The 103,284-nt window shown below is 62.1% G+C and carries 145 protein-coding genes, 1 tRNA gene and 1 other RNA gene (2 of these 147 running past the window's edge); 103 read left to right on the forward strand and 44 right to left on the reverse strand.

All coding sequences use genetic code 11. From position 1 onward, the window contains the following. Positions 1-116, reverse strand: the start of a protein-coding gene (locus ACFOHJ_RS11225; RefSeq protein ID WP_378220590.1) for an ArsR/SmtB family transcription factor. It extends 208 nt beyond the left edge of the window; 116 of the gene's 324 nt are visible here — the first part of the coding sequence; it begins with the start codon at positions 114-116; its stop codon lies beyond the left edge, outside the window. A gap of 53 nt (positions 117-169) precedes the next feature. Here ACFOHJ_RS11225 and ACFOHJ_RS11230 point away from each other — a divergent pair, with 53 nt between their 5' ends. Beyond that, positions 170-655 carry an SRPBCC domain-containing protein gene (locus tag ACFOHJ_RS11230; RefSeq protein ID WP_378220591.1) on the forward strand — a complete coding sequence of 162 codons (486 nt, stop codon included), beginning with the start codon at positions 170-172 and terminating at the stop codon, positions 653-655. 33 nt (positions 656-688) lie between these two features. On the opposite strand, the gene ACFOHJ_RS11235 is transcribed toward ACFOHJ_RS11230, so the two are convergent. The 4 genes from ACFOHJ_RS11235 to ssrS all read right to left on the reverse strand — a co-directional run bounded on the left by ACFOHJ_RS11235 (position 689) and on the right by ssrS (position 3,276). After that, complete coding sequence (locus ACFOHJ_RS11235; protein WP_378221539.1) at positions 689-1,444, reverse strand: TerC family protein; 756 nt, start codon at positions 1,442-1,444, stop codon at positions 689-691. Positions 1,445-1,543: 99 nt separating this feature from the next. Beyond that, entirely contained in the window at positions 1,544-2,365 is an 822-nt protein-coding gene (locus ACFOHJ_RS11240) for a TIGR00282 family metallophosphoesterase (protein ID WP_378220592.1), read from the reverse strand. Positions 2,366-2,427: 62 nt separating this feature from the next. After that, entirely contained in the window at positions 2,428-3,015 is a 588-nt protein-coding gene (locus ACFOHJ_RS11245; protein ID WP_378220593.1) for a 5-formyltetrahydrofolate cyclo-ligase, read from the reverse strand. A 106-nt stretch (positions 3,016-3,121) separates the two neighbouring features. Next, positions 3,122-3,276, reverse strand: a non-coding RNA gene (gene ssrS, locus ACFOHJ_RS11250) — 6S RNA. A 134-nt stretch (positions 3,277-3,410) separates the two neighbouring features. Between ssrS and ACFOHJ_RS11255 the strand changes: the two genes are divergently transcribed. The 6 genes from ACFOHJ_RS11255 to ACFOHJ_RS11280 all read left to right on the forward strand — a co-directional run bounded on the left by ACFOHJ_RS11255 (position 3,411) and on the right by ACFOHJ_RS11280 (position 7,402). Next, positions 3,411-4,250 carry an AAA family ATPase gene (locus ACFOHJ_RS11255; protein WP_378220594.1) on the forward strand — a complete coding sequence of 280 codons (840 nt, stop codon included), beginning with the start codon at positions 3,411-3,413 and terminating at the stop codon, positions 4,248-4,250. A gap of 24 nt (positions 4,251-4,274) precedes the next feature. After that, a complete protein-coding gene (locus tag ACFOHJ_RS11260; RefSeq protein ID WP_378220595.1) occupies positions 4,275-4,814 on the forward strand; it encodes a hypothetical protein in 540 nt (179 codons plus the stop codon). Positions 4,815-4,912: 98 nt separating this feature from the next. Then, positions 4,913-5,359, forward strand: coding sequence for a GNAT family N-acetyltransferase (locus tag ACFOHJ_RS11265; protein ID WP_378220596.1), 447 nt, complete (start codon positions 4,913-4,915; stop codon positions 5,357-5,359). Between the two features lie 15 nt (positions 5,360-5,374). Next, entirely contained in the window at positions 5,375-5,794 is a 420-nt protein-coding gene (locus ACFOHJ_RS11270) for a YeeE/YedE family protein (protein WP_378220597.1), read from the forward strand. Between the two features lie 10 nt (positions 5,795-5,804). Continuing rightward, positions 5,805-6,215 carry a DUF6691 family protein gene (locus ACFOHJ_RS11275; protein WP_378220598.1) on the forward strand — a complete coding sequence of 137 codons (411 nt, stop codon included), beginning with the start codon at positions 5,805-5,807 and terminating at the stop codon, positions 6,213-6,215. Further along, positions 6,215-7,402 carry a vWA domain-containing protein gene (locus tag ACFOHJ_RS11280; protein WP_378220599.1) on the forward strand — a complete coding sequence of 396 codons (1,188 nt, stop codon included), beginning with the start codon at positions 6,215-6,217 and terminating at the stop codon, positions 7,400-7,402. Before ACFOHJ_RS11275 ends, ACFOHJ_RS11280 begins: the two co-directional genes overlap by 1 nt. A gap of 21 nt (positions 7,403-7,423) precedes the next feature. Here the strand turns inward: ACFOHJ_RS11280 and ACFOHJ_RS11285 are convergent, their stop codons facing one another. After that, a complete protein-coding gene (locus ACFOHJ_RS11285) occupies positions 7,424-7,672 on the reverse strand; it encodes a DUF6074 family protein (RefSeq protein ID WP_378220600.1) in 249 nt (82 codons plus the stop codon). 493 nt (positions 7,673-8,165) lie between these two features. Continuing rightward, the gene (locus tag ACFOHJ_RS11290; protein WP_378220601.1) at positions 8,166-9,329 is read right to left on the reverse strand and encodes a M20 aminoacylase family protein; all 1,164 of its coding nucleotides are present in this window, start codon (positions 9,327-9,329) and stop codon (positions 8,166-8,168) included. Between the two features lie 225 nt (positions 9,330-9,554). Between ACFOHJ_RS11290 and ACFOHJ_RS11295 the strand changes: the two genes are divergently transcribed. Next, positions 9,555-10,685 (forward strand): D-alanyl-D-alanine carboxypeptidase family protein, encoded by a 1,131-nt coding sequence (locus ACFOHJ_RS11295; protein ID WP_378220602.1) that lies wholly within the window; start codon positions 9,555-9,557, stop codon positions 10,683-10,685. A gap of 38 nt (positions 10,686-10,723) precedes the next feature. After that, positions 10,724-11,848 carry a CobW family GTP-binding protein gene (locus ACFOHJ_RS11300; protein ID WP_378220603.1) on the forward strand — a complete coding sequence of 375 codons (1,125 nt, stop codon included), beginning with the start codon at positions 10,724-10,726 and terminating at the stop codon, positions 11,846-11,848. Between the two features lie 19 nt (positions 11,849-11,867). On the opposite strand, the gene ACFOHJ_RS11305 is transcribed toward ACFOHJ_RS11300, so the two are convergent. The 5 genes from ACFOHJ_RS11305 to ACFOHJ_RS11325 all read right to left on the reverse strand — a co-directional run bounded on the left by ACFOHJ_RS11305 (position 11,868) and on the right by ACFOHJ_RS11325 (position 15,686). Further along, a complete protein-coding gene (locus ACFOHJ_RS11305; RefSeq protein WP_378220604.1) occupies positions 11,868-12,104 on the reverse strand; it encodes a sulfurtransferase TusA family protein in 237 nt (78 codons plus the stop codon). A 6-nt stretch (positions 12,105-12,110) separates the two neighbouring features. Further along, complete coding sequence (locus tag ACFOHJ_RS11310; RefSeq protein WP_378220605.1) at positions 12,111-13,373, reverse strand: L,D-transpeptidase family protein; 1,263 nt, start codon at positions 13,371-13,373, stop codon at positions 12,111-12,113. Between the two features lie 202 nt (positions 13,374-13,575). Then, positions 13,576-14,526 carry an acetyl-CoA carboxylase carboxyltransferase subunit alpha gene (locus ACFOHJ_RS11315; protein WP_378221540.1) on the reverse strand — a complete coding sequence of 317 codons (951 nt, stop codon included), beginning with the start codon at positions 14,524-14,526 and terminating at the stop codon, positions 13,576-13,578. A 96-nt stretch (positions 14,527-14,622) separates the two neighbouring features. Next, the gene (locus ACFOHJ_RS11320) at positions 14,623-15,540 is read right to left on the reverse strand and encodes a site-specific tyrosine recombinase XerD (protein ID WP_378220606.1); all 918 of its coding nucleotides are present in this window, start codon (positions 15,538-15,540) and stop codon (positions 14,623-14,625) included. After that, a complete protein-coding gene (locus tag ACFOHJ_RS11325; protein ID WP_378220607.1) occupies positions 15,537-15,686 on the reverse strand; it encodes a histidine kinase in 150 nt (49 codons plus the stop codon). The genes ACFOHJ_RS11320 and ACFOHJ_RS11325 overlap by 4 nt, the downstream gene beginning before the upstream one ends. Before the next feature lie 150 nt (positions 15,687-15,836). Here ACFOHJ_RS11325 and ACFOHJ_RS11330 point away from each other — a divergent pair, with 150 nt between their 5' ends. The 3 genes from ACFOHJ_RS11330 to ACFOHJ_RS11340 are packed head-to-tail and all read left to right on the forward strand — an operon-like array spanning position 15,837 to position 18,480. Further along, positions 15,837-16,445, forward strand: a complete 609-nt coding sequence (locus ACFOHJ_RS11330; RefSeq protein ID WP_378220608.1) for a shikimate kinase — start codon at positions 15,837-15,839, stop codon at positions 16,443-16,445. After that, complete coding sequence (gene aroB, locus ACFOHJ_RS11335) at positions 16,442-17,578, forward strand: 3-dehydroquinate synthase (RefSeq protein WP_378220609.1); 1,137 nt, start codon at positions 16,442-16,444, stop codon at positions 17,576-17,578. The genes ACFOHJ_RS11330 and aroB overlap by 4 nt, the downstream gene beginning before the upstream one ends. After that, positions 17,575-18,480: a transporter associated domain-containing protein gene (locus tag ACFOHJ_RS11340; RefSeq protein ID WP_378220610.1), complete on the forward strand. Its 906-nt coding sequence runs from the start codon at positions 17,575-17,577 to the stop codon at positions 18,478-18,480. The genes aroB and ACFOHJ_RS11340 overlap by 4 nt, the downstream gene beginning before the upstream one ends. Here ACFOHJ_RS11340 and ACFOHJ_RS11345 read toward each other — a convergent pair. Together ACFOHJ_RS11345 and ACFOHJ_RS11350 are read right to left on the reverse strand one after the other, a co-directional pair. Then, on the reverse strand, positions 18,431-19,138 hold the full coding sequence (locus ACFOHJ_RS11345) for an aquaporin (RefSeq protein WP_378220611.1): 708 nt from the start codon (positions 19,136-19,138) through the stop codon (positions 18,431-18,433). The two genes, ACFOHJ_RS11340 and ACFOHJ_RS11345, sit on opposite strands and share 50 nt — an antisense overlap. 9 nt (positions 19,139-19,147) lie before the next feature. Next, on the reverse strand, positions 19,148-19,450 hold the full coding sequence (locus tag ACFOHJ_RS11350; protein WP_378220612.1) for a BolA family protein: 303 nt from the start codon (positions 19,448-19,450) through the stop codon (positions 19,148-19,150). 242 nt (positions 19,451-19,692) lie between these two features. Here ACFOHJ_RS11350 and ACFOHJ_RS11355 point away from each other — a divergent pair, with 242 nt between their 5' ends. The 5 genes from ACFOHJ_RS11355 to ACFOHJ_RS11375 all read left to right on the forward strand — a co-directional run bounded on the left by ACFOHJ_RS11355 (position 19,693) and on the right by ACFOHJ_RS11375 (position 24,717). Further along, positions 19,693-20,313, forward strand: a complete 621-nt coding sequence (locus ACFOHJ_RS11355) for a J domain-containing protein (protein ID WP_378220613.1) — start codon at positions 19,693-19,695, stop codon at positions 20,311-20,313. 124 nt (positions 20,314-20,437) lie between these two features. Beyond that, a complete protein-coding gene (gene cobS / locus ACFOHJ_RS11360; RefSeq protein ID WP_378220614.1) occupies positions 20,438-21,424 on the forward strand; it encodes a cobaltochelatase subunit CobS in 987 nt (328 codons plus the stop codon). A gap of 16 nt (positions 21,425-21,440) precedes the next feature. Further along, the gene (locus ACFOHJ_RS11365) at positions 21,441-21,788 is read left to right on the forward strand and encodes a GFA family protein (protein WP_378220615.1); all 348 of its coding nucleotides are present in this window, start codon (positions 21,441-21,443) and stop codon (positions 21,786-21,788) included. An 11-nt stretch (positions 21,789-21,799) separates the two neighbouring features. Continuing rightward, positions 21,800-23,695: a cobaltochelatase subunit CobT gene (cobT, locus tag ACFOHJ_RS11370; protein ID WP_378220616.1), complete on the forward strand. Its 1,896-nt coding sequence runs from the start codon at positions 21,800-21,802 to the stop codon at positions 23,693-23,695. A gap of 38 nt (positions 23,696-23,733) precedes the next feature. Further along, on the forward strand, positions 23,734-24,717 hold the full coding sequence (locus ACFOHJ_RS11375; RefSeq protein WP_378221542.1) for an esterase-like activity of phytase family protein: 984 nt from the start codon (positions 23,734-23,736) through the stop codon (positions 24,715-24,717). Positions 24,718-24,795: 78 nt separating this feature from the next. On the opposite strand, the gene ACFOHJ_RS11380 is transcribed toward ACFOHJ_RS11375, so the two are convergent. The 18 genes from ACFOHJ_RS11380 to ACFOHJ_RS11465 all read right to left on the reverse strand — a co-directional run bounded on the left by ACFOHJ_RS11380 (position 24,796) and on the right by ACFOHJ_RS11465 (position 34,380). Next, on the reverse strand, positions 24,796-25,008 hold the full coding sequence (locus tag ACFOHJ_RS11380) for a hypothetical protein (RefSeq protein ID WP_378220617.1): 213 nt from the start codon (positions 25,006-25,008) through the stop codon (positions 24,796-24,798). A 630-nt stretch (positions 25,009-25,638) separates the two neighbouring features. After that, on the reverse strand, positions 25,639-26,097 hold the full coding sequence (locus ACFOHJ_RS11385) for a MucR family transcriptional regulator (protein WP_378220618.1): 459 nt from the start codon (positions 26,095-26,097) through the stop codon (positions 25,639-25,641). A gap of 387 nt (positions 26,098-26,484) precedes the next feature. Further along, positions 26,485-27,555 carry a tyrosine-type recombinase/integrase gene (locus tag ACFOHJ_RS11390; RefSeq protein ID WP_378220619.1) on the reverse strand — a complete coding sequence of 357 codons (1,071 nt, stop codon included), beginning with the start codon at positions 27,553-27,555 and terminating at the stop codon, positions 26,485-26,487. Positions 27,556-27,773: 218 nt separating this feature from the next. After that, positions 27,774-28,016 (reverse strand): hypothetical protein, encoded by a 243-nt coding sequence (locus ACFOHJ_RS11395; protein WP_378220620.1) that lies wholly within the window; start codon positions 28,014-28,016, stop codon positions 27,774-27,776. Further along, the gene (locus ACFOHJ_RS11400; protein ID WP_378220621.1) at positions 28,013-28,348 is read right to left on the reverse strand and encodes an HNH endonuclease; all 336 of its coding nucleotides are present in this window, start codon (positions 28,346-28,348) and stop codon (positions 28,013-28,015) included. The genes ACFOHJ_RS11395 and ACFOHJ_RS11400 overlap by 4 nt, the downstream gene beginning before the upstream one ends. Next, positions 28,348-28,539, reverse strand: coding sequence for a hypothetical protein (locus ACFOHJ_RS11405; RefSeq protein ID WP_378220622.1), 192 nt, complete (start codon positions 28,537-28,539; stop codon positions 28,348-28,350). The genes ACFOHJ_RS11400 and ACFOHJ_RS11405 overlap by 1 nt, the downstream gene beginning before the upstream one ends. Then, positions 28,532-28,759: a hypothetical protein gene (locus tag ACFOHJ_RS11410; RefSeq protein WP_378220623.1), complete on the reverse strand. Its 228-nt coding sequence runs from the start codon at positions 28,757-28,759 to the stop codon at positions 28,532-28,534. Before ACFOHJ_RS11410 ends, ACFOHJ_RS11405 begins: the two co-directional genes overlap by 8 nt. Further along, positions 28,752-29,228 carry a 5' nucleotidase, NT5C type gene (locus ACFOHJ_RS11415; RefSeq protein WP_378220624.1) on the reverse strand — a complete coding sequence of 159 codons (477 nt, stop codon included), beginning with the start codon at positions 29,226-29,228 and terminating at the stop codon, positions 28,752-28,754. Before ACFOHJ_RS11415 ends, ACFOHJ_RS11410 begins: the two co-directional genes overlap by 8 nt. A 2-nt stretch (positions 29,229-29,230) precedes the next feature. After that, positions 29,231-29,395: a hypothetical protein gene (locus ACFOHJ_RS11420; RefSeq protein WP_378220625.1), complete on the reverse strand. Its 165-nt coding sequence runs from the start codon at positions 29,393-29,395 to the stop codon at positions 29,231-29,233. 2 nt (positions 29,396-29,397) lie between these two features. Then, a complete protein-coding gene (locus ACFOHJ_RS11425; protein ID WP_378220626.1) occupies positions 29,398-29,874 on the reverse strand; it encodes a hypothetical protein in 477 nt (158 codons plus the stop codon). Beyond that, a complete protein-coding gene (locus ACFOHJ_RS11430) occupies positions 29,867-30,796 on the reverse strand; it encodes a hypothetical protein (RefSeq protein WP_378220627.1) in 930 nt (309 codons plus the stop codon). Before ACFOHJ_RS11430 ends, ACFOHJ_RS11425 begins: the two co-directional genes overlap by 8 nt. Further along, positions 30,793-31,062, reverse strand: coding sequence for a hypothetical protein (locus tag ACFOHJ_RS11435; protein ID WP_378220628.1), 270 nt, complete (start codon positions 31,060-31,062; stop codon positions 30,793-30,795). The genes ACFOHJ_RS11430 and ACFOHJ_RS11435 overlap by 4 nt, the downstream gene beginning before the upstream one ends. After that, on the reverse strand, positions 31,059-31,466 hold the full coding sequence (locus ACFOHJ_RS11440) for a hypothetical protein (protein ID WP_378220629.1): 408 nt from the start codon (positions 31,464-31,466) through the stop codon (positions 31,059-31,061). The genes ACFOHJ_RS11435 and ACFOHJ_RS11440 overlap by 4 nt, the downstream gene beginning before the upstream one ends. Further along, entirely contained in the window at positions 31,466-31,825 is a 360-nt protein-coding gene (locus ACFOHJ_RS11445) for a hypothetical protein (protein ID WP_378220630.1), read from the reverse strand. The genes ACFOHJ_RS11440 and ACFOHJ_RS11445 overlap by 1 nt, the downstream gene beginning before the upstream one ends. 511 nt (positions 31,826-32,336) lie before the next feature. After that, a complete protein-coding gene (locus tag ACFOHJ_RS11450; RefSeq protein ID WP_378220631.1) occupies positions 32,337-32,678 on the reverse strand; it encodes a hypothetical protein in 342 nt (113 codons plus the stop codon). Beyond that, positions 32,675-32,848: a hypothetical protein gene (locus ACFOHJ_RS11455; protein ID WP_378220632.1), complete on the reverse strand. Its 174-nt coding sequence runs from the start codon at positions 32,846-32,848 to the stop codon at positions 32,675-32,677. Before ACFOHJ_RS11455 ends, ACFOHJ_RS11450 begins: the two co-directional genes overlap by 4 nt. Before the next feature lie 92 nt (positions 32,849-32,940). Continuing rightward, the gene (locus tag ACFOHJ_RS11460) at positions 32,941-33,693 is read right to left on the reverse strand and encodes a LexA family transcriptional regulator (protein WP_378220633.1); all 753 of its coding nucleotides are present in this window, start codon (positions 33,691-33,693) and stop codon (positions 32,941-32,943) included. A gap of 186 nt (positions 33,694-33,879) precedes the next feature. Further along, a complete protein-coding gene (locus ACFOHJ_RS11465; RefSeq protein ID WP_378220634.1) occupies positions 33,880-34,380 on the reverse strand; it encodes a hypothetical protein in 501 nt (166 codons plus the stop codon). On the opposite strand from ACFOHJ_RS11465, the gene ACFOHJ_RS11470 reads away from it, so the two are divergent. The 37 genes from ACFOHJ_RS11470 to ACFOHJ_RS11650 all read left to right on the forward strand — a co-directional run bounded on the left by ACFOHJ_RS11470 (position 34,379) and on the right by ACFOHJ_RS11650 (position 61,637). Beyond that, positions 34,379-35,404, forward strand: coding sequence for a hypothetical protein (locus ACFOHJ_RS11470; protein WP_378220635.1), 1,026 nt, complete (start codon positions 34,379-34,381; stop codon positions 35,402-35,404). The two genes, ACFOHJ_RS11465 and ACFOHJ_RS11470, sit on opposite strands and share 2 nt — an antisense overlap. A gap of 496 nt (positions 35,405-35,900) precedes the next feature. Next, positions 35,901-36,467: a hypothetical protein gene (locus tag ACFOHJ_RS11475; RefSeq protein WP_378220636.1), complete on the forward strand. Its 567-nt coding sequence runs from the start codon at positions 35,901-35,903 to the stop codon at positions 36,465-36,467. A 185-nt stretch (positions 36,468-36,652) separates the two neighbouring features. Further along, the gene (locus ACFOHJ_RS11480; RefSeq protein WP_378220637.1) at positions 36,653-37,000 is read left to right on the forward strand and encodes a hypothetical protein; all 348 of its coding nucleotides are present in this window, start codon (positions 36,653-36,655) and stop codon (positions 36,998-37,000) included. Then, the gene (locus tag ACFOHJ_RS11485) at positions 36,987-37,154 is read left to right on the forward strand and encodes a hypothetical protein (protein WP_378220638.1); all 168 of its coding nucleotides are present in this window, start codon (positions 36,987-36,989) and stop codon (positions 37,152-37,154) included. The genes ACFOHJ_RS11480 and ACFOHJ_RS11485 overlap by 14 nt, the downstream gene beginning before the upstream one ends. After that, positions 37,144-37,431: a hypothetical protein gene (locus tag ACFOHJ_RS11490; protein WP_378220639.1), complete on the forward strand. Its 288-nt coding sequence runs from the start codon at positions 37,144-37,146 to the stop codon at positions 37,429-37,431. Before ACFOHJ_RS11485 ends, ACFOHJ_RS11490 begins: the two co-directional genes overlap by 11 nt. Position 37,432: 1 nt before the next feature. Further along, complete coding sequence (locus tag ACFOHJ_RS11495) at positions 37,433-38,236, forward strand: hypothetical protein (protein ID WP_378220640.1); 804 nt, start codon at positions 37,433-37,435, stop codon at positions 38,234-38,236. 82 nt (positions 38,237-38,318) lie between these two features. Further along, entirely contained in the window at positions 38,319-38,465 is a 147-nt protein-coding gene (locus ACFOHJ_RS11500; protein WP_378220641.1) for a hypothetical protein, read from the forward strand. Next, positions 38,462-38,653: a hypothetical protein gene (locus ACFOHJ_RS11505; protein WP_378220642.1), complete on the forward strand. Its 192-nt coding sequence runs from the start codon at positions 38,462-38,464 to the stop codon at positions 38,651-38,653. Before ACFOHJ_RS11500 ends, ACFOHJ_RS11505 begins: the two co-directional genes overlap by 4 nt. A 32-nt stretch (positions 38,654-38,685) precedes the next feature. Further along, positions 38,686-38,844 (forward strand): hypothetical protein, encoded by a 159-nt coding sequence (locus ACFOHJ_RS11510; RefSeq protein WP_378220643.1) that lies wholly within the window; start codon positions 38,686-38,688, stop codon positions 38,842-38,844. A gap of 233 nt (positions 38,845-39,077) precedes the next feature. Beyond that, a complete protein-coding gene (locus ACFOHJ_RS11515; protein WP_378220644.1) occupies positions 39,078-39,905 on the forward strand; it encodes an ATP-binding protein in 828 nt (275 codons plus the stop codon). A gap of 2 nt (positions 39,906-39,907) precedes the next feature. Then, positions 39,908-40,516 (forward strand): HNH endonuclease, encoded by a 609-nt coding sequence (locus tag ACFOHJ_RS11520; protein ID WP_378220645.1) that lies wholly within the window; start codon positions 39,908-39,910, stop codon positions 40,514-40,516. A 17-nt stretch (positions 40,517-40,533) separates the two neighbouring features. Continuing rightward, positions 40,534-41,109, forward strand: coding sequence for a hypothetical protein (locus ACFOHJ_RS11525; protein WP_378220646.1), 576 nt, complete (start codon positions 40,534-40,536; stop codon positions 41,107-41,109). An 81-nt stretch (positions 41,110-41,190) separates the two neighbouring features. Further along, complete coding sequence (locus tag ACFOHJ_RS11530) at positions 41,191-42,051, forward strand: hypothetical protein (RefSeq protein ID WP_378220647.1); 861 nt, start codon at positions 41,191-41,193, stop codon at positions 42,049-42,051. Further along, positions 42,051-42,272, forward strand: a complete 222-nt coding sequence (locus ACFOHJ_RS11535; protein WP_378220648.1) for a hypothetical protein — start codon at positions 42,051-42,053, stop codon at positions 42,270-42,272. Before ACFOHJ_RS11530 ends, ACFOHJ_RS11535 begins: the two co-directional genes overlap by 1 nt. A gap of 54 nt (positions 42,273-42,326) precedes the next feature. Continuing rightward, on the forward strand, positions 42,327-43,358 hold the full coding sequence (dnaN, locus tag ACFOHJ_RS11540) for a DNA polymerase III subunit beta (RefSeq protein WP_378220649.1): 1,032 nt from the start codon (positions 42,327-42,329) through the stop codon (positions 43,356-43,358). Next, complete coding sequence (locus ACFOHJ_RS11545) at positions 43,358-43,549, forward strand: hypothetical protein (RefSeq protein WP_378220650.1); 192 nt, start codon at positions 43,358-43,360, stop codon at positions 43,547-43,549. Before dnaN ends, ACFOHJ_RS11545 begins: the two co-directional genes overlap by 1 nt. Next, positions 43,546-43,743: a hypothetical protein gene (locus tag ACFOHJ_RS11550; protein WP_378220651.1), complete on the forward strand. Its 198-nt coding sequence runs from the start codon at positions 43,546-43,548 to the stop codon at positions 43,741-43,743. The genes ACFOHJ_RS11545 and ACFOHJ_RS11550 overlap by 4 nt, the downstream gene beginning before the upstream one ends. Continuing rightward, the gene (locus ACFOHJ_RS11555; RefSeq protein WP_378220652.1) at positions 43,744-44,697 is read left to right on the forward strand and encodes an oxidoreductase; all 954 of its coding nucleotides are present in this window, start codon (positions 43,744-43,746) and stop codon (positions 44,695-44,697) included. Beyond that, positions 44,687-45,211 carry a sigma-70 family RNA polymerase sigma factor gene (locus tag ACFOHJ_RS11560; RefSeq protein ID WP_378220653.1) on the forward strand — a complete coding sequence of 175 codons (525 nt, stop codon included), beginning with the start codon at positions 44,687-44,689 and terminating at the stop codon, positions 45,209-45,211. Before ACFOHJ_RS11555 ends, ACFOHJ_RS11560 begins: the two co-directional genes overlap by 11 nt. Positions 45,212-45,243: 32 nt before the next feature. Then, on the forward strand, positions 45,244-45,531 hold the full coding sequence (locus ACFOHJ_RS11565) for a zinc-finger-containing protein (RefSeq protein WP_378220654.1): 288 nt from the start codon (positions 45,244-45,246) through the stop codon (positions 45,529-45,531). Then, a complete protein-coding gene (locus ACFOHJ_RS11570) occupies positions 45,524-47,224 on the forward strand; it encodes a DEAD/DEAH box helicase (RefSeq protein WP_378220655.1) in 1,701 nt (566 codons plus the stop codon). The genes ACFOHJ_RS11565 and ACFOHJ_RS11570 overlap by 8 nt, the downstream gene beginning before the upstream one ends. Before the next feature lie 59 nt (positions 47,225-47,283). Further along, positions 47,284-47,439, forward strand: coding sequence for a hypothetical protein (locus ACFOHJ_RS11575; protein ID WP_378220656.1), 156 nt, complete (start codon positions 47,284-47,286; stop codon positions 47,437-47,439). 130 nt (positions 47,440-47,569) lie between these two features. Continuing rightward, positions 47,570-48,376, forward strand: a complete 807-nt coding sequence (locus tag ACFOHJ_RS11580) for a DNA-methyltransferase (RefSeq protein ID WP_378220657.1) — start codon at positions 47,570-47,572, stop codon at positions 48,374-48,376. Continuing rightward, a complete protein-coding gene (locus ACFOHJ_RS11585) occupies positions 48,376-48,897 on the forward strand; it encodes a siphovirus Gp157 family protein (RefSeq protein ID WP_378220658.1) in 522 nt (173 codons plus the stop codon). Before ACFOHJ_RS11580 ends, ACFOHJ_RS11585 begins: the two co-directional genes overlap by 1 nt. Beyond that, on the forward strand, positions 48,897-49,520 hold the full coding sequence (locus ACFOHJ_RS11590; RefSeq protein ID WP_378220659.1) for an MT-A70 family methyltransferase: 624 nt from the start codon (positions 48,897-48,899) through the stop codon (positions 49,518-49,520). The genes ACFOHJ_RS11585 and ACFOHJ_RS11590 overlap by 1 nt, the downstream gene beginning before the upstream one ends. After that, positions 49,520-50,335 (forward strand): methyltransferase, encoded by an 816-nt coding sequence (locus ACFOHJ_RS11595; RefSeq protein WP_378220660.1) that lies wholly within the window; start codon positions 49,520-49,522, stop codon positions 50,333-50,335. The genes ACFOHJ_RS11590 and ACFOHJ_RS11595 overlap by 1 nt, the downstream gene beginning before the upstream one ends. After that, positions 50,322-50,657 (forward strand): hypothetical protein, encoded by a 336-nt coding sequence (locus ACFOHJ_RS11600; RefSeq protein WP_378220661.1) that lies wholly within the window; start codon positions 50,322-50,324, stop codon positions 50,655-50,657. Before ACFOHJ_RS11595 ends, ACFOHJ_RS11600 begins: the two co-directional genes overlap by 14 nt. Before the next feature lie 68 nt (positions 50,658-50,725). Then, entirely contained in the window at positions 50,726-51,376 is a 651-nt protein-coding gene (locus ACFOHJ_RS11605; RefSeq protein WP_378220662.1) for a GIY-YIG nuclease family protein, read from the forward strand. Further along, entirely contained in the window at positions 51,376-53,586 is a 2,211-nt protein-coding gene (locus ACFOHJ_RS11610; protein WP_378220663.1) for an AAA family ATPase, read from the forward strand. The genes ACFOHJ_RS11605 and ACFOHJ_RS11610 overlap by 1 nt, the downstream gene beginning before the upstream one ends. Before the next feature lie 321 nt (positions 53,587-53,907). Continuing rightward, positions 53,908-54,444 carry a VRR-NUC domain-containing protein gene (locus ACFOHJ_RS11615; RefSeq protein WP_378220664.1) on the forward strand — a complete coding sequence of 179 codons (537 nt, stop codon included), beginning with the start codon at positions 53,908-53,910 and terminating at the stop codon, positions 54,442-54,444. 31 nt (positions 54,445-54,475) lie between these two features. Further along, complete coding sequence (locus ACFOHJ_RS11620; RefSeq protein WP_378220665.1) at positions 54,476-54,709, forward strand: hypothetical protein; 234 nt, start codon at positions 54,476-54,478, stop codon at positions 54,707-54,709. Next, a complete protein-coding gene (locus ACFOHJ_RS11625) occupies positions 54,706-54,915 on the forward strand; it encodes a helix-turn-helix domain-containing protein (RefSeq protein ID WP_378220666.1) in 210 nt (69 codons plus the stop codon). Before ACFOHJ_RS11620 ends, ACFOHJ_RS11625 begins: the two co-directional genes overlap by 4 nt. A gap of 194 nt (positions 54,916-55,109) precedes the next feature. Further along, positions 55,110-56,084 carry a hypothetical protein gene (locus tag ACFOHJ_RS11630; RefSeq protein WP_378220667.1) on the forward strand — a complete coding sequence of 325 codons (975 nt, stop codon included), beginning with the start codon at positions 55,110-55,112 and terminating at the stop codon, positions 56,082-56,084. 1,372 nt (positions 56,085-57,456) lie between these two features. Next, the gene (locus ACFOHJ_RS11635) at positions 57,457-57,846 is read left to right on the forward strand and encodes a hypothetical protein (RefSeq protein ID WP_378220668.1); all 390 of its coding nucleotides are present in this window, start codon (positions 57,457-57,459) and stop codon (positions 57,844-57,846) included. After that, the gene (locus ACFOHJ_RS11640) at positions 57,812-59,725 is read left to right on the forward strand and encodes a terminase large subunit (protein WP_378220669.1); all 1,914 of its coding nucleotides are present in this window, start codon (positions 57,812-57,814) and stop codon (positions 59,723-59,725) included. The genes ACFOHJ_RS11635 and ACFOHJ_RS11640 overlap by 35 nt, the downstream gene beginning before the upstream one ends. Continuing rightward, on the forward strand, positions 59,725-61,008 hold the full coding sequence (locus ACFOHJ_RS11645) for a phage portal protein (RefSeq protein ID WP_378220670.1): 1,284 nt from the start codon (positions 59,725-59,727) through the stop codon (positions 61,006-61,008). Before ACFOHJ_RS11640 ends, ACFOHJ_RS11645 begins: the two co-directional genes overlap by 1 nt. After that, positions 61,005-61,637, forward strand: a complete 633-nt coding sequence (locus tag ACFOHJ_RS11650; RefSeq protein ID WP_378220671.1) for an HK97 family phage prohead protease — start codon at positions 61,005-61,007, stop codon at positions 61,635-61,637. The genes ACFOHJ_RS11645 and ACFOHJ_RS11650 overlap by 4 nt, the downstream gene beginning before the upstream one ends. A 9-nt stretch (positions 61,638-61,646) precedes the next feature. Here the strand turns inward: ACFOHJ_RS11650 and ACFOHJ_RS11655 are convergent, their stop codons facing one another. Further along, the gene (locus ACFOHJ_RS11655) at positions 61,647-61,856 is read right to left on the reverse strand and encodes a hypothetical protein (protein ID WP_378221591.1); all 210 of its coding nucleotides are present in this window, start codon (positions 61,854-61,856) and stop codon (positions 61,647-61,649) included. On the opposite strand from ACFOHJ_RS11655, the gene ACFOHJ_RS11660 reads away from it, so the two are divergent. The 11 genes from ACFOHJ_RS11660 to ACFOHJ_RS11710 all read left to right on the forward strand — a co-directional run bounded on the left by ACFOHJ_RS11660 (position 61,776) and on the right by ACFOHJ_RS11710 (position 66,562). Continuing rightward, positions 61,776-63,020, forward strand: coding sequence for a phage major capsid protein (locus tag ACFOHJ_RS11660; protein ID WP_378221544.1), 1,245 nt, complete (start codon positions 61,776-61,778; stop codon positions 63,018-63,020). The genes ACFOHJ_RS11655 and ACFOHJ_RS11660 overlap by 81 nt on opposite strands. Before the next feature lie 50 nt (positions 63,021-63,070). After that, positions 63,071-63,247 (forward strand): hypothetical protein, encoded by a 177-nt coding sequence (locus tag ACFOHJ_RS11665; RefSeq protein ID WP_378220672.1) that lies wholly within the window; start codon positions 63,071-63,073, stop codon positions 63,245-63,247. Further along, positions 63,247-63,477, forward strand: a complete 231-nt coding sequence (locus ACFOHJ_RS11670) for a hypothetical protein (RefSeq protein ID WP_378220673.1) — start codon at positions 63,247-63,249, stop codon at positions 63,475-63,477. The genes ACFOHJ_RS11665 and ACFOHJ_RS11670 overlap by 1 nt, the downstream gene beginning before the upstream one ends. Further along, entirely contained in the window at positions 63,440-63,973 is a 534-nt protein-coding gene (locus ACFOHJ_RS11675) for a head-tail connector protein (RefSeq protein ID WP_378220674.1), read from the forward strand. Before ACFOHJ_RS11670 ends, ACFOHJ_RS11675 begins: the two co-directional genes overlap by 38 nt. After that, positions 63,970-64,185: a hypothetical protein gene (locus ACFOHJ_RS11680; RefSeq protein ID WP_378220675.1), complete on the forward strand. Its 216-nt coding sequence runs from the start codon at positions 63,970-63,972 to the stop codon at positions 64,183-64,185. The genes ACFOHJ_RS11675 and ACFOHJ_RS11680 overlap by 4 nt, the downstream gene beginning before the upstream one ends. Next, positions 64,175-64,576 (forward strand): head-tail adaptor protein, encoded by a 402-nt coding sequence (locus tag ACFOHJ_RS11685; RefSeq protein ID WP_378220676.1) that lies wholly within the window; start codon positions 64,175-64,177, stop codon positions 64,574-64,576. The genes ACFOHJ_RS11680 and ACFOHJ_RS11685 overlap by 11 nt, the downstream gene beginning before the upstream one ends. After that, the gene (locus ACFOHJ_RS11690; protein ID WP_378220677.1) at positions 64,576-65,007 is read left to right on the forward strand and encodes an HK97-gp10 family putative phage morphogenesis protein; all 432 of its coding nucleotides are present in this window, start codon (positions 64,576-64,578) and stop codon (positions 65,005-65,007) included. Before ACFOHJ_RS11685 ends, ACFOHJ_RS11690 begins: the two co-directional genes overlap by 1 nt. Before the next feature lie 12 nt (positions 65,008-65,019). Next, positions 65,020-65,406 (forward strand): DUF3168 domain-containing protein, encoded by a 387-nt coding sequence (locus ACFOHJ_RS11695; protein ID WP_378220678.1) that lies wholly within the window; start codon positions 65,020-65,022, stop codon positions 65,404-65,406. A gap of 84 nt (positions 65,407-65,490) precedes the next feature. Next, positions 65,491-65,928 carry a phage tail tube protein gene (locus ACFOHJ_RS11700; RefSeq protein WP_378220679.1) on the forward strand — a complete coding sequence of 146 codons (438 nt, stop codon included), beginning with the start codon at positions 65,491-65,493 and terminating at the stop codon, positions 65,926-65,928. After that, on the forward strand, positions 65,928-66,284 hold the full coding sequence (locus ACFOHJ_RS11705; RefSeq protein WP_378220680.1) for a gene transfer agent family protein: 357 nt from the start codon (positions 65,928-65,930) through the stop codon (positions 66,282-66,284). Before ACFOHJ_RS11700 ends, ACFOHJ_RS11705 begins: the two co-directional genes overlap by 1 nt. 86 nt (positions 66,285-66,370) lie before the next feature. Next, on the forward strand, positions 66,371-66,562 hold the full coding sequence (locus tag ACFOHJ_RS11710) for a hypothetical protein (RefSeq protein ID WP_378220681.1): 192 nt from the start codon (positions 66,371-66,373) through the stop codon (positions 66,560-66,562). On the opposite strand, the gene ACFOHJ_RS11715 is transcribed toward ACFOHJ_RS11710, so the two are convergent. Continuing rightward, on the reverse strand, positions 66,559-66,873 hold the full coding sequence (locus ACFOHJ_RS11715) for a hypothetical protein (protein WP_378220682.1): 315 nt from the start codon (positions 66,871-66,873) through the stop codon (positions 66,559-66,561). The two genes, ACFOHJ_RS11710 and ACFOHJ_RS11715, sit on opposite strands and share 4 nt — an antisense overlap. Positions 66,874-66,887: 14 nt before the next feature. Between ACFOHJ_RS11715 and ACFOHJ_RS11720 the strand changes: the two genes are divergently transcribed. Then, the gene (locus ACFOHJ_RS11720; RefSeq protein WP_378220683.1) at positions 66,888-69,224 is read left to right on the forward strand and encodes a tape measure protein; all 2,337 of its coding nucleotides are present in this window, start codon (positions 66,888-66,890) and stop codon (positions 69,222-69,224) included. 234 nt (positions 69,225-69,458) lie between these two features. Further along, positions 69,459-69,686, forward strand: a complete 228-nt coding sequence (locus ACFOHJ_RS11725) for a hypothetical protein (RefSeq protein ID WP_378220684.1) — start codon at positions 69,459-69,461, stop codon at positions 69,684-69,686. On the opposite strand, the gene ACFOHJ_RS11730 is transcribed toward ACFOHJ_RS11725, so the two are convergent. Further along, positions 69,683-69,859, reverse strand: a complete 177-nt coding sequence (locus tag ACFOHJ_RS11730) for a hypothetical protein (RefSeq protein WP_378220685.1) — start codon at positions 69,857-69,859, stop codon at positions 69,683-69,685. The genes ACFOHJ_RS11725 and ACFOHJ_RS11730 overlap by 4 nt on opposite strands. Positions 69,860-69,914: 55 nt before the next feature. Between ACFOHJ_RS11730 and ACFOHJ_RS11735 the strand changes: the two genes are divergently transcribed. The 30 genes from ACFOHJ_RS11735 (at position 69,915) to ACFOHJ_RS11880 (ending at position 88,040) form a co-directional block, all read left to right on the forward strand. Further along, positions 69,915-70,523 carry a hypothetical protein gene (locus ACFOHJ_RS11735; RefSeq protein ID WP_378220686.1) on the forward strand — a complete coding sequence of 203 codons (609 nt, stop codon included), beginning with the start codon at positions 69,915-69,917 and terminating at the stop codon, positions 70,521-70,523. 48 nt (positions 70,524-70,571) lie between these two features. Then, the gene (locus tag ACFOHJ_RS11740) at positions 70,572-71,237 is read left to right on the forward strand and encodes a hypothetical protein (RefSeq protein ID WP_378220687.1); all 666 of its coding nucleotides are present in this window, start codon (positions 70,572-70,574) and stop codon (positions 71,235-71,237) included. Between the two features lies 1 nt (position 71,238). Continuing rightward, positions 71,239-71,676: a GNAT family N-acetyltransferase gene (locus tag ACFOHJ_RS11745; RefSeq protein WP_378220688.1), complete on the forward strand. Its 438-nt coding sequence runs from the start codon at positions 71,239-71,241 to the stop codon at positions 71,674-71,676. 32 nt (positions 71,677-71,708) lie between these two features. Further along, positions 71,709-74,507, forward strand: a complete 2,799-nt coding sequence (locus ACFOHJ_RS11750) for a phage tail protein (RefSeq protein ID WP_378220689.1) — start codon at positions 71,709-71,711, stop codon at positions 74,505-74,507. A gap of 38 nt (positions 74,508-74,545) precedes the next feature. After that, entirely contained in the window at positions 74,546-74,905 is a 360-nt protein-coding gene (locus ACFOHJ_RS11755; protein ID WP_378220690.1) for a hypothetical protein, read from the forward strand. Next, positions 74,902-75,345, forward strand: a complete 444-nt coding sequence (locus tag ACFOHJ_RS11760; protein WP_378220691.1) for a hypothetical protein — start codon at positions 74,902-74,904, stop codon at positions 75,343-75,345. The genes ACFOHJ_RS11755 and ACFOHJ_RS11760 overlap by 4 nt, the downstream gene beginning before the upstream one ends. After that, positions 75,345-75,785, forward strand: coding sequence for a hypothetical protein (locus tag ACFOHJ_RS11765; protein ID WP_378220692.1), 441 nt, complete (start codon positions 75,345-75,347; stop codon positions 75,783-75,785). The genes ACFOHJ_RS11760 and ACFOHJ_RS11765 overlap by 1 nt, the downstream gene beginning before the upstream one ends. An 11-nt stretch (positions 75,786-75,796) precedes the next feature. Continuing rightward, on the forward strand, positions 75,797-76,402 hold the full coding sequence (locus ACFOHJ_RS11770; RefSeq protein ID WP_378220693.1) for a hypothetical protein: 606 nt from the start codon (positions 75,797-75,799) through the stop codon (positions 76,400-76,402). Next, complete coding sequence (locus ACFOHJ_RS11775) at positions 76,402-77,106, forward strand: hypothetical protein (RefSeq protein WP_378220694.1); 705 nt, start codon at positions 76,402-76,404, stop codon at positions 77,104-77,106. The genes ACFOHJ_RS11770 and ACFOHJ_RS11775 overlap by 1 nt, the downstream gene beginning before the upstream one ends. Positions 77,107-77,111: 5 nt before the next feature. Next, complete coding sequence (locus ACFOHJ_RS11780) at positions 77,112-77,459, forward strand: hypothetical protein (protein ID WP_378220695.1); 348 nt, start codon at positions 77,112-77,114, stop codon at positions 77,457-77,459. Then, positions 77,459-78,865 (forward strand): phage head spike fiber domain-containing protein, encoded by a 1,407-nt coding sequence (locus ACFOHJ_RS11785; RefSeq protein WP_378220696.1) that lies wholly within the window; start codon positions 77,459-77,461, stop codon positions 78,863-78,865. The genes ACFOHJ_RS11780 and ACFOHJ_RS11785 overlap by 1 nt, the downstream gene beginning before the upstream one ends. Beyond that, on the forward strand, positions 78,862-79,254 hold the full coding sequence (locus ACFOHJ_RS11790; RefSeq protein WP_378220697.1) for a hypothetical protein: 393 nt from the start codon (positions 78,862-78,864) through the stop codon (positions 79,252-79,254). Before ACFOHJ_RS11785 ends, ACFOHJ_RS11790 begins: the two co-directional genes overlap by 4 nt. 117 nt (positions 79,255-79,371) lie before the next feature. Continuing rightward, positions 79,372-79,629, forward strand: coding sequence for a hypothetical protein (locus ACFOHJ_RS11795; protein ID WP_378220698.1), 258 nt, complete (start codon positions 79,372-79,374; stop codon positions 79,627-79,629). A gap of 47 nt (positions 79,630-79,676) precedes the next feature. Continuing rightward, positions 79,677-80,279 (forward strand): hypothetical protein, encoded by a 603-nt coding sequence (locus tag ACFOHJ_RS11800; RefSeq protein WP_378220699.1) that lies wholly within the window; start codon positions 79,677-79,679, stop codon positions 80,277-80,279. Positions 80,280-80,493: 214 nt separating this feature from the next. Beyond that, the gene (locus ACFOHJ_RS11805; RefSeq protein WP_378220700.1) at positions 80,494-81,003 is read left to right on the forward strand and encodes a hypothetical protein; all 510 of its coding nucleotides are present in this window, start codon (positions 80,494-80,496) and stop codon (positions 81,001-81,003) included. Continuing rightward, the gene (locus ACFOHJ_RS11810; RefSeq protein WP_378220701.1) at positions 81,000-81,278 is read left to right on the forward strand and encodes a hypothetical protein; all 279 of its coding nucleotides are present in this window, start codon (positions 81,000-81,002) and stop codon (positions 81,276-81,278) included. Before ACFOHJ_RS11805 ends, ACFOHJ_RS11810 begins: the two co-directional genes overlap by 4 nt. A 140-nt stretch (positions 81,279-81,418) precedes the next feature. Next, positions 81,419-82,057: a trypsin-like peptidase domain-containing protein gene (locus ACFOHJ_RS11815; protein ID WP_378220702.1), complete on the forward strand. Its 639-nt coding sequence runs from the start codon at positions 81,419-81,421 to the stop codon at positions 82,055-82,057. Beyond that, positions 82,057-82,209 (forward strand): hypothetical protein, encoded by a 153-nt coding sequence (locus ACFOHJ_RS11820; protein ID WP_378220703.1) that lies wholly within the window; start codon positions 82,057-82,059, stop codon positions 82,207-82,209. The genes ACFOHJ_RS11815 and ACFOHJ_RS11820 overlap by 1 nt, the downstream gene beginning before the upstream one ends. 157 nt (positions 82,210-82,366) lie before the next feature. Beyond that, a complete protein-coding gene (locus ACFOHJ_RS11825; protein ID WP_378220704.1) occupies positions 82,367-82,540 on the forward strand; it encodes a hypothetical protein in 174 nt (57 codons plus the stop codon). A gap of 157 nt (positions 82,541-82,697) precedes the next feature. Then, positions 82,698-83,951: an oxidoreductase gene (locus ACFOHJ_RS11830; RefSeq protein ID WP_378220705.1), complete on the forward strand. Its 1,254-nt coding sequence runs from the start codon at positions 82,698-82,700 to the stop codon at positions 83,949-83,951. Next, positions 83,948-84,106 carry a hypothetical protein gene (locus ACFOHJ_RS11835; RefSeq protein WP_378220706.1) on the forward strand — a complete coding sequence of 53 codons (159 nt, stop codon included), beginning with the start codon at positions 83,948-83,950 and terminating at the stop codon, positions 84,104-84,106. Before ACFOHJ_RS11830 ends, ACFOHJ_RS11835 begins: the two co-directional genes overlap by 4 nt. Continuing rightward, positions 84,103-84,405 (forward strand): hypothetical protein, encoded by a 303-nt coding sequence (locus ACFOHJ_RS11840; RefSeq protein WP_378220707.1) that lies wholly within the window; start codon positions 84,103-84,105, stop codon positions 84,403-84,405. Before ACFOHJ_RS11835 ends, ACFOHJ_RS11840 begins: the two co-directional genes overlap by 4 nt. Next, positions 84,402-84,599, forward strand: a complete 198-nt coding sequence (locus ACFOHJ_RS11845) for a hypothetical protein (protein ID WP_378220708.1) — start codon at positions 84,402-84,404, stop codon at positions 84,597-84,599. The genes ACFOHJ_RS11840 and ACFOHJ_RS11845 overlap by 4 nt, the downstream gene beginning before the upstream one ends. Continuing rightward, positions 84,599-85,582 (forward strand): hypothetical protein, encoded by a 984-nt coding sequence (locus tag ACFOHJ_RS11850; RefSeq protein WP_378220709.1) that lies wholly within the window; start codon positions 84,599-84,601, stop codon positions 85,580-85,582. The genes ACFOHJ_RS11845 and ACFOHJ_RS11850 overlap by 1 nt, the downstream gene beginning before the upstream one ends. Next, positions 85,579-85,785, forward strand: a complete 207-nt coding sequence (locus tag ACFOHJ_RS11855; RefSeq protein ID WP_378220710.1) for a hypothetical protein — start codon at positions 85,579-85,581, stop codon at positions 85,783-85,785. The genes ACFOHJ_RS11850 and ACFOHJ_RS11855 overlap by 4 nt, the downstream gene beginning before the upstream one ends. A gap of 325 nt (positions 85,786-86,110) precedes the next feature. Beyond that, positions 86,111-86,509 (forward strand): hypothetical protein, encoded by a 399-nt coding sequence (locus ACFOHJ_RS11860; protein WP_378220711.1) that lies wholly within the window; start codon positions 86,111-86,113, stop codon positions 86,507-86,509. Then, the gene (locus ACFOHJ_RS11865; protein WP_378220712.1) at positions 86,502-86,627 is read left to right on the forward strand and encodes a hypothetical protein; all 126 of its coding nucleotides are present in this window, start codon (positions 86,502-86,504) and stop codon (positions 86,625-86,627) included. Before ACFOHJ_RS11860 ends, ACFOHJ_RS11865 begins: the two co-directional genes overlap by 8 nt. Positions 86,628-86,700: 73 nt before the next feature. Continuing rightward, positions 86,701-86,868 (forward strand): hypothetical protein, encoded by a 168-nt coding sequence (locus ACFOHJ_RS11870; RefSeq protein WP_378220713.1) that lies wholly within the window; start codon positions 86,701-86,703, stop codon positions 86,866-86,868. Further along, the gene (locus ACFOHJ_RS11875; protein WP_378220714.1) at positions 86,865-87,506 is read left to right on the forward strand and encodes a deoxynucleotide monophosphate kinase; all 642 of its coding nucleotides are present in this window, start codon (positions 86,865-86,867) and stop codon (positions 87,504-87,506) included. Before ACFOHJ_RS11870 ends, ACFOHJ_RS11875 begins: the two co-directional genes overlap by 4 nt. A gap of 129 nt (positions 87,507-87,635) precedes the next feature. Then, the gene (locus ACFOHJ_RS11880; protein WP_378220715.1) at positions 87,636-88,040 is read left to right on the forward strand and encodes a hypothetical protein; all 405 of its coding nucleotides are present in this window, start codon (positions 87,636-87,638) and stop codon (positions 88,038-88,040) included. Between the two features lie 584 nt (positions 88,041-88,624). On the opposite strand, the gene ACFOHJ_RS11885 is transcribed toward ACFOHJ_RS11880, so the two are convergent. From ACFOHJ_RS11885 to ACFOHJ_RS11895, 3 genes are all read right to left on the reverse strand, one after another. After that, positions 88,625-89,032, reverse strand: a complete 408-nt coding sequence (locus tag ACFOHJ_RS11885; RefSeq protein WP_378220716.1) for a hypothetical protein — start codon at positions 89,030-89,032, stop codon at positions 88,625-88,627. Positions 89,033-89,794: 762 nt separating this feature from the next. Beyond that, the gene (locus ACFOHJ_RS11890) at positions 89,795-90,007 is read right to left on the reverse strand and encodes a hypothetical protein (RefSeq protein WP_378220717.1); all 213 of its coding nucleotides are present in this window, start codon (positions 90,005-90,007) and stop codon (positions 89,795-89,797) included. 147 nt (positions 90,008-90,154) lie between these two features. Continuing rightward, positions 90,155-90,231: transfer RNA gene (locus ACFOHJ_RS11895), tRNA-Arg, on the reverse strand. 262 nt (positions 90,232-90,493) lie between these two features. On the opposite strand from ACFOHJ_RS11895, the gene ACFOHJ_RS11900 reads away from it, so the two are divergent. The 6 genes from ACFOHJ_RS11900 (at position 90,494) to ACFOHJ_RS11925 (ending at position 96,179) form a co-directional block, all read left to right on the forward strand. Beyond that, positions 90,494-91,153 carry a phosphoribosylanthranilate isomerase gene (locus ACFOHJ_RS11900; RefSeq protein WP_378220718.1) on the forward strand — a complete coding sequence of 220 codons (660 nt, stop codon included), beginning with the start codon at positions 90,494-90,496 and terminating at the stop codon, positions 91,151-91,153. Positions 91,154-91,178: 25 nt separating this feature from the next. Continuing rightward, a complete protein-coding gene (trpB, locus tag ACFOHJ_RS11905) occupies positions 91,179-92,399 on the forward strand; it encodes a tryptophan synthase subunit beta (RefSeq protein WP_378220719.1) in 1,221 nt (406 codons plus the stop codon). A 1-nt stretch (position 92,400) separates the two neighbouring features. Continuing rightward, positions 92,401-93,255: a tryptophan synthase subunit alpha gene (trpA, locus tag ACFOHJ_RS11910; RefSeq protein WP_378220720.1), complete on the forward strand. Its 855-nt coding sequence runs from the start codon at positions 92,401-92,403 to the stop codon at positions 93,253-93,255. Positions 93,256-93,299: 44 nt separating this feature from the next. Then, the gene (gene accD, locus ACFOHJ_RS11915) at positions 93,300-94,223 is read left to right on the forward strand and encodes an acetyl-CoA carboxylase, carboxyltransferase subunit beta (protein WP_378220721.1); all 924 of its coding nucleotides are present in this window, start codon (positions 93,300-93,302) and stop codon (positions 94,221-94,223) included. A gap of 94 nt (positions 94,224-94,317) precedes the next feature. Continuing rightward, positions 94,318-95,649, forward strand: coding sequence for a bifunctional folylpolyglutamate synthase/dihydrofolate synthase (locus tag ACFOHJ_RS11920; RefSeq protein WP_378221546.1), 1,332 nt, complete (start codon positions 94,318-94,320; stop codon positions 95,647-95,649). A gap of 116 nt (positions 95,650-95,765) precedes the next feature. Further along, positions 95,766-96,179: a hypothetical protein gene (locus tag ACFOHJ_RS11925; RefSeq protein WP_378220722.1), complete on the forward strand. Its 414-nt coding sequence runs from the start codon at positions 95,766-95,768 to the stop codon at positions 96,177-96,179. A gap of 66 nt (positions 96,180-96,245) precedes the next feature. Here ACFOHJ_RS11925 and lpdA read toward each other — a convergent pair whose 3' ends face one another. The 6 genes in view from lpdA to ACFOHJ_RS11955 are tightly spaced (at most 36 nt apart) and all read right to left on the reverse strand, a layout consistent with a single transcriptional unit that may run on beyond the window. Next, positions 96,246-97,649: a dihydrolipoyl dehydrogenase gene (lpdA, locus tag ACFOHJ_RS11930; RefSeq protein ID WP_378220723.1), complete on the reverse strand. Its 1,404-nt coding sequence runs from the start codon at positions 97,647-97,649 to the stop codon at positions 96,246-96,248. 22 nt (positions 97,650-97,671) lie between these two features. After that, the gene (locus ACFOHJ_RS11935; RefSeq protein WP_378220724.1) at positions 97,672-98,424 is read right to left on the reverse strand and encodes an SDR family oxidoreductase; all 753 of its coding nucleotides are present in this window, start codon (positions 98,422-98,424) and stop codon (positions 97,672-97,674) included. Then, a complete protein-coding gene (locus ACFOHJ_RS11940; RefSeq protein ID WP_378221548.1) occupies positions 98,421-98,939 on the reverse strand; it encodes a hypothetical protein in 519 nt (172 codons plus the stop codon). Before ACFOHJ_RS11940 ends, ACFOHJ_RS11935 begins: the two co-directional genes overlap by 4 nt. A 14-nt stretch (positions 98,940-98,953) precedes the next feature. Next, the gene (locus tag ACFOHJ_RS11945; protein ID WP_378220725.1) at positions 98,954-99,355 is read right to left on the reverse strand and encodes an MAPEG family protein; all 402 of its coding nucleotides are present in this window, start codon (positions 99,353-99,355) and stop codon (positions 98,954-98,956) included. A gap of 36 nt (positions 99,356-99,391) precedes the next feature. Continuing rightward, positions 99,392-100,666: a 2-oxoglutarate dehydrogenase complex dihydrolipoyllysine-residue succinyltransferase gene (odhB, locus tag ACFOHJ_RS11950; RefSeq protein WP_378220726.1), complete on the reverse strand. Its 1,275-nt coding sequence runs from the start codon at positions 100,664-100,666 to the stop codon at positions 99,392-99,394. A gap of 34 nt (positions 100,667-100,700) precedes the next feature. Next, positions 100,701-103,284 carry the 3' portion of a 2-oxoglutarate dehydrogenase E1 component gene (locus tag ACFOHJ_RS11955; RefSeq protein WP_378220727.1) on the reverse strand. The gene runs 404 nt beyond the window's last position, so 2,584 of the gene's 2,988 nt are visible here — the last part of the coding sequence; the start codon falls outside the window, past its right edge; its stop codon occupies positions 100,701-100,703.

Genomic DNA, 103,284 nt, shown 5'->3' on the forward strand with positions numbered 1-103,284 from the left:
GTCTCGCACAATGCGCCGGTCGTCTTCGGGCCGTCCTTCAATTCGTCCAGCATCGCGCGCCGGCGCGGATGGGCCAAGGCCTTGAAAACACGGTCGTCCTGGGTTTCGCTTGACATGTTATGTTTTTATAACATAAGGTTTGCGCAAATCAAGCAAGGAGGCTGTGGATATGACTATCGGGATCAGGGTTTCCGGCCGTATCGGCAGGCCGGTCGCGGATGTGTTCGACGCCGTCGTCAACCCGAAGAAGCTTTCCGGCTACTTCACCACCATCAAGGGGGCCAGCGCGCCGCTGGTGGCGGGCACCACGGTGACCTGGTGGGGCGCGGTTCCGGTCGAGGTCGACGAGGTGGTGCCGCAAAAGCGCATCGTGCTGCGCTGGGACGCCACCGACGAGGCCGGCAAGCCCGCCTACAAGACCCGCATCGAGATGGATTTCGAGGCGCTGGACTATGGCGGCACCTTCGTCACCATCGCCGAGTCCGGCTGGCGTGAGGATGAGACCGGCCGCAAGAACTCCTACATGAACTGCGAGGGCTGGGCGCAGATGCTGTCCTGCATGAAGGCCTATGTCGAATACGGCATCAACCTGCGCGAAGGCTTCTATCCGAGCGAGATGCGCGGCGAACTGCCGACCGATCCCGACCGGAAATGACCGCGCGTCGCGGCGGGACGGCTCTCGCCGGCGTCAGCCGCGCTTCGCCTTGCGGTTGCGCGCCAGCATGTTGAGCGCTTCCACCAGCGCCGAGAAACCCATCGCGGCGTAGATGTAGCCTTTCGGCACGTGGAAGCCCATGCCGTCGGCGATCAGCGTCATGCCGATCATCAGCAGGAAGCCGAGCGCCAGCATGACGATGCTGGGGTTCCTGGCGATGAAGTCGGCCAGCGGGGTGGCCGCCAGCATCATCACCGACACCGCGACGATGACGGCGATGTACATGATGGCGATCTCGTCGGTCATGCCGACGGCGGTGATGATGGAATCGATCGAGAAGACGAGATCGAGCAGCAATATCTGGAAGATGGCGCCGCCGAGCGACAATTGCAGCGTCTTGCCGAGAAGCGGCCCCTCATGATCGGCCGGATCGACGGTGTGATGGATTTCCTTGGTCGCCTTCCAGACCAGAAACAGGCCGCCCGCGACGAGGATCATGTCGCGCCATGAAAAGCCGTGGCCGAAGGCGGAGAACACCGGTTCGGTCAGCTGCACGATGAAGGAGATGGTGGCGAGCAGGACCAGGCGCATGATGAGCGCCGCCGAGATGCCGAGCCGGCGGGCCGGCTTGCGCTGCGCTTCCGGCAGCTTGTTGGTCAGGATCGAGATGAAGATCAGGTTGTCGATGCCGAGAACGATTTCGAGCACGACCAGCGTCGCCAGCGCCACCCAGGCGGTCGGATCGCCGACAAAGGCGAAGTGCGGCGCCAGAAAGTCGATCATCGGCATCATGGCGGCGTTCCTGCTGCGGCGGGTCCTGGAATTTCAACCGAAATAGGCGCGCTTTTTTCTTCTTCAACCACCGGGCGCCGAAATTTTCAGGCGGCGCTACCAGAAGGAGGGAGCCGTCTCCTCGAGCCTCGGCCCGCGACGGAACGGCGCGATCCGTTCGGCCAGGCCGGTGCGGTCGGAAATGTCGACGCCGACGCCGCACAGGGTGGCGGGTCCGTTGGCCGCCTCGAAGCGGCCTTTCGGCACTTTCGAGAGGAAGCGGTTGAGCGGCTCGTCCTTGTCCATGCCGAGCGAGGAATCGTAGTCGCCGCACATACCGGCGTCCGAGATATAGGCGGTGCCGCCGTTGAGGATCTGGTGGTCGGCGGTCGGCTGGTGCGTGTGCGTGCCGACGACGAGCGACACGCGGCCGTCGACGAAATGCGCGAAGCACATCTTTTCCGAGGTCGCCTCGGCGTGGAAATCGACGACGGCGGCATCGGCCTGCTCGCCGAGCGGGCAGGCTGCAAGCTCCCGTTCGCCGGCCTGGAACGGATCGTCCAGTTCGGGATGCATGAACACCCGGCCCATGATGTTGGCGACCAGCACGCGGGCCCCGTTCCTGGCCATGTAGACGCCCGAGCCCTTGCCCGGCGTGCCCTTCGGGAAATTGGAGGGGCGCAGGAAGCGCTGCTCGCGCGGGGCGAAGTTCAGGGCATCACGATTGTCCCAGACATGGTTGCCGGTGGTGACGACATCGGCGCCGGCGCCGATCGTCGCCTGGAAAATCTCTTCCGTGATGCCGAAGCCGCCGGCCGCGTTCTCGCCGTTGACGATGACGAAATCCAGCTTGAAGTCGGAAATCAGCCCCGGCAGCTGCTCCTGCACCGCCGTGCGCCCGGTCCTGCCCACCATATCGCCGAGGAAGAGAAGTCGCATGCCATGATCCCGAAAAGCTGCATGACTTTTCGCCAAAGATCATGCGTGACAAAGAAAGGTATCTAAGGCCGTGGCGGGAAGCGGCGCAAGCCGCTTTCGGTCAGGATCTCCGCCAGCATGACGTCGTGCGGCTCTTCCGGGACGCGCTCGACCTCCTGGCAGTCGAAGGCGATGCCGATCAGGTGGGGCGGCTTGCCGGCATCGAGGAGCCGCTCGATGGCCCGGTCGTAGAAGCCGCCGCCATAGCCGATGCGGTGGCCGCGCGCGTCGAAGGCGGCGAGCGGCACCAGCATGACGGCGGGGTCGAGGACTTCCGCCGTCGCATCGGGACCGAAGGTGCCGAATCCCATCGCGACCAGCGGCGCGCCGCGCACCAGTTCGCGAAACACCATCGTGGTCTTGTCGAGGATGGCCGGCAGGCAGAGCCGCGCGCGCCGCTCGGCCAGGGAATAAAGCAGCGGGCGCACGTCGACCTCCGAGCGCATCGGCCAGTAGCCGGACACCACCTGGCCGGGCTCGACGGCGATGCCCGCCGACAGGGTCTCGGCGATATGCAGCGCCTGCTCGATGCGCCATACCGGGTCGAGTTTGTCGCGGCGCGCCAGCGCCTCTTTGCGGAAATGCTGCTTCAGTTCCTTAGGCGAGGTCATGCGCGCAAAGGTAGCAAGGATTGGCGCGAAGGGAAGGTCCGGAAGCGACGTCGGAAATGTCGCCGCGGGATTGCCCGCGTGCCGCCGTCACGAAAATCGGGAGGAGTGACGATCCATGCAACCGGTGGAGAAGCGATCCCGGGAACCTACAAAGTAGGTGGGCGCCGTGTGCCCAAACCCACGGGTCTGGACAGGGACAGCTCCCTAGGGATCAATAAGGCCCCGGGGAATATGAACTCCTGCCGCGAGGCACAGACCGTCGCCGCCAATATAGGCCTGTCGCGGCGGTTGCGCCAGATGGCGATCGCTTCCGTGGCTTCATGGCGCAGAGGTTTCCGGCCCTTGCGCCGGCTGCCCGGCCTTCATAGGTTCGCTCGACAAACGGGAAGAAAAGAATGCGCTTCGAAGGCACGGCGGCCTATGTCGCCGACAAGGATCTGATGGTGGCGGTGAATGCGGCGATCGCGCTGGAGCGGCCGCTGCTGGTCAAGGGCGAGCCGGGCACCGGCAAGACGGAGCTTGCGAGGCAGGTGGCGATGGCGCTCGGGCTCGACCTCATCGAATGGAACATCAAGTCCACCACCAAGGCGCAGCAGGGGCTCTATGAATACGACGCGGTGTCGCGCTTGCGCGACAGCCAGCTCGGCGACGAGCGCTTCAACGACATCGGCAACTACATCAAGCGCGGCAAATTGTGGGAGGCCTTCGCGGCCGGCAGGAAGGTCGTTCTGCTGATCGACGAGATCGACAAGGCCGATATCGAGTTTCCCAACGACTTGTTGCAGGAACTCGATAAAATGGAGTTCTTCGTCTACGAGACCGGCGAGACGATCCGCGCCGCCGTGCGGCCCATCGTCATCATCACCTCCAACAACGAGAAGGAACTGCCCGACGCTTTCCTGCGCCGCTGCTTCTTCCACTACATCCGCTTTCCCGACGTGGAGACGCTGCACCGCATCGTCGAGGTGCATTATCCGGACATCAAGCAGAATCTCGTGCGCGCGGCGCTGACCCGGTTCTACGAAATCCGGGAAGTTCCCGGCCTGAAGAAGAAGCCGTCGACCTCGGAAGCGCTCGACTGGATCCGGCTGCTGGTCGCCGACGACATCGCGCCGGAGGATCTGCGCGCCGATGCCAAGAGCGCGCTGCCGAAGCTGCATGGCGCGCTGTTGAAGAACGAGCAGGACGTGCATCTGTTTGAACGCCTCGCCTTCATGGCGCGGCGGCAGGGATAAAATTCGGCGCCAATGGACGTCTTCGTGCCAATTCCCCCCGGTGGTGGCGAATGGGTCGTCGCGGGGCACTCCCGCGAACTGGAAAAGATGCTCGGAGCGGGACCCCGTCGTATCCCGTGGTGGCAACGACCGATCCGCGCCACCCATATCACCGAGGACGACCATGAACTGCGCGAGCAGGTGGACGCTCCGTGGATGGGAAGCCACGGCCTTGTCCTCAAACCTGTGGCCCGCGACCGGCTACGGGCTCTGTTCGGTGACGCCGTCCAATACGTGCCGGTCAGTGGCACGCCCTATCGGCGGCTATACTACGCTCACGTCCACCATCTCGCCGACGTGCTGGACGAAGCACGGTCCGGGATCGTGCGCTTTTCGCCGGGGCCGGACATACTGGATATAACGCGGCACGAATTCCTGCCCTCCATCGCGCAAGCCGGCCCGATCTTCAAGCTGAGGCAGATGCCCCGCGGCGATGTCTATCTGACCGGCGATGCCGTGGCCGCCATCCGCGCTTCGGGGCTGTCCGGCTTCGCCTTCCGACGGGTTTGGAGCAGCGGCGCGTAGCGCCGCCGCAGGCATCAATTCTTTTTACAGCCTGGCCCTTGCGCAACGTGGCTGCATCGCGACATTGCGCTTACCGTCCACCGGGAGCATTCGTTGCCATGACCGCCATCGCCATCCGTCCTCTCGAACAGGTCGACCACGCCGACTGGCGGCGCCTGTGGAGCGCCTATCTCGACTTCTACAAGACGAAGCTGCCGGAAGAGGTCTATGCGGCCACCTGGGAGCGGCTGTTCAGCGGCGGCGAGTTCGAGCCGAAGGGCTTTATCGCGCATCTGGACGGCAAGGCGGTCGGCCTGACGCACTATCTCTATCACCGCTCCGGCTGGTCGCTGGTCAACAACTGCTATTTGCAGGACCTGTTCGCCGACCCCGAGGCGCGCGGCAAGGGCGTGGGTGCTGCCCTCATCGAGGCGGTGCGGCAGGAGGCGGCGAAAATCGGCGTCACCAACGTCTATTGGATGACGCACGAGACCAACGCCGCCGCCCGAAAGCTCTACGACCGCGTGGCGCGGCGGACCGGCTTCATCGAATACGATCTCTTGTGACGGCAGAGAACTTGGATGACTGAATTCACGCCCGTCGCCTCCCTGATAGGGGGCATTCTCATCGGGATCAGCGCGGTGCTGCTGATGGCCCTGGAGGGCCGCATCGCCGGCATCAGCGGCATCGTCTCCCGGCTGCTGCCGCCCTATTCGGGCGGCGTGCCGCCACGGCTGGCGTTCGTGACCGGACTGGTCGCCGCCCCGTTCGTCGTGATGCTGGTTTCCGGGACGCCGGTGTTGCAGACGGTTTCGTCCAATGTCGCGGTCATGCTGGCGGCCGGGTTGCTGGTCGGCTTCGGCAGCGTGCTCGGCAGCGGCTGCACCAGCGGCCATGGCGTCTGCGGGCTGGCGCGCCTTTCGGGCCGCTCGCTGGCCGCCACGGCGACGTTCATGGCCACGGCCATCGCCACCGTCTTCGTTATTCGCCATATGCTGTGAGGCGCGCATCATGTCCCTTGTCGTCAATCTGCTGCTCGGCCTGCTGTTCGGGATCGGCCTCGTCGTTTCGGGCATGGCCGATCCGGCGAAAATCCTGAACTTCCTCGATGTTGCTGGCACGTGGGACCCTTCGCTGCTGTTCGTCATGGGCGGAGCGGCAGTGACCACCTTCATCGGCTACCGGTTCGTGCTGAGAAAGCCGCGGCCCGTCCTGTCCGACAAATTCCAGCTGCCGGTACGGCGCGGGATCGACGGTCGGCTTCTCGCAGGCGCTGCGCTGTTCGGCATCGGCTGGGGCCTTGGCGGATTCTGCCCAGGCCCTGCCCTGACCGCGCTGGGGCTGGGCGAGGCCGGCACGCTGCTGTTCATTCCCGCCATGGGCGCGGGCGTGCTCGTGGCGAAGCTCGCCACCGCCCGCTGATGTTCATCCCGTTCTTCCTCGAATTGAAAGCGGCGAAGATTCCGGTTTCGCTGCGCGAATACCTGTCGCTGCTGGAAGGGCTGCAAACCGGGCTGGTCGACTACGACATCGAGGGTTTTTACTACCTCGCCCGCGCGGCGCTGGTGAAGGACGAGCGCCATATCGACCGTTTCGATCAGGTCTTCGCCCATGTCTTCAAGGGGGTGGAGGCGATCGGCGGGCAGGAGGGCGTCGATGTCGCCGCGCTCCCCGAGGAATGGCTGCGGCGGCTCGCCGAAAAGCACCTCAGCGAGGAAGAGAAGAAGCTGGTCGAGGCGCTCGGCGGCTTCGACAGGCTGATGGAGACGCTCAAGGCGCGGCTGGAGGAGCAGAAGGGGCGTCACCAGGGCGGCTCGAAATGGATCGGCACCGGCGGCACCTCGCCCTTCGGCGCCTATGGCTATAACCCGGAAGGCATCCGCATCGGCCAGCATGAAAGCCGCAACCGCCGCGCGGTCAAGGTGTGGGACAAGCGCGAGTTCAGGAATTTCGACGACACGGTCGAACTCGGCACCCGCAACATCAAGGTAGCGCTGAAGCGCCTGCGCCGCTGGGTACGCGAGGGCGCGCAGGAAGAGTTCGACCTCTCCGGCACCATCCACGCCACCGCCGAGCACGGCTATCTCGACGTCAGGACGCGGCCCGAGCGGCGCAACGCGGTGAAGCTGTTGATGTTCCTCGATGTCGGCGGCTCGATGGATGATCACATCCGGGTGGTGGAGGAGCTGTTTTCGGCCGCCAAAGCCGAATTTCGCCAGCTCGATTTCTTCTACTTCCACAACTGCGTCTACGAGGGCGTCTGGAAGGACAATCGCCGCCGTTTCGAAATCGTTCCGACCTTCGACCTGATCCACAAATACGGACCGGACTACAAGGCGGTGTTCGTCGGCGATGCCGCGATGAGCCCCTATGAGATCGTGCAGCCGGGCGGCTCGGTGGAGCACTGGAACCAGGAAGCCGGCAGCGTCTGGCTGTCGCGCATGCTGGCGCAGTGGCCGCATGCGGTGTGGCTGAACCCGGTGCCGGAAAAGCACTGGGGCTACACGCATTCCACCGGCATGATCCGCGAGATCTTCGGCAACCGCATGTTCGGGCTGACGCTGGCCGGCCTGGAAGCCGCAACCCGGCAGTTGTCGCGAAAGCACTGACAGGGTGGCGGCGATGCCGCCCTATGCCCGGCTCTTGGCCAGCGCGACGCGCTCGCACAATTCCGCCTGGATGGCGTCCTGGAGGTTGAGGATTTCCTCCCGGATCGCGGCGTCCTCCAGCCCGTCGGCACGCATGCCGGCGACGATTTCGGCGATGCGGGCGCGCCAGAACGCGTTCGCGGCCGGACCATGCACGCATTCCAGATCGTCCACCATGGAGCGGACAAGCGCGGTGCGGGAACCAAGGGGGAAGGGAATCAGGTGTGCCATGCCGGCAAGGTCGGCCAGTCATGGTTTACGGAGCGTAAACGCGGGCGCACGCTTTGCGCCGGTGCGAGAAGTTTTGTCTGAAGGCTGCGCACGCCGTGACCCGGCAGCGGTTGCCAAAATGGTGTCCACGGCAGGATTCGAACCTGCGACCCCAGGATTCATCCCACTTCGGCTTTCGCCGCCGCCACCCGGTCGGGCGGCGTTCGTGGTCTGGACTGTCCCTTCACCATGGGCCGTAAGGCCTTAAGGTGCTGCCCGTCCAGTCTCTACACCTTCCCGGCTCTCACCGGGCTTGGCTCGGGATTGGCAGGCTGCCGAAGCAACGTGAGCTTTCCCCGACTTTGAGCAGATCCGCTGCGCCGTTTCCGCGCGCAGCGCCCAATTCAATAGGAATCCTGTGCTCTATCCGACTGAGCTACGTGGACTTGGCCGACCTGTACCAACCTTCTCGGCAGAAATCATCCGAAAAATGCCGCCGGTCGGCCGCGCCGCATCAGGCCGCCAAGGCTGTCTCGGCGATCTTCACCCAGTAGCTGATGCCATGCGGGATCACCTCGTCGTTGAAGTCGTAGGCGGGGTGGTGAAGGCTGGCGCTTTCGCCGTTGCCGATGAAGATGAAGGCGCCGGGCCTTGCTTCCAGCATGTAGGAGAAATCCTCGCCGCCCATGACCGGCGGCATGGCGCGGATCACCTGCGCCTCGCCGGCGACGGAAGCCGCGACGTCGCTGGCGAAGGCGGTCTCTTCGGCGTGGTTGAAGGTCACCGGGTAGTTGGCGTCGTAGTCGACGGCGATTTCGGCGCAGTAGGTTGCGGCGAGGCCGGCACAGATTTCGCGCATGCGCTTTTCGGCCAGATTCGCTACTTCCTTCTTCAGCGTGCGCACGGTGCCGGCGATCTCAGCCTCCTCGGGGATGACGTTGTAGGCGTCGCCCGCGTGGAACTTCGTCACCGATACCACCAGCGCCTCGACCGGATCGGCGTTGCGCGAGGGGATGGTCTGCAGCGCGGCGACAAGGTGGCTGGCGATCACGATCGGGTCGATGGTGGTGTTCGGCATCGCCGCATGGCCGCCGCGGCCCTTGACGCGGATGGTGAACTCGGCCGTCGCCGCCATGATCGGGCCGGGGCGGATGGCGAAATGGCCGACGGGCAGGCTCGGCATGTTGTGCATGCCGAACACCTTTTCGATCCCGAACCGGTCCATCATGCCGTCCTTGACCATTTCGTTGCCGCCGCCGCCGCCTTCCTCGGCAGGCTGGAAGATGACGGCGACCGAGCCGGCGAAATTGCGCGTTTCGGCAAGGTATTTGGCGGCGCCGAGAAGCATGGCGGTGTGGCCGTCATGGCCGCAGGCGTGCATCGTGTTGGGGGTTGTCGAGGCGTAGGGCTTGCCGGTGATTTCGTTGATCGGCAGCGCGTCCATGTCGGCGCGCAGGCCGATGGCCGGCCCCTGCCCCAGCCGGCCGCGTATGACGCCGACCACCCCGGTCCTGCCGATGCCCGTCGCCACTTCGTCGCAGCCGAACTCCTTCAGCTTCTCGGCGACGAAGGCCGCCGTCTTGAAGACGTCGAAATTGAGCTCCGGATTCTGGTGCAGGTGCCGGCGCCAGCCGGCGATTTCCTGCTGCATTTCGGCGGCGCGGTTCAGGATTGGCATGACGGACTCTCGCTGTTGACTTCCCTTCGACCCCGGCCTCGCGGGCCGGAGCGCCGCATTGTGACCCTTCGGCGCTTTGCCATGTTACCGTCACATAGGCTAAATAGCACCGGGGCCAAACAGCGCCGGACAGATCGACCGGACCGCCGGCCCCGTGGTGCTGCCGGTTTGCAAAGCTTACGGAAAGTGCGACGATGACGGCAAGAGGCGATTTCGGATACCATCATGCCTGCTAAACACTTCCTGAAATTGCTTTGTGCCGTCGGCGCCGTGCTGCCGTTGCTTTACGCCCCGGCCCGCGCCAATCCGACCATGCTGTTCGACCTCGACACCGGCCGGATCATCGAGCAGCAGGACGCGTTCCAGCGCTGGTATCCGGCCTCGCTGTCCAAGCTGATGACGGCTTATGTGACTTTCCGCGCGATCGATGCCGGCGAGGTGCAGCTCGATTCGCCGATCAAGATAAGCCGCCACGCCGCGGCCGAGCCGCCGGCCAAGATGGGCTACAAGGCGGGTTCGGTGCTGCGGCTCGACAACGCCATGAAGATGATGCTGGTGAAGTCCGCCAACGATATCGCCATGGCGATCGGCGAGAATATCGGCGGCTCGCAGGCGGAGTTCGCGCAGCGCATGAACGCGGAAGCGCGGCGCCTGGGCATGACCGGCTCGCACTTCGTCAATCCCAACGGGCTATTTTCGCCGCAGCAGTACACCACCGCGCGCGACCTCGCCTTGCTGGTGACGGCGATCCGCAAGGAGTTCCCGCAATATGCGCCCTGGTTCCGCATCGAGGGACTGGCGGTCGGCAAGAATTCGATCCCGAACTACAACCTCCTGGTCGGCCGTTATCCCGGTGCCGACGGCATGAAGACCGGCTTCGTGTGCGAATCGGGCTTCAACCTGATCGGTTCGGCGACGCGCGGCGGACGCACGGTGGTGGCCGTGGTGCTGGGCGAGTCGTCCGGCCTGGCGCGGGCGGAAAAGGTGGCCAGCCTGCTCGACCGCGGCTTCGCCACGCAGCCGGGACCGCTCACGGTGGCGACGCTGCCGAGCTATGGCGATCCGACGATGACGCACAGCATGCGGGCCGAAATCTGCGAGAAGAAGCCGGCGCAGTCGGAAGCCTCGGTGGAAGGCGGCAAGGACGAAGCAGGCAAGAACAAGCCGAAGTCGCCCTATCAGGTGAAGCTTGCCGCCCCGACGCTGGTCGCGGTCGGTCTCGGCGGCGCTACCGGGCCGCTGCCGAAGGCGATGATCGGCCGTGTCGAATATGCCGACGTGCCGGTGCCGACGTGGCGGCCGGACAGGCCGGCGCCGTTCGCCGGCACCACGGCGACGGCCGAGGGCGACCAGTAGGCCACGACCCAAAGGCCAATCTTCAACAGGCGATGTCGATGACAGGTTTTCCCATTTCCGTTTCGGTGCTGACGGGCTTCCTCGGCTCGGGCAAGACGACGCTGCTGAACCGCCTGCTGCGCGATCCGGCGCTGACCGATACCGCCGTCATCATCAACGAGTTCGGCGACGTGGCGATCGACCATCTCCTGGTCGAGCAGGCCTCGGACGGCGTCATCCAGCTTTCCGACGGCTGCCTGTGCTGCACCGTGCGCGGCGAACTGGTGGACACGCTGGCCGATCTCGTCGACCGGCTGCAAACCGGACGGCTGAAGCGGCTGGCGCGGGTGGTGATCGAAACCACCGGCCTTGCCGACCCCGCACCCGTGCTGCAGGCGATCATGGCGCATCCGGTGCTGGTGCAGGCCTTCCGGCTGGACGGCGTCATCGCCACGGTCGACGCCGTCAACGGCGACGCCACGCTCGATGCCCATGTCGAGGCGGTGAAGCAGGCGGCGATGGCCGACCGCATCGTCATCACCAAGACCGACCTGGTCGAGGATCAAGGCGGCCTCGACGCGCTGCGCCAGCGCCTTCGCGGCCTCAACCCCGGGGCGCCGCTGATCGACGCCGCCGACCATGAGGCGGGCGCCGCCGCCCTGTTCGACTGCGGGCTCTACAACCCGGCCACCAAGAGCGCCGATGTCCGCCGCTGGCTGGGCGAGGAGGCCGCCCACGATCACGAAGCCCATGAGCATGACGGGCATCATCATCATGGCGACGGACACGACCATCACGATCACGCCCATCGCCACGATGCGCGGGTTCGGTCGGACACGCTGGTGCATGACGGGCCAGTGCCGTTCTCGGCCATCGAGATGTTCCTGGACCTGCTGCGCTCGACCCATGGCGAGCACCTGCTGCGGATGAAGGGCATCATCGAGCTTGCCGAGGACCGCTCACGGCCCCTGGTCATTCACGGCGTGCAGAAGACCCTGCATCCGCCGATGCGGCTGCCGGCGTGGCCGGACGAACGGCGCGGCACGCGCCTGGTGCTGATCACGCTCGACATGCCGCAGGACTATGTCCAGCGGCTGTTTGCGGCCTTCACCAACAAGCCTTCCGTCGACACACCGGACCGAGCCGCGCTGGAGGCAAACCCGCTGGCGATCCCGGGGCGGTAGCGACTAGCAGTTCGGGGCTTCAGGCCCCGCGCTCGACGAGAAACCGATGGCAACCGTCCGCGGCCGCCGTCTCGATCAGGCGGTGGGCTTGCTCGTTGCAGAAGGCGGGAATGTCGATGACGGCGAGCGGGTCGGTGGTTTCCAGCCAGATGCGGTGGCCCGGCTGCATTCCGGCCAACCGCTTTTTCGCCTTCAGCACCGGCAGCGGGCAGTTCAGCCCCTTGAGGTCGTAAATCTCGATCGCATCGTCGGCCAAGGCTGATCAGCCGCCGAACATGCCGAGCAGCCTTTTCTTCAGCTTCGAGGCGGCACTGTCGGACTGCGGCATCGGCGCTTCGACCGGCGGGGCGGCCTCGACCATCTGCTGCTGCTGGGCGGCTTCCTTCTGGGCAAGCGCCTGCGCCTTGGCTGCTTCCTTCGCCGCCTTGGCGGCTGCGATGGCGGCGGCCTTTTCCTGCGCCGCCTTCTCCTTGGCGGCCTTCTCGGCATCGAGCGCGGCCATCTTGCGGCCGGCGGGCGAATCGATGCGGCCCATGCGCGTCGTTTCGGAGACGGTGCCGTCGGCGTTCAGCGACGGCGGCTCGATCGGCACGCGTTCGCCGCGGGCGCGCTTCTTGGTCCAGTCCGAAACCAGCGCCGCTTCCTTGATGCCGGCGATCGTCGGCTTGGGCGCCGGCGTGCTCGCCTTGATGGCGCTGTTGTAGGCGGCCTCGTAGGTGCTCTGGTAGGATTTATAGGCGGTCTTGAGCGAATCGGGCTGCGTGGTCGCCGGGCAGGCGCCGGTCGGATTGAAGGCCTGGCCATCGGCCGGGATCTGGTTGAAGACGTAGCGCTTCTCGCAGACGTCGACCTTCGGCGGCACCTTGGTGATCTCGAACTGGTCGTACCCGACCTTCAGCATCTTCCAGAATTCGTAGTTCGGGTCGTTGCGGTAGCGCGCCATGTTGGCGGCGGTCATGCGGAACGGAAACGCCTGGATCTGGAACTCGGTCTGCCCGCCCTGGAACGCGTCGCGGCCAAAGGCATAAATCTGCTCGATCTGCGCGTCGGTCATCGAATAGCAGCCCGACGAGGAGCAGGCGCCGTGCACCATCAGGTTCGAACCGGTGCGGCCGTTGGCGCGGTCGAAGGCATTCGGATAGCCGATGTTGAAGGCCAGATGATAGTTCGAGTTCGGATTCATCTGCGACGGGCGCACCGTATAGAATCCTTCCGGGGCCTGGCGGTCGCCCTCGGTGAATTTCGGCCCGAGCTTGCCGGACCATTTGCAGATGTCGTAGCTGGCGACCATGTCGTAGCGGCCGTTGGTCTTGGCCTTCCAGATCTCGAGCTTGCCTTCTTCCTTGAAGATACGCGCCATCACCGAGGAGTTGCGCAGCATGCCCTTGGCCTTCATCTCGGCGAGGATGCTGTCCGGCAACTGCTTGTTGGCGACTTCGGAAAGGTTCTTCACGGACGAATCCGTGCAGCCGGCAACGCCGAGCGCGGCAAGCACGAGTCCGATACGGGCAAGTTTTGCGTACATGGGATCGATTGCTGTTCTCGTTTTGCGCCGCGGCATCGAATGGCCGCGTCGCTCACTGACTATCGGCGAACCATAGGTTCGTTAACCTTGAAAATTCCTTACCGCAAGCGCGATTGCCGGCTCGTTACCGCGCCGTAATCTACCCGATGCAGCGGCATTTTTGTGGCGAAGATGCGGCATCGGCCACAATCGGCGCCTTCCTCTACAGCGTACGGCCCATGGCCAGGTACTTTTCGCGGCGCTGTTCGCGGAAATCGGCGTTGGAGGCGGAAAATTCCTTCATCGTGCGCGAGATGATGTCTCCGGCGGCGGCGATGACCGCCTGCGGGGCCCGGTGGGCGCCGCCCAGCGGCTCGGGAATGATCGCGTCGATGATCTTCATCTCCAGCAGATCCTGCGCGGTGATCTTCATGTTGGTAGCCGCGTCCTTGGAGCGCGTGGTGTCGCGCCACAGGATCGAGGCTGCGCCTTCCGGCGAGATCACCGAGTAGATCGAGTGTTCCAGCATGTAGACGCGGTTGGCCGTGGCGATGGCGATGGCCCCGCCGGAACCGCCTTCGCCGATCACTACCGAGATCGACGGTACCTTCAGCGCCAGGCAGGCGGAGGTCGAGCGGGCGATGGCTTCGGCCTGGCCGCGTTCCTCCGCGGTGACGCCCGGAAAAGCGCCGGCGGTGTCGACCAGCGTCAGCACGGGAATCTTGAAATGGTCCGCCATTTCCATGACGCGGACCGCCTTGCGGTAGCCTTCGGGGCGCACCGAGCCGAAATTGTGCTTCAGGCGGCTGGCGGTGTCGGAGCCCTTCTCCTGGCCGATGACCGCCACCGATTCGCCCTGGAAGCGCGCGAAGCCGCAGACGATCGCCTGGTCCTCGCCGAAATTGCGGTCGCCGGCCAGCGGCGTGAAGTCGGTCAGCAGGCCGTTGATGTAGTCGAGGCAGTGCGGCCGGTCCGGATGGCGCGCCACCTGCACCTTCTGCCACGGCGTCAGCGCCTTGTAGGCGTCGCGCAGCGCGTCCTTGGCGCGCTTTTCCAGCCGCGCGATCTCGTCGGCGACATCGACCGCCTCGCCGCTTTCGGCGAGTTTCTTCAGTTCGATGATCTTGCCTTCGAGGTCGGCGACAGGCTTTTCGAAGTCGAGGTAATTGTACATGCGTGAGCGGACCGATACGCCAGAAAGGATGCGCGCAAAGCCGGAAATGCAGGGCTGCGCGCCGCGGAATGTCGCTTTCACATAGCTGGATGAGGCCTAGTCGGCAAGCGGGTGATGCTCGTTGACCAGCCGGACCAGCCGTTCTTCCAGGACGTGGGTGTAGATCTGGGTGGTGGAAATGTCGGCGTGGCCGAGCAGCTGCTGCACCGCCCTGAGATCGGCGCCGTTCTGCAGCAGGTGGCTGGCGAAGGCATGGCGCAGCACGTGCGGCGATATTTTCGCCGAGGCGATGCCGGCGCGCGCGGCGAGGCCCTTGAGGTCGCGCGCGAACACCTGCCGCGACAGCGCGCCGCTCTCGGAGGCCGCCGGAAACAGGAACGGGTTTTCCTCCCAGGCGGGAACCGTCTTTCGCGCGGCAAGCCAGGCCTTCATCGCCGCCTTCGCCTTCCCCGAAAGCGGCACCATGCGTTCCTTGCCGCCCTTGCCGCGCACCATGAAGAAGCGGTCGTCGCGCTGCGCCACCGTCACCGGCAGGCCGACAAGTTCCGAAACGCGTAGCCCCGTGGCGTAGAGCACTTCGACCAGCGCATGCATGCGCCTCGCGCCGAGCGGATCGTTATCGCCCTCGGCCGGGTTGTTCGCTTCCCAAGCGGCGCGGTCGAGCAGGCGGCCGGTATCGGCCTCGCTCATGGTCTTGGGCAGCGGCCGGTCCTTGCGCGGGCTGTCCAGCGTGCCGGTGGGATCGTCGCCGCGCAGCCCTTCGGCGTAGAGGAACTTGTAGAACTGGCGCAGCGCCGAGAGCTTTCGTGCCTGCGAAGTGGCGGCGAAGCCGCGCGCGGCGATGTCGTCCAGGTAGCTTCTGAGATCGGCGGTTTGGGCTGCGGCCAGCCCGCCCTTTATCTGCTCGGAAGCGTCCTCCAGGTCGCGGCGATAGCTGGCGAGCGTGTTTTCGGCAGCGCCGCGCTCGGCGCTCATCATTTCAAGGAAGGCTTCGATGCGGGCGGCGCTGTTCATTTGGCCGGCTCGAGCTTGGCCGGCGTGATCCGCACGCTGATCTCGGTCGTGCGCGGCTCGACGAACATGACCAGCGCGAACATGATGCCATAGGCGATGCCCGCCAGGATCAGCAGCGTCACGACAAAGCGAAACAGTGTCGGCATCGATCTCTTTTCTGCCCCGGACTCCGGGCCTTTGCGCGCAGGTGCGTGCCGTTATGGGACGCCGGCTTTTGCATTTCAAGCGTCAGGCCGCGTTCACGCCGTGCTTGACGCAAACGGCCTTTTCATGTCGATACGGCTGCGGAGGTCTGAATGAACGCTCAACTCAAGGATCACCCGGTTGGCGACCATGCCGCCCTGCTCGAACGGCTGGGCGGGCAGTCCGTCGTCTTCGTCGGGCTGATGGGAGCCGGCAAGACGGCGATCGGCCGCAAGGTCGCAACCATGCTGTCGCTGCCGTTCATCGATAGCGATCATGAGATCGAAACCGTTTCGCGCATGACCATTCCGGAACTGTTCGAGCACTATGGCGAGGCCGAGTTCCGGGCGCTGGAACAGCGCGTCATCCTGCGCCTTCTCGAAGGCGGGCCGCAGGTGCTGTCCACCGGCGGCGGGGCGTTCATGAACGCGCAGACGCGCGGCGAGATCGCGTCGCACGGCGTCACCGTCTGGCTCAAGGCGGAACTCGACCTGTTGATGGAGCGCGTGTCGAAGAAGCAGAACCGGCCGCTGCTGAAGAACCCCGACCCGCGCGGCGTGCTGGAGCGGCTGATGGGCGAGCGCTATCCGGTCTACGCGACGGCGGACATCACCGTGCAGACCCGCGACGAGCGCAAGGAAGTCATCGCCGCGGAGGTGATCGAAGCGCTGCAGAGGCATTTTGCGGCGGCACCGCCCGTCGCGGGGCAGGTGACCCCATGAGCGATCCGGTTACCGTCACCGTAGGCCTCGGCGAGCGCGCCTACGACATCGTCATCGGTCCCGGCCTGATCGAGCGTGCCGGCGAGGAGATCGCGACCCGGCTGCCCGGCACGCGGGTCGCCGTGGTCACCGACGAGAACGTGGCCGGCGCCCATCTCGAGGCGCTGAAGGCCGGGCTCGGGCAGGGCGGCGTGGATGCCGCGATCGTCACGCTGCCGCCTGGCGAAAAGACCAAGAGCTTCGACCACCTGCAGGAAGTCGTGGACGCCGTGCTCGCGGCAAGGCTGGAGCGCCGCGACACCGTCGTCGCCTTCGGCGGCGGCGTCATCGGCGACCTTGCCGGCTTTGCCGCCGCGATTACCCGACGCGGCATGAATTTCGTGCAGATGCCGACCTCGCTGCTGGCGCAGGTCGATTCCTCGGTCGGCGGCAAGACCGGCATAAACTCGCCGCGCGGCAAGAACCTGGTCGGCGCGTTCCACCAGCCGAAGCTGGTGCTGGCCGATACCGACGTGCTCGACACGCTGCCGATCCGCGAGTTCAGGGCGGGCTATGCCGAGCTCGCCAAATACGGGCTGATCGACCGGCCCGACCTGTTTACCTGGCTGGAGAAGAACTGGCCGGCGGTGTTTTCCGGCGGCCCGGCGCGCATCACCGCGATCGCCGAAGCCTGCCGCGCCAAGGCCGACGTCGTCGCCCGCGACGAGTTCGAGCAGGGCGACCGCGCCTTGCTCAATCTCGGCCACACTTTCGGCCATGCCCTGGAAGCGGCCACCCGCTACGACAGCGAGCGGCTGGTGCATGGCGAGGGCGTCGCAATCGGCATGGCGCTGGCGCACCGCTTCTCCACGCGCATGAACCTCGCCAGCATCGACGACGCGACCCGCGTCGAGGCGCATCTGAAAGCCGTCGGCTTGCCGTGGCGCATGGCCGACATCCCGGGCGAGCTGCCGGATGCTGAGACGCTGCTTTCCTTCATCGCACAGGACAAGAAGGTGTCGCGCGGCACGCTCACCTTCATCCTCACCCATGGCGTGGGGCAGTCCTTCATCGCCAGGGACGTGCCGGCCTCCGAGGTTCTTTCCTTCCTCAAGGAGAACCATCCCGGTGCCGAGGGACGCGCAAGGGGATGAACGGGGCGGGCTGGATCGTTGCCGGCGCCGTCCTGGCGCTTTGCATCGCCGCCTTTGTCCTGCGCTCGCGCCTGCTGGCCGCGTTCGGGCTCGAACTGAAGGCGATGGCCGGCCACGACGAGCCGCGCAGCGGCGGGGCGGGCGAGCGCAACGGCCAGCCGGCCGGCCTGGCGCGCAACCGGCTGGACGACCGCTTCGAGCTCAACGAGCTCGAAGTCTCCGACGTCATGGTCCACCGCACCAACATGCGCTCGGTCAATGCCGACAACGCGCCGGAAGCGGTGGTGCGCGAAATCCTGCAAAGCCCGCATACGCGCATGCCGCTGTGGCGCGGCTCGCTCGACAACATCGTCGGCGTGCTGCACGCCAAGGACCTGCTGCGGGCGCTGAACGAAGTCGAGAACGATTTCTCCCGCATCGACGTGATGAAGGTGGCCGCGAAACCGTGGTTCGTGCCCGACACCACCACGCTTCAGGAGCAGCTCAACGCCTTTTTGCGGCGCAAGGCGCATTTCGCCATCGTCGTCGACGAATATGGCGAGGTCGAGGGGCTGGTGACGCTGGAAGACATCATCGAGGAGATCGTCGGCGAGATCGCCGACGAACGCGACATCGACATGCAGGGCGTCAAGCGCGAGGCCGACGGCTCCGTCGTGGTCGACGGCACGGTGCCGATCCGCGACCTCAACCGCGCACTCGACTGGAACCTGCCGGACGACGAGGCGACGACGGTCGCCGGCCTCGTCATTCACGAGGCCCGCTCGATCCCCGAGGAAAAGCAGGCCTTCACCTTCCACGACAAGCGCTTCATCGTCATGAAGCGCGACAAGAACCGCATCGCGCGCATCCGGATCAAGCCGGTATCCGTCGAGGTCGCCCCTCCGCCTGCCGCGCCGAAGTAGCGCGCGGCCAGAAATATCGCCCGGCCGCGATCGCAAGCCCGGCGCCGGCGAGTTGCGCGGCGACGAAGCCGGGGACATGCGCGGGCAGGATGCCGGCCGGGGTGGCGGAAAAGGCGCGCACGATCGTCATCGCCGGATTGGCGAAGGCGGTAGAGGCGGTGAACCAGTAGGCGGCGGCGATGAACAGCCCGACGGCGGCCGGGACGACCGTGGGCGTGCGGGCGGCGCAGCCGATGATGACGAGGATGAGGCCGAAGGTGGCGATCCCTTCGGCGAGCCAGATGCCGGAGCCGGTGCGCGCCATGTCGGCCCATTGCAGGACGGGCAGGTCGAACATGGCATGCGCAGCCCCCATGCCGAGCGCGAAGCCGGCGAGCTGGGCGGCGGTGTAGGGCGCGACGTCGCGCCATTTCAGTACGCCGGTGGCGGCGAAGGCGAGGCTGACGACGGGATTGAGGTGGCCTCCGGAAACCGGGCCGAACAGCCAGATCAGCACGACCAGCATGGCGCCGGTCGAAGTCGAGGTGACGAAGAGGGCAAGGGCGGCCGAGCCGCCGGCAAGCCCGGTGTCCATCACCGTCGAGCCGACGACGGTGGCAAGAAGGAAGGCCGAGCCGAGCGCTTCGGCGGCAAGTCGCCGGACAAGGGATTGGTCCATCGCGGCTCCTTACCAGCGCACGGTCTCGCCGGGGGCGGCGGTTTCGATCGCCAGCGCGTGCAGGTCGCCCCGCAGTTCCTCTTCGAACAGCGCGTTGACCGCGCGGTGACGCTCCAGGCGGCTCATGCCGGCGAACTTTTCGGCCATGATGCGGATGCGGAAATGCGTCTCGCCCTTGCCGTCGAATTCGGCGACCTGGCCGTTCATCACATGGTGGTGGCCGGCGTGGAGATGGCTTTCGTTGATGACGTGGAGCCGCTGCGGCACAAACGCCGCCTTCAGCCTGTCTTCCAGCGTCGACTGCATGGACATTTCGGTTCCTTTCCCCATATGTGACCAGCGCGTGCCCGGCCGGGATTTTCCGTCGAGTCGGGCCGTGCGCCAGCGCGCCATCAGGCCATAGCGGTGTTTCGTCCGTCCAGTGGGTTTACGGGCTGCGGCCGCGACAAAATAAGCCGGACGTCCGCTTTTGGCCACGATTCAGCGGTTAGGGCGACCGTCGCCTCAAAGTCAATTCTTGTTTTGCGGCGCGAACCGATCATAGATGCAGCCAAATGAAGCCGTACCCTAAATATTTCGACAAGATTCGCATCCGCCCCGAAAAGGAAGCGGCGGCGAAGCCGCAGACGCCGATCTGCCAGTGGGACGGTTGCGACCAGGCCGGGACGCATCGCGCGCCGGTCGGGCGCATGCGCGAGGGCGAGTATTTCCGCTTCTGCATCGACCATGTGCGCGAATACAACAAGAGCTTCAACTACTTCTCCGGCGTGCCCGACAGCGAGGTCGCGCGCTTCCAGAAGGAAGCGCTGACCGGCAACCGGCCGACCTGGAAGATGGGCGTCAACGGCGCTGCGACGCGCTCTTCGCCCGATTTCGCGCAGGCCCGCTCGGGGCGCGCCGGCTACTACAACCGCATGCGCGACCCCTTCAACCTGTTCGACGGGCAGCAGGCCGGCCAGCCGCCGCGCGAGCGCAAGGCCAAGCCGCTTGAGGCCAAGGCGCTGGAAACGCTTGGCCTTGATACAAAGGCGACTGGCAAGGACATCAAGGCGCGCTATAAGGAACTGGTGAAGCGCCATCATCCGGATGCGAATGGTGGCGACAGAGGTTCGGAAGACCGGTTCCGCGATGTGCTCCAGGCCTATCGTGTGCTCAAGCAGGCGGGCCTGTGCTGAGCGTGTCCGCAGTCCATGCCTTTTTCCAACTTTCATCCGGCTGGAAAAGGCTTTAAGACGCCCCCGAACAAAACCGATTGCCGGGCAAGCACGACGGCTTCGCCCCTGGAGACGTTGAGACGTTATGAACAAGGTCGATCGCGATATCGCTAACCTGCCGGACACCACGGTTTCGGTGAAGGAAAAATTCGGTTTCGATTCCAAGATGGTCGTGCCGGCCTATTCGGCGACCAGCGAGCACGTGCCGGACCTCGACCCCGACTATCTGTTCGACCCGCAGACGACCTCGGCCATCCTCGCCGGCTTCGCCTATAACCGCCGCGTCATGGTGTCGGGCTATCACGGCACCGGCAAGTCCACCCATATCGAGCAGGTCGCCGCCCGCCTCAACTGGCCGTGCGTGCGCGTCAACCTCGACAGCCATGTCTCGCGCATCGACCTCGTCGGCAAGGACGCCATCGTGCTCAAGGACGGCAAGCAGGTGACCGAGTTCCGAGACGGCATCCTGCCCTGGGCCTACCAGCACAATGTCGCGCTGTGCTTCGACGAGTACGATGCCGGCCGTCCCGACGTGATGTTCGTCATCCAGCGCGTGCTGGAAGCCTCCGGCCGCCTGACCCTGCTCGACCAGAGCCGGGTCATCCGCCCGCACCCGGCCTTCCGCCTGTTCGCCACGGCCAACACGGTCGGCCTCGGCGACACCACCGGCCTCTACCATGGCACGCAGCAGATCAACCAGGCGCAGATGGACCGCTGGTCGATCGTCACCACGCTGAACTACCTGCCGCACGAGAACGAGGTGAACATCGTGCTGGCCAAGGCCAAGCATTATCGCGACGCCAAGGGCCGCGACATCGTCGGCAAGATGGTGCGCGTCGCCGACATGACGCGCTCGGCCTTCGTCAACGGCGACCTCTCCACCGTCATGAGCCCGCGCACGGTCATCACCTGGGCCGAGAACGCCGAGATCTTCGGTTCGGTCGGCATGGCCTTCCGGCTCACCTTCCTCAACAAGTGCGACGAACTGGAGCGGTCGGTGGTGGCCGAGTTCTACCAGCGCGCCTTTGGCGAGGACCTGCCGGAGAGCGCGGTCAACGTCGTTCTCGCCTAGGGAAAGGACCAAGGACATGGCCTATCAGGGTGGATGCCACTGCGGGAAGGTGCGTTTCAGCGTCGACGTCGACCTTTCGCACCCGATCACCTGCAACTGCTCGTACTGCTCCAAGCGCGGCAGCATCCTGGCGTTCACTCCCGCGTCGAATTTCTCGCTGGAGAAGGGCGCCGACGACCTCACCGAATACCGCTTCAATACCAGGACCATCGCGCATCTGTTCTGCGCGGCGTGCGGCATGGAATCCTTCGGCCGCGGCAAGGGGCCGGACGGCACCGAAATGGTGGCGGTGAACGTGCGCTGCCTCGACGGGGTCGACCTCGATTCGCTCAAGCCGCAACCGTATGACGGGCGGGCGCGCTGACAGGCAGGCAGATGGCGGGTCCGGGAGACAATACGCGAGGCAAACCGAAGACGGGCTCCGAAGCGGACAGCTTCAAGCGCGCGATAACGGTTTGCATGCGCGCCATTTCAGGCGACGGCGAGATGGAAGTCGCCTTCGCCAAGGACAAGCCGGCCCTGGCCGGCAACCGGGCGCGGCTGCCGGAACTGGCCAAGAAGCCCTCGGCGAACGACATCGCCGTCACCCGTGGCCTCGGCGATTCGATGGCGCTGAAACGCGCCTGCCATGACCAGCGCATCCACACCAGGCTGGCGCCCGAGGGCAAGCAGGCCCGCGCCGTCTTCGATGCCGTCGAGCAGGCGCGCGTCGAGGCGATCGGCTCGCGCATGATGGCCGGCGTCGCCGACAATATCGGCTCGATGCTGGAAGACAAATACGCCAAGGCCAACCTCGCCGGGGTTTCGGACCGGGCCGATGCGCCGATCGAGGAAGCGCTGGCGCTCATGGTGCGCGAGAAGCTGACCGGCCGGGCGGCGCCCAGCAGCGCCGAGAAGGTGGTCGAGCTGTGGCGGCCATGGGTGGAGGAAAAGGCCGGCGCCGATCTCGAAGGCCTCGCCGACAAGCTCGGCGACCAGCAGGCTTTCGCGCGTGTCGTGCGCGACATGCTCGCCTCCATGCAGATGGCCGAGGAACTGAGCGACGACCAGGAGACCGAGGAAAGCGAGGACGACGAGGACAACCAGCCGCAGGGCGAGGAGCAGAGCGAGGACGGCGGCGAGGACGATTCCGGCTCCGAGGAATCGCAGTCCGAGGAGGCAGAGGCTTCGACCGAGGAAGAGCAGCCGGCGGAATCGGAAGCTTCCGACGCGACGGCCGACGACATTTCCGACGACGACGATCCTGATGCCGAAACCCCCGGCGAGGCCAAGCGCAACGACAATCCCTTCGCCAACCTGACGAAGGATATCGACTACAAGGTCTTCACCACCACCTTCGACGAGACGGTGGGCGCGGAAGAGCTTTGCGACGAGGACGAACTCGACCGGCTGCGCGCCTTCCTCGATAAGCAGCTCGCCAATCTCTCCGGCGTCGTCGGCCGCCTTGCCAACCGCCTGCAGCGCCGCCTGATGGCGCAGCAGAACCGGTCGTGGGACTTCGACCTCGAAGAAGGTTATCTCGACCCCGCGCGGCTGGTGCGCGTCGTGCTCGACCCCATGCAGCCGCTGTCGTTCAAGCAGGAGCGCGACACCAAGTTCCGCGACACGGTGGTGACGCTGGTGCTCGACAATTCGGGCTCCATGCGCGGCCGGCCGATCACGGTCGCGGCCACCTGCGCCGACATATTGGCGCGCACGCTGGAGCGCTGCGGCGTTTCGGTCGAAATTCTCGGCTTCACCACCCGTGCCTGGAAGGGTGGGCAGGCGCGCGAGAAATGGCTGAAGGACGGCAAGCCGGCCAACCCCGGCCGCCTCAACGACCTGCGCCACATCATCTACAAGTCCGCCGACGCGCCATGGCGGCGCTCGCGCCGCAACCTCGGCCTGATGATGCGCGAAGGTCTGCTCAAGGAAAATATCGACGGCGAGGCGCTTTTGTGGGCGCATCAGCGCCTGATCGGCCGGCCCGAGCAACGCAAGATCCTGATGATGATCTCGGACGGCGCGCCGGTCGACGATTCTACGCTGTCGGTCAATCCCGGCAATTATCTTGAACGCCATCTGCGCGCGGTCATCGACCTGATCGAGACGCGCTCGCCGGTCGAACTGCTGGCGATCGGCATCGGCCACGACGTCACCCGCTACTATCGCCGCGCTGTCACCATCGTCGACGCCGAGGAACTGGCCGGCGCCATGACCGAGCAGCTTGCCTCGCTGTTCGAGGAGGAAGCCGCGCACGGACGCCGCGGCGGTTTGCGGCGAGCCGGATGAAAAACCGGCCGTTTTCGCGGCTCGTCACATCCCTTTGCATGGCGCTCTTCCTGGCGCTCGTTCCGCCTGCCTTCGCCGGCAGCACCGCGCCGGTCGAGGCAATGGAAATTTCCGCGCGGCCGATCACGCAGTTCCGCATCGGCAGCGACGAGAAGCAATTCGGGCCGTTGGAATTCGTCGGCGGACTGGAGCTGACCTCTTACAGCCGCCACTTCGGCGGCCTGTCGGCTTTCCGCTTCCTGGAACCGGGCAGCGATTTCATCGGCGTCGCCGATACCGGCTTCTGGTTCTTCGGCACGCTCACGCGCGATGCCGGCCTGCGCCCGACCGGCATGGAAAACTTCCGCATGATACGGATGGTCGATGCGGCCGGCCGGCCGCTCGACACCAAGGGAGAGGCCGACGCCGAGGGCCTGGGCGTACAAGACGGCATCGCCACGGTCGGTTTCGAGCGCAACCATCGTGCCGCCCAGTTCAGGATCGATCCGGTCGCGATGGCGTCGCCGCTCCGGCAACTTGACTTCCTGGTGCCGAGGAGGGAACTGCGGCAGAATCGCGGTTTCGAAACCGTTGCCGCTTCCGATCCCGCGGGGCCCCTGAAAGGGGCGCTGGTCGTCGTTTCGGAAAAGAGCCTCGATCCTGCCGGCAATAATTTCGCGGCGGTGCTGTCCGGCCCGCACAAGGGCGTTTTCACGGTCAGGCGGGACGGCACGGCGTTCGACATCACCGACGGCGCGTTCCTTCCGGGTGGCGACCTGCTAATCCTGGAACGGAGCTTTTCCATGATGGCCGGCGTCAAGATGCGGCTGCGCCGCCTCGATGGCGCGGGCATCGTCGGCGGCGGTGTCGCCGACGGGCCGGTTTTGATGGAAGCCGACATGGGCTACCAGATCGACAATATGGAGGGGCTCGACGTGTGGCGGCGCGGCGACGGCGCGCTGATGGTGTCGCTGGTTTCGGACGACAACAATTCGATCCTCCAGCGCAATCTCTATCTCGAGTTCATTCTGCACGCGGAGTGAATCCCACGGCCAGGCGTCTCCCGGTGCAGGTAGTTCGCCCGCCCGGCTTTCGGCCGGCCGGGCTTTTCCTTTCGAGCGTCAGCCTCCGAAGGCCGCCTTGCATTCCCAGCCGAAAGTCGTGGCCATCAGGCTCGTGCAGCCTACCAGGAAAATGTCGGCGGCGATGAAGACGGCGGCGGTGAAGACGATCAGCGCCAGCCATCCGAAGGCGGCCTCGCGCCGCGCCGCCCAGACTTCCTGCGGCGTCCTGTGGTCGCGTGTGTAGATATATTCGTCGTGGTGGTCTTTCATTGGGTTACCCCGGCTTGATGGCTTGCGGTGAAGCCATGCGGATGTTCCATGCGGCAGAAGCGCCCTCCCCGTGAGGAAAGGCGGTCTGAGCGTTGCGTGAATGTGGGAGAGAGCGGGTTGCGGCTACTGCCGGTTAAGCGGGCGGAGCCTGCGCGTCGAAGGGACGGAACCGGGGCGCCTCGACCGTGACATGGGGGGTGTACGACACGCCCGGATACGGCCGCGCGGCGGCTATCCGCACCGCGGCGGGAACGGTGCCGTAGTCGCCGGACGGCTGGGCGGGCCCGTTTCGCTCCGTCGTGCGCGACCATCCCGCCTTGGAGCCGTAGTCGGACAGGAGGTTGAGCGGGACATCCTGGCGGGGGATCGCCAGGCTGTCGCCTCGCTTCGACGTGACCGTCGGCGACCTGTCGAGAGTCAGTCCGGTCGTGGTCGGAACCGAGACTGTCAGCAGGGCGAGGGCCAGAAACGCCAGCCAGAACCCGCGGCCGCAACTGCCGACGAATTCCGCTAGGCGTTTTAGATCGAACCGGGTGATGGCTGTCTCGTCCTTCCTCGCCCCGTCACGGGCGATGGAATGCCTTCAATGGCGGCCGTCCGCTTGCCGCGCGGCTGTGGCGCTGTCGCGTTTCAGCCGGCCTTCGGCTTCCTGGCGCGCTTAGCGGGAGCTGCTGCGGGTTCGGCCTTCGGCTTGCGGCCAAGTCCCATCTTCTTCGCCAGTTCCGAGCGGGCCGCGGCATAGCCGGGAGCGACCATCGGATAGTCGGCCGGGAGGTTCCACTTCGCGCGATAATCCTCCGGCGTCAGGCCGTGATGGGTCATCAGGTGGCGCTTGAGCGACTTGAACTGCAGGCCATCCTCCAGGCAGACGATGTGGTCGTCCCGCACGGAGCGCTTCGGGTTGACGGCCGGGGCCTGCACCTCGACTTCGGCCTTGACCGGACTTGCCAGCCCCGAGATCGCGGCGCTGATGCTGGCGATGAGCGAAGGCAGTTCCGCTGCCGGAACCGGGTTGTTGGAAACATACGCAGAGACGATGTCCGCGGTCAGTTCCAGAAAGCCATCGTTATTGTCCGGCGCGTCGCTCATCGGTATCTCATAATCGAGGGTGGCTGGGTATCGCGCATGATTAAAGCTTATTGCGGGCAATGGCAACCAACCGCACTCGGCGGGCGCCCGGGTTCGCGACTTGCATCCTCTCCAGTGTAGCAGACTTTTGCTTGCAGGAAGACACCCAGGTAACGGCCCGTTCCTGAATAGCGCCGCGACACGCGGTACGCGCCACAGGTTAGTCAATACTGATTGAAGAAAATGGCGCGCCCGAAAGGATTCGAACCTCTGACCCCCAGATTCGTAGTCTGGTGTCAGTTGTTGAAATTGTTTAGTTTTCCAGCAAAAGAATAAAAAACGTCATGTTGTTTATGCAACACTTTTTATTACGTTTGCAAAACGAAAACCGCACTTTTGGAGTCTGTATCAAGGCTGTTTCTGCGCCGCAAGAGTGCCTTCCAATTTCGCAATTGCATTAACCGCCATCGTACTCGTGCGAGACAGGTAGCGGTCCAGAATCTCCTGCGCACGACGCAGCGTGTGGCCCGTGATAGAAGCAACTTCGGCGACGGTGCAGCCAGCCTCAAACAGCATGGTGACGGTCGTGCCGCGAATATCGTGGAAGTGCAGGTCGTGCTCCTCGCGTCCCGTCTTTTCGTCCACGTTGATTTTCAACCCGGCCAGCCGATACGTGACATCCCAGCACTCCGCGAAATACCTCTTCTGAAACGCCTTTTCGGTTTTGGTAAGCAGAATGAGCGCCCCGCGCCGGGGGATCGCGTCAAGGGTTGCCTTGAGGGCCTTCGTACACGGCACTCGGACATGCGCACCGGTCTTGCCTTGCCTCAGCGTTATCGTCTGGCCGTCGTATTGCGACCATGCCAGTTTGCGGATGTCGGCCTGCCGCTGGCCGGTGTGCAGCGCAAGAACCATCGCGAGTTGCATTTCCGAATCGGCAACCGACATAAAAGCGTCGACATGCTCGGGAAGCCAAATTTTGTCTGACCGATCGCTAGTGTAAGCGCGTTCGAAACCATCCAGTATGTTCTTGGACAGATCGCCGTCTTTGGCCGCCCACGAAAGGACGCGCGCCAATACAGTCACGCGGTTGTCGGCCTCGCGCGCCTTTTCCGCCGAGAACTCGTCATGCCAGGCAAGGACGCGCTTGCGGAAGTTTTTGTCTGCAAGCGCCTTTGCGCCAACTGTGCCGTATTTATCCTCCCAAAATTTGAAGACGCGCGCGTACTCTTTCTGTGTGCTCGGCGCCAGTTTCCGCCACTTTGCCGTTTGCTGGAAATCACGAAGGATACCGGCGAGCGTTCCGGCGCTGCGACCGGCGATGGATTGCTCGGCCTCCGCAATGGACGCAATGAACGCGGCCGTGCCAGGTTTTCCAGCAAGGCGCTTGCCGCTTGCACGGTGGTAGTAATACGTTTCCGTCTTCCCGGACGCGAGCTTGGCCTTGACGGTATTGATGCCTTTAAGCCGAACGCGCATTGTCCATTTCCCACTGCTCAAACGGGCTCAAGTCTGCTCGCGCTACGTCGCCATTCAGCGCCCTCAAAATTGCGTCCCGGCTCCATCGGCGAGTTCCCGTTATCGCCGGCGGCACTATGCCTTTGCGAACCCAAACGTCAAATCCGGCGGGCGTCAAGCGGCATAGGGTGGCGGCTTCGGCGCGTTTCAGGATCGGGGGGTAATTGTCATTTGCCGGCTCAGCCTTCATTGGGCACCTCCTGCTTCCCTTCTCCAGAGGGGCGCCAGCCAACAATCCTGTCATGAGAACCGACGCGCCGCCATCCTCCAATGAGCAACGCCGGAATGTACTCGTCTAATGCGATTTCTGTTTCGACAAGAGCGATGACACGCGAACCCTGTATCTGCGGCAGCGTTGAAACATCGAGCCAATCGCGTTTTTTCGGATCATCGGCCCGCACCGCCTCCTTGCGCTCAGTCATGGCGACAGTTCCTTTTCAATTTGCTGCGCCGCTCGAAGTACTTCTCGCAGCCGGCCCTCCTTTGGAACGTGCAAACGGTGGGCAATCGCTCTGAACTCACGCATGACGTGTGGGATGCGCGTTGGGCGGTTTTCCATTAGGAAGTCCAGCCATTCATCGAGCGGCATGTTGCCCTTGGCGTTGTTGCACTCAAAGCAAACGATGATTGTCGGGCCACCGCCAAGTGCTCGCGGATTGATGTGGTCCTTTGTCGGGGACTTCCGCCCCTTCTTCGATCCATTCATTGGCTCGCCGCAGTAGGGGCATATTTTTGCACCTCGGCGCTTCCTCATCACTCACCCCCTTTCGCCTGGAGGGCGCGACGGCCGGCCTTGGTGATGAAGTAGCTCGTTCCATCCTGGTCAGCGAGGCCGTAACCGACAAGAAATTCCAAGGCGGCCGACATGGCAGCGCCCCAAGGTACGGGCGGGCCTCCGTCCATCATGCTGAGAATACTCAGTTCCAAGTCCGTCAGCTTATCCATTGGACGCCTCCAGCGCTTCACGACCGGCAGGGGAATTCAGAAAGTCATCACCGATAGACGATGCCTCAAACCCTGCTGAGCGGATCAAGCCAGCCCTGCGAGCGCGGACAAAATCAGCCTCGACGCCGTAGCGGCGCGCGTCGTCCAATGTCATGTAACGCGCATCCATGGCTTTGACGCAGCGGACTAAACCCTTCTGTGCCTTCGTCAGCTTAGCCATGGTGCTTCACCTCCATGGCGCGGAGGGCGGCGATGGAGGTTACGGCGCTCGTGTGCGTGATCCAGCGTCCGCCGCGCTCCATCCATAGGAGCATGTATTTTGGCCAATCATCGATGAGGATGTCGCCGGCCGCCCGGATGTGCAGGCTTTTGTCCTTCGACGCGCAGGCAATCATCGGCTGATCTTTGCCAATATTCCTGTCTACCCATGCCCGCTTATTGGCGGCGGCTTCCTCCACAGAGCGGGGCACGCCGGTCAGGATGATTGGATTGTACCGTGAGAGACCTGTCCATAGATGGTCGAAATCCGGCATTGGAGGCAGGTCACGGTAGAAGCCGGCCGTGCGGCGCACCAGTCCCCAATCGACATTGTCATCCGCTTTGCTAGGCCGAATGCCGAAGCGCTGTTCGTAGCCAGTATCGAAGTCGGCAAGAACACCGTCCATATCCACAAAAACGGTCGCGTCCATGGCTATTCCTCCCCGCCAGGCAGCGTTTCTCCGCTCAGTGCGATCAAGATCAGATCCACGCGGGTTTCATCCAACATCGAAATCAGTGCGTCGATGTGCGGCGCAACCTCTTTGATCTTTGCTGCTGCGCGTTCGCGCTTCGCATCAAGGGCGAGCGACTTCTTCATGGCTATTCCTTTCCTGCGGCGAGGGCGGCGCGGGCTTTCCGAGATGCATAACTATTACCTGCTCCTAGTGCTTCATGAACCTCAAGCAGCCCTTCCAACGCCTCCCGCAGCCGCGCATTGTCAGCCGCGAGGCGGTCGCGCTCGGCTTCGGCGAATTCCCGCGACACCATGTGCGCATGAGCTTCGCGGGCGTATAGCTCCGAAAATCGGTCACGTTCCGCCCGCGCCTCGGCAAGCTGGCGCTTTAACTCGCCAACCTCGTTGCGCATTGATGCAAGGGCTTTCCGGCTTTCGTCCCACAGGGCCTTGGACGGCAGTTCGTCCAGTTGCTTTTGCTTCTCGGCTAGTTGGCTGGCGGCTATGTCGGCGCGGAGGTATTCGGTGCAGCCCGGTTCGCCCGCATGATCCAGGATAGAGCAGTTAATTCGGTAGGGGCTTTCGGAACCGATAGACCAAATCCGGTCGGGAGCATCAACCATTCTTCCGGCCCTCCTGCGCGATAACCTCGAACCGGCCGTCCTCGAATTCTTCGCGGGGACGCACCCACAGCGATCCGTCATCGACGCTGCGGTAGATGGCGACCTCGCGCATATCGACACGATCAACAGGCGTGCCGACCTCGAACCAGTCTTCGGACTGTATCTTGCCTATGCCAAGCAGCACGTATTCGGTGCCACGGTTCTTGTGGCGGTGGGTGGCCACCACCCGCTCATCGGCGGAATGGGGTTGGGAGACGATCTGAGACAGGATACGGCGCTCGTAGTCGGCTTGGGCAGCGGCTTTGGCCTCTACCTCTGACTGGAACACCGCTCTCGTTTCGGGGGCGTCATCAAGCCACCATGCCCATGCGCCAGCCGGCGTGGTGCTGCACGCAACGTATTTCATCCCCGGGAGCGGCTTGGCCCAGTCCACCACGCCGGGTTCCCACTCCAGCGCCTTCACCGCTACCGCCTGCCCGCCTGCGCCTATAGCGGGCAGACCTTCGAGCATGTGCTGGACCATCGCCTTGGCCTCGGTGTAGTCGAATAGATTCGTTCCCACCGGCTCGTGCTTGTATTCGTAGGGAGTGCCGGCGTTGGACACCCGCTCGAAGTGGATACCGGCGTCGGGGCCAAACGACTCCGGCAACCGCCAACTTAGGAACCGTTGCACCATGTGTTCGATCTGCGCATCCGTCACCTGCGCCGGATTGGCGGGAGGCGCGGAGGCAACATCGTCATCTACAGTCGATAGTGTTTTGAAGCGGCGCGTATCTTTTGGAAGCGCCTCGCCTGCTTGCGGCTGCGCGCTCTGTGCGGAGAGGGATTCGGCTACTGAGCGAATGTCCTCGACGGATAGCAGTCCGTCAGTCTCGGCTTTTCGGGTGAGCGCGTCCATCAGCGCCTTGTGATCATGGGTCATGAGCGTGAATCCTCGATCTCAACGTCGCCGTCGACTTCGTGAACGGTGATGTTCATTTCCTTGAGCGGGCCGACGCCTTCAACAAAGTCCTCCGCTCCTTGAGCGTAGTTCCAGGCGATGTGCTCGGCGATATAGTCAAGGTCCGGGCCGCCGCGATCCGTGATGGATGAATTGAATTCGTCCCAAAACTCGGCGTCGAGTTTGGCGAGGTCGAGCGTCACTTCGATGATCTTCGTCACCGCAACGCGATAAGTTTGCTTGCTCATTCTCCCGCCCTCCGATCTGGAGCGGAGGGGAACGCAGGCAACAAGTCCGATAGTGGAAGCCACAAGGTTGCCTCTGGATGGTCCATCGGCTTACCGGCGTCGTCGGTGCAGTCCTCGTGATACCACCAATAGCCTCGCGTCATCTGTCGCGCCGGGCGCCATCCGGCGACCACGACGCGCTCAAGTGATGGCGCAGGCATTTCCCGCCAACCCGCTTCACTGGCGGGGAGAGCGGAGAGATAGGCGCGGATTGCAACTTCCTTGCCATTGTCTCCTGTATTGTGGCGGGCGACTTCAAGCGCTTCGTTTAGCGCGCATTCGTCCAGCCCGCACTGTTGCGTGGCAACAGTCGGGGCTTCGCTGTCGTAGATAAAAGCATTGCCGGTGTTGTCGTACTGTCGCATCACGCAGCCCGCCGTTCCTGCTTGCGTCCAGCGTGCAGCTTGCCGTGCTGGCGGTTACTGTCGCGGCGGTTGTTGCTGCCACGGCTGTTGTCATTCGCGTGCTTCGGCGCGCCCATCCGCGGCTTGCGTGCAGCCAAGCGGGCGTCGTTCACGGCGCCGGGCACGGCAAGTCTCTGGCCGGTAATGTGCGCGACTTCCCGCGCCACACTGCGAACCTCCGCGGCCAATAGCGGCTGGCCGACAGTGGAAAGGTGTTCGCCGATCGACATGATCGCACCGGGCGCTGTGCCCTGCGCGATGAACTCGTCGGCGGTCAGAACGGCGTGCTTGTAACCGGCAATGGTGATGGTTGTAGGCATGTTTGTATCCTTGTGGTGGTTGGTAATTGGTGTGCGTTCCGGGTTGCGCATTGCTGCCGGGCAGCAATCGGCAAGCTAGGCGGTTAGGGCTAACTAGTCGCCGCAGCGCGGCAGATTGCGACGCAGCCATGCGGAAAGCTGCCTGTAATTACTGAACGAGCGGAACGATAAAGTTCGCATACGGCGGGTAAACTCGGCACAAAGGCACGTCCCGTCATGCCAAACCGTAATTGCTCCATCTGGACCGGCAGCGATAGTTGCTTGCCCATTGCGAGCGTTCGCCATTATTGCCCGGCAATCACGGCGAACTAGTTCCACCGAAACCGGATGCCCCTCGTGGCCACGCAAGTCGCTTATGGTTCCCATCATCAGCTTAGCCCCACCATAATCAGCACCCCGCCAACCACGAACAGCGCCAGGCTAAGCCCGGCCAGTATGGCTTGCTGCAGGCTAGGGCAGGGGTCAGGCGGGCACGGTATGTTGTGCTGGCCAACGAAGATGCCGAGGTGGGTCATGACCGGCACTCCGCCTTGGCGATGGCGGCAAGGGCGCGTATGCTGTGCTCTCGGCTGTCGTATTGCTCGGAAACACACCACTTCGCGAACGCCAACAACTCCGGCGCTGCGGCGGTCAACGCAAGAACCGCGTCTATGTCGACACCTTCGCTGACGTCATCATAGAAGTGCCCAACATACTTGCCGTCATCCGCCATAAGGACGGCGTGCGCCCCGCCCATGCCGCCGCGCGTGTGTTCCCAATACAGTTTGCCTGGCGCCCCATTGCGCCCCGCGCAATCCGGCGCTTGTGCAGCGTCCACCGCAAAAGTTGCGGTAAGCTTCTCGTTCGCGTTCATGACCGCACCGCCCACTCTGCCGCCGCCTTGGCGTCACGGCGCGCGATCTCGGCGACGATCTGCGCGGCCAGGTTGGCGTTGTGGACCGTGCCGATCCGGCGGCCCGATTCAAGGATGTCGTATTTTGGTGATGGCTGGCCTTCCGGCCGGTACGGCGCTGCAGAATGCATGGCGCGACTCCTGTGTGGTGGTTACAGGAGGGATTATGCGTATTTAGCGTATCGCAGTCAAGCGATAATCGCGTATAGGCGCGGAAATCGCACTAGTCGACCGTGAACCTGGCTACATAGCGACCGATAATCACGACGTCATCGGCAAGCACTTCATAGGTGCTGTACTCTTTATTGGCGGGGATCAGGCGCAGCCGGCGCGGTTCCGAATCGCGCACAACCTCGACTTGTTTGATTGTCTGGCCGCCGTCCTCCCACAGCGCAAAGATCCCCGGCATGTTCGGCGAGCGCTTTGTCTGGTCAATCAATACCACGTCGCCGTCCTTGATCAGCGGATACATCGAGTTTCCCTCGCACTCTATAAAGTGCAGGTGGCTCGTCGTCGTGCGTACTCGCCGCTGCAGGACTTCCGCCGGAATGGCCCAATTCCCAAGGACTGGCGCGCCGGAAATCGCGTGTCCGTTGCCAATATCAATATTGACGGTGGCGACGTCGCTACGGTTCCCAAGGCCGATCGTACCGTCAATTTGTGGGATTTCGCCTCGCGGTGTGCCGTATCGGCGTTCGCGCGTGAGCGCGGCTCGCTCGTTTTCTACTTCTTCCTCAACGGGGACATACGTTAGTTCTCGGGGCGCCCCGGTGAACCAAGCTGGCGGCACGGCGCCGATAAAGCGAACTGTGGCGAACAGCTCGTCGATGCCCATCTTCCTGGTGCCTGCGAGAAACTTGTTCACGCGGTCTGGGGAATCATACCCCCAGGCGGCGGCTAACTCGGCCTGCGTCCGCCCACTTTCGGCGAGGTGCTTGCGCACCCACTCCCGCAAAATGTCTTGATCCAACGTCATTTTTCGCTTTTCGCATATGCGATTTGAAAAATCATCTGCGATTATCGCATATTAAGGTTGACACGATATGCGATTATGGCGTATTGAGAATTAACACTAACGGCTAACCAACGAATCGAAGGACGTAGAAATGCACCGCAACCGCCTCGCCACCGCCAGAAGAACAACGTGGTTCGCGAAACCTCCCTAGCAACAGGAGCGCTGCCCGGCTGGAATGCCGGGTGGCGGTTTTGGCGTGGCGGCCACGATATTAGCGAAAACCGGAATGGCAACGCCGCCACGCACCACTTTGCAGGTCGGGGCCGGGACAACCCCGAAAACCATGTACGCTGCGCCCTGATCTGCAATCCCACACCGACGACGGCCACGCTGGAAGCGCAACCCAAACCATTTCCGCCGTCGTCGGCCACCCAACAGCCGGCCAGTCACAGCGCGAAACCCATAACGACACCGCCGGCCAACAAGGATCACGATAATGAATGCACATGTATCCCCCAGCGAGATTTGCTCCGTAGTTTCGACAAAGGCGCAGCGGAAGGCCACTAAGACGCCGAAGACCAGGGTGGTAACGCCTTCCGCACCAATTGCCAGCAGCGCGGCCAGATGCGAATCGAAGCCCAATGCGCGATCGCCGCGCGCTGGCAACCCCCACACCGGCAGCAGGGCCAGTGCCGCCTCGCAACCCATGGCTTGGACGCCCGCTGCCGGTTCCCCCATTGCCGATGGCCAACACACCCCCGCAGCCCGTTCCGGGAATGCCATCGGCAACCAATTCACTCCGGCCACTGTCCGGTCGCAACCCACAGTCGCCGCGCCGGAGTGGGCGAGCGGCCACGTACCGCTCGCACCCTACAACCCCGAACCGCTTGCCGACATCATTGACGAGATCGTCAACCTGCACCGCAGGCGGCAGGCGGTCATTCGGGCCAAGACGAAAGTTATCCTTATGATGAAAGCCGAAGTGCGCAGCCTGCTTTGCCGCGAATCGGACTTCGAGGAGGACAAGACGACCGACCGCAAGACCGCATATGGCAAGACGCCGCGGAAGCTAACCAAGGCCGCGCAGAAGAGAGTCGACGACGCGATCAAGGAAGCCTTGGCGGAAATCGCCGCCGGTATGCCAGTCGGCCTGGTGGCGTCCACCATCCAATCCTACGTGCAATCGGAAGAAATGTTCGAATCGCAGCAGGACGCCTACAAGAAGCAGCTTGTGAAGCACGCCAAGCGCCTGCCGGTTTACGAGTGGGTCAAGGGCGTGCCGGGCTTCGGCGACGTGTCATTCGCCACCATCGTTGGTGAGTGCGGCGACGTTGGAACCTACAAGTCGGTAAGCGCTGTGTGGAAGCGCCTCGGGCTGGCCGTCATCAACGGGCGGCGTCAGGGCAACCCCGGTGAGGGCGCAACGGCCCAAGTCTGGATCGACCACGGCTACAACCGCGCCAGACGCAGCGTGTCCTATGTGGCGCGCGAACACGTTATCGGCGGCATGGGCAAATGGCGGCCCGAATACGGCAGCAACCTTGGCGACGCGACTTATTACCAGCGCGTGTACGCCGAGCGCGCCCGGTATGAGGCAGCTAAGCTTGGAATGCCGATCGAGCGCAGCGACAAGGGCAAGGAGTCCTACAAGAAGCACGTCGCCATGCGCGCGCACCGTTACGTCGAGAAGCGGCTACTGAAACACCTTTATCTGGAATGGCGTCGAGCCTGACCGGAAGCGGGGCGGCCGCCCCCACGGCGGAAACCAGTCGGGTATCGCCGTCCCGCAATGAATAGCTTGCCGGCCACTTGATGAACGAAACCCAGTGTGGAGTCGCCAGCAAGCCAACCAACTGCCCGCTGCCAGAGCGGTACCGCAACCCATTGCGCATATGCGGCGGGCAAACCAACAAGGAGATTGTGGTGGCCAGAATACGGTCGAAACCCAACTAGCGCGCGCCACCACACACCATTCCCGGCGCGGCCAAGCGCCTATCGCAACCCAACAGATGTGCGCCGCGCCGGGATACCAATAAGCAGGGCGGCCAGTAGTTGAACGCAATCCATCGATGCCTTGCTGCCCTGCTTACCCCATTGCTTGCCGGCCATAAGAGGCTCGTAACCCATCGTTCGCGCGCCGGCAAGCAACACCAATTAGCGGCCATTTTGCCTTCGTAACCCATGGCCTGGGCGCCGCTAATACCAACCACAACCAGGAGAACCACCACATGACTTTCCACAGCAGACCCAAGACAGCATCCGCGCAGACGCTCATTCAGATGACCGTCGACGCAGAGCCTGACAAAATCAAGGCCGCCAAGGCACTCGTCGACCTTGCGGCTACCAACGCAACGCTCCGCGACTACCTTGTCCAACTCGGCGCAAAAACCGCCGTGGGCGACCGCATCCGCAGCGACAACGCCAAAATCTTCCGAGACGACCCGCAGGCTGCATTCGGCAGCGCGGTGCCAAAGGCGCCGCTTAAAATGCACGAGCCGCCAATCATCAGCCTCGATCACAAGCGGCGTGTTCGTCGGCTGGCGCCAACGCTACAGCTTCTCAATGTGATTCTGCCAAACGGCGTTCGCATGGCGCTCGCAAAGCGGGCCGACATTGCCAATGCGGTCGACACCTACGAGCCGCAGGCCAGGGACATGGCGCACAAGGCCAACTACTACCGCACCGTCCTTTCGCGCCTGCCGAACGGCAAGGCCGTAAAGGATGTGTTCGACGACGCGGCGCTTACCGCGATCTACAATGCCACCAAGGCGGCTGACCACGCCAGCGCGGCCTAGCCCTCCATCAACATGCACTTGACACGCTAACGCAGATTTCACTTATCAGAAATGCAAAGGGCCACGGTGTTTGCACCACCGCGGCCCCTAGAGACAACCAACCGGAACCACCACAGAACCAGCCGTTGTTGCGTGCGATATAGCGCGCATCCTCGGCCATGTCAACAGGAACGAGGATTATGGTAATGCCAGCAGTTATCAGCGCGGCCAGAGTGGCCGACCACATCAACAGCGACGGTGTGCATCGCGCGATGCGTTCGGCGCTAAGCTACACTGTGCCGCCGGGCCGCGCCCGCGACGACGCGCTCGAAGGCTACTTCGACAAGCCGCAGCCTGCGAATGACGAGCGACGCGTCTACCGAAAGACCCATAGCCGCGACGGCTATAGCGGCTACTGCAGCACCGCATTTCGTGACGTCTATATCAGCCTGCCGCGTGTCGGCATGGTGGACGGGCCGTTCCCGGAAGCAGCCAACGACAACGCCAGCCATGAGGTGCGCCATGCGCAGGAGGGCTACCATGCTGCAGCTTAACACCGAGGTGACGATCAACCAGCGCGGCCGGATCGTCGGTCGCACTGAGTTCGCAGACGGTGCCGTGAAGTATCTCATTGAGTTCGACGGAAAGAAGCACGACCGCGAGTGGATTAGCGCCGCTCGCCTGAAGGAGGTGGCAAATGGCCTGTGACGATTGTGGCGCGCCGCAGGAAGGCGATGTCGTTGAGCACATCATGAACACCGACGTGTTCGGTGTCGTGATCGGCTTCATGGGCAGCCTGGTGGCAATACGTGTCTCGCCGTCGCTGAACGTGCTGTGGTTCCACAGTTGGGAACTGCGCGAGGTTGGCGACGACGAATACCACGGTGATGGCGGCAAGGAAGATGTGCCGGACAATGTAATCCCGGTCGATTTCACCAAGAAGGTGCGGCTGGACAAGAACACCAAGACAAAGGGAGCGGCGTGACATGGGTAGCGAAGCGAAGTTTAAGGTGGGGGACAGGGTGCGACACATGGAAGATGGGTGGACCGCAACGATAACGGCGCTATTCGGTGGAGACTCCGCAGAGGTTTCTATCGACGGAAAAGGTGGCACGAACGGCGAACTACTCGCCAATCTTATCCCAATTAAGGCTCCCGTAGTCATCCGCGAGGGATGCTACTACAAGACCCGCGACGGGCGCAAGGTAGGGCCGGCGAAGCTGTGCGACAATGGCAGATACAACTCCTATTACACGCTTTGTACGTGGGTAGTTGACGGTGTTCTCTACCAAGACAATGGCACGTTCGCCGATGGTACCACTCCGGAACACGATCTCATCGCCGAATGGTCCGACGAACACACCCACACCAGCAACCCAGCAGCCGAAGTCGACAATCTGCGCGACGAGTACGGGCCGGTGGGTGTTAACGACAACAGCACGGCGGCCAAGTTCAAGGTGGGGGATCGGGTTGCTACTGACGGTGGCTACACGTTTGATCCCAGCGTTGGAACCGTGAAGGAAGTCGGAACATCCTGCCTCTCCGTTAAGGTCGACGGCCAGTATGGAGAATGGAACTATTTCGACAATGAATTGCGCCTTGTTGCTCCCACAACAAGCGGCAATGATGACGACGAGCCTGACACTAAGCTGCTTGTGTCAATCTCGGCCGACACAAGCGCGCTGGACGCGGAAATAGACCGCGTACTGAAGCGCCTGCGTAAACTCAAACGCAAGGCGCGCAAGTTGGGCATCAGCCTCGAATACAGCGAGCTTCGCGACGCCGCCTAGCGGGCCGCCTAACTCACCGCACCCACACCAACCAACCACCACACAGCCGCCTGCCGTAAAACGCAGGCGGAACGGAGGGAATATGTTCAAATATATAGGCCTTGGATTGGTAATTCTTTGCCTTGTCATGGCGCTCGTCGCGTCATTCCAGGATGACTACGCGCGCGGCACTTTCTGGATTGGCCTCGCCATCATCAACCAGATCAACACGCTAGTGGCAGCCAAATGACCGACACAACCATTGTAGCTGGCGGCTGCTTCGTTGCCGCGCTCACCGTCCTTGCTGCGGTAGCAGCATGGATTACCCACGTCCTCGTCTGCATCAAGGCTTCGGCGTGGATCCTGCTGGCCTTCGGCTGCATCGTCGCGCCGGTCGGCGTCATTCACGGCGTCGGCGTTTGGCTGGGGGTGTTTTGATGGTGCCCCGCGAAGACAGCCCCTGGTCCAACATGAACGAATACGACCCGCAACTGCACGGCACTCCCGAACAGCCCAACCGCGCACCGCAGCGTTGGCTCGGTCTGCTTATCGTGCTGGCCGTTGTCTGCGCCGTCGTGGCACTTATGGGCGGCGCCGGGACGCTACCGATGTACGTGAAAGGAGTTTGAAGGTGACGGGCGTGACATTAACACTTGCGGCTGCTGCTTACGCGGCAGGCGCAAGCATTCCGGCGCTCTTTCGCGCCAACTACGACTACGTATTCACGGTATGCGTGCACGTCGCTGCGTTCGCGGCCATCCTCGGGTTCTTGTGGTTGTGACCGCACCTAACCCCGGCCCTCTGGCCGCGTTCTTCACCGCGCTCGTGATCGTGGCGCTCATCGCAACATGGAGGTTTAACGTTGGCTATTGACTGGAATGAAGGTGTCCCGCTGGACACCATTGAAACCGAGCCGGCATTCTGTGTTTTCTACGCAGGCGCCAAGGCAGGCAAGACGACGCTCGCCAGCGAGTTCCCATCGCCCCTGTACGTGCGCACCGGCAAAGGAGAACGTGCGCCTGCCGGTGTTACCATGAAGTCGTTCGGCATTTCCGAGTCTTATCAGGACGTGATCGATCAGGCCGATTGGTTTCTGAACATGAAGCACGACCGCAAGACGTACATCCTGGATTCCGCGGACGGGCTTGAGCAGCATATCTTCGCCGAGGTGTGCCGCAAGAACAAAGTCGCCAGCATCGAGGACATTCCTTACGGCAAGGGCTTTGGGCAGGCGGCGGAAATCTGGCACGAGTTTGTGGCGAAGATGCTGGAGCTTAAGGCCGCCGGGTACTACGTCGTCATCCTTTCGCACGTCAAAGCCAAGACGGTTCCCGGTGTCACGACGGATTCCTATCCGCGCTACATGCCAAACCTTCGCGATGATGCGGTTGGCATCATCGTTGATGCGGCTGATCTAATCGGCTTTCTGCATCAGCGCGTGTCAATCCGCAAAGAAGACGTTGGCTTCAAGAAGACCAACACGCGCGGCGAAGGCGGCGGTGACATTCTTATAGCCGTGCAGGAGCGCCCAGGCTTCATTTCGGGCAACAGGTACGACATCGAGAAGCCGACGCTGCCGTTCAAGCGCGGTGAAGGCTTCAAGGTGCTGGATCACTACTTCCAGCGCAATGCGCTCGCGCCGGTTGCCGATAACGACAATGACCCGGAACTCGAGGCCGAGGCGGCGTAAAGGTGAAAGCTGCTAACGATAACGCACTTCCTAGAACGCGGGCTGAAGCGCGCGAGAAAGGCAGTAAGCACTACTTCACGGGCAAGCCATGCGTACATGGCCATATCGACATGCGAACAACTCGCGATGCCATCTGCGTGGAGTGCAACCGTGAACGAGCGCGCAACTTCGTGAAGATGTTCCCAGAGAAAAAGAAAGCCCAAGACCGTGCATACTACTGGGCAACAGTGGAAACTCGTCGAGCGTACGGCCGCGAGTATTCCGCATTGCATGCTGACGAAGCAAAAGAGCGTGCCAAGCTATGGCGGCTGAATAATCCGGAGCGGGCCGCGCACAACGACAGGATAAAACGCGCCCGGAAGCGCGGCGCGGATGGAACGCATACAGCGAAAGAAATTGCCGCCCTCATTAAGAAGCAAAATTACAAATGCGTCTACTGCGGCACAAGCATCAGAAAGAAGGAGAATAGGCACGTAGACCATATCATGCCGCTAAAGTTGGGCGGGGCCAACGACATCACCAACATTCAGATCCTTTGCCCCACCTGCAACATGTCCAAAAAGGCAATGCATCCCGTCGATTATGCGCAACGCATCGGCCTTTTAGTCTAACCAGGAGAACCACCACAATGGCCAATCTCGGCGTAAAATTCGAGGCCACCACCGAGGAGACCGAAAACCAGGGCGGTAGCTACGAGCCGCTGCCGCATATGTACGCGGAACTTTGGGCAACCGCGATGGACCTTGACGATACCAAGGACAAGCGCGGAACGCAGGCAGCAATCAACTTTGAAGTGACCGCACCGGAAGAATGGAAGGGAAAGTCGTTCAAGGAGTGGTGGACGATCGACCATGCGGACGGTAGCGCGAACAACTCCTATTGGAAGTTCGGCAAGCCGCAGTTGTCGCGTTTCGGGCGCGCGGTTGGCGTGAAGATCGGGCCGGACACCGACACGGACGACCTGACATTCAAGACGTTTGTTGCTGAGGTGAACTACCAGCCGGAGCGACCTGACGGCAAGGGTGGCACGTACAAGGCCAAGAACCAGATCGGTCGGTTTTTCTACACCGACGATGCGGCTAAGGAACCTGTGCCGGAACTTGGCGTCATCGAGGACAAGCCGAAACCTGCAAACGACAATCGCGCGCCGGCTGCCAACGATAACAGCAAGCCCGCCGCGGCGGCCAAGAAGACGCCGTGGTGATGCGGCGGCGGTAGGTGGCGCAACAACGGCGGCTGGTTGCTAACCGCGACTGGCCGCCAGCAACCGGACAAGGAGAACAGTATGGCATACGAAGCCGAACGGCGACTAATCAACCAGGCGCTGCCACTGCGCTTTGACAATGCGTTTGTAGCGGGCGGCGCGGTTACGTCGGTTTTTACCGGCGCGAAGATCAATGACGTTGACGTGTACTTCAAGTCGCGCCGTGCATTCGAGACAGGCGTTTATCAGGCGTACGAAGATGGACTATGGTGCGTTGCGGCCAGCAAGCGGGCGGTTACGTTCGTGCGCGACAACCAGATCGTGCAGATGATGCACCTCGACTTCTTCCCGACCGCCGAGGCGATTTTTGCTGCGTTTGACTACACGATTTGCATGGGCGCGCTCGATTTGGATGCCCGCGTCAAGTCGCATTGGGATGGCGTCAAGATGGTTGCGACCGGCGAAGAACACCCCGACTCCGGCTTCATCTTCCATCCCGACTTCCTGAAGCACAACAGCCAGCGATTCCTCAAGTTCAACCCAGGCACGCGCTATCCGCTGGCATCGGCTACCCGCGTTCTGAAGTACCAGCAGCGCGGCTACACCATCGGCAAGGGCGACATCATGAAGATCGCGCTGGCCGTGCGGGGTGTTCGGTTGGAGACTTGGGACGACCTCAAGGACCAGATCGGCGGCGCGTATGGCGACAAGGTTGTGTTCGAGAAGGAGGACACGCCGTTTACTCTGGAGGCGGCGATAGAGGCGCTGACCGTCGAGGACGCGAACGACGAGCCGTGGGCGCAGCCTGCGAATGACAACATGCCGGGCGATGCCATGTCTTTGCTGCGGCACATCGCCGACCTGAGCGGCGTTGAGTTTGTGCCACCGGTACTCGATGAGGATGAGTGGCCGAAGGCCGAAGAAGTGAAGGAGGCCACGTGATGACCATTCCCGAGTTCAAGGCATGGCTAGAAGGCTTCGAAGCAGCCATGGGAGACTCCCCGACCAAGGAGCAGTGGGAAGCCATCAAGGCCAAGATCGCGCAGTTGCGGGCGGTTGACGTTGCACCGCTGCCCAGCGGCTACAAATGGCGCCATCCTTGGTGGGAAGTACCGTTAGTGCGGTACGAGGATGACCGTACGGTTCCGCTCCGCACCCACTAACCCATCTGTGGCAGGCCGCCACGCCAGCCACACCTCTTAATTTTGGAGAACACCATGCGTATTGAGCGCCACGCTCTTGCTCGCCTTTTGACCAGCGTTACCAAAGCTGTTCCGGGCCGCAACACGATCCCGATCCTTGCAACAGTCCGCCTGGTAGGCAAAGACGGCAAACTGACTGTAACCGGCACCGATCTGGACATCGAAATCGCCGGCTCAATCCCCGCGGACGGCGAACTTGCAACCTGCGTCGATGCCAAGCTGTTCGCGGCGGCTATCGGCAAGATCGCGGGCACAGAAGTCGAACTTGCTATCGAAGACAACGTGCTTGTCGTTAAGTCGGGGCGAAGCCGCTACAAGTTGGCTACGCTCCCGGTCTGCGACTTCCCTACGATGAACTACGGCGACTTTGCCGTTGAGTTTGAGGCTGACATGGCGTCGATGTTTGCGCCTGTCGCCTACGCCATGTCGGACGAAGCCACGCGCTATTATCTCTGCGGAGCGTACTTGGAGCCGAAAGCCGTCACCGCGACGAATGGGCACAAGCTGTCCACCGTGGCGCACGAGTTGCCAGACTTCGCCCCGGTGATCGTTCCGTCAGCGACGGTCGCGCTCGCGCCGAAGGGTAGCGCCAAGGTGCGACTGTCCGGCACCAAGATCCAGTTTGTCACTGATGATTTCACCCTGACGTCAAAACTGATCGACGGAACGTACCCCGACTATGAACGGGTAATCCCGCGCAACCTGGCAAACATCGTCGTCGTTGACAGTGCCGCGCTCAAGTCGGCAGCCGACCGTGTGGCTATCGTGGCGACGGATAGGACGCCCTCTGTCCGTCTGGACCTTACCAGCGAGGAGGTTACGGTATCTTCACGCGGCGATAGTGAAGCCACCGACGTCGTGCCGTGCGTCTATGACGGTCCCGCGCAGGCTGTTGGCTTCAACGCGCATTACCTGGTCGAAGTGCTCGGGAGCCTGCCGGCTGGCCCTGTGAAAATGGCGGTGGGCGATTGCATGGGGCCGGTTGTGTTCACCAGCGATGCGGCCCCGCAGCAGCGCGTCGTGTGTATGCCGCAGAGGGTGGTGTGATGTTCATTTTTGAAGACGAATTCGGCTTTGACGAGGAATTGCGCGGCAAGACTGCCGCCGTGAATGCAATCAACGCAATTCGGCGTGGTGACGCGACGGATGCAATCACGATTCTTGAGCGCGAATTTCTACCGCAGTGGGAAGACATTGCCGATTGCGAGACGGCTTACAGGGAGGCGATGGGGCGATGAAGATCATCGGGAAGGATAATTTCGATCGGGAATCCGTTGCCGATATTCTCGTTTGTGAAAACGTAGCGAACGAATATCTCGGCGAACTTATGGTGGACGCTCTTAACGCTGCCTCCGGTGAGGGCGGTGCGCGTTTCTATAGCCTCCGTCCCGACGACTACAAGCTTTGGCGTGGCATGGAGGAGGTTGTTTAGTTGGCACGAATCCCCCCACCCCGCACCAGCACGGTAGCCGCGATCTATCGCGCATACGAGTCCGCCAACACACCCCGCGACGGCAAGACGATCCCGGTCGGCCAACTTGCCGAACCTTGCGCAAGAAAGCTTTGGTACGACTTCCGGTGGGCCAGTCCGCACGAAGAGCACAGTGGCCGGATACTGCGCCTGTTCGAGACCGGCAACCTGGAGGAAGAGCGCTGGATCGACAACCTGAGAATGATCGGTTGCGAAGTCGTCGATCGGCAGGAAGATGGCAGACAAATCCGTGTTGACCTGTGCGGCGGCCACGTAGGCGGTTATCTCGACTCGGAAATCCTCGGCCTGCCGGAAGCGCCAAAGACCTGGCACGTCGGGGAAATGAAAAGCCACAATGCCAAAAGCTTTGCGGCGCTCAAGAAGGACGGCGTTCAGAAGGCCAAGCCGCTGCATTACGGTCAGATGCAGGTTTACTGCCATGCTCGTGGGCGCGATAGGGCAATCTACCTTGCCGTTTGCAAGGATACGGACGAGCTTTACGCCGAGCGTATCCACTACGACGCAGAATACTGCCTGCGCCTGCTAGCGAAGGCCGAGCGCATACGGGATGCCAGCGAGCCACCGCCGGGCGTCGACAACTATACGTGCCAGTGGTGCAAGCATCGGGCGATTTGCAAGGAGGATGCGTGGCCGCGATCGAACTGCCGGACGTGCCTGTATAGCAGCCCGGAAGAAGGCGGCACATGGGCGTGCAGCCGGTTTAACAAACCGTTGTCGCTAGAGGAACAGGCTGCCGGATGCCCCGCGCATTTGACGCTCCCCGGCTTAGTTCCTGGCGAACAGATCGATGCAGACGAGGAGGCCGAAACCGTAACCTACCGCCTGCGCAACGGCCAGATATGGCGCGACGGCGCTGCGAATGAGAATGACAAGGAGGCGCCTGATGCAGCCTAACCCCGCCACCGACCGGCCTGCCGCCTTCGACGCAGCCGTACTGGCCTACCGCCCAGCCTTACGAGCCTACATCAACAAGCGCGTGCCTGCCGGCAAGCGGGAGGACGCCCTGCAGGACGTGCTTGAATACATCTTCGCGCACTGGCGCAACTTTCGAATTTCCAACGGCGCCAACCCATACGGCCAAGGCTCTGGCTTCTACATATGGCTGATGTGGCAGGCGCGCGGCTGCCTCAAGAACGCCGCAGAGCGCAAGCGCCCGACGCTTGTGCTGGTCGACAATTACAAGCGCTATCACGGGCAAGTCGCTCCGCGGCAGGAAGACATCGTTACTGCCGGCCAGGTCGGAGAGCGGCTTTCCGATCGCAGGGGCAGCGTTGTGTTGCGGCGCGCCATGGGCTTCGGGCTTGCGGAGATCGGCACGGACATGGGCATCAGCAAGGAGCGCGTGCGGCAGTTGGAAATGGCGGGTAGAGAGAAGCTGATGCGGCAACGGAAGAGGTTGGTGGCGTGACTGTAATGTGCCCCATTTGCAAACAACCAGCCTTGCGCACCGTCACCAAGTGGGGTGACCGTAACGATTGCTGTGGCTTGTGGTCATGGGGCGACAAGCAACTAGTGGATGCTGAAACGCATGAGGCTCGCAAGGCTGCACACGATGCCTTTGATCCGCTTTGGCAGAGCGGGAGAATTAGCCGCAGCGAAGCGTACCGCGAGCTAAGGCGCGCACTGCAGATAAGCGAAAAGTCCTGCCACATGGCGCGCATGAAAAAAGAGTTGGCGCTTCAAGTGCCGAGTGCGGTTGAGAGGATAAAGGCAAGGTTGAATGCTTGAACTGCGACCATACCAGCGAGAGGCGGTTGACGCGCTTTATGCGTACTGGCGCGAAAAGCCCGGCTCGCCGCTTATCGTCTTGCCGACCGGTGCCGGCAAGTCCCTCGTACTTGCCACTATCTGCAAGGAGCTGATCCGCGATTACCCGACCTTGCGCATTCTGATTTGCACCCATGTCCGCGAATTGATCCTGTCCAACTTCCGCGAGCTGCTGAACATCTGGCCGTTCGCCCCGGCAGGTATATTCAGCGCTGGCGTGGGCAGGCGGGACGCGCATTCGCAGATCATCTTTGGCGGCGTCCAGACGATAGCCCGCCAAACCGCCGCAATCGGCCACGTAGACCTTGTTATGGTCGACGAGGCACATCTTATGCCCCGCAAGTCAGAAACGCAGTACGGGCAGCTTCTGGCCGGTTTACGGGGTATCAATCCAGACCTCAAGCTGGTTGGCTTGACGGCGACACCATATCGGCTTGGCGAGGGCAGCCTTCACGAAGGTGAAGGCGCGCTGTTCGATGACATTTGCTTCGAACAGCCCATCACCGCCATGATCGATGGTGGATACCTGGTGCGGCCGATCTCGAAGGGGATGGCCACCACCTACGACGTATCTGGCGTCGGCAAGCTTGGTGGCGACTACAAGCAAAACGCATTGCAGGCCGCCGTCGACAAGGACGACCTGACGCGGGCCGTGGTGGATGAGATTGTCGCGTACGGTGCAGGACGGCACGGCCCAGAGCGAAAAGCCTGGCTGTGCTTTTGCAGCGGTGTCGAGCACGCCCACCACATGCGCGACGAAATCCGCAGCCGCGGCTATTCCTGCGAAGCGATCGACGGAACGACGCCGAAGGGCGAGCGCGACAAGATATTGGAGGACTTCAAGGCTGGCCGGCTGCGCGCACTGACAAACAATTCGGTTCTGACCACCGGGACCAATCTGCCAATCATTGACTTGGTGGCGTTCTGCCGCCCAACTCAATCGGCCGGACTCTATGTCCAGATGGCGGGGCGCGGCCTGCGGCTTTACCCTGGCAAGGAGAATTGCCTGTTTCTGGACTTCGCGGGCATTGTGCGGAAGCACGGGCCGATCGATGCAGTCGTGCCGCCCACTGCACGTAGCGGCACAGGCGAGGCGCCGGTGAAAATCTGCCCGCAGGAGTCGGGCGGCTGCGGCTCCCTAGTACACGCATCGTGCCGCCAATGCCCCGACTGCGGCTACGAGTTTCCGGTTGACGACACGCCGAAGATTCACGCGCACGCGGAAGACGTGCCGATGCTGTCAACTGCTGAGGCGACGTGGCGCCCCGTCAAAAAACGGGCGTTCAGGTTCAAGGAAAGCGCGAGCGGTGGGCCGCCCTGCGTTGAGGTTGTCTACACCTGCGGCCTAACACCGATAAAGGGGTACGTCTGCCCACAGCACCTAGAGCACCAAGATCCAAAGAAGGGCCGGTACGCCAAAATGTTCGCAGACAAATACTGGCGACGACATGGGGGCAAAACTCCCTTTCCTAAATCCGTCCTGGAATTCCTTGAGCGTCAGAATGAGTTACTGCGAACCGAAGCAATCGAGGTCAAGCCGAACAAGAAGTTCAGGAGTAGCCCGTGGAAGGTCGAGGATTACCGCCCCGCACCAGCCAACGACAACGAACAGGGACACGAGCAGGGGCATGAACAGGAGGTAATGGCAGCATGACACCCCGAACCGCACTAGCAACCGAATACGGGCCGATACAGGCTGACGACATACTGCGCATGCTTAAGCTCGCCGGCTACATCGTGGTTGTCAAGGACGCGATCCGGTTGGCGCAGGTGGCGGCGTACTACGAAGCACTGGAGGACGCACGCATGGGGCTGGTGCGCGCAGATAACGGCAACGAGCGTGACCAACCGCAGCAGCGCGCCGCCTAGTTATTGCCGCGCAAGCACAACCGGGCGGTATGTCCAGCATAACACGCATAAAGCCGGTTAACGTACAGGCAAATGCACAAATGAAACGTTGGCGCGGCATATGCACCGGGTATGACACGGGAAGGTGACAATGATTAAGCTAATGCAGGGCGATTGCCTCGAACTGATGCCAACGCTTGAGGCAGGCAGCGTCGATATGGTGCTTTGTGACTTGCCGTACGGTACGACGCAGAACAAGTGGGACTCGGTGTTGCCACTTGACACGTTGTGGCGAGAATACCGCCGAGTATGTCGCGGCGCAGTTGTTTTGACTTCAGCTCAGCCGTTTACAAGTTTGCTTGTCACGTCATCTTTAAGAGACTTTTGGCACTCCTGGACGTGGATTAAGCCACGGCCAACAGGTTTCCAAAACGCGAAGAAGCAGCCTTTGCGCGCAACCGAGGATGTGCTGGTGTTTATGCGCGGTACGTACAACCCACAAGGGTTGGTGCGTATCGACAAGCAATGCAGGAATTCCAAGTCGGCGGGTGGCGGGAACGTCCGGGATGATATTGCCGCAAGTTCGGGCAGGGGCAAGCTACGCACAGCTGGTGCGACTTACGTGCAGGAATTCACAGGATACCCTCGCAATATTCTTGAGTTCGGCCTCGATGAAAAAGCCAAATTCCACCCCACCCAAAAGCCCGTCGCCCTTATGGAATACCTTATTCGCACCTACACCGATGAGGGCGACACGGTTTTAGATAACACAATGGGCAGCGGGACGACCGGCGTAGCTTGCCGCAACACTGGCCGCAACTTCATCGGCATCGAGCGCGACGCGGATTACTTTGCCATCGCCGAACAGCGAATTGCGGGAGCCGCTATTGCGCCAGCAATAGCCGTTCCGCAACCCGCCAACGACAACCAACCTAACCTATTCAGTGAGGCAGCATAATGTCCGCCAATATCAATAACCAGTATCTCCAAGCCGACGTCGCAAACGTTTTGAGCGACATCGACAACCTGCTAACCGCCTACCCAGAGCTTGCGGACGACGACGACCTCCGCCGCGATATGTTGGAGGGCTCAACCGCGGCCTACGACGTCCTAAGCCGCCTAGTTAACCTGGAGCGCGACGCCGACAGCCTTAGCAAGGCAATCGCAGCGCGCATCACCGACTTGCAAGCCCGCCGCCAAAGAGCCGAGCGCCAAAAGGAAGCAATGCGGATCTTGATGTTGCGCATTCTACAGGCCATCGGCGAACGCAAGGCAACACTGGTGGAGGCGACCGTTAGTGTACGCGCAACACCGGCTGGCGTCGAGATCGTTGACGAGTCGGCACTTCCGCCTGACTGCGTGCGCACCGTTACAAGCCCAGACAAGACGCGCATCAAAGAACTGCTGGCCGCCAACCAGAACGTGCCCGGCGCACGGATGGGCGAGGCTGGCGTTACGGTTAGTGTGAAGGTGGCGTGATGGAACTACCGCAAGGGCCGTTTGGCTGCATACTGTCTGATCCGCCGTGGTCTTTCAAAACGTGGTCAGGCAAGCGCGGAACTCCACACCGAACAGCCAATGACCATTACGTGACTTCAGAAACCGGCGCACTTTGCGACATTCCAGTTGCCGACGTTGCAGCAAAGGACTGTGCGCTGTTCATGTGGGTTGTTGATAGCCATATCGCAGACGCCATCGAACTTGGCCGCGCGTGGGGCTTCGACATCAAGACGCGCGCGTTCACATGGCGCAAACTTACCGCCCGCGGCCTGGCTAGAATTGGCATGGGTTACTGGACGCGCAAACAAACCGAAATGTGCCTCTTGTTCACAAGAGGCAAACCCAGGCGAAAAGATAAGGGCGTCCGCGAAATCATAGATGCTCCACGTCGCGAACACAGCCGCAAGCCCGACGAGCAATATGAGCGGATCGAGCGCCTGGTTGACGGGCCGTACTTGGAACTGTTCGCGAGGCAGGCTTGGCCCGGCTGGACGGCTTGGGGCAATCAAGTCGGGAAGTTTGAGGTGTCTGGGGCCACCGCCACACAAGCGCAGCCATGCGCGGCCAACGACAACCTACCTCTTTTCAGGAGCGCAGCCTAATGGCAAAACTCACAAAGGCACAAGCCAAGGTCCACGCGCAAGCGGAGGCCATCCTGACAAAAGACACACTGTCCGAAGACGACAAGGAGTTCGTCTATCGCAACTGGAATGAGGGAGCCAACCACGTCAATGGGGCGGCCGGAGCATTCTTCACCCCGTTCGACATGGCTTTTGACTTCGCCATCGACGCTGGAGGCGGGCGCATCATCGATCTTTGCGCGGGCATTGGGATGCTGTCCTATGCCATCTGGCAGCGCGCGCGCTACGGCACCTATAAGCCCCGCATAACATGCGTCGAGCGCAACCCGGATTACATCGCGGTAGGTAGGCGCCTGCTGCCGGAAGCCGAATGGATACAAGCCGACGTGTTGGACGTGCTGGGTCTCGGGCTTGGCCATTTCGACAGCGCAATCAGCAATCCACCATTCGGCAACATCAAGCGAAGCAAGAACAGCCCGCGCTATAGTGGTAAGGATTTCGAATTCCACGTCATCGATATAGCCGCGCACCTTGCGGACTACGGGTGCTTTATCGTCCCGCAAATGTCGGCCGGGTTTAAGTACAGCGGACAGCGCAACTACTCACGCGACACGGAAGGCAAGGCCGTAAAATTTCAAGAACTGATCGGCGTCGAGTTCAATGCAGGCTGCGGCGTCGATACCGCTTACTATAAGGACGCATGGAAGGGCGTCTCGCCGCTTTGTGAGATCGTGTGTGTTGACTTTACCGAGTCGCGCCCCGTTGCCGCGCAAGCACAACCGGGCGCGTTGGCGGCGAATGACAACCAGCGGAGCCTGTTCGATGCAGCAGCCTAGTTTGCACCACACCTCCCGCGAACCCGAAGTCTGCCACGTATGTGGCAGGCGGGCAGGAGGCATCGCCACCGGCCCCAAGGGCGACAGGTGGCTGTGCGTCGAATGCTATCCGCTGCTGGAATACGTGCGCGACGTACGGCGGTGGGACGGCTACGAGCTTGCTGCCATAGCCGACGTCGACACAGCCACCGGCGAGTTTGCCGCCGTCCACGGCACGGACATTGCCGCGATGGATACAGAGACACGGCAGGCGCTGTGGCGGTGCGCGATCCGGGCGCACCAGGACGGGATTAGGCGGGCGCTGAAAGAGGCGCCGTTTTGACCAGCGCCGCCGCATCGATAAGCACATGTCGCCTTTGGCGGGAAACGACAATAAACAGGAGGCCAGCCTTGCAGCAGCCTAACGCAGAACCAAACCCCATGCTCAACCTGGCGCTTGCATATGCGGCGGCTGGTGACGCGCTAATATTCGACTGCAATTACAAGAAGGACGCATTCGGACGGATGTTCTGGTGTGACTATCTCGTCGGAGAAGAGGCGCGTCACATGGAGTTCTATGTCGACCACCTTAATGAGCGCCTGCAATTGCGAGGCCGATATGCTTTGGCCGCTCTTCTTGCCGCAATTGATGTGCCGTCAGCGGACGAAACGTGGGCGCTACTGGAAAAGAAATTCCATCCGGCATTGGTAGATGACATAGCCGCGATAACAGACATTCGTTCTAAACTGCCCAGTCGATACACGGTCAAATCCGACGATGAAAAGGACAGATACGTCTATGTGATCGAGTGCACCGATTCTGAATTGCCACTGTGCAAGATTGGAATTGCCAAGGATCCAGATGCGCGGCTTCGACAATTACTTACATCAAGCCCGCACTCGCTCAAAATACACGCTGACATCCAGTGTCAGAACGCCATGGCTATTGAAGCTGCGGCGCACGAACATTTCGCATCTAGGCGCAAGAACGGAGAATGGTTCGCCATCCATCCGTATCAAGCCATTGCGTTCATAGCATCCCGCACACAAGAGGCAGCCTGATGGCACAACTGAACTGGAAAGCACCGGCGCATTCGCCGGATTCACCGCTTGCCGTTGCCCGCGCCTATATCCACGCGGGCGTTGCCGTTTTCCCGTGCCGAGAACAAACGGTTGAGGACATCGACCCAGATACTGGAGAGTTCGTCACTTTCGTTGAAAAGCGCCCGTACACGTCGAACGGCTTGAACGGCGCGACCAAATCGCAGCGCATTATCGACATATGGTTTGGCGATCGTCACCCGACTGCGCTTATCGGAATCCCGACAGGCGAAAATCTTGGTGGATGGGTGCTCGACTTGGACCGGCACGGTGATCCAGACGGCAACGTACGCGACGGCCATGCATGGCTGGCCGAAATGGAGGCTCTACATGGCTCTCTGCTGGACACCGCCCGCGCGACAACCGCGAACGGTGGAACGCACATATTCTTCAAGCACGTCGACGGCGTGCGCAATCGCGCGGCCATAGCGCCGGGCGTCGATACTCGCGGAAGTGGCGGTTATATTGTGGCGCCGGGTAGCGTCATGGCGGATGGTCGCCGTTACGAATGGCTAGATCACGACGGCTTCGGGTTGCCTGATTTTGCTGACGCGCCGCAATGGCTGCTTGATCTTGTCGTGGCCAAGGAGCCGGCGCCCCAGCCAGCGCCCGCCGAACCGTATCGTCACCATCGCGGAGAAAACACGGTTTACGTGGAGCGGGCCGTCGAAGCCGAATGCAATAAGGCTGCGTCCGCACCTGTAGGTGAGCGCGGCCAGCAACTGTTCGCCAGCGCATGCGCATTAGGTGAGTTCGTGGCTGCGGGCGCGCTGTCTCGCGGCGATGCAGAAAACATGCTCATGGCCGCAGCTACGTCAAGCGGCGTGCTTGCTAAGGACGGCGAGCGATCGACGCGCAATCGCATCAAGCGCGGGCTGGACAAGACGCAGAATAGCCCGCGTCAGATACCGGAACCGTCATACAGCGACAATGACAACTGGGTGGCGCCGGAAGCCATGTCGCGGTTCATCGAAAACACGCGCGTCAAAAAGGAAGCGGCCAACAAACCCGCCAATATTGCTGACGAACCGGCGCAAGTGTCCGAAGAATCTACACAAACTTCGGACAGCGTACCAGCCACCAATGCGGCCACACAGGCGACACAACCAAAAAAGCGTGAACGCTTCGAAAAGACGTGGTTTGACGACATCGTAGAAACCGCAGCAAAGGAAACCATCGTCAAAGGAGTGCTTGGCGAGCGGGAGTTCACAACGCTTTCCGGCCTGCCGGGCACGGGGAAGTCGGTTATCGTGACGGACATGGCCTGCCACATAGCGGCTGGCATGGAGTGGCACGGCAGGAAGATCAAGCGTGGCTTGGTGGTGTATGTCGCCGCCGAGCGCAAGAAGCTGACAGAGCGCCGCATGATGGCCTTCCGCAAGTATCACAAGGTGCATGATGTGCCTTTGCTAGTGGTGGGTGGCAGGCTGGACTTCACGCGCAATCTCGATGACGCGAAGGCGCTAATTTCGCTGGTCAAGGAAGCGGAGATCGAAACAGGCCAGCCCTGCGTTCTGATTATCATCGACACGCTAACCCGCGTGTTCGGTGCAGGAGATCAGAACGCCAGCAAGGACATGGTGAAATTCGTCCAGTCCTGTGACGAGATGCTGGCAAGCACGCAGGCGCACGTTCTGGCCATCCACCACACGGCATGGTCCGGTGAGAGAGGAAAGGGCGCGATCGACCTAGACGGCGCAGTCGACGCATCATTCATGGTGAAAAAGGACCATGGCAAATACAAGCTGGTTTGCGATGGCACGAATGACGGCGAGGAGGGCGATATCCTGGCGTTCACGATGGAATCCGTCGAGATTGGCGTCGATGAGGACGGCGAGCCGACTACAGCGCCGGTGGTGGTGAAGTCGGTTGAAACCAAAATGAAGACGTCGGCGGAGGCGCAGAAGGGCAAGAACGCCCGCGGCCTTGAGATACTTGTCGAACTGCTCAATCGCGATGGCGTCGACCCGGAATCGCCCGGATACCCCGAAGGCGCAATGGTGGTGGAATTGGAGGCGTGGAAGAATGCAATCTATGAAGATGCAGGCGAAACAATGTCTATGCCGGCAAAAAACAAGCGGTGGCACCGCATCAAGAAAGAGTTGCAGGACGAGGGCGCCATCGACTTTAACGCGACGTGGGTATGGGCAATTCCCACGACCGAGACATAGCGACAACCGGGACAATGTCGCGGTTTGTCCCTGTCTCGGTTACTAAAAGATACCGCGACAAGACCGGTACAACAGCGATTGCTAATGTACCGGTGTTTGTCCCGGTTTTTAGCCCGGAGATCGGGACCGAGACAACCGCGACAGACCGCGACAAAACTGCCTTTGTCGCGATTGAAATATAGCAAAAACAATAACTTAGCAAAAACCGCGACAAAACGTATTTTCTTACTTTGTCCCGCGAGCATCCAATCGGGACACAATCCCCCACACTCCTATAAGGAGTGGGGGTTTGTCCCGGTGCTTGGCGAAGGAGTTTTGAAGATGAAAAAAATCAACACCGGCCGCACCAAATCTACCCCCACACCCACCCACGCCAACGACAACCGGCCTACCGCCACCACCCAGACGGTGCGCGTCGGCGGCAAGCGCGTTCGGCTCGTCACGCGCGACGGCAAGGTGACGGTCCAACAGGCGCCCATGCTCGAGGAGGACATGCAGGCGGCTATGTGCCAGGCGCTGCGCAAGATGCCGGACTACGGCACGCGGTTCCTGTTCGCTGGTGACATGAACGCCGAGCGCCGCGGCCACAAGGCGCGCACGAAGGCGCTCAAGACGGGCATGACTGCCGGCGAGCCCGACATGCGCATTTACGGCGAAGGCGGTAGGCTGCTGCTGATCGAGAACAAGGTTGGCCACTCTCCGCTCACGGCTAGCCAGAGCGTAAGGCACCCGGCACTAGCCGCTATCGGCCACCCCGTGACGGTGATCCGCGCCACCACGCCGGAGGACGCCGCGGCACAGGCTGTGGAGTTGGTAAGGGGGTGGCTAGATAAAAATAAATCGCAGAAAGCGGCATAGCGCTATTGCGTTACTAGCGCGGATGCGCTATATGTATCTCAACAACGAAGGAGATACGGAAATGCAAACGCCAGCCGCTTACGCCAAGGACGAAGTTACCAACGGGCGCTTTCCACACATGACTATACAGGCCGGCGAATGTGGCACATTTTGGCTGCATGATGCCGACTACCGCATGTTGGACGGCAAGGCATACACAAGCCGCGAAGCGGCCGAGAAGGCGCGCAGCAGGTTTGTGGAGAAGGCGGCGCGGTGGATCCAGTGACAAACGCTGAATTCCGCGCAATCAGGCTCCGGCTTGGGTTTACCCAAGCGGGGCTTGCGGCGTTCTTGGGGTACAGCCATTCCATGCGCGTCTCTGAGTTCGAGCGCGCGTTAAACCCGCGCCCCGTACCGGAACATCTTGCCCGCCTGATGCGCGCCTACGACGAAGGCTACAGGCCGGCCGATTGGCCGCTCTCGGCAGCATAGCCGCCCACCAACGCGCGTTTAGCTGTTGGCCGGTACAATCCATCATCCGTGGCGTTGCGCGCGTTGGCGGGCTTGTACGGGGCAAGCAACAACACTTCCCTTTTTCTCTCGAAAACCCTACATATAGCGCATAGTAGGAAGATCGGCGCTAGATGTGGTGCGCGCCATTACGATTAACGGGGACCATTGCCGACATGGCAACCTACAAAACCTTCGCCGACGCTCTGTCGGCGCCACAGCCGGCTAAGCCGGCGCCCACCGCGGCAAACGACAACCATCGCCAACCAAAGCGCAAGGAGTCTCGCTACCGCGGCACGCTGCCAGCGTTGCGCTGGCTGTATGACAATCATCCGGACGTGGCGCCAGCTATGGCGGACGCTGTGCAGGCATTGTCGGTTAGCAATTGGGATCCGGAGGCTGGCGACGATTACCTGGAGATACGTCCGACGGTCGGCGAGCTCGTGCGCGCTGCGACGGACGCGGATTGCGGAGAGTGGTGTGCGCCCAAGGTCGGGCACGATAAGGACGGCAACTCATATATCCGGCTTGGGGCGCTGCGGTTCGAGCGTGGCCAGCTCGTCGAGTACGGCAAGACGCGCAAGGGTCGCAAGCTTGAGCCTCGCGAAATGTCGAGGCCGCGCGACACGCAACCGGCTGCAACGCGCGATCCGTCCAAGTACCTGGCAGGCACGCCCGCACGCTCGCCTCTGCACGCTGAGCCGTACCAGCGACCATTTAGCGTTGAGCCGGCTCTACCTCCGATGTACGATCCGCAGCGGGACGTTGAGGCTAACCGCGCGTTACTGCGCTCGTTTGGTGTCGACGGCAGCGTGCCGTTTGACAGGCTGCCCGTGTTTGGCAACGGCGCACGGGCTACACGCTGCCCGCCAGCCATAGCCAAGGGCGCGGAGTTTCTGGGCGGTGTTGTCGGCCTTAGCGGAACGTCGTCGAGCGGTGCGGTCAACATGGGCGATTTGCCGCCGCGGCAAAAAGGCGAGGTGCTGCGCATCGTGGATGCGGTTGCGTCGGGCGCCACGCTCAAGGAGATCGGAGAGCGGATGGGCTACAACGGCGGCTACAAGTTCAGGGCCGCCGGTGAGGCAATCGTCGACGCTGCCAAGGTGCTGATTGCGGTAAATGATAATAATCGCAAAAAGTTTGCGGCATAAGGTACGATTGCGCCGTCCCGGAACGTATGTAGTGAGGGGATAGGTCTGCGGACGCTATCCCACGCTCGGCCACCTAGCGCCGGGCGAAACTTTTGGTGGCTGATAAGTTCGGCGAGTGATGCCGGCGCCACCGCTTTATACAAAGATGCCTGCCAGCCGGTGACGTGTCTGGCGATGGGGTACAGCCAGTAGATTGGCGGCCGAGGCCCGACATACCGCGCATGGGTTGCCATCTTTGTAGCTGAATTGCGAGGCGCGAAAGCGGCGACGTGCGCTGGCAGGCGGAAACCCACGCGGGAAACCCATAGCGCCGGGAAACACAGGCCCGGACCTCGCAATACTTGTTGCGCTACCTTCTGGCAGTTGCTCGCCGTTGTGTACGCCATTGGACGCTACCCGCTAATGCGGTGCCGGTGGCTATCGGCGCAACGGCGAAGGCATACGACGCGCTATCCGGCACAGGATCGCAACCTGTGCGTAGTCCGGCCTATGGCGTCCGGCGCGTCGTTACCAACTAACCGTGGGCACCGTCTCTGCTTCGGCATGCGGCCACGGGCCTTCGCCCTTCGGGGCGCATCGCGGCGGGTTGTAGTGTCAGATGCGGCGTCGGAGGACGTGCAGCAGTAACGCTCCCCGCCGCTACCAATCGCGGCGTGTAGTCGCTGCCGTCGCAAGGACCGGCTGTTAGCGTATAAGCCCGGATAGCCAAACGGTACACCGTATGGGTGCCGCCTTGCTACCATAACATGGACGCCACCACTAACATGTAGGTAGCGTAAACCTGCCGTAACGTGCGCTTGGCGCAGGACGGCGCGGCCATCTTATAACCACCCCGCCCAGCCAACAACGCCTTGCATAGGCGCCTAGTGGCTGGGCTACCAATCCACCGCCCGCTATGTCCGGCGGTCCTGCCCGTTGGTTGCTGGTGCAACTGGCGGGCAGCGTTATTGCAGGTGCATATGTCCAAGCCCGACCGGCGCAGCACTGAGGCTGCGGCCTACCGAAAGCTTTATAAGACTGCCCGGTGGGCGAGGCTACGAGAGGCTAAGCTATCGCAGGACCCGCTTTGCGAGTGGTGCCTGGAGCGCGAGATAGTCGAGCCGGCCACCGAGGTGCACCACGCCGATGGTGGCCATAAGGGCGACGCCGACAAGTTCTGGAACGGCCCATTCCTTTCGACGTGTAAAGCATGTCACGCTTCAAGAGGGCAGCGTGAGGACTTAGGTCAAACAGTGGTGACGTTCGGTGCGGACGGCTGGCCCCTGTAGGGGTGGGTCGAGAGTCTCCGACCTCGCCTCCCTAGGACCGGCGCTCCCCCAAAGCGCACAAAACCACAATTCAAAATATGACCCCAAATTTTAGGAGTTGAGCCATGGCGAGGTCGAGAACGCCTCGCGCCAAAGCGGCTGTGCAGGCATCTGACACCAAAAACCCACAACGCTTCAAAAATCGCATTGAGCCCAAGGTTGATGCGCCGATCGGCGCTCCTCCTGACTGGCTTGTCGATAACGATCTGTCGAAGGCGCGCACGGCATGGCTGACGTTCACCGCCGAAATCCCGTGGTTGAACGAAACGCATCGCAGTTTTCTTGAGATCGCTTCAAACATTCGCGGCCGGCTCATGACCGGCCAGGAGGTGGGCGTGCAGGCCCTGAACTTGCTTCGCCAGTGTTTGGGCCAGATGGGCGCGACGCCGGCCGACGCGACCAAGGTGACGTTGCCCAACGATGACGAAGAAGACGAAGACGACCTCGACGACTGAGGCGACTGGTAGCGCCTTGGCGCGCGTTAGCGCATACGCCCAGCGCGTTCTCGATGGCGATATCGTAGCCGGGCCGCATGTACGTAATGCTTGCCGACGCCACTTCGACGACTTGGAGAGGGGCGCATCGCGCGGAATCCGGTGGGACGATGCCGCCGCGCGGCGCGTGTTCAATTTCTTCGAGCGGAAGCTTCGGCTATCTGAGGGGCAATTCGACAACCAACCATTTATCCTGCAACCGATGCAGGAGTTCATTCTGGGCTCTATTTTCGGTTGGAAGCGTGCAGACGGAACGCGGCGTTTTCGGCGCGCATACATCGAGGCAGGTAAGGGTTGCGGGAAAAGCCCGTTAGTCGGCGGGATCGGCCTGTATGGCCTGGTTTATGACAACGAGCCGGGCGCACAGATTTATGCGGCTGCCGCAACGAAAGACCAGGCTTCGATCCTGTTCCGTGACGCCGTGAAGATGATGCGGCAATCGCCGGACTTGTCGAAAAAGGTCAAGCCGAGTGGCGGCTTCGAGCGCGAGTATAATCTGGCACACCTGAAATCGGCGTCGTTCTTTCGTCCTATGTCGAAGGAGGCGGGCAAGACAGGTTCAGGCTTGCGACCGCACTTCGCGCTTTGCGACGAGGTGCATGAGCACCCCGGCCCGGAAATCATGCGCATGCTGGAGGCCGGCTTTAAGTTTCGCCGCCAACCGCTGCTTATGATGATTACGAATAGCGGAAGCGACAGGCTTTCGGTTTGCTGGCGCGAGCACGAAATGGCGTGCAACGTGGCGGCTGGCACACAAACGCCTGACGAGGTTTACGAGTATGTCGGCGAGACGTGGCCGGGTAGCGATGAGCTGTTCTCGTATGTGTGCGCGCTCGATAAGGACGATGACCCGTTTGAGGACGACTCCTGCTGGATAAAGACGAACCCGCTTATGGGCGTCACGGTCAGCAAGGAGTACGTCGCGTCCCAGGTTGCGTTCGCGAAGAACTTCCCGTCCGACGCGCCTGGTATCTTGCGTCTGTATTTTTGCGTCTGGACCGACGCGCATTCTTCGTGGATGCCGCGCAAGACAGTCGAATCCGTAATGGCGGACTTTGACTTGCCTGCGGATGGAAGTCCTGTGTTCCTTGGCATCGACCTGTCGCGTCACCAGGACTTGACCTGCGTTGCGTACGTGACGCCAACGGGCCATCGCGAGATGGAGCGCCCGGACGGTTCCAAGTTTCTGGCGCCGACATTTGATGCCTGGGTGGAAAGCTTTACGCCGGCGGACACGCTTAAGGAGCGCGCCGAGCGCGATAAGGCCCCGTACGTCCAGTGGGTGAAAGACGGGTACATACAGGCGATTCCCGGTGAGCGCATCCGGTACGATTACGTAGCCTATAGCGTTGCGCAGTCTGACAAGCGGTTCGACATCAAGGCGGTCGCCTATGACCAGTACGCCTACAAAGAGTTCATGGAGGCGTGCGGGGCGCTTGGTCTCGAGCTTGTACACCGCGACCATCCGCAGGGCGGGTTGCGGCGTAACAAGCCTGACGAGGCGCTTGTAGAGCAGGCCAAAGCTGAAGGATTGCCAGAGCCGGGCGGCTTATGGATGCCGGGGAGCATCCGCGAAGTCGAGATGCTTATCATCGATAAGCGAATACGCTTGCGGTCCAATCCGGTGCTTATGACTGCTTTGATGGCGGCGACGTTCAGCAAGCCTGACGCCCTGGGAAACAAATATCTGGTCAAGGAAACGTCGCACAGGCGCATCGATCCGGCCGTGGCGCTTTGCATGGCCGTGGGCGCGGCAATCGACGGGGCGGCGGCTCCCGTTTCTAAGGCCTCCCCCTGGGACGATCCTGACTTTTCACTCTCTCAATTAGGGGCCTTCTGATGTGGCCATTTGCCCGCCCGAAGGCGGATAGCGGCCACGCGGCCGGTGAAAAACGCGCAGAAACGACGGATTACCAGACGATTCCGGTTTCGGATGAGAACTTTCTGGCGTTTTTCGGCGTTAACGGCGTCAAGCTGCCTCACGTCACGATCGACACGGCGCTTACGGTGCCTGCGGTTATGGCGGCGGTGGCGTTTCTGTCCCGCACCATGGCTGCGCTGCCGCTGCATGTCTATCGTGACAGCGATAAGGGTGCCGAGCGCGTGAAGGGCAAGCTGGCGACAGTGATCCACGACGCGCCGAACGACGGTATGGATTCGTTCAAGTTCAGGCAGTGGTTCTGGCAGCAGGTGTTTACCGGCGGCCGAGGGCTGGCGTGGATTGAGCGGACGCCGCAGGGCATTGATGCGCTGTGGCCGATGGACCCAGCCAAAACGTCGATACAGCGCGTCGGCGGCAGGGTCGAATACGTCTACGACGGGAAGAAATACCCGGCCGCTGATGTAATCGACGTTCCCTACATGCTGAAGGCTGATGGCCTGAAGCATTATGGGCCAATAGTGATGGCGTCGAAGGCCATCCAGCTCGCCCTTGCGATGAACGACTACGGCAGCAACTTTTTTGCTGGCGGCGGTGTTCCTCCCCTGGCATTAGTTGGGCCGCTGCCTCAGGGCGATGCGGCGCTGAAGCGCGCTACAGCTGAAATCTATCGAGCCGTAGACGCGGCTCGCAAGGAAGACAAGCCCATAGTCCCGATCCCCGCAGGGCATGAGTTGAAGCCAGTCGGCTTTGATCCAGCCAAGGGGCAGATGGTTGAGGCGAGGCGTTACCAGGTTGAGGAAATCGCGCGCGCGTTTCAGTTGCCGCCGGTGTTCTTGCAAGACCTGTCCCGTGCGACGTTCAGCAACGCAGAGCAGCAGGATCTACATCTCGTCAAGCACCTGATCGGCCAGTGGGCGAAGGCGCTTGAGGGGGAAATGAACCTGAAACTGTTCGGGCGTGGACGCGGCACGCGCTACGTCGAACACAATCTCGACGGGTTGATGCGTGGCGACTTCAAGAGCCGTATTGACGGTATCGCCCGCGCTATTCAGACTGCACAGATGACGCCCAACGAGGCTCGTGCGCTGGAGAACAGACCGCGGCACGATAACCCGGATGCCGATGAATTGCTGGTGCAGGGCGCCACTGTAGCGCTCGGCAAGCAACCCGAGCCGAACACGGGCGTACCGGAGGCCGGCAACGACAACAATGATGAAAACGACGAGGCGAAAGCCGCATGACTGATATGGAAAAACGCGGCGGCGGCCTTGGCGTAGAAACGCGCGCCGAGGGCGATAAGCGGACGCTGGTGGGCTATGCCGCTGTGTTCAATAGCGACACGACGATCGGCGATTACTTCATTGAGCGCATTGCGCCCACCGCTTTTGACAAGGCGGTCAAAGGTGACGTTCGCGCGCTGATCGACCACGACACGGGGCGCGTTATCGGACGCACCGCGTCTGGCACGCTCAGGCTGGCCGTGGATGGCCGCGGCCTACAGGTTGAGATTGATGTGCCAGACACGGCCGATGGTCGCGATCTGTGGACGTTGGTCGAGCGGAAAGACATTTCGGGAATGTCCTTCGGCTTTCGCGTCACGCACGACGAGTGGGACGAAACCGGCGACTTGCCGCATCGTACCATCCACGAGGTCGAGTTGTACGAGGTAAGCGCCGTGGCATTTCCGGCCTACGACGACACTTCGCTTGGCGTTCGCTCGTTGGAAGCCGCGCGCGCGGAGGCGGATAAATCACGCGACGAAGCGAAGCGCAAGAAAGAGAATGACTTGGCAGCCAAGCGCCGCATTGCCGAGCGCAAGGCCATGACCGAGCAAAAGATTCGGGGAATCCGGCAGGACGCCACCCCGTAGCCACCCGGCTCAGCCGGAGGGCGGCCCTGCCGCCATTTGATCCCCAATGCCGTTTCGACCGCAATTGCGGCGCGCGGCCATTTCCCATGAGGTATACACATGAGCTTGAAAGAGCTTAACGACAAGCGCCAGTCGCTTGTGGCGCAGGCGCGTGAGGCGCTTGGCGAAATCACCAAGAACACCGACGAAGCGCGTTCCGCCGAACTGGAAAAGCGCCATGACGACATCATGGCCGAGTTCGACAAGGTTGAAAAACTGATCGAACGCGAACAGCGCATTGCGGACGCCGAGGCTCGTATCGCGGCCGCGGCTGAGGAGGAGCGCAAGAAGCAGCGCCCGACCGGTAGCGACACGCGCCAGGAAGGACAGGCTGCCGGCGAAAAGCCGGAGTACCGCGAGGTATTCTACAAGTACCTGTCCCGCGGCGCGTCGCTTGACGAGCTTACCGGAGAGGAACGCGAAGTGCTTCGCGAAGGTGTGCGCCTTGACGCCGAAAAGCGTGTGCAGGTTTCGACGCAGGGCACGTCGACCACGGCCGGCGGCTACACGGTTCCGGTTGAGCTTTCCAACCAGATCATCAAGTCGATGAAGGCCTGGGGTCCGATGTATGACGAGGACGTTTGCACCGTCATCTCGACGTCGACCGGCGTAACCATCAAGATCCCGACCGTTGACGATACGGCCGTTACCGCCGTCCAGCACACTGAAGGCACGGCGATGACGGACGATGGCGGCAAGGACGTCACCTTCGGTCAGAAGTCGCTTGAGTCGTATGGCTACGACACCGAGTGGGTGAAGTTCTCGCTGGAACTGGCGCGCGATTCCATCTTCAACATGGAGAGCCTGCTTGGTTCGCTGCTTGGCGAGCGACTTGGGCGCATTGCTAACCTTCAGCTTACCACTGGTGACGGCACTGGCGATCCGAACGGCATCGTTACGGCCTCAACCAAGGGCAAGGACGCGGCTGCTGCGGCTGCCGTCACCTATGACGAGATCATCGACTTGGTGCACTCGGTTGACCCGGCCTATCGCCAGTCCCCGAAGGTTCGGTTCATGTTCAATGATCTGACGCTGGCCGCTCTGCGCAAGCTGAAGGACGGAAACGGCTCGTACATCTGGACGCATGGCGATGTGCAGAACGGCGTTCCTTCCTCGATCCTTGGCTATCGCTACAGCGTCAACCAGGCGATGGACGCTATCGCCTCGGGTAAGAAGTCGATCCTGTTTGGCGACTTCGGCAAGTACTTCGTCCGCAAGGTCGGCTCCCCGATGATTGGCGTGAAGCGCGAATCCTACTGGCCTGACCTTGGTATTGCCGGCCTGATTTATCTGGACGGCGAACTCGGCGACACCGCCGCTGTCAAGCACCTGCTGCAGCCGTGATTTTCCTAGGGCGGGCTTCGGCCCGCCCGCCTTCGCCATAGGAGACGAACATGGCCGATCAGAACACCAAGGTCTACCGAAAGCCTGGCGGCGACGAAATGGTTGTCGCTTCGGGTGGCAAGATTACCATCCAGGCAGGCGGCGTTATCATCTTGCCGACAACCGATCCGCATGTCGCGGGCGCGCTGTGGAATAGTGCCGGCACCATTACGGTGAGCGCTGGCTAATGCTGGTTAAGATGTTGGTCGGGCTATCCGGCCCGGCCTACACGCTTGGGCCGGGTGAAGAGTTTGACTTCCCGCAGGCCGAGGCTGCGCGCCTTGTCGATGCGGGGTATGCGGTGCCGGCCGCCGAGCGCAAAATTGAGCGCGCCGTTGTAGCGCCGGTATTGGAGAAGCGCGGCAAGCGGGGCGGCAAGAATGTGGCAGACACCGACAGAGACCGTAGCGCCGGCTGATGAGCCGGTTACGCTTGATGAGACTAAGCATCAGTGCCGTATCGATTTTGATGACGACAACGACTACTTCAGCCACCTGATTGCGGCCGCCCGCGACCACGTTGAACACTACTGCGCGGCGAAGTTCGCTGCTGTGACGGTGCAGGCGGAGGCAACTGCGTGGGCCGATATGACCGAGTTGCCGGTTGTAGGCGCGAATTCAGTCTCGGCGATTTCCTACGTCGACACGGCCGGCGAAACGCAAACGCTCGGCGATGACGTTTATGAGTTGCAAGGAGACTCGGTAGTGTTGCGTGCCGGGCAGGCGTGGCCAGATATTCAGGCCGGATCAGTTATCACGGTGGCTTACAAACTTTCCGCGCTGGCCTGCCCGTCTTCCGTAAAACACGCGATGCTTCTTTGGCTCGACGATGCCTATGAAAACAGAAGCGTCGGAGCGCAAGAAAGCTGGACGACGCTCGACGCGCTGCTTTGCAATCATAGGTATTACGCATGACCTGGCTCCGCTTCACCGCTGACCACGATCACCGCGCTCCTGCGTTCACGATCGCGTATAAAGCCGGCTGGGTCGGCAACGTACCGCACGACATTGCGGACGCTGCTGTCGCCGCCGGCAAGGCGGTGCGTATGCGCAAGGCGAGCAAGGATGCGGAGCCTGTAGCGGAACTGGTAGAGGAGGCGGACATGACCGAAGGCAATGGCGGCTAAACGCCCCGCAGCCGGCCAGTTACGGTCCAGGGTCACATTCCAGCGCCGCGGCGATGCGATCGACCCGTTCGACGGCTCCGTGATTCCTGGTGGCGGCGATTGGGTGGACCAATACACGTGCGCGGCGCGATTGCAGCCACTGTTTGGTTCCCGTTTATCTGTGGAGGACGTTGCCGCTGCCCGCCTGGCGGCGCGGCAACCATACAACCTGACCATTAGGAGTTGCGCTGCCGCAAGGGCGATCCGCACCGACTGGCGGGTTGTGGACGCGCGCACGGCTACGGACGCTAACGGGGCAAGCCCGCGGGTGTTCAACATAAAAACCGTCGTGGATCCTCTGGAGAACGGCGCATGGCTGGAAATGCTGTGCATTGAATCGGAGGCGTCTTGATGGCGCGCGGTGCAACCATTATCGGGCTGGCGCGACTGCAGAAAAAGCTTAGCAGGATGCCAATCGTCGCCAAAGAAGCGATTAAAACTGCGATGGCCAGTCAGGCTGACGAGATTGTCAGCATGATGAAGTCGCTGGTGCCGGTTGACAAGGGGACGCTGCGCGACAGCATTGGCTGGACGTGGGGCAAGGCACCAAAGGGCAGTTCTGTCGTCGCTGTTGCGAAGGCCAGCCTTGGAGGCGATCTTACGATCACTATTTTTGCCGGTAGCCACGAGGCTTATTACGCCCGATGGCAGGAGTTCGGCACAAAGAACATGCAGGCGAATCCGTACTTCTACGTGTCATGGCGCGCCAATCGGAAGAAAGCGAAGTCCTCTATACGGCGCGCCCTCAATAAGGCCGCCAGGCAAGTAGCGGCTGGGGGCTGATTTATGGAGCCGTTGTTTGACATTGAGGGCAACATTCTAGCCCGCATCCGCAATGACGCATCGGTCAAGGCTCTGATTGGTACGAACAAGGTTTTTGATGCTGTTCAGTCATCCAATGTTGAGCCGTACATAAGCCTCGGCCCGACGAGTTACGACGAAGAGTATGCCGACTGCATCCGCGGCGGCGAGTTCATGGTTCAGATCGATTGCTGGTCCACGAAAACTACACGGGACGAAGTCCGCGCAATGGCCGGGGCTGTGCGCAAGGCGCTCCGGGCTGACATAACACTCACGAACAATGCCCTGGTGACGCTTGACCATTGGCGCACCGATTACCTCACGGATGGCACCACGCGCCATGCGTCGGTGCGCTTTACCGGCGTCGTCGAAGAGGCGTAGGCGCCCAACAAGAAAAGCCGCATGGCGGCTTTTGTAATCAACTACCGGCCGCACTAGCGGCCTTTTCTTTGAAAGGAAGGTCGCATGGCGGCTCCTGTTACTATTAAAGGCGGCAAGGTTTCCGTTAAATTGGGCGACGGCGCCTCGCCGGAAGTGTTCACTGCACCCTGCGGGTTCACCTCGCGATCCATCACGTTCACCAAGGCGCTTAACGATTTTCAGATTCCCGACTGCGCCGATCCAGATTCCGTAGATTGGCTTGGTCGCGATGCCACCTCGCTTTCCATGTCGGTTAGTGGCGAGGGCGTTATGGCGGCCGATGCCGTCGAGACGTGGATGGAGGCATGGGAGAGCGTTGACTCTGTGAGCGTCAAGATCGAGATCGTATTCCCCGCCAAGACACACACGTGGACCGGCAAAATGCATGTCGAGTCTCTGGAAGTCGGCGCCCCTAACGGACAGCGTGTGACGCTGAATGTTTCCATGCAGTCTGACGGTGAAATGACGCGAGTCAGTGCGTAATGAGCCGTGACGCCAAGATAGAACTGGCGTGGGCGGATGGTGATTACACCTTCCGCCTTGCGTGGGGGCAATTGGCCGAGTTGCAGGAGAAAACGGGGTGCGGCCCATACGTTGTCCTTCAGCGACTTATGGACGGAACTTGGTTTACAACCGACATTGCAAATGTCATCCGCCTCGGGTTGATCGGTGGCGGGGCTGAACCTTCGAGAGCGCTGTCTCTTGTTCGTGCCTACGTTGAAGATCGCCCGCCTGTCGAGAATGTTCCTATCGCACAAGCTGTGCTCTATGCGGCTTGCATGGGTGCGCCGGATGATAAGGTGGGGGAAGCGGTCGCGCCGGAGCCGGGGAGCAAATAGACGATCTTCCGAACGGGAAGATACGCTTCGGCGCGATTTATAGTTATGGACAGATACTCGGCTATTCCCCGCAGGAAGTGAACGACATGAGCGTGTGGCAGTTTACTGCTGCCGTCGAAGGGTTTGCCAAAAAGCAGGCCGGCACGAAGAACCAACTGTCAGATGCAGAAAAAGACGATATTTGGGAATGGATGAATGCCGGGGCCGAGATCGTGGCCCGCGAGCCCAAGCTGCCGTTTAACCCGGGCGGAGTGTGGCCGTGCGAGACGTTTGGCTAGAACCCCTTTGCCTTCATTTCAAACGTCATTTGGCCGATGAGATCGGCGCACTTCGCTTTATCTACTTGCGACTTTATCGTCCCATCGCGCAGCCCACGATCTACGCCTAGCACAATCTTATCTGGCGCGCCCACCGTGGCCATTTGCTCGGCTCGCAGGGCGGAGTCGCGAGCTGTTTTATATGTAATGCCGCCAGCTCCGTCGCACACGTAGGCCAACTTCATAAGTTCAACCCTGCTGTCCAAGCGCTCATCGGCGTGTGCGGCGGTTAGCGTGGCGAGTGACGCGGCAATGATTGCAACTGCTTTCATCTAGGAATACCGGCTTGGCTACTGATCTTGAAAAACTGGTAGTCCAGTTATCGGCTGACTTCAAGGCATTCGAGCGCGGCATGGCCCGCGCGCAGGGTGTCAGTAACCGCCAATTCAATGCGATTGAGCGCCGCGCTCGCCTATTAGACTCGCGGCTTGGCGCGATCGGAAAGAGCGCGGCGCGCAACCTAATCGCGCCGATTTCTGGCCTTGGCGCGGCGCTCGGTACGCGAGAAATTGCCAGGTACGCCGATACTTGGACTGAAGCCGGCAACAAAATTCGCGCCGCGGGGCAGATTGCGGGCGTCACGACGCGTTCACTGAACGGCATCAAAGACCTTGCGAATGAGACTCGCTCCGGTTTTGCCGAAACGGCCGACCTTTATGCGAAACTTATTCGTTCGGCGTCTGGTGTTGCGAAATCAGAGGAAGAGATTGCTACCGCCGTTAAGGTGGTGAATGAAGCGTTCAAGGCGGGCGGGGCGTCCACTAGTGAACAGGTCAACGGCATTATGCAGTTGTCCCAGGCGCTCGGTTCCGGCTTGCTTCAGGGTGACGAGCTTCGATCCATTCGCGAGAACGCGCCCATTTTAGCACAGGCGATCGCCAAGGAGTTTAGCACCACGGTCGCCGGGCTAAAAAAGCTTGGCGCAGAGGGGGAACTTGTTTCTTCGCGCATCCTAAAAGCAATATTGGGCGCTCAAAAAGAAGTGGGCGCCGCCTTCGCGCAAACCAACTCCACCATAGCGGACGCCATAACCCGTGTAAGAAATGAGTTCACCGCCTATATAGGCAATGCGAATGAAGCGACTGGTGCCAGCAAGCAGTTGGTCGAAGCGCTTCAGTTCCTGGCAGACAACTTCAAAGGTGTGGCGGACGTCGTTGTCCAGTTTGCGACCGTTGTCATTGCGGCCCTGACCGGACGTGCGCTCCTTGGCATGGTGGCCGGCTTGGGGAACGCGGTCGTCGCGCTCGGCGCGTTTCTCACGGCTTTACGTGCGGGGACGCTGGCGGCCACCGGTTTTACTGCTGCGCTCGGGCCTATCGGGCTTTTGGCTGGCGCGGCTGCGGCAGCGATCTTCCTCCTGTATCGCGCATCGGATAGCGCAGAAGGTTCGACCAAATCATTTGAGCGCGCCATGCGCTCCAATGAAGCCGCGATCACGAATGCGACCGATGCGACATATGCTCAGGTCGATGCGCTACGCAAACTGATTGCCACCCAACTGGAGGCGGCAAAAAGTTCGGCTGCCTTGGCGCAGGCAGATTTTGAAACCGCACTAGGTCGAAAGGATGCCTTTGCCGCTATCACGGGCGGCGGACGATTCGCCCCGTTCGATTACGCTTTGGACGAGGCTGACAAGCGCGTTACTGCGACTGGAGTTGCAGTAGACAAGCTTGAAGAGCAGCTTGGCCGCGTTGATAAAATACTGACGTCAAAGCCGTCCGGATACGGCCGCGGTGGGCCTGCGGTCGATAGCGACGGCAGTGGGAAAAGGAAGAGAGCCGACCCGTTTGAGAGCGCGATGCGACGCGTGTCAGACAGAACCGCGGAAATAGTTGCCGAGACGGAGGCGCAGCGGAAGATCAATCCGCTGGTCAACGATTATGGATACGCCCTGGAGAAGGCGCGTGTTCAGCAAGAGTTGATGAACGCCGCACAAAAGGCCGGCAAAGAGATTACGCCGGAACTGCGAAAGCAAATCGAGGCCGCCGCGGAGCAGTATGCTGTTGCAACCGCCGAAGCCGCAAAATTCGCAGAGCAGCAAGACAAAATCCGTCAGGCGGCAGAGGAAGCTCAACAGGCCGCTCGGGATTTCGCAGGTACATTGGTCGATGGCCTCTTGGAAGGCAAATCAGCGACGGAAGCACTCGCGGACGCACTGAAGCAGCTCGCGTCCCGCTTGATAAGCAGCGGCCTTGACCAGCTTTTCGGCATGGGGAGCGGCAATCTTAGTCCGTGGGGTGCCATCGGAAGTTTGTTGTTCGGTGGTGGTTCGTCAGGAGGTTCTTGGGCGTCGGCCAATGCAGGCTTCGCCTCGGGCACGGCCAATACCGGTGGACGGCGCGGCGAACCCATAGGTATCGTTCACGGCCAGGAAGCTGTCATCCCGCTTCCGACCGGTGGCAAGGTTCCGGTGCAGATTCAGGCACCGACCATGCCCGCCATTCAAGCCTCCGGCGCCGGCTCATCCGTCGTCGTCCACTTCAATCCCGTCATCGACAACCGCGGCGCAAGCGTCGAGGCGGTAACGCGAACGCAGCAGCAACTAGACAAGTTGAAGGCGCAGTTGCCGTCGATTGTGACGCAATCCGTGCGGCAGGCGAACAAGTCGAACGTGAAGTTTTAGCTAACGGATGACCCCGCTTGCCACTTTACGGAGCGCGGCTAGGGCTTCCTCCGGACTCGCGAACGACGCTACAGCGCTAGGCGCGATTGCGCCGCCCCTTACCGGGAATGACTTCGGAACGCCACTTGCCGGATTCGCAGTGAAGAACGATTCGGTCGCCTTCCTTGAATACATGATCTTTCATTTTTCCCTCCACCGGGACGGGAATACAACCACAGCCAAAGGAGAAAGCCAATGACCCTGTTGCGTGACAAGGTGTTTACCAAGGCCGATTATGAACAGTTGGATTGGTTTGTTGGCGTCAACCACGACGAGGACGGCAATCCGCTGGTTGTCGTCGACGGCAAGGTGATTGGGCGCGTCGACTGGATATTGAAACTCCTTGGCAGATACTGGCTGGAAAAGCAGCGTGCCGAAGCGGTTCCGGAGCCGGATTGGCTGATGCGGGTTCGCGAGGGCTAGGAAACGTCAAATTGTTTCTTGGCTGCTGTTACGGCGTCATCGAATGTTGATGCCTTATTCGCTCCCTTGCTAATGATCGCTCCGTCTTTCTTTGCCATGCAGAAATCCCACCCGGCATCTGTACGTCGGATGCGGATTCCCTGCCATTCTTCGACGCGCGTTTTCTCCGTCATCTTCCCCTCCCAATAAACCCGCCGCCAGCTTCGCGCCGGGCATCGGTGCTTGTCAATGTCCATTACCTACCCCGTCGACCTGCTTGCCGCATGGCCCGGCTGGTGCACTGATTTCAGCCTGCTGTGGCGGCAGGAGCAAAGCCGCCAGGCGAACGGCCGCACTATCGTGAAGGATCTTGGAAGCCCGCTTTGGCAGGCCACTTACCAGTCGCGCAGCCTTAGTCCGAATGAACTGGACGAATGGCGCGCGCGGCTGGACGCGATGGAGAACGGCCTGCAGACGTTCAAGGGGTACAGCCTGAGCCGATGCAGGCCCGTGAAGCATCCTGGCGCGGTAAGCCTGCCGGCTGGGGCGCTTTCGACCGTCAATGCCAACCGCAAGGCGGTGCGCGCTTCGGGACTCACCGGTATCACGCTATCGGTGGGCGACATGCTCCAGATCGGTACGAAAGACCTGCACCGTGTGATGGAAGCGGCTACCGGCGACCCGACCAATGAATTTGAAATCAGGCCGCATCTTTGGCCCGGCGTTGGCGAAGGTGCTGCGGTATCGATAAGCAGGCCGTCCTGCACGATGGCCGTAGTGCCGGGATCGGTAAGCAGCCAGGCGGACGCCGCGACGGGGCGTGGCACGGTTAGTTTTCAGGCCATCGAGGCGCGGTAGGCCACTGGCGCCACACAGCCGCCCGTATAGTGCAATCCAAGGTACACCATGAGAAACCTATCGGCTGCTAATCTGGCGGCTCTACAGGCGCGCCAATTGGTTGCGCGCGACTTCCTATGGCTGGTTGTGCGCCGTCGCGATACCGGCGCCTCGGTAACGGAAGGTCTCTGGTCCGATGTCGGCAATATCACGGCGCAGGTCGTCAACCCTGACACCGGTCTGGCTGACACGCGGGATTGGTACGGCTCCGGTACGCTGGTTTCGATCAGCGATATTCCGCTGGTTGCAAATCTGACCGTCCAGAACGTTGGCATCAAGCTTAGTCAGATAGACGATCGCATCGCGCAGCTCGTGCGAGAGTACGATGCCAAGCAGGGCCGCGTCGAGATTTACCGCGGGCTTTTCGATCCCACGACAAGGCAGATGGTAGCGCCGGCAGAATGCCGGTTTGTCGGCTTTATCGACATCATCGAGATCAATACGCCTTCGGAAAACGAGGAAGGCGGCGTCACGCTGTCCTGCGTATCGCATACGCAGGAAATGACGCGCTCTAACCCTGACACGCGGTCGGACGCGACGCAAAAGCTCCGTCTGGCCAACGACGGATTCTTTGCAGACTCGAGCACGGTGGCGGACTGGGAAGTCTTTTGGGGCAGCAAGAAGGGCAAGGTGCCGTCGCAGCCGAAGCGCAAGAAATTTCTCGGAATCTTCTGACATGGCCGGCAGCAATGACGTCCGCCGCGCCACTCCCGACGACCGCCTGGCCATCATTCGCCTGTTGAAGGAAAGCCACGAGGCAGCCCGCTTCACGTTTCCGTTCAGCGCTCCGCACGCCGACGCCTTGTTCCAGCGGCACATGGCGTCCGGCCTTGTGCTTGTCTGCGGCGATCCGGCTCGTGGCGTCCTGATGGCGCTGGCCTTCGACCATCCATTTGGCGCAGGCAAATGGGCCAAAGAATCCGTTTGGTATATCGCGCCGGATGCGCGCGGGCGCTCTGCCATCCAGATGCTCGACGCCTATGAGGCGTGGGCGCGTGAACAAGATTGCGTGACGGTCGGCATGGCCAGTCTGGCCACCAACGATGTGTCCCGCATCTACGAACGGCGCGGTTATGCGCCAGCCGAAACACACTTTCTCAAGGCGCTCGCCTAACCGCTAGAGCGCCGCCCGCCACAAGGAACATCATGGCTCTTTTTACCGCTATCGCTGGTGCGATCGGCGCTGTCGCCACGGCTGTGTCCGGCTTCATCGGGACTGCCCTTGCGGCAGGCGGCATAGGTGCCTTTGCGCTCAAGACCGCCGTGGGCATTGGCCTGAATCTGCTTGCGCAGGCGATCGCGGGCAAGCCGAAGGCCCCGACGTTCTCGATCAACGGCACGCTGCAATCCGGCGGCGACCTGCCGCGGTCGTTTATTCTTGGGCGCACCGCCACGGCGGGGTCGCTCGTTTGGGTCAATACTTGGGGCAAGGACGGCGACACGCCAAACGGCTACCTGACTCAGGTCATCGCTATTTCCGATTTGCCGGTTAAGTCGCTCGACGAATTGTGGGTCAACGGCGAGAAATGCACCATCGATTACGAGCGCCCGCATGCAGATGGGCGCGGCTACCCGGTCACTGAGTACAAGAAGGGCAGTAGCGACAGTCTGTGGGTGCGCTTCTACGACGGCGCGCAAACCGCTGCGGATAGCTTCCTCTCCGCCACCGCGTCGAATGCGCAACGCAGCTGGAGTGCGAACCGCGTTGGGCGCGGCGTTGCTTACGCCATCGTCACGGCGCGTGTGTCGAAGAAGATGTTTTCCAGCATCCCGAACTTCAAGTTCGTAGTGTCGGGCATCCCGCTTTACGACATCACCAAAGATAGCACGGCAGGCGGCAGTGGCACGCATCGGCTGAGTGATCCGTCCACGTGGGGCGGTGACGGTGACGATTTGCCGGCGGTGCAAGCTTACAATCTTCTGCATGGTCTGACTTTCAACGGCCAGTGGTTCTACGGCCTGCAAAATATCGCGGCGGCACGGCTGCCCGCTGATAATTGGATTGCGGCGATCAACAAGTGCCGCGCGCCCATCGCTGGCGCGTCGGGCAATGAGCCGACCTATCGCTCGGCCGGCGAAATCCAGATCGATGCTCCTCTGGCGTCCGCGCTTGAGGCCATCAATACCGCCTGCCAAGGGCGCATTGCGGAAGTTGGCGGCGTCTACACGATGTTTGTTGGCGCTCCGGACGCGCCAGTAGCAAGCTTTACTGACGACGACATTCTGTCGACCGAAGAGCAGTCTTTCACGCCGTTCTTTGGGCTGGCCGATACGATCAACGGCATTTCGGCAAACTACCCGTCGCCGGAAGATGGATGGGCGGCAAAGACCGCCCCGCCTCTTTATCGCACGGACCTTGAGGCGCTGCACGGCAATCGCCGTCTGATGGCGGATGTGCCGCTGGATTTCGTTCCCTACGCCGAGCAGGTGCAGCGGCTCATGAAGTCTGCGCTGGAGGAAGGCCAAAGGGCGCGTAGGCACACGTTGGTCCTGCCACCTCAGTTCTGGTCCTATGCCGTGCCGGGCGCAATCCTGGCGTGGACTTCAGCTCGCAATGGGTATGACGCCAAGCTGTTCCGCGTCGACGGCGTATCGGACAAGGCCAACCTCGATGTCATGATTGACATCACGGAGGTGGATCCTTCCGACTTCGATTGGGACACGAACACGGATTTTGAGGTGCCGGTTGACGGCACCGTTGGGCCGATGCGTCCTGCGCCGCAGCCGATCGTCGACTGGTTTGCTGAAAAGTGGGCATTGAAGGATGACAACGGCGCCCCGACGCGGGCGGCCATCCGCCTGACTTGGGACAACAGCGACGGGAGGCTGGATGGCATCGACGGCGTTGAATATGAGGTGCGCCTTGCATCCGATCTGAGCCATGTGACCGGCGGTCGAACCGACCAGCCGGAAGCCGGCTCGATGGTCGTGTCGCAGGGCATTGTCGGCCTGACTACCTATGGTGTTCGCGGGCGATATATCCGCGACTCCGGTGAGGATGTGCTTTGGTCGGACTGGCTGCCGGTTACGACCGATGATATCCGGCAAACCGACGTCACGGCGTATCTGTCGGGCGTCGGCCAGGACGTTTACGCCACGCTCCAGCAACTGCGCGCCGACCACGACGACCTCCGCGCCCGCCTGGAAATGATCGCCGCCGGGTCTGCGGATGCGACAGGGGCGAGTATCGACGTGCATACGGTGGCGCGCCGGTTCCAGGATGCGACCGCTATTGCTATGCGGGAGATGACAGCGAGCATCGAGGCCAAGACGCGGGTCTACCGGCAGGCAACGGCTCCGACAGGCGATCTGGCTGACGGCGATATCTGGATCGATACCGACGACGGCAACAAAGTCAGGGTTTGGAACGCAACCTCGAGCACATGGGAGGATGCCGGCGCCAAGGGGCTGCTGACTTTCGCGCAGGATGCCCCCCCCACGGCCAGCAATGTCGGCGACCTGTGGGTCGATACCAATGACAACAGCCGGCTGTATCGGTGGGACGGGACGGCGTGGGTGGACGTGTCGGACGCACGCATCACGGCGCAGGCATCTATTCTAGATGCGGTGCAGGCAGCGGTGGGCAATGTCTCGGCAGATGGCCTGCGCAAGATCGAGGTAACAGCCGGCGCCGGTGATGTCGTGGCCCGGCTTACCGACATGGTGCGAGCCACGGTCGATGATGCCTGGGTCGAGGCGGGGACAGTTACGGAAGTCGGGTTTACCGGCGGCGATCCGTTGCAGCCGTTCGCCCGGATGCTGTTCGTCGCAGGGCAGTTCGTATTCACGGACGGCACCAACGACTTCCTACCTGTCGTCATTGAGGACGGCGAAATCAAGCTCGCCATCGCCAACATAGGGACCGTGACGGCCGGCGTCATTAAAAGCCCTGACGACAAGTTCGTCATCACGCTTTCGAGCGGCAAACTGGAGTGGTTCGACTAGTGCCTGGATACATCAAGCCAGTTGGCGGTCATAACCGCATGCGCTTCGTTCAGCCCGGCTACGACGCCGACGACATGGCGACTCCGCCAAACAAGGTGATCTTTGACAGCGACGATATCGGCACGCTGTCGGTGATCGCGCATGGGATTTATCGCTTCAACAACGGCGACAATACCAAAAAAATAGCGAGTTGGTCGCTGGATTTCATTCCGCTTTGCACCTTCCAGTTTCGCTTGAGCAATGGCCCCCAGTGGAGACCGTTCATCGTGCCGGCCGGCGCCGGGTATGTAAATCAACGTCTGACGGTGAGCCAGACTGGCATCACCATCACTTTGGCATTGAGCGTGAGCTATGTCGACATAGCTTGGCAGGCATATCGACTGGCGGTCACGCCATGAAGCGATGTATCATCGAACTCCCGAAGATCAGGATATCCAAGCCCGGATTCGACGTAGATACTGCCGCGCCGGAGAACCTGCTGTTCCATGAGGATTTCCTGTTCGCGCAGCCGTACTTCTTTGGCTTCGTGGCCTGTCCGTTTGCCGGATATGTTGGTAACGGCGGCCGGGATCAGACGGTGAGTGCCACCGTGCCGGACGTGACGGCTGATCCCGTCGTGCTGCTATTCATGTCCGCGGTGAGCAGTGCGGATGCGATCTACCCCATGCCGCGCGACCGAGGCTCCGGCAGCGACCAGAATGGCTACAACGTGGATTCCTGGCAAGTGATGCATCAGGTCATCAGTTCGACGCAGATCGACGTGCGGTTCCTGAAAGGGTCGCAGGGACGAAAGTCGCCCGCCGGTGCCCACATGATCCTGCTTCGGAGAGGGGCCTGATGCCGCGCGCCAGAATATCCGCCGACGGCATCGAGGTCGCGAGGCCTGGTTTCGACGTCGACACGGCCGCGATCGGCGAAATGCAGTTTTCCTCTGCACTGGTTGCGGCGCGTATCGTCAAGACGGGGGTGGTGACGCCAGGGCCATTCTCGGGGCTCTTGAGCAACCTGTACCTACAATCGATCGTCACCTTCGACGCACCGTTCCCGAGCCCGCCAATCATCCTGGTGGCCGGTCTGAATAGCGACGGCACGTCGGACCAGACCCCGTATGTCATCTCGTTTGCTGACGGGTCGGACGCCTACCACCTTCCGTACTACGAGATCAGGTCTTACACGGATCGGTTCGAACTATCGGTCTATAAGCCGGTGTCCGGCGTCATCCGCCCGACGCCCACCAACTGGCGGTATTGGGTCTTCCAGAACACCGTCGAGACTTAGTCGAGGCATCCATGACATCTCTGATCTACAACACCGGCACGGTGAGCGTGTCGGCCGGCTCTGCTATTGTCACCGGCAACCTGACCGGCTGGGCCGTCGCGCTGGTGACGGGCGGGCTGTTTTCGTGCGGTGGCATCTCGATCCCGATCCTGTCCGTGGAGAGCGACACGAGCCTGACGCTGGCCTATCCGTGGACGGGCGTCGACGCGACCGGTGCGGCCTATGCGATCGCCCGCGATACCTCCGAGGCAACGCGCGCCGCGTGGACAAACGACCGGCTGGCCACCATCATCCAGCGCCTGTCGCTGGTCGGAATCCATCCTGATGGCAGCGGCACGATCGCCGAGCGTGACGCGCTCGATCCGGTGCCGGCGGTTGGCTATCTCTGGCTCTATGCCGAGGCGGGCCACGATCTGTCGATCTACCGCAAGACGGCGAGTGGCTGGGACGGGCCGTTTGATGTGCGGGGGGCCACCGGTCCAGTCGACACCGACACGGCGTCGGCGCTGGGAATCCATGTCGCCAACAAGGCCAACCCCCACGAAGTCACCGCCGCGCAGGTAGGCGCCGCCACACCTGGCAAGGCGATTGCTCTTTCCATGGTTTTTGGAGGCTGATGTCGATGGACAAGTGTCATGTGACCGGGTCGATCCTCGATCCGGCCGGCAAAGCCATGGTCAACGCGACCGTCAAGTTTACGATGACGACACGCGACCAGGATGGCACCACGATCATCATGCCGTCGCCGGTCGTGGTCAAAATCGGCGATGACGGGCAGGTAGAGGTCGATCTGTGGCCCAACTCGCGTGGCCATGCCGGCACCTACTACAAGGTGAGCGTGCTCGCCGCAGCCGTCGGCAACCTTGGCATGACGTCGTACCCCGAGTGGCGCGTGGTCGTTCCGGACGCACCCACCGCCAACCTCACCGATATCTCAGAACTGGTCCCACCGCCCGTCGTCGACGACGCCCGCGCGGCCGCGCTCGAGGCTGGCGAATACGCGGTTGAGGCGCGCGGGTATCGAGACGAGGTGAAGACCCTCCGCGATGAGGTCATGCCGCTGGCTGATCCGCTGCAAACCGTCACCGACAACATCGCCAGCATCGACGCGGCGGCCACCGATATCGACGCGATCAAGGCGGCCCCAGGAGCCGCTGATTCTGCTGCCGCGTGGGCTGAAGGACACGAGCCGGGCGGCGTAGGCACCAAGTCGGCCAAGGAACACGCCGCTGCAGCCGGCGCCAGCGAGACCGCATCCGCAGCAAGCGCAACCAAGGCGGCTCGTGCAGCCGCCGTCATGTCACTCATCTTTGGAGCTTAATCATCATGGCAGCACCCAACATCGTCGCTCTCACTTCGATCTACGGCCGCACCGTAACCGTCACGCTCGGCGCCACGGCAACCGACATCGTCGCCAACGCTGCCGCGTCGGCCAAGGTGTTGCGCATGGCCAATCTGCTGGTCGCCAACCCAACCGATGATCCGGTCACGCTCAACCTTTCGGTGGTCAACGCAGCACCCGCCGCCACCGTCAAACTGGTGAGCAATCTTGTCCTGCCAGGCAACGCCACGCTGGAGGTTCCGGCGAGCAAAATCTACCTCGAGGAAGGCGACAAGATCACCGGCATGGGCCTGGCTCTCGTCGCTACGGCGTCCTACGAGGAAATCGCGTGATGGATTGGAACCATTTTCAGGAGCCGAGCATCGAAGGCGCACCGGGCATCTGGTCGCTTGAGGATGCTCTTGCCTACCGAGCGCAAGGCAAATGGCCGACGATTCCGGCAACCGTGCCTGCATGGGTGAAGAGAGGGCCTGACAACACTCTCCCCGACATGCAGATCGACTGGACGATCGGCAAGGGCTGGATCGATGGCAAGCCCTACTCCACGCTGGACGCGGTGCGGCGGGTCGGCAACGGGTCGTATTCCCGCGCCTCCGATGCGTGGGGCTACGGCCCCGACAAGGCGCTCAAGAAGTTCGGTCCGAACGTGCCGCGCCTGGTCTACGATCCGGTTACTGGGGCTGCGCTGGGGTATCGGGCCGAGGGGGCGGCGACCAATCTTATCACACAGTCGGGAGGACGCGATGGTACGATTGGTGTTGTTGGTTCTGGTGGCGCGCTCCCCACGGGTTGGGGCGCAGTCGCAGCCCTTGGACTGACTGTCGAGGTTTTGGCTACCAACATTGATCCGGTTATCGGCGGCTGCCGAGTTCGCATTTCGGGCACACCTACTTCGTCAGGTGTATTCAGGATGCAATGTTCGAACGCTGTGGGCCGTCAGGCCACCGACCCGGGCGTGGTGGCCTCTTGCTTCGTGCGTGGAATAGCTGGAGCCGGTAATGGCTTAATCAATCTTGTCAACGCCTCTAGTGGGAGCACACCTTCTTTCAATTTATTTGATGGTATGCCCACTCTTGCAGCCGCGCGACGACTTGGTGTTGGTGCAGGAACAACCGCGTCAGCACTAACCGTCAGGCAAGAATTTAGATTTACTGCGTCCTCTGGCGTACCCGTAGATATGACCATAGAAATCGGCGGTGCGCAGATCGAAGTTGGTTCGTTCCCGACCAGCTACATTGAAACCACCACTGCCGCCGCACAGCGCCTTGCCGATAGCCTCTCCTTTGCGCGAGCCGGCACGCCCGAGGGCACGGTGGTTATCCGGGGGCGGACGGCGGCGGGGATCGGTGGTGGCTCAGTTAGTCAGACGCTATTCCACTGGGGACTGGGCACCACGTCTAATGCCAACCGAATTGTAGTCGTGCGCAACACGGCCAAAAACATCGTAGCGGTTGTAACTGTTGGCGCTGTCGAAGCCGCCCGGATAACGTCACCGTTTACGGTCGGCGACAATACGGACCTTGCGGCAGCGTTGTCGTTTAAATCCGGTCAAATCGCCCTTGCGGTAGACGGTAATGCTCCACAAGTGATCACGTCATACGCCGGTCCGATGCCTGACTTATCCGACTTTATGGTTGGCACGACATGGAACAAGGCCGAATGGTACGGCACCATCGCCAGCATGCGTATCCTGCCCAAAGCCTATGATCCCGCCCAACTTCCGGGGATGCTGTCATGATCGACCATCTTGTCCACTGCGCGACGCAAGACGACGCTGACGCCCTCATGGAGCAATACGGATCGTCGCGGGCCTACCAGCCCCGCGTCATCCTGCAGGATGCCGTCTGGGACATGGCAGACCCCGAAAACCCCGTGCTCGTTTCGGCCGAGGTGACCGCATCGGGCTATCACGTCTGGATCGCGCTCGATGCGTTGGACGAGGCTCTGCGCGATCTGCCCGACAATGCCTGTCGGCTGATCGGCGATCGCTCGCTGTGCGGCTCCGGTGCGACCTGGCAGGACGTGCTGCTCTATCACGGGGCCGATATCTCGTCCGAGGTGCTGTCGAGCGCTCGGGTCGATCCGGTACCGGCCGGGACCGATTATCCGTGGCGGGTGGTGCCGTAAAAGCCCGGTCGCCAACCGCGGTAAGCGGCCGGGCCCTAGACTGCCCAGCACGGGGTTAGGAGTCTGGACAGAGCCAGCATAGCCCCACCACCCAACCAATCAACCAGGAAATCAGCCATGCCGCGCACCCCGTGCCTGGGCAGCACTTCTACGCGCCGTCCGTCGCTGCTCGGCCGCCTGTCGCGGCTGCTCAATCGCGCCACCGGCGGCCAGCCCAACCAAACCCTATGCGCCCGCATCGCAGGCAGTCACGGCACGCAATGCCGGTTCTGCCGGCTGATGTCGCGGCTGATCGAGCCAAACCACTGCGCGATCGAACTTGCCCGCTGGCAGCGGCGTGGGACCGCGGCAGCGAAGCGGCTGCGGGAAGAATAGCGGCCAGCACCTGCCGGGCACCCGGCCGCCCGCCTAAAGGAGACCCCATGAACCTGAATATTGGCGACACTCGCCTGATCGTCGACGCCTGCAAGGCTGCGGGGTTGCTCCGCAACCAGGCAGCCTATGTGCTCGCTACGGCTTACTGGGAAACCGCGCGCACGATGAAGCCGGTACGCGAGTACGGCGGCGAGGCGTACCTGCGCCAAAAGAAATACTATCCGTATGTCGGCATGGGCTACGTCCAATTGACGTGGAAGGCGAACTACGAGAAAGCCAGCAAAAAGCTTGGCGTGGATTTTGTAGCCGCCCCCAAGAAGCTGCTGGAATCCCGCTACGCCGCGCCCATCCTCGTCACCGGCATGAAGGAAGGTTGGTTCACCGGCAAGCGACTGGCCGATTATATCACCTTGTCGAGGTCGGACTTCGCAGGCGCACGGCGCATCATCAACGGTACTGACAAGGCAGCCAGCATCGCGGCAATCGCGCGCGATTATGACGCGAGCCTGAAGGCCGAAGGGTATGGCGTTGCCACGACGACGCCCGAGAAGCCGACCGCCACCACGACTAACCTATGGGCGTTGCTGGCGGCGTGGTTCCAGCGTTGGTTTGGCGCCAAATCCGTAACAGCCGCGAAAGACACCAAATGAGAAAGCTTATTGCAGCCTACACTACAATGGCCCCGTCGTTCCCTGGGTACATCAACATCGGCCGGGAGGACGACGGATCCATAGCCATTAGCGTCAGGGGCGACCCCAGCGGACCCGGCGCCAATCAGTGGGGAGAAGGCGCGACGACGACCCTCCACCTACTGGCGGACGAGTGGAACAGCCTACTCAAAGAGTTAGCCGGTGAGGCCCCAAAATGATCCCCGCAATTCTTCTAGACCTGGCGGGCACGGTTGCCGTGCCTGTCATCAAAAGCATATTCGCCGATAGGTTCGGCGACGGCGGCAAACTGGCCGGCGATGTGATCGACGTGGTGGCCGGCAAGCTTGGCGTGCCGGTTGACCAGATTCAGGACCAGCCGCCAGACAAGGTGCAGGACGCCTTGGTTGCCGCAGAACCTGAAGCGGCCGACATGCTGGCGCAGTACGTCGAGTCGCAGCGGCTTATGAATGAGACGCTGAAGGCCGAAATGGACAAGGATGGCCCGACGTGGACTTGGGCATGGCGCCCGTTCGGAATGTGGGTGTTCCTCGGCCTGACCATCCATCTGGTGGCGATCGTGCCGCTGCTCAACATCGTTTTGACGAGCCCGCTGATTCTGGCGATGGACGTTCCGACGTTCGTGACGCTGTTTATCACCTACACAGGCCTCTACATGGGCGGGCATACCGCCAAGAAGGCCGTAGAAAGCTGGAAGGCCAGATGACTCCCGCCGAGATTATGGGGGCGGTGGGTTTTGTCCTGCTGCTATTCGGCTACGCCTTTGGCGTCTGGAAATATGTGGACGGCAAGATCGGCCAGGTAAGGGACGACCTAGCCGCGCAAAAATTGCACGCGGCCGAGACTTTCGCCACCAAGGCCGGGATGCAGGAACAGACCAACGCATTGCTGCGCGCCATTGAGTCGCTTGGGTCGCGCATCGACGGAATCGCCGAGCGCATAGACAACATCATTCTGCAGCGGCCACAGCGTCGCTCCTAATATCAGCCCCGCCCCGCAAGGAGCGGGGCTTTTTTGTTTTTGTACTTGACGCCGATACGCAGATTTCACTTACTTAAATTGCCACAGAACCAGCGCTGCATTTAGCGGCGCGTCCGACTAACCAACCAGGAACCACCACCATGCGCACGCTTATTGCGATTGCAGCGGCGGCTTTGCTCGCCGGCTGTGCGGTGAATGTTGACAACACCACTACTGGCGCAACGAATGCGCCGTCGCCAACCGTAAAGGTGATCATGGACGCTGGCCATGGTAGCGGCGTCCATATCGGCAACGGCTACGTCATTACGGCCGGCCATGTTACCGAAAATCAGAAGACCATTTCCGTAAAGGATTCGACCGGCAAGGAGCATAAGGCCGAAGTGCTTTGGCTCAACCATGCCAGTGACGTGTCGCTCATTCGCGTCGACGATTGGCATGGAATGCGCAAGGCTAACCTTGACTGCGACGCCACCAAGATCGGTGACGCAATCCGCATCGAGGGCAACCCGAATGCTGTTGAGTTTGCAGTGTCGTGGGGCCGTGTTAGCGCTTTCGGCAAGACCGGCTTCGAGAACCTGGACAACAACGGCTTGTGGCGCGTGCTTGTGACGCTGGATGCCACGGCCGCGCCGGGTGTTAGCGGCGGGCCGGTTTACGACGCAGACGGATACACGGTGCGAGGAATTCTTGTCAGCGGCATGGTCACGCCGCGTGGTGTGTTTCCGTACAGCTACATGGTGCCGTCAACGGAAATCTGCCGGGTTATGGGGAGGGTGTGATGCGCGCACTAGCGATCGTTGCCGTACTGTTCACCCTCGCCGGCTGTTCCACGACTGGCGTCGGTAATGCGTATACCGATTACAAGCGCACGTCGTTCGAGGTCGGCGTCAATCACTGCCTGCATAATACGGTGCTGCAATGCGGAATGTGATCGCCGTATTGCTGTATATCGCAGCCGCTTTTCTGACCGGCGGCTACTACGTAAACCACAGGTGCGGGGAGAGTTCCACTTGCGGCATAGACGCGACACTAGCCGGTGCTGCAGCCCCTGCATATTGGGCTGGACGCGCTGCTATTGAGGTGACGAAGTGACCGACTGGATCGAATGGAAGGGCGGAGCGCAGCCTGTAAGCGACGATGTGCTGGTTGAGGTGCTGTTCGGTAGCGGCAAGCGCCTTACGGAATTTGCTGATTATCTAAACTGGCGGGCACCAAACACCTCGATAACCGCCTACCGCATCGTGAAGGAAGGCCAATGCTGATTATACTTGTCGCGCCGGTATGGCTGGCGCTTATCGGAATCATGGTCGCTTGGGGTTGCGACCCTCAAGGGCCGACCATGACTACCGTCTACATCATCGCAGCATTGACGTCGTTCTTTTCGTTAATTTTCTCGGAGGCGTAATGCCCACACCACCCATGACCGACGACACCGCCCTAGAGGCGGCAATCATGCGCGCCGCGTGCGACAGCGATAGCGAGGCGGCTTCCCGCCTTGGCATTGCCCGCAGCACGTTCCAGAACCGTATGCGGCGCGCCGCGGAACGCGGGCTTGTCGCGCCTGGCGTCGAGACGATGCCGGGGTATCGCATTGACGCGCTGACGACGACGCCGAACGGGACGTACATAAAGCAGCGCAAGGAGCATGGCGAGGAATACACGCCAACGCTGCCCGTCAAAGGCAAGACTACGCTGGTTGATGCGGAAGGCCGCATCATCACGCAGCACATCATGGAGCGGGCAACTGCCGAGCAGCAGGCCGATACGCTGCGGGCTATGGTGGATGCGGTCAAGGAGGAGATTCCGCGGCTTACACCGACGGCAGCACCTGCTATCGATTACGCCGATCTGGCTAATCAGTTCACGGTAACCGACAACCATTTCGGGATGCTTGCATGGTGGGAGGAGGCTGGCGCGGATTACGATTTGCGGATTGCCGAGCAACTTCTGCTTGATTGGTTCGCCGCAGAAATTACGCAGTCGCCCCGAGGGCATACTGCAATAATGGCGCAGCTGGGCGACTTGATGCACCACGATGCTCTGGAGTCAGTTACCCCGGCGCACAAGCACGTCCTGGATGCTGACTCACGGCTACAAAAGATTATCCGCGTCGTAATACGCACCATCAGGCGCGTCATTAGCATGTTGCTTGACACACATCAGCACGTGCATGTCGTGATGGCGTCCGGCAACCACGATCCCGCTTCATCTGCGTGGCTGCGAGAGATGCTTGCCGTCATGTACGAGCGCGAAACGCGCATTAGCGTTGATAGTAGCCCTGCGCTCTATTACGCTTTTGAGTGGGGGGAGACAGCACTCTTCTATCACCACGGCCACAAACGCGGCCTAGGAGACGTCGACCGCGTGTTCGCCAGCATGTTCCGCGAAATGTACGGGCGCTGCAGGTTTCACTTTGGGCACATAGGCCACAAGCACTCCGATGCTAGAAGCCCGAGTAACACGCTATTTCCCATTGAACAGCATGAAACGCTCGCAGGCAAGGATGCTTACGCTGCAGCCGGAGGGTTCATGTCGGGGCGTTCGGCCAAGCGCATTACCTACCATAAGCGATTCGGCGAAGTTGGGAGGTCGACGCTGCGGCCTGAAATGGTGTTTGGCGCCAGCAAATTGGTTGCCGCGAATGACAACAACGAACGGAGGGCTGTGGCGTGACTGAAAAAGAAGCGCGAGCCGTCCTGCGCGAACGCATGGGCAACGACTACTATTTCCTGCCCGCCAAGGATGAAGCGGAATGGGTGCGTCAGATTATGGTCGGCACATTCTTCACAGCGAGCGACAACAGCCAGAAAGCAAGGAGGGTGGTGTGAAACCACATAGCTTGATGTGGCGGGCGGCCAGGTGGGTAATTAGTCGCGCCGCAAACCTAACGCCGGAGGTCGTCTACTACGCAGACGGCTGGCCCGCGAAGATCAACGGGAAACTAACCGAGTTCAAGAACGTCGACGACGGGGAGCAATCTGCATTTGCCACGGCTGCAATAGCAATCTGCTGCGCATCACATGCGCAGCTAAAGATCGGCGACACAATGACGGCAAAGATGAGCGGCGTCACCCGCAGGAAGATTGGAGTGGGCGACTTCGAAGTGTCGGTTAGGAGGGCGGCGTGACACGGCTGATGATGGATGAGCCAAAGCCTATGAGCGCGGAACTTGCAGCGCTTTTGGAGAAGGCCAAAAACCACGTCATGACCAAGCCCGAACGGGAAGCGCAACGCCGGTCTTGGGTGGTGGGCGAGATGATGCTTTCGCACCCGGAAATGTCGCGCGAGGAAGCTAACCGCATTTACGACGAGGTGTGCTGATGGAATTGGGCAATATCACCTACGCACCGAATTACGGTCGTGCCGACCCCAACTGCAAAGACACCGCCGCCCGCCTTGCCGTGGAGGGGGCGCCAACGATACGAGAACGGTGGGCTTCGGAGGCAGTAAAACGCTGTCAGACAGTCGAAACCGCCGACCTGTCGTGGGTGCCGGGCATTTCCAACGACAAGGGGGGCGTGAACACCTTCCCGTCTCTCGTTGTAACGCGCGCGCCTGCGCCTGCATCTATGTACGCCAACGACAACGTGCCGGCTGGCGAGCAGCGCGCACGGCCGTGGGGCACGGTAGACGTGCTATATACTGACGACCATCCTCGGGCGCCCGGCCAGCGCCGTGGCGACTGGATGCAGACATACACAGGACGCAAGTTCTGGCCGCTGGATGCTCGCCCTGAGGATGTGGATATTCGTGACATTGCGCACGCGCTGTCAATGCTTTGTCGGTACGGCGGGCACAGTCTGCGGTTTTATTCTGTGGCGGAGCATTCGGTTCATGTCGCCAGATGGCTGGAAGAGCGCAATTACAAGCCAGAAGTGACGCTTGCCGGACTGCTGCACGATGCGACGGAGGCTTACTTGACGGACGTGCCGCGCCCGCTCAAGCGCAGCTTGCCGGACTATCGCAGGGCGGAAAGCGCGCTGTGGGCGGTGATCGCGGAGGCGTTCGATCTTACCGGCTATGAAGACGATCTGCCTACAGCCGTCCACGAGGCCGACAACCGAATCCTGGCTGATGAAATCCGCCAGAACATGAAGCCTATGGACTGGCACAAGAGGCACGACCTGCCGCTTGGCGTATCGTTGCAATTCTGGCCGCCGGGGAGAGCCGAACGGGAGTTTCTATCTCTAGCGAACGACTTGTTTGGCCGCATCGACAATCCGCCACCCGAATATCCCGAAGCCGATCGTGAGGCGTCGGATGCGGATAGGGCCTATCAATTCTGGAAGGAGCAAGCAGCGTGAGCATGATACCGGAGGACATTCGTAGGACTGCGGAGAAGGCATGGCAGCCGACGTCGCTAGAGTGCAAGCAGGCCATTGCCCGCGCCATTCTTGCCGAGCGCAAGCGGTGCGCGGAGGTTGCGCGCCACCTGAACGGTTGGGGCTACCCGCCTGCTCCTGCGCTTGCCGACCATATCGCCAACATTATCGAGTCCGGACAATGAAACACCTATACGGCTGGCTTTGCTGGCAGATCGGCGGCTGCGGCGTGGCGCATGGCTATATCGGTAGGTCGAGGTTCTTCGACTACTGCTTGGCTCGCGGCGGCACGTGGGCGTTTGGGAAGGAGGACGCAGCGTGAAAGCGGATGAAGTAGGCGAGTGCATTGGACTCGGAGCGGTACTGACATACGCGGTGGGCGTCCCCGTTACATGGGGATACCTGTTCACGGCGCTTGGGGGGTGACCCCCGCTTTGCACTTGCGGTTGCGGCAGGGGCCTTCGGCTGGCCGCTTTACCTACTCGGCAAGATTGGAGTTTGGCTGGCATCATGACCATCGATCCCCGCCACGACCTTTACGTCGGCTGCGACGTCGTTTGTGTCGACGACAAGGTGCCGCTCATTGGCGGCGCTGTCGTAAAGGATAAAGCCATTACCGAGGGCGAAATTTACGTCATCGAATGGATTGGCATCGTCAACAACTACGTGTTTGGCGAATACCTTGGCGTTAGGCTCAAGGGCGTGAACAGCAGGTTCGGCGCGGAGAACGCCCAGCCGCATACACCCTTCAACGCCAACCGCTTCCGGCCGCTGGTGAAGGATCCCCTTGCTTGGGCGAAGCGCATTGCGACCGATCCTTCGTGGAAAGTCGATGGACCGGAAGGGCCTCTACATCCTGACGGGCCGTTGCCGGAGCCGAAACGTGTGAAGGAGGCGGAAGATGCCTGACCACAAACTACGCGCCGCGTTGATGGCTGCCGTTATCGCAGCAATGAACGAAGTTGGCTTGGCGACGTTCAAGCGTACGTCGCTGTTCATGTCGAACGAAAGGAACTGCCGTGGCTGAATCTATGGTAGAGCGGGTAGCGCGGGCGCTGCATGAAAAGCCGGGCCGTGGATACGAGTGGGAGACCGCGACAATGGCTGAGCGTGAACACGCGCTGGATTATGCCCGCGCCGCTATCGAGGCGATGCGGGAGCCTACGGATGCCGTTCTGCGGGCAGTAAAGCTGAAACACGGCTTCAACGATGCCTCGATCTATCGCCCGTTTATCGACGCCGCCCTCGACGAGCAGGTGACGGGATGAATCTTGAACGCAACCCTTTACGGTTTGCAAGGCTGTCCAACGAACCGCGCGCCGTTATACCGGACGGAAGTTGCGGTGAGTTGTGGCCAATCAATATTCGCCCCGCAGCCAACGACAATGCCCCTCGCGTCATCGCCCTTTCCGGCGCGGCCGGAAGCGGCAAGTCGACCGCCGCCGACTACCTGGTGCGCCAGTATGGCTACGAGCGGATTAAATTTGCTGGCCCGCTTAAGGACGCTATGCGCGCCTTGGGGCTGACCGACTACCATATCGAGGGCGAAGGCAAGGAAAGGCCGTGCTTGCTGCTACAGGGCAAGACGCCGCGCTATGCCATGCAGACGATCGGCACGCAGTGGGGGCGCGATCTTATCGGACCGCACTTCTGGGTTGGCCTGTGGGAGGCGCGTGCGAACGAAGTGCTGGATAGCGGCGGGCGCGTCGTAGTGGATGATTGCCGTTTCCCGAACGAGGCTGAGGCAGTGAGAAAGCTTGGCGGCGTTGTCGTGCGGCTTGTTGGTCGGGGCGGTATCGGCGGCGGGCATTCGTCGGAGACGATGGATTGGGAGGCGGATCGGTACGTCTACAACGATACAACGCGCGAGCGCCTGTACGAGATATTGAATGAGGTGGCGGCGTGAAGATAATAGGGGGCGTTGGGTACAGGCGCACCTTCACCGATGCAGAGTTAGCCGAGATCGAGCGCAAGCGCAAAGAAATGCGCTACCGCTTGTTTTACGCGCCCGATAAGCCAAGGGACCGGAAAACTGATGTTCTGGCATATAAGCCACCGTGCAGATCCGTTTGCGGCTGATATTGCCGATCGCCATTACAGCCGGCAGACGGTTGGCTCGCCTCAATTTGTACCGCCTGGGTCGTGTTTTGTACTCAAAGCGCAGACGACAACCGGCCGCGCCTATTGGGTTACGTCATGGCCACTCGCAGAGTTTACGAAACATGCGTGGGCCGGCGCGTGGATATGCTCAGCGTTCCGCAACGAGGCAGCGGGCAAGGCTACCGACATGATCGTGCAGGCCATCGCGGCCACACGCGCTCATTATGGCGAGCCGCCACCGCTGGGCATGGTGACTTTTGTTGATCGGGACAAGGTCAAGCCCACAATGGTTCGAGGAAATCCCGTGTACGGGATGGACCTTCCGCAGGGCCGGCTTTGAAGAATGCGGGGAAACGAAGGGTGGCCTACTCGCGTTACAATTGTTGCCCGCGGCGATGCCGCGCGCTGAGCTTGCAATAGGGCAGCAGCCGAGTCTGTTTCCGGCAAATGATAATTCTACTAGAAGGGAAGTCGCCTAATGGACCTCGCTACCGCCTACGAGCTTGCAGCCCAATGGCACGACAAGAACGCGCGCGGATGCCGCGATATTGCGGACGACCGTTTGCGCGTAGGTGCTGACGTGGCCAGGAATGCTAAAGAAGCGGCCAAGCATCACGCGGCAAGCGCTGCCGGATTGAGACTGGCCGCAATTGAGGTGAGGAGGAGGGGGCTTACGTCGTGAAGGGCAGTCGCGAACTAAAGCGGTACGTTTCTGTCTTGCGTAAGGTTCGCGGCAAGAAGAACGGCGTGATCGGATCTTGGGGATTCGATGACCTGAAAATCTTCAAACTGGAGCGGTGCAAGAAGTGGCGCAAGGCACATCGTCGGCCGCGCGACGGGTATCTGCTATAAGCGGCCCGTCACCTTCTTATAGCCCCGCCACCCTGCCGCCCCGCTTGCTACCCGCAGGCGGGGCTTTTCTGTTTAAGCCGCCCGCCGCTTCCTGGGCTTTAGCGTACCGGCAGCGATTGCTGCCTCGCGCTCAGCAGGTGTCATGCGCCCACGACGCTTTTGCGGCTTACCGCCAGCCAGTGACTCTGCCGTGACATTGCGCAGGAACATCGACGGAGAGAACATGCCGTCGCCCTCACGCTTGAAGCCGGCCGCAACCTTGTCTGGAAGGAGCCCGTTGTCATGCAGCCACTTTACGCCGGCGACAACAGCGTCAATGTGCTGGTTGGCTTCGGCGGCTAACGCCTCCTTTGCCTTAACCAACTCACGGCGGCTAAGTTCGGCTTCTGCCAACTCGATCTCGGCCTTAAGCCGCGCCAACTCTGCTCGAGACTTTTCCAGCAGTTCCGGGCGCAGTTTCTCGATATCGCTAACAGCCATGCGCGTTATCCCTCTAGGCGGCATTGCCGCATAACGCGCATGGCTATACATCACGACGCTTATGGCGTCTAGCGCCCGCAGGTCGCTACTAACCGACCACAGCTAGCACGGGATCAGCCTATATGTGCCGACCCACTCCTCGCCATCCGCCTCGCGCCAGTGGATAAGCCAGCGCCCATCGCTATCCCACACGGCCCGTACAGCGCCGCGGCCTCTGGTTGTGTCTCGCATCTTGCACGGCACGTCTTCGGTGTTACGCTCGCCCTTACCCGCCGCACACACGCACGGCAAACCTTTCCGCTTCATGTCTCAGTTTCCCAAAAGATTGTTGTTGCTCTTGGGCGCCATGCGTGGCCGCAAACCGCGACACCAACCGTTGGCGCCAGTCCGCATCTCAATGCTTTGTCAGTCTGCCGTCGTGATCCTGCGGCAAGCCGGGGGTTGATCGCGTGTTGGAAACACGCCGGCGCCTTTTAGCCGGAGCTTGGACATAGAACGCCGCCCCCGGCCGAAGCCAAGGTGCGTGCGTCGCCGCCAAGCAGGCGCACATTTCGACGCCTGTAGCGTCTATTCCAATCCGGGCGATCAAGCCCGAATCCGAGTGTAGGTGGTAGGACCAAGCGCGCAAGCGGAAAACCGACATGCGGTGGCGTGTTAACAGGAGCGTTGCAATATGGTTACTTTCCGTGACGAGAGCGGGCAAAAAAGAAAGCCCGCCCCTGATGACAGGAAGCGGGCCGCACCGTCGTGGTGGCAATTGTGTTAGGGGCTACCCATCCGATCCTTCACCCACCGCGCCAGATAGTCCGCCGTCGCTGGCGACAGCACCACGCGCTTGCCCTGCGCCGCTTGCGACAGCATCTTGTCGGCCAAGTCCTGCAGGTCTACCCACTGGGCACGCTTACGGCTTGCTGCGGCCGAGACGGCACGCAGTTGCTCGTCGGATATCCATTCTCGGGGCGGATTGTGGGCCATGGATCATAGGAACATATTCCTTGGAGAAGGGCAAGACAAAGCCATTGCGCCGGAACACAAGCGGCACAAATTTTGCAAAACGTTTGCAAAATGCAAACTAGGTCACGTTTTGCCGCGCCAAAATACTCAATGAAATCAATGATGAAATGGCGCGCCCGAAAGGATTCGAACCTCTGACCCCCAGATTCGTAGTCTGGTGCTCTATCCAGCTGAGCTACGGGCGCGCATTGGACCGTCACGATTACGGCCGCCGCCGGCTGATGGATCACCAACAGCGCGAGCGAGGTGTTCACTAACGGCTGAATTTCCGAAATGCAAGCTGTCTGCACAAAAGTTTTACGAGACCCGGCAACATCCGTGCCGAAGCCGTGACGGCGGCTTCGGGTTCGCGTTACCGCCCGCCTGCGCCCGCCGGGCCGTTCCCGCCTTGGCGGCAACGGTGCGCTTTTCCTCGACTCTTCGGCCGTTTCATGCCAATTGCGCGGCATGGCTTTCGATATCAAGATATGCGGGCTGAAGACCGATGCCGCGCTTGCCGCTGCGCTGGCCGGCGGAGCGAGCCATGTCGGCTTCATCTTCTTTGCCAAAAGCCCCCGCAATATCGATCCGGCCGAGGCCGGGCGCCTGCGCCAGGCCGTGCGCGGGCGGGCGAAGGCCGTTGCCGTATCGGTCGACGCCACCGATGCCTTCCTGGACGCGATCGTCGCCGGGATGCAGCCCGACATGCTTCAGCTTCACGGGCGCGAAACGCCGGAGCGGGTCGCCGCCGTCAAGGCGCGTTACGGCCTGCCGGTGATGAAGGCCCTGCCGGTCAGCGAAGCCTCCGATATTGCCGGGCTGAAGCCCTATCTCGGCGTCGCCGACCGCTTCCTGTTCGACGCCAAGCCGCCGAAAGACGCGGTGCTTCCCGGCGGCAATGGCGTGGCCTTCGACTGGCGCCTGCTCGCAGGCCTTGACGCCAGGATCGATTACATGCTTTCCGGAGGGCTCAACGCCAGCAACATCGGCGAAGCACTCCGGCTTGCGAACCCTCCCGGCCTCGATGTCTCATCGGGGGTGGAAAGCGCGCCGGGCATCAAGGATCCGGCGTTGATCGAGCAATTCTTCCGGGCGGTCAAGGCGGCTGCCGACAACCGCGCCGCCTGACATTCGGCTTTCAAGGAGATCGGCGATGAACAAGCCGGCACTGCCCAATTCCTTCCGTACCGGACCCGACGAACAGGGCATGTTCGGCATCTTCGGCGGTCGCTTCGTCGCCGAGACGCTGATGCCGCTGATCCTCGAGCTGGAGCAGCACTGGAACAAGGCCAAGGACGATCCCGAGTTCAAGGCGGAACTGAAGAATCTTTCCACCTATTACGCGGGGAGGCCTTCCAAGCTCTATTTCGCCGAAGGCCTGACCCGCCACCTGGGCGGCGCCAAGGTCTATTTCAAGCGCGAGGACCTGAACCACACCGGCTCGCACAAGATCAACAACTGCCTCGGCCAGATCCTGCTCGCCAAGCGCATGGGCAAGAAGCGCATCATCGCCGAGACAGGCGCCGGCCAGCACGGCGTTGCCTCGGCCACCGTCGCGGCGCGTTTCGGGTTCCCCTGCGTGGTCTATATGGGCGCGACCGACGTCGCCCGCCAAAGCCCCAACGTCTTCCGCATGAAGCTTCTGGGCGCCGAGGTGCGGCCGGTCAGCGCCGGCCACGGCACGCTCAAGGACGCGATGAACGAAGCGCTGCGCGACTGGGTCACCAATGTCGAGGACACCTACTATCTGATCGGCACCGCCGCCGGCCCGCATCCCTATCCGGAGATGGTGCGCGACTTCCAGTCGGCGATCGGTTCGGAAGCGCGCGCGCAGGTGCTGGAGCAGGAGGGCAGGCTGCCTGACGTCATCATCGCGGCGGTCGGCGGCGGCTCCAACGCCATCGGCCTGTTCCATCCGTTCCTCGACGACAAGGACGTGAAGATCATCGGCGTCGAGGCGGGCGGGCGCGGGCTGGACGGCATCGAGCACTGCGCCTCGATGAATGCCGGCCGGCCGGGCGTGCTGCACGGCAACCGCACCTACCTGCTGCAGAACGAGGATGGCCAGATCCTCGACGGCCATTCGATTTCCGCCGGGCTGGATTATCCCGGCGTCGGCCCGGAGCATAGCTGGCTGCGCGACACGGGCCGAGTCGACTATGTGCCGATCCTCGACGACGAGGCGCTGGAGGCGTTCCAGCTCACCACGCGCGTGGAAGGCATCATCCCGGCGCTGGAATCGGCGCATGCCATCGCCCAGGCGGTCAAGATCGCGCCGACGATGAACAAGGACCAGATCGTCATCGTCAACCTGTCGGGACGTGGCGACAAGGACGTGCATACGGTCGCCTCGATGATGGGCATGGAGATCTGACATGACCAATTCTCCCCTTGGGACCCGCATCGATCGCCGCATGGCGAAGCTCAAGGCCGAGAGCCGCCCGGCGCTGGTCACCTATTTCATGGGTGGCGATCCGGACTACGACACCTCGCTGTCGATCATGAAGGCGCTCGGCCGCTCGGGCGCCGACATCATCGAGCTCGGCATGCCGTTCTCCGACCCGATGGCCGACGGCCCGGCGATCCAGGCGGCAGGCCTGCGCTCGCTGAAGGCCGGCCAGACGCTGGTCAAGACGCTGCAGATGGCGGCGGATTTCCGGAAGGGCGACGACGAGACGCCGATCGTGCTGATGGGCTACTATAACCCGATCTACATCTACGGCGTCGAGCGCTTCCTCAACGATGCCAAGGCGTCCGGCATCGACGGGCTCATCGTCGTCGACCTGCCGCCGGAAATGGACGAGGAACTGTGCATTCCGGCGCTCAAGGCCGGCATCAACTTCATCCGGCTGGCGACGCCGACCACCGACGACAAGCGCCTGCCCAAGGTGCTGCAGAACACGTCCGGCTTCGTCTACTACGTGTCGATGACCGGCATCACCGGCTCCGCGCTGGCCGACACCGACCGCGTGGCCGATGCCGTCAAGCGCATCAAGGGCCACACCGACCTGCCGGTCTGCGTCGGCTTCGGCGTCAAGACGGCGGAGCAGGCGCGGGTGATCGGCGCATCGGCCGACGGCGTCGTCGTCGGCACGGCCATCGTCAACGCCGTCGCCAACGTGCTCGGCCCGAAGGGCGAGCGCACCGCCGATCCGGCCGAGGCGGTGGCTACGCTGGTGAGCGGGCTGGCGCAGGGCGTGCGCGCGTCCCGCCTTGCCGCCGCCGAATAGTTTTCCTACCTCTCTGGACAACGGCAGGGACTGGAGCCAACGCGATGAACTGGATCACCAATTTCGTCCGCCCGAAGATCAATTCGATGCTGGGGCGGCGCGAAATGCCGGAAAATCTCTGGATCAAGGATCCCGAGAGCGGCGAAATGGTCTTCCACAAGGACCTGGAAGAGAACCAGTACGTCATTCCGTCATCCGGGCACCACATGAAGATTTCGGCCAAGGAGCGGCTGAAGTTCTTCTTCGACGACGGCAAGTTCGAGACGCTGGAAAACCCCAAGGTCGTGCAGGACCCGCTGAAGTTCCGCGACGAGAAGCGCTACACCGACCGGCTGAAGGAAGCCAAGTCGAAGACCAGCCTGGAAGACGCCATCGTCAATGCGCTGGGCTCGATCGAGGGCCTGCCGGTGGTCGTCACCGTGCAGGACTTCGCCTTCATGGGCGGCTCGCTCGGCATGGCGGCGGGCGAGGCCATCGTGCATGGCTTCGAGACGGCGCTGAAGCGCAAGCGCCCGCTGATCCTGTTCGCCGCTTCCGGCGGCGCGCGCATGCAGGAGGGCATCCTGTCCCTCATGCAGTTGCCGCGCACCACCGTCGCCCTCGACCGGCTTAAGGAAGCCGGGCTGCCCTATATCGTCGTGCTGACAAACCCGACCACCGGCGGCGTCACCGCCTCCTATGCGATGCTGGGCGACGTGCACATTGCCGAGCCCGGCGCGCTGATCGGCTTCGCCGGCCCCCGCGTCATCGAGCAGACCATCCGCGAAAAGCTGCCGGACGGCTTCCAGCGCTCGGAATATCTGATGGAACACGGCATGGTCGACATGGTTGTGTCGCGTCTGGACATGCGTTCCACCATCGCCCGGTTGTTGAAGATGCTGCTCAAGCTGCCCGAGACGCGCGAGTCGCTGGAACCGGAAATCCTGCCGCCCGCGGTTGCCAAGCCGGAAGCCCGCCCAGGCGTCTGACGCGGCGTCTTGAATTCAGCGCCGCCCTGGCTGTCCAGCATGGCCCAGGCGGCGGTTCGTCTATGCCTCGGGCTTTCGTTTACGGGCCGCTATGATGACCATCCTTGCCGCTGAACGCGAAATCGAAAGCCTGCTTTCGCTGCATCCGAAGGGCTACGACCTGTCGCTGGACCGGGTGAGGCGGCTTCTGGACAAGCTCGGCAACCCGCAGGACAGGCTGCCGCCGGTGATCCATATCGCCGGCACCAACGGCAAGGGCTCCTGCGCCGCGTTCTCGCGCGCCTTGCTGGAGGCCGCCGGCTATAGCGTGCACACCCATACCTCGCCGCACCTGGTGCATTGGAACGAGCGCTACCGCCTCGGCGCCGAAGGCGGCGGCAGGCTGGTCGAGGACAAGGTCTTTGCCGAGGCGATCGCGCGCGCCGCGCGCGCCAATGGCGGGGAAACCATCACCGTCTTCGAAATCCTGACCGCCGTCGGCTTCCTCCTGTTTTCCGAGCATCCGGCCGATGTCGTCATCCTCGAGGTCGGCCTCGGCGGCCGCTTCGACGCCACCAACGTCATCCCCGCGCCGGCTGTCTCGGTGGTCATGCCGATATCGCTCGACCATCAGGCCTATCTCGGCGACCGCGTCGAGCTGATCGCGGCGGAGAAAGCCGGCATCATCAAGCGCGGCTGCCCGGTGGTGATCGGCGCGCAGGGGAGCGATGCGGCACGGCAGGTCCTGATCGAGACCGCCGAAAGGCTCGACTGCCCGATGCAGGTCTACGGGCAGGATTTCTTCGCCTATGGCGAAAACGGCCGCATGGTCTACCAGGACACCGACGGGCTGATGGACCTGCCGCCGCCGCGGCTGCCGGGACGCCACCAGTTCGCCAACGCGGCCGCGGCGATCGCCGGGGTCAAGGCAGCGGGCCTGACGCTTGGCGAGCGTGCGGTGGAACAGGCGATGGTCGAGGTTTCGTGGCCCGGCCGCATGCAGAAACTGACGCAGGGCAGGCTGGTCGACCTCGCCCCGCCGGGAGCCGAAATCTGGCTCGACGGCGGCCATAATCCCGATGCGGGCATGGTCATCGCGGAAGCGATGGCCGAGCAGGAGGAAAAGAACCCCCGGTCGCTGTTCCTCATCTCCGGCATGATCAACACCAAGGACCAGAGCGGCTATTTCCATGCCTTCAAGGGGCTGGTGCGCCATGTCTACACGGTGCCGGGAAGTTTCAGCGACGCCGGGGTCCCGAACGACGAACTGGCGGCGCGGGCAACCGAGGCCGGCCTGTCGGCCGAGCCGGTGAGTTCCGTCGCCAACGCGCTGATGCTGCTGCGGGATACCTGGGACCCCGCGGAGGTGCCGCCGCGCATCCTGATCGGCGGTTCGCTCTATCTGGCCGGCACCGTATTGGCCGAAAACGGCACGCCGCCGGAGTGATCCGCCCGGCTGCCGCCGTGTCGCGGCGGGCAAATTTCCTCGGCGATGAAACCCAATCGTCCATCGTGCGTTGACAGGCAACGATCGATTGCTTTTCAATCACGGAGGACTTTGTCATGGCGAATAAACCGAGAGACACCGATCCGCTGGATCCCCTGCGGGACGATCCGCTCAATCCGGTTCCCCCCCGGGCCGATCCGGTAGTCAACAACCGCGTCTCGTCGGGTTCAGGCGGCAGCATCTGGCTGATCGTAGTGATCGTCCTCATTCTTGCGGCCGTCGCGTATTACATTTTCGGGCGAACCGGCACTTCCACTTCGCCGGAAAATCCGCCGGCCGCGACCGAGTCGGCTCCGTCCACGACCACCCCGGCGCCTTCCACCACGGAACCCGCGCCAGCCACGCCGGCACCTTCGACCGCTCCGGCCCCGGCCGAGCCGGCCAAGCCTGCTCCCGCTCCGGCGGAACCGGCGCCTGCCCCGGCGCAGCCCGCGCCTGCGCAACCGGCACAGCCGGCACCGGCCAACTGACCGGGCACGCATGAAACGAAACGGCCCGCCGAAATGGCGGGCCGTTTGCATTGCGGCGTTTCAACGTCAGATGTGGATCGGCTTGAAGAAGGTGGCGAGCGCGGCTTCCTTCACCGCTTCCGACATGGTCGGGTGGGCGTGGCAGGTCCTGGCCAGGTCCTCCGACGAGCCGCCGAACTCCATCAGCACCGCCGCCTCGTGGATCATCTCGCCGGCTCCGAAGCCGACGATGTGGACGCCGAGCACCTTGTCGCTCTTCTTGTCCGCCAGGATCTTGACGAAGCCGTCGGTGTGCAGCATGGCGCGCGCGCGGCCGTTGGCGGTGAAGGGGAATTTCCCGGCCTTGTAGTCGACGCCGGCCTTCTTCAGCTCTTCCTCGGTCTTGCCGACGGAGGCGACCTCAGGGCTGGTGTAGACCACGCTCGGGATGACGTCGTAGTTCACATGGCCTGCCTGGCCGGCGATGCGCTCGGCGACCGCAACGCCTTCGTCCTCGGCCTTGTGCGCCAGCATCGGTCCGGCGATGGCGTCGCCGATCGCCCAGATGCCCGGCGCGCTGGTTTGCAGGTGGGCGTCGGTCTTGACGCGGCCACGCTCGTCGGTCTCGACGCCGGCCTCCTTCAGGCCGAGCCCGTCGGCATAGGCGCGCCGGCCGGTCGCGACCAGCACGACATCGGCATCGATGGTTTCGGCATCGCCGCCCTTTACCGGTTCGAAGGTGACCGAGGCTCCCTTCTTGCCCTTGGCGACGGCCGTCACCTTCGAGCCCAGCTTGAACTCGAAGCCCTGCTTGGCCAGCATGCGCTGGAACTGCTTCGACACTTCGCCGTCCATGCCGCCGAGGATGGTGTCGAGGAACTCCACCACCGTGACCTTGGCGCCGAGGCGCGCCCATACCGAGCCGAGTTCCAGCCCGATGACGCCGCCGCCGACCACGATCAGCTTTTCCGGCACCTTCGCCAGCGTAAGCGCGCCGGTGGAGGAGACGATCACCTTCTCGTCGATGTCGACCTGGACGCCGGGTATGCCGGCAACCTCGGAGCCGGTGGCGATGACGATGTTCCTGCCCTCGACCTCCTGCGCCTTGCCGTCGTCGGCGGTGACGGACACCTTGCCGGCGGCGACGATGCGGCCGATGCCGCGGAAGGTGTCGATCTTGTTCTTCTTGAACAGGAAGGCGACGCCGCTGACATTGGCCGAGACGGTGGCGTCCTTGTGCGCCATCATCTTCGAAAGGTTCAGCTTCGGCGCGACCTCGACGCCCAGCGTGTCGAAGGAATGGCCGGCCTCGGCGAACATCTCCGAAGCGTGCAGCAGTGCCTTGGAGGGGATGCAGCCGATGTTGAGACAGGTGCCGCCGAAGGTCTCGCGCTTTTCCACCACCGCCACTTTGAGGCCAAGCTGCGCAGCCTTGATGGCGCAGACATAGCCACCGGGGCCGGAGCCGATAACGACGACGTCATAAGTCATGTTGTTTCCTTCCTGTATATCGTCAGCGGCCGCCGCCAATGTCCAGCAGCGCGCCTGTTGTATAGGATGCTTCGTCCGAAAGCAGCCATAGCACGGCCGCCGCGATCTCGTCGGCCCTGCCCTCCCGCTTCATCGGAATGAGGCCACGCAGCCGCTCCAGCCTGTCGGGCTGGCCGCCGGAAGCGTGGATTTCGGTGTCGATCAGCCCCGGCCGCACGGCGTTGACGCGGATGCCCTCGGCAGCCACCTCGCGGGCGAGGCCGATCGTGAACGTATCGATCGCGCCCTTGGACGCGGCGTAGTCGACATATTCGCCCGGCGAGCCGAGCGTCGCGGCTACCGAGGACAGGTTGACGATGGCGCCGCCATGGCCGCCATTGGTGGCCGACATGCGCCTGACGGCTTCGCGCGCGCACAGGATCGAGCCGACGACATTGACGCGCATCATCCGCTCCAGCCGCTCCGCACTCATGTCTGAGACCTGTGCTTTCGCGCCGACGATGCCCGCATTGTTGACCAGCCCGTCCAGCCGGCCGAAGCGCCCATCCACCGCTTCGAACAAGCGCAGGATGTCGGCTTCGCTGCCGATGTCGGCCTGTGCCGCAAACGCCTCTCCGCCCTTCTGGGTGACCTCATGGACGACCGCTTCGGCGGCGGCCGCATTCGAGACATAGCTGAAGGCCACCCGCCAGCCGCGCGTCACCGCCCCGCGCACCACCTCGGCGCCGATGCCCCGGCTGCCGCCGGTGACCAGGAGCACCTTCGAGCCGCTCATTCCTGGCAACCCTTCAACGCGAAAACGTCCCATGGCAGTTTGGAAAAGCCGCCTTCGCCATAGGCGGAAGACTGCTTGAGCGCGGGGCCGAGATCGGGAAAGACCAGCGTCTGCGGCGCGTCCTGCCTCTCGCCCGGCAGCAGCGAGACCTTGCCCGTTTCGTCCGCGGCGTAGACCACGCCTTCCCACAGGGTGCAGGCCTCGAGTTCCTCCCCGGTCACGTCGCCATCGGGGCAGTCGTACATCAGCGAGGCATAGGGCCGGGCGACGCCGTCGCTCCACATCACCAGGCCGTCGAGCATCACGCCGTTGTCGAGCACCATCTTGAAGCTGTTGGTCACCACCGCCGATTGGCCGGTCGGCCGGAAATCGATGCCGGCGGCCCCGTCCCTGTCGCCGTAGACAGCGAGTTCGATCGGGCAGGCGGCATGGGCGGGAAGCGCGGCCAGCGCCAGGGCGCAGGTCAGCAGCGCGCCGATGGATTTCTGGGAGAACGGCGCTTTGCGGCGTGCCATCATGGCGGCGGCGCTCAGGTCATGAGCCTGGCGAGCATCATCAGGATGCCGACGATGGAGACCACCCAGGCCAGCGTGCGCACCGCCGGTACGCCGAAGGCATAGAGCGGCACATAGACGACGCGGGCGGCGAGCCACAGCCAGGCGCCCGTCGCGGCCATGCCGCCGGTCTTGCCGGTGAGCGCCAGCGCCAGGGCCAGCGCCACGAAGGCCGGATAGGTTTCGAGCAGGTTTTCCAGCGCGCGCTTCAGCCGGCCGGCAACGATGTTGCCCGACTGCCGGTTGTCGTCGCGCGGCCCGAGCAGATACGGCCCGAGATCGTAGATCGATACGGCCTGCAGGATGATCTGCGCGAGCAGGAGCACGACGCTCCAGCCGAGAACGGTGATCTCGGTCGATGCGGCTGCGGCTTCCATGATAACCTCCTTGCGATCTCCGCCCGGCGGCTGTCGTTACAGATCCAGAACCAGCCTTTCCGGGTCCTCCAGGCTTTCCTTCACCCGCACCAGGAAGGTCACGGCTTCCTTGCCGTCGACGATGCGGTGGTCGTAGCTGAGCGCCAGGTACATCATCGGGCGCACGACGATCTGGCCGCCGATCACCACCGGGCGCTCCTGGATCTTGTGCATGCCCAGAATGCCGGACTGCGGCGCGTTGAGGATCGGCGTCGACATCAGCGAGCCGTAGACGCCGCCGTTGGAAATGGTGAAGGTGCCGCCCTGCATGTCGGCGACCGAGAGCTTGCCGTCACGCGCGGCGAGCCCGAGGCGGCCGATCTCCTTCTCGATCTCGGCGATCGACATGGCGTCGGCGTCACGCACCACCGGCACGACGAGGCCCCTGTCGGTGCCGACCGCGACGCCGATATGGGCGAAATTCTTGTAGATGATGTCGGTGCCGTCGATCTCGGCGTTGACCGAGGGAATCTCCTTCAGCGCATGCGTCACCGCCTTGGTGAAGAAGCCCATGAAGCCGAGCTTCACGCCGTGCTTCTTCTCGAAGACGTCCTTGTACTTGGAGCGCAGGTCCATCACGGCCTTCATGTCCACCTCGTTGAAGGTGGTCAGCATGGCGGCGGTGGCCTGGGCTTCCTTCAGGCGGCGCGCAATGGTCTGGCGCAGCTTGGTCATGCGCACGCGTTCCTCGCGCGGCGCGTCGCTTTCCGAAGACGGCGCGCGCGGGGCGGCGGACACGGCCGCGGCCTTTGGCGCTTCCGCCGGCTGCGAGGGCGCGCCCTGCGCGATCGCGTCGAGAACGTCGCCCTTGAGAACCTGGCCGCGCTTGCCCGAGCCGGAGACCTGGTCGGCCGAGAGATTATTTTCCGCCAGAAGCTTCGCCGCCGCCGGGGCCGGGGGCATGGTGCGCTGCTCGATCGGGCCTTCGCCGGCCGTCTTGGCGGTCTGGGCGGCCGCTTCACCGGTCGTGGCGGCGGCGGTCGGAGCGGATGCCTGCGCCACTGCCGTTTCCTGCTTCGGCGCGGGGGCCGCTCCGCCTGCGGAAATCGTGCCGAGCAGGGCGCCGACTTCGACGGTCTCGCCTTCCTTGACGGCGATTTCGGCCAGCGTGCCGGCGGCGGCGGCGGGAACCTCGATCGTCACCTTGTCGGTTTCCAGCTCGACCAGCGGTTCGTCGACGGCGATGGCGTCGCCGACCTTCTTGAACCACTTGCCGATGGTCGCCTCGGTGACGGATTCGCCGAGAGTGGGAACGCGGATTTCGTTAGCCATTGTGCTTTTTTCCGTATTTCTGTCCGGTTGCCAATCAGCCGCCGAGCGCGTCTTCAAGGAACGCGGCGAGCTGCGCCAGATGTTTCGACATGAGCCCGGTGGCCGGCGAAGCGGCGGCCGGGCGGCCCGTGTAGCGTACCCGCTGGTGCTTGGCCTCGATATGCGCCAGCACCCATTCCAGATAGGGGTCGATGAACGACCAGGCGCCCATGTTCTTGGGCTCCTCCTGGCACCACACCATCTCGGCGTTGCGGAAGCGGGAAAGCTCGTTGATCAGCGCCTTGGCCGGGAACGGATAGAGCTGTTCGACGCGCAGCAGGTAGACATCGTTGATGCCGCGCTTCTCGCGCTCCTCGTAGAGGTCGTAATAGACCTTGCCGGTGCACAGGACGACGCGGCGGATCTTGGAATCCTTGACCAGCTTGATCGCCTGGTTGTCCAGGTACTGGGCGTCGTCCCACAGAAGGCGGTGGAACGAGCTTTCGCCGGACATTTCGGCGATGGTGGAAACCGCCCGCTTGTGGCGCAGCAGCGACTTCGGCGTCATCAGGATCAGCGGCTTGCGGAAGTCGCGCTTCAACTGCCGGCGCAGGATGTGGAAGTAGTTGGCCGGCGTCGTGCAGTTCGCCACCTGCATGTTGTCCTCGGCGCAAAGCTGGAGGAAGCGTTCCAGGCGGGCCGAGGAATGCTCCGGTCCCTGGCCCTCGTAGCCGTGCGGCAGCAGGCAGACCAGACCCGACATGCGCAGCCACTTGCGCTCGCCCGACGAGATGAACTGGTCGAACAGCACCTGCGCGCCGTTGGCGAAGTCGCCGAACTGCGCCTCCCACAGGGTCAGCGCCTTCGGGGCGGCCAGCGAATAGCCGTACTCGAAGCCGAGCACCGCCTCTTCCGACAGCATCGAATTGATGACCTCGTAGCCGGCCTGCGCCGCCGACAGGTTGTTGAGCGGGATATAGCGGTTCTCGTCGCGCTGGTCATACAGCACGGAGTGGCGCTGCGAGAAGGTGCCGCGCTCGCTGTCCTGGCCGGAAAGCCGGATCGGGTTGCCGTCGAGCAGGATGGCGCCGAAGGCGAGCGACTCGGCCGTCGCCCAGTCGATGCCCTCGCCAGTTTCGATGGCGTGGCGGCGGTTGTCGAGGAATCGCTGGATGGTGCGATGGACCTCGAAGCCTTTCGGCACCTCGGTCAGCTTCTTGCCGATCTCCTTCAGCGTCTTGACCGGCACCGCCGTCTTGCCGCGGCGCTGCTCGTCTTCGTTGTCGGCGGTCCGCAGGCCCGACCACGCGCCGTCCAGCCAGTCGGCCTTGTTCGGCTTGTAGTGCTGGCCGGCCTCGAATTCCTCTTCGAGGCGGGTGCGCCAGTCGGCCTTCATCCGGTCGAATTCGGCCTGGGTGACGAGACCTTCCGCGATCAGCTTGTCGGCATAGAGCTGCACCGTCGTCTTGTGGGTGCGGATCGAGCGGTACATGATCGGCTGGGTGAAAGCCGGCTCGTCGCCTTCGTTGTGTCCGAAGCGGCGGTAGCAGAACATGTCCACCACCACCGGTTTGTGGAACTTCATGCGGAATTCGGTCGCCACCTTGGTGGCGTGGACCACGGCTTCCGGATCGTCGCCGTTGACGTGGAAGATCGGCGCCTCGATCATCTTGGCCACGTCCGACGGATAGGGCGACGAACGCGAGAAGCGCGGGTTGGTGGTGAAGCCGATCTGGTTGTTGATGATGAAATGCAGGGTGCCGGCGACGCGGTGGCCGCGCAGGCCCGACAGGCCGAGCATTTCGGCGATGACGCCCTGTCCGGCGAAGGCGGCGTCACCGTGGATGAGCAGCGGCAGCACCTTGGCGCGCTCCTCCAGCGGCACGATCTCCTCGCGGCTTCGGGAGGCCAGCAAGTCCTGCTTGGCGCGCGCCTTGCCCATCACCACCGGGTCGACGATCTCGAGGTGGGAAGGGTTGGCCGTCAGCGACAGGTGCACCTTGTTGCCGTCGAATTCGCGGTCGGACGAAGCGCCGAGATGGTACTTCACGTCGCCGGAGCCCTCGACGTCGTCGGGGGCGTAGGAGCCGCCCTTGAACTCGTGGAAGATGGCGCGGTGCGGCTTGGCCATCACCTGGGAAAGCACGTTGAGGCGGCCGCGATGGGCCATGCCGAGCACGATCTCCTTGAGGCCGAGCTGGCCGCCGCGCTTGACGATCTGCTCCAGCGCCGGGATCAGCGATTCGCCGCCGTCAAGGCCGAAGCGCTTGGTGCCCTTGTATTTGACGTCGATGAACTGCTCGAAGCCCTCGGCCTCGATCAGCTTCTGCAGGATCGCCTTCTTGCCGGCCGGGGTGAAGGAAATCTCCTTGTCGGCGCCCTCGATGCGCTCCTGGATCCAGGCCTTCTCCTCGGGGTCGGAGATGTGCATGAACTCGACGCCGAGCGTCGAGCAATAGGTGCGGGTGAGGATCTCCAGCATCTGCCGCACGGTGCCGAATTCCAGCCCGAGCACGTTGTCGAGGAAGATCGGGCGATCGTAATCGGCCTCGGTGAAGCCGTAGTTCTGCGGCGAAAGCTCGTTGTAGTCCTCGAGCTGGCCGGCGATGCCGAGCGGGTCGAGGTTGGCGTGCAGGTGG

Origin of the sequence: Aquamicrobium soli (assembly GCF_042646345.1) — a bacterium.
Taxonomy (GTDB): domain Bacteria; phylum Pseudomonadota; class Alphaproteobacteria; order Rhizobiales; family Rhizobiaceae; genus Mesorhizobium; species Mesorhizobium soli_A.

Excerpts from the sequence above, each read along its gene's own strand:
- ACFOHJ_RS11710 (WP_378220681.1), top strand. The coding sequence starts at position 66,371 with ATGAGCGTGTGGCAGTTTACTGCTGCCGTCGAAGGGTTTGCCAAAAAG.
- ACFOHJ_RS11545 (WP_378220650.1), top strand. The coding sequence starts at position 43,358 with ATGTTCATTTTTGAAGACGAATTCGGCTTTGACGAGGAATTGCGCGGC.
- ACFOHJ_RS11735 (WP_378220686.1), top strand. The coding sequence starts at position 69,915 with ATGTCCATTACCTACCCCGTCGACCTGCTTGCCGCATGGCCCGGCTGG.
- ACFOHJ_RS11780 (WP_378220695.1), top strand. The coding sequence starts at position 77,112 with ATGGCAGCACCCAACATCGTCGCTCTCACTTCGATCTACGGCCGCACC.
- ACFOHJ_RS11535 (WP_378220648.1), top strand. The coding sequence starts at position 42,051 with ATGACCATTCCCGAGTTCAAGGCATGGCTAGAAGGCTTCGAAGCAGCC.
- ACFOHJ_RS11285 (WP_378220600.1), bottom strand. The coding sequence starts at position 7,672 with ATGGCACACCTGATTCCCTTCCCCCTTGGTTCCCGCACCGCGCTTGTC.
- ACFOHJ_RS11880 (WP_378220715.1), top strand. The coding sequence starts at position 87,636 with ATGTTCTGGCATATAAGCCACCGTGCAGATCCGTTTGCGGCTGATATT.
- ACFOHJ_RS11700 (WP_378220679.1), top strand. The coding sequence starts at position 65,491 with ATGGCGGCTCCTGTTACTATTAAAGGCGGCAAGGTTTCCGTTAAATTG.
- ACFOHJ_RS11275 (WP_378220598.1), top strand. The coding sequence starts at position 5,805 with ATGTCCCTTGTCGTCAATCTGCTGCTCGGCCTGCTGTTCGGGATCGGC.
- ACFOHJ_RS11795 (WP_378220698.1), top strand. The coding sequence starts at position 79,372 with ATGCCGCGCACCCCGTGCCTGGGCAGCACTTCTACGCGCCGTCCGTCG.
- ACFOHJ_RS11230 (WP_378220591.1), top strand. The coding sequence starts at position 170 with ATGACTATCGGGATCAGGGTTTCCGGCCGTATCGGCAGGCCGGTCGCG.
- ACFOHJ_RS11560 (WP_378220653.1), top strand. The coding sequence starts at position 44,687 with ATGCAGCCTAACCCCGCCACCGACCGGCCTGCCGCCTTCGACGCAGCC.
- ACFOHJ_RS11615 (WP_378220664.1), top strand. The coding sequence starts at position 53,908 with ATGAAAAAAATCAACACCGGCCGCACCAAATCTACCCCCACACCCACC.
- ACFOHJ_RS11490 (WP_378220639.1), top strand. The coding sequence starts at position 37,144 with ATGGCCTGTGACGATTGTGGCGCGCCGCAGGAAGGCGATGTCGTTGAG.
- ACFOHJ_RS11740 (WP_378220687.1), top strand. The coding sequence starts at position 70,572 with ATGAGAAACCTATCGGCTGCTAATCTGGCGGCTCTACAGGCGCGCCAA.
- ACFOHJ_RS11770 (WP_378220693.1), top strand. The coding sequence starts at position 75,797 with ATGACATCTCTGATCTACAACACCGGCACGGTGAGCGTGTCGGCCGGC.
- ACFOHJ_RS11425 (WP_378220626.1), bottom strand. The coding sequence starts at position 29,874 with ATGGTTGATGCTCCCGACCGGATTTGGTCTATCGGTTCCGAAAGCCCC.
- ACFOHJ_RS11550 (WP_378220651.1), top strand. The coding sequence starts at position 43,546 with ATGAAGATCATCGGGAAGGATAATTTCGATCGGGAATCCGTTGCCGAT.
- ACFOHJ_RS11365 (WP_378220615.1), top strand. The coding sequence starts at position 21,441 with ATGGCCTATCAGGGTGGATGCCACTGCGGGAAGGTGCGTTTCAGCGTC.
- ACFOHJ_RS11465 (WP_378220634.1), bottom strand. The coding sequence starts at position 34,380 with ATGGGTTGCGAGGCGGCACTGGCCCTGCTGCCGGTGTGGGGGTTGCCA.
- ACFOHJ_RS11415 (WP_378220624.1), bottom strand. The coding sequence starts at position 29,228 with ATGGACGCGACCGTTTTTGTGGATATGGACGGTGTTCTTGCCGACTTC.
- ACFOHJ_RS11650 (WP_378220671.1), top strand. The coding sequence starts at position 61,005 with ATGACTGATATGGAAAAACGCGGCGGCGGCCTTGGCGTAGAAACGCGC.
- ACFOHJ_RS11810 (WP_378220701.1), top strand. The coding sequence starts at position 81,000 with ATGACTCCCGCCGAGATTATGGGGGCGGTGGGTTTTGTCCTGCTGCTA.
- ACFOHJ_RS11685 (WP_378220676.1), top strand. The coding sequence starts at position 64,175 with ATGGCGGCTAAACGCCCCGCAGCCGGCCAGTTACGGTCCAGGGTCACA.
- ACFOHJ_RS11815 (WP_378220702.1), top strand. The coding sequence starts at position 81,419 with ATGCGCACGCTTATTGCGATTGCAGCGGCGGCTTTGCTCGCCGGCTGT.
- ACFOHJ_RS11245 (WP_378220593.1), bottom strand. The coding sequence starts at position 3,015 with ATGACCTCGCCTAAGGAACTGAAGCAGCATTTCCGCAAAGAGGCGCTG.
- ACFOHJ_RS11865 (WP_378220712.1), top strand. The coding sequence starts at position 86,502 with ATGCCTGACCACAAACTACGCGCCGCGTTGATGGCTGCCGTTATCGCA.
- ACFOHJ_RS11640 (WP_378220669.1), top strand. The coding sequence starts at position 57,812 with ATGACGAAGAAGACGAAGACGACCTCGACGACTGAGGCGACTGGTAGC.
- ACFOHJ_RS11270 (WP_378220597.1), top strand. The coding sequence starts at position 5,375 with ATGACTGAATTCACGCCCGTCGCCTCCCTGATAGGGGGCATTCTCATC.
- ACFOHJ_RS11405 (WP_378220622.1), bottom strand. The coding sequence starts at position 28,539 with ATGGATAAGCTGACGGACTTGGAACTGAGTATTCTCAGCATGATGGAC.
- ACFOHJ_RS11340 (WP_378220610.1), top strand. The coding sequence starts at position 17,575 with ATGAACGGGGCGGGCTGGATCGTTGCCGGCGCCGTCCTGGCGCTTTGC.
- ACFOHJ_RS11820 (WP_378220703.1), top strand. The coding sequence starts at position 82,057 with ATGCGCGCACTAGCGATCGTTGCCGTACTGTTCACCCTCGCCGGCTGT.
- ACFOHJ_RS11675 (WP_378220674.1), top strand. The coding sequence starts at position 63,440 with ATGTGGCAGACACCGACAGAGACCGTAGCGCCGGCTGATGAGCCGGTT.
- ACFOHJ_RS11945 (WP_378220725.1), bottom strand. The coding sequence starts at position 99,355 with ATGGAAGCCGCAGCCGCATCGACCGAGATCACCGTTCTCGGCTGGAGC.
- ACFOHJ_RS11570 (WP_378220655.1), top strand. The coding sequence starts at position 45,524 with ATGCTTGAACTGCGACCATACCAGCGAGAGGCGGTTGACGCGCTTTAT.
- ACFOHJ_RS11475 (WP_378220636.1), top strand. The coding sequence starts at position 35,901 with ATGACTTTCCACAGCAGACCCAAGACAGCATCCGCGCAGACGCTCATT.
- ACFOHJ_RS11800 (WP_378220699.1), top strand. The coding sequence starts at position 79,677 with ATGAACCTGAATATTGGCGACACTCGCCTGATCGTCGACGCCTGCAAG.
- trpB (WP_378220719.1), top strand. The coding sequence starts at position 91,179 with ATGAACAAGCCGGCACTGCCCAATTCCTTCCGTACCGGACCCGACGAA.
- ACFOHJ_RS11765 (WP_378220692.1), top strand. The coding sequence starts at position 75,345 with ATGCCGCGCGCCAGAATATCCGCCGACGGCATCGAGGTCGCGAGGCCT.
- ACFOHJ_RS11470 (WP_378220635.1), top strand. The coding sequence starts at position 34,379 with ATGGCTTGGACGCCCGCTGCCGGTTCCCCCATTGCCGATGGCCAACAC.
- ACFOHJ_RS11860 (WP_378220711.1), top strand. The coding sequence starts at position 86,111 with ATGACCATCGATCCCCGCCACGACCTTTACGTCGGCTGCGACGTCGTT.
- ACFOHJ_RS11665 (WP_378220672.1), top strand. The coding sequence starts at position 63,071 with ATGGCCGATCAGAACACCAAGGTCTACCGAAAGCCTGGCGGCGACGAA.
- ACFOHJ_RS11755 (WP_378220690.1), top strand. The coding sequence starts at position 74,546 with ATGCGCTTCGTTCAGCCCGGCTACGACGCCGACGACATGGCGACTCCG.
- ACFOHJ_RS11430 (WP_378220627.1), bottom strand. The coding sequence starts at position 30,796 with ATGACCCATGATCACAAGGCGCTGATGGACGCGCTCACCCGAAAAGCC.
- ACFOHJ_RS11400 (WP_378220621.1), bottom strand. The coding sequence starts at position 28,348 with ATGAGGAAGCGCCGAGGTGCAAAAATATGCCCCTACTGCGGCGAGCCA.
- ACFOHJ_RS11920 (WP_378221546.1), top strand. The coding sequence starts at position 94,318 with ATGACCATCCTTGCCGCTGAACGCGAAATCGAAAGCCTGCTTTCGCTG.
- ACFOHJ_RS11530 (WP_378220647.1), top strand. The coding sequence starts at position 41,191 with ATGGCATACGAAGCCGAACGGCGACTAATCAACCAGGCGCTGCCACTG.
- ACFOHJ_RS11655 (WP_378221591.1), bottom strand. The coding sequence starts at position 61,856 with ATGGCGCTTTTCCAGTTCGGCGGAACGCGCTTCGTCGGTGTTCTTGGT.
- ACFOHJ_RS11385 (WP_378220618.1), bottom strand. The coding sequence starts at position 26,097 with ATGAGCGACGCGCCGGACAATAACGATGGCTTTCTGGAACTGACCGCG.
- ACFOHJ_RS11705 (WP_378220680.1), top strand. The coding sequence starts at position 65,928 with ATGAGCCGTGACGCCAAGATAGAACTGGCGTGGGCGGATGGTGATTAC.
- ACFOHJ_RS11870 (WP_378220713.1), top strand. The coding sequence starts at position 86,701 with ATGGCTGAGCGTGAACACGCGCTGGATTATGCCCGCGCCGCTATCGAG.
- ACFOHJ_RS11620 (WP_378220665.1), top strand. The coding sequence starts at position 54,476 with ATGTATCTCAACAACGAAGGAGATACGGAAATGCAAACGCCAGCCGCT.
- ACFOHJ_RS11595 (WP_378220660.1), top strand. The coding sequence starts at position 49,520 with ATGGCAAAACTCACAAAGGCACAAGCCAAGGTCCACGCGCAAGCGGAG.
- ACFOHJ_RS11330 (WP_378220608.1), top strand. The coding sequence starts at position 15,837 with ATGAACGCTCAACTCAAGGATCACCCGGTTGGCGACCATGCCGCCCTG.
- ACFOHJ_RS11690 (WP_378220677.1), top strand. The coding sequence starts at position 64,576 with ATGGCGCGCGGTGCAACCATTATCGGGCTGGCGCGACTGCAGAAAAAG.
- cobS (WP_378220614.1), top strand. The coding sequence starts at position 20,438 with ATGAACAAGGTCGATCGCGATATCGCTAACCTGCCGGACACCACGGTT.
- ACFOHJ_RS11235 (WP_378221539.1), bottom strand. The coding sequence starts at position 1,444 with ATGCCGATGATCGACTTTCTGGCGCCGCACTTCGCCTTTGTCGGCGAT.
- ACFOHJ_RS11890 (WP_378220717.1), bottom strand. The coding sequence starts at position 90,007 with ATGGCCCACAATCCGCCCCGAGAATGGATATCCGACGAGCAACTGCGT.
- ACFOHJ_RS11295 (WP_378220602.1), top strand. The coding sequence starts at position 9,555 with ATGCCTGCTAAACACTTCCTGAAATTGCTTTGTGCCGTCGGCGCCGTG.
- ACFOHJ_RS11485 (WP_378220638.1), top strand. The coding sequence starts at position 36,987 with ATGCTGCAGCTTAACACCGAGGTGACGATCAACCAGCGCGGCCGGATC.
- ACFOHJ_RS11585 (WP_378220658.1), top strand. The coding sequence starts at position 48,376 with ATGTCCGCCAATATCAATAACCAGTATCTCCAAGCCGACGTCGCAAAC.
- ACFOHJ_RS11495 (WP_378220640.1), top strand. The coding sequence starts at position 37,433 with ATGGGTAGCGAAGCGAAGTTTAAGGTGGGGGACAGGGTGCGACACATG.
- ACFOHJ_RS11730 (WP_378220685.1), bottom strand. The coding sequence starts at position 69,859 with ATGACGGAGAAAACGCGCGTCGAAGAATGGCAGGGAATCCGCATCCGA.
- ACFOHJ_RS11715 (WP_378220682.1), bottom strand. The coding sequence starts at position 66,873 with ATGAAAGCAGTTGCAATCATTGCCGCGTCACTCGCCACGCTAACCGCC.
- ACFOHJ_RS11375 (WP_378221542.1), top strand. The coding sequence starts at position 23,734 with ATGGCGCTCTTCCTGGCGCTCGTTCCGCCTGCCTTCGCCGGCAGCACC.
- ACFOHJ_RS11460 (WP_378220633.1), bottom strand. The coding sequence starts at position 33,693 with ATGACGTTGGATCAAGACATTTTGCGGGAGTGGGTGCGCAAGCACCTC.
- ACFOHJ_RS11395 (WP_378220620.1), bottom strand. The coding sequence starts at position 28,016 with ATGACTGAGCGCAAGGAGGCGGTGCGGGCCGATGATCCGAAAAAACGC.
- ACFOHJ_RS11925 (WP_378220722.1), top strand. The coding sequence starts at position 95,766 with ATGGCGAATAAACCGAGAGACACCGATCCGCTGGATCCCCTGCGGGAC.
- ACFOHJ_RS11525 (WP_378220646.1), top strand. The coding sequence starts at position 40,534 with ATGGCCAATCTCGGCGTAAAATTCGAGGCCACCACCGAGGAGACCGAA.
- ACFOHJ_RS11240 (WP_378220592.1), bottom strand. The coding sequence starts at position 2,365 with ATGCGACTTCTCTTCCTCGGCGATATGGTGGGCAGGACCGGGCGCACG.
- ACFOHJ_RS11790 (WP_378220697.1), top strand. The coding sequence starts at position 78,862 with ATGATCGACCATCTTGTCCACTGCGCGACGCAAGACGACGCTGACGCC.
- ACFOHJ_RS11445 (WP_378220630.1), bottom strand. The coding sequence starts at position 31,825 with ATGCCTACAACCATCACCATTGCCGGTTACAAGCACGCCGTTCTGACC.
- ACFOHJ_RS11745 (WP_378220688.1), top strand. The coding sequence starts at position 71,239 with ATGGCCGGCAGCAATGACGTCCGCCGCGCCACTCCCGACGACCGCCTG.
- ACFOHJ_RS11590 (WP_378220659.1), top strand. The coding sequence starts at position 48,897 with ATGGAACTACCGCAAGGGCCGTTTGGCTGCATACTGTCTGATCCGCCG.
- ACFOHJ_RS11580 (WP_378220657.1), top strand. The coding sequence starts at position 47,570 with ATGATTAAGCTAATGCAGGGCGATTGCCTCGAACTGATGCCAACGCTT.
- ACFOHJ_RS11345 (WP_378220611.1), bottom strand. The coding sequence starts at position 19,138 with ATGGACCAATCCCTTGTCCGGCGACTTGCCGCCGAAGCGCTCGGCTCG.
- ACFOHJ_RS11935 (WP_378220724.1), bottom strand. The coding sequence starts at position 98,424 with ATGAGCGGCTCGAAGGTGCTCCTGGTCACCGGCGGCAGCCGGGGCATC.
- ACFOHJ_RS11635 (WP_378220668.1), top strand. The coding sequence starts at position 57,457 with ATGGCGAGGTCGAGAACGCCTCGCGCCAAAGCGGCTGTGCAGGCATCT.
- ACFOHJ_RS11900 (WP_378220718.1), top strand. The coding sequence starts at position 90,494 with ATGGCTTTCGATATCAAGATATGCGGGCTGAAGACCGATGCCGCGCTT.
- ACFOHJ_RS11355 (WP_378220613.1), top strand. The coding sequence starts at position 19,693 with ATGAAGCCGTACCCTAAATATTTCGACAAGATTCGCATCCGCCCCGAA.
- ACFOHJ_RS11610 (WP_378220663.1), top strand. The coding sequence starts at position 51,376 with ATGGCACAACTGAACTGGAAAGCACCGGCGCATTCGCCGGATTCACCG.
- ACFOHJ_RS11885 (WP_378220716.1), bottom strand. The coding sequence starts at position 89,032 with ATGGCTGTTAGCGATATCGAGAAACTGCGCCCGGAACTGCTGGAAAAG.
- ACFOHJ_RS11380 (WP_378220617.1), bottom strand. The coding sequence starts at position 25,008 with ATGAAAGACCACCACGACGAATATATCTACACACGCGACCACAGGACG.
- ACFOHJ_RS11510 (WP_378220643.1), top strand. The coding sequence starts at position 38,686 with ATGAACGAATACGACCCGCAACTGCACGGCACTCCCGAACAGCCCAAC.
- ACFOHJ_RS11630 (WP_378220667.1), top strand. The coding sequence starts at position 55,110 with ATGGCAACCTACAAAACCTTCGCCGACGCTCTGTCGGCGCCACAGCCG.
- cobT (WP_378220616.1), top strand. The coding sequence starts at position 21,800 with ATGGCGGGTCCGGGAGACAATACGCGAGGCAAACCGAAGACGGGCTCC.
- ACFOHJ_RS11505 (WP_378220642.1), top strand. The coding sequence starts at position 38,462 with ATGACCGACACAACCATTGTAGCTGGCGGCTGCTTCGTTGCCGCGCTC.
- ACFOHJ_RS11350 (WP_378220612.1), bottom strand. The coding sequence starts at position 19,450 with ATGTCCATGCAGTCGACGCTGGAAGACAGGCTGAAGGCGGCGTTTGTG.
- ACFOHJ_RS11325 (WP_378220607.1), bottom strand. The coding sequence starts at position 15,686 with ATGCCGACACTGTTTCGCTTTGTCGTGACGCTGCTGATCCTGGCGGGC.
- ACFOHJ_RS11670 (WP_378220673.1), top strand. The coding sequence starts at position 63,247 with ATGCTGGTTAAGATGTTGGTCGGGCTATCCGGCCCGGCCTACACGCTT.
- ACFOHJ_RS11750 (WP_378220689.1), top strand. The coding sequence starts at position 71,709 with ATGGCTCTTTTTACCGCTATCGCTGGTGCGATCGGCGCTGTCGCCACG.
- ACFOHJ_RS11830 (WP_378220705.1), top strand. The coding sequence starts at position 82,698 with ATGACCGACGACACCGCCCTAGAGGCGGCAATCATGCGCGCCGCGTGC.
- ACFOHJ_RS11290 (WP_378220601.1), bottom strand. The coding sequence starts at position 9,329 with ATGCCAATCCTGAACCGCGCCGCCGAAATGCAGCAGGAAATCGCCGGC.
- ACFOHJ_RS11600 (WP_378220661.1), top strand. The coding sequence starts at position 50,322 with ATGCAGCAGCCTAGTTTGCACCACACCTCCCGCGAACCCGAAGTCTGC.
- ACFOHJ_RS11450 (WP_378220631.1), bottom strand. The coding sequence starts at position 32,678 with ATGAACGCGAACGAGAAGCTTACCGCAACTTTTGCGGTGGACGCTGCA.
- dnaN (WP_378220649.1), top strand. The coding sequence starts at position 42,327 with ATGCGTATTGAGCGCCACGCTCTTGCTCGCCTTTTGACCAGCGTTACC.
- aroB (WP_378220609.1), top strand. The coding sequence starts at position 16,442 with ATGAGCGATCCGGTTACCGTCACCGTAGGCCTCGGCGAGCGCGCCTAC.
- ACFOHJ_RS11775 (WP_378220694.1), top strand. The coding sequence starts at position 76,402 with ATGTCGATGGACAAGTGTCATGTGACCGGGTCGATCCTCGATCCGGCC.
- ACFOHJ_RS11785 (WP_378220696.1), top strand. The coding sequence starts at position 77,459 with ATGGATTGGAACCATTTTCAGGAGCCGAGCATCGAAGGCGCACCGGGC.
- trpA (WP_378220720.1), top strand. The coding sequence starts at position 92,401 with ATGACCAATTCTCCCCTTGGGACCCGCATCGATCGCCGCATGGCGAAG.
- ACFOHJ_RS11265 (WP_378220596.1), top strand. The coding sequence starts at position 4,913 with ATGACCGCCATCGCCATCCGTCCTCTCGAACAGGTCGACCACGCCGAC.
- ACFOHJ_RS11300 (WP_378220603.1), top strand. The coding sequence starts at position 10,724 with ATGACAGGTTTTCCCATTTCCGTTTCGGTGCTGACGGGCTTCCTCGGC.
- ACFOHJ_RS11500 (WP_378220641.1), top strand. The coding sequence starts at position 38,319 with ATGTTCAAATATATAGGCCTTGGATTGGTAATTCTTTGCCTTGTCATG.
- ACFOHJ_RS11435 (WP_378220628.1), bottom strand. The coding sequence starts at position 31,062 with ATGAGCAAGCAAACTTATCGCGTTGCGGTGACGAAGATCATCGAAGTG.
- ACFOHJ_RS11420 (WP_378220625.1), bottom strand. The coding sequence starts at position 29,395 with ATGAAGAAGTCGCTCGCCCTTGATGCGAAGCGCGAACGCGCAGCAGCA.
- ACFOHJ_RS11315 (WP_378221540.1), bottom strand. The coding sequence starts at position 14,526 with ATGTACAATTACCTCGACTTCGAAAAGCCTGTCGCCGACCTCGAAGGC.
- ACFOHJ_RS11680 (WP_378220675.1), top strand. The coding sequence starts at position 63,970 with ATGACCTGGCTCCGCTTCACCGCTGACCACGATCACCGCGCTCCTGCG.
- ACFOHJ_RS11280 (WP_378220599.1), top strand. The coding sequence starts at position 6,215 with ATGTTCATCCCGTTCTTCCTCGAATTGAAAGCGGCGAAGATTCCGGTT.
- ACFOHJ_RS11480 (WP_378220637.1), top strand. The coding sequence starts at position 36,653 with ATGCCAGCAGTTATCAGCGCGGCCAGAGTGGCCGACCACATCAACAGC.
- ACFOHJ_RS11255 (WP_378220594.1), top strand. The coding sequence starts at position 3,411 with ATGCGCTTCGAAGGCACGGCGGCCTATGTCGCCGACAAGGATCTGATG.
- ACFOHJ_RS11455 (WP_378220632.1), bottom strand. The coding sequence starts at position 32,848 with ATGCATTCTGCAGCGCCGTACCGGCCGGAAGGCCAGCCATCACCAAAA.
- ACFOHJ_RS11875 (WP_378220714.1), top strand. The coding sequence starts at position 86,865 with ATGAATCTTGAACGCAACCCTTTACGGTTTGCAAGGCTGTCCAACGAA.
- ACFOHJ_RS11760 (WP_378220691.1), top strand. The coding sequence starts at position 74,902 with ATGAAGCGATGTATCATCGAACTCCCGAAGATCAGGATATCCAAGCCC.
- odhB (WP_378220726.1), bottom strand. The coding sequence starts at position 100,666 with ATGGCTAACGAAATCCGCGTTCCCACTCTCGGCGAATCCGTCACCGAG.
- ACFOHJ_RS11850 (WP_378220709.1), top strand. The coding sequence starts at position 84,599 with ATGGAATTGGGCAATATCACCTACGCACCGAATTACGGTCGTGCCGAC.
- accD (WP_378220721.1), top strand. The coding sequence starts at position 93,300 with ATGAACTGGATCACCAATTTCGTCCGCCCGAAGATCAATTCGATGCTG.
- lpdA (WP_378220723.1), bottom strand. The coding sequence starts at position 97,649 with ATGACTTATGACGTCGTCGTTATCGGCTCCGGCCCCGGTGGCTATGTC.
- ACFOHJ_RS11940 (WP_378221548.1), bottom strand. The coding sequence starts at position 98,939 with ATGGCACGCCGCAAAGCGCCGTTCTCCCAGAAATCCATCGGCGCGCTG.
- ACFOHJ_RS11410 (WP_378220623.1), bottom strand. The coding sequence starts at position 28,759 with ATGGCTAAGCTGACGAAGGCACAGAAGGGTTTAGTCCGCTGCGTCAAA.
- ACFOHJ_RS11805 (WP_378220700.1), top strand. The coding sequence starts at position 80,494 with ATGATCCCCGCAATTCTTCTAGACCTGGCGGGCACGGTTGCCGTGCCT.
- ACFOHJ_RS11390 (WP_378220619.1), bottom strand. The coding sequence starts at position 27,555 with ATGCGCGTTCGGCTTAAAGGCATCAATACCGTCAAGGCCAAGCTCGCG.
- ACFOHJ_RS11310 (WP_378220605.1), bottom strand. The coding sequence starts at position 13,373 with ATGTACGCAAAACTTGCCCGTATCGGACTCGTGCTTGCCGCGCTCGGC.
- ACFOHJ_RS11320 (WP_378220606.1), bottom strand. The coding sequence starts at position 15,540 with ATGAACAGCGCCGCCCGCATCGAAGCCTTCCTTGAAATGATGAGCGCC.
- ACFOHJ_RS11725 (WP_378220684.1), top strand. The coding sequence starts at position 69,459 with ATGACCCTGTTGCGTGACAAGGTGTTTACCAAGGCCGATTATGAACAG.
- ACFOHJ_RS11575 (WP_378220656.1), top strand. The coding sequence starts at position 47,284 with ATGCTTAAGCTCGCCGGCTACATCGTGGTTGTCAAGGACGCGATCCGG.
- ACFOHJ_RS11645 (WP_378220670.1), top strand. The coding sequence starts at position 59,725 with ATGTGGCCATTTGCCCGCCCGAAGGCGGATAGCGGCCACGCGGCCGGT.
- ACFOHJ_RS11440 (WP_378220629.1), bottom strand. The coding sequence starts at position 31,466 with ATGCGACAGTACGACAACACCGGCAATGCTTTTATCTACGACAGCGAA.